We start from the raw sequence: 81,265 nt of genomic DNA, 5'->3' as shown, positions 1-81,265 counted from the left end.
CCCCGGTGAGGGGGTTGGCGGACCACACGAAGTGGGGGAGCCTGGGGGAGAGCGTCATTTCAGGCGGCCATCGAGGCGAGGGCGGCCAGCGGCTGTCGAACGCTCGGCGTGCCGGGCGATCGAGCCTCGGGCCGTGTCGCGCCGGGCCCGAGCACGCGGGCATCGGCCGCCGTCCACGAGAGCCGCACGCGCTCGCCCACAGCGTAGGGCCGCTCCGCGAAGGCGCGCTCGGTCAGCTGCACCGACACGCCGCGCCGCTCGGGCGTCGACTCGGCCAGGTGCAAGCCCATGAGCACGTAGGTGCCTTGGTACTCGACGTCGGTGACATCGGCGGCCAGGCCCTCGCCGTCGGGTGCGATGCGCGTGTGGTCGTGGCGCACGGCGATCAGGCCGCCGCCGGGCACGGCCAGCACGTTGTGGCCGCCCATGAAGCGGGCGACGAATTCGCTGGCCGGATGGTTGTAGACCTCGTGCGGCGAGCCGACCTGCTCGATCAGGCCGTGGTTCATCACCACCATGGTGTCGGCCAGCGCCATCGCCTCTTCCTGCGAGTGCGTGACGTGGATGAAGGTCAGGCCCAGCTCCTTCTGCCAGCGCCGCAGCTCGGCGCGCATCTGGATGCGCAGGAAGGGGTCGAGCGCCGACAGCGGTTCGTCCAGCAGCAGCACGCGCGGCTCGGTGATCAGGGCACGGGCCAGGGCCACGCGCTGCTGCTGGCCGCCGGACAGCTCGGCCGGCTTGCGCTGCGCCAGGTGGCCCATGGCCACGCGCTCCAGCAACTGGCCGGCGCGGCGATGGCGTTCGACCTTCGAGACGCCCTTCATCTTCAGGCTGAAGGCCACGTTGTCGAGCGCCGAGAGGTGCGGGAAGAGCGCGAAGCTCTGGAACATCATGGCCGTGCCGCGGCCGGCCGCCTGCAGGTGGGTGATGTTGCGGTTGTCCAGCAGGATGTCGCCGGCCGACACCGACTCGTGCCCCGCCACCATGCGCAGCGTGGTGCTCTTACCGCAGCCGGAGGGGCCGAGCAGGCAGCAGTAGCTGCCGCTGGCGATGCGCAGGTCGATCTGGTCGACCGCGGGTGGCGTGCCGGCGGCGTAGCGCTTGGTCAGCGCGACGATTTCGACAGCCGCAGGGGGAGGGGCGGTGGCAGCATCCATCGATGCCGACATCGCAAGACATATGCCAGCGCGCGTGTCGGAGAAGACGCCGCCAGGCGTGCGCCGGCTTGGTGCGGCGCGCCCCGTTTCAGGGTTGCGGCGGTGCGAAGCGTGCCGCGGCCAGTTGCCGCAGCAGTGCATCGCGCTGGGGCCGGGTGATGCCGCGCACGTTCTCGGCCACCCACTTGGCGCGCTCGCCGTCGATGCGGCCGTCGCGGCGCCACTTCTCGACCGCCGCGCCCGGGTTGTTCAGCATCGCGGCCATCCACACCGCCTGCGCCGGCTCCAGGTTGCGGGCGCTGCGCTTGAAGTAGCGCTTGGCCGCGGCCTCGGCGCCGCACAGGCCGCCCTCGCCCCAGGGCGCGTTGTCCAGGTAGGTCTGCAGGATGCGCGCCTTGCCCAGGGTCTGCTCCATCTCCACCGCGTAGAGCAGCTCGCGCAGCTTCCGATCGGCGCTGCGCTCGCTGCCGGTGGCGACGAGCCGGGCCAGCTGCTGGGTCAGCGTGCTGCCGCCGCGTTCGACCTGGCCGGCTTTCTGGTTGGCGTCGAGCGCCGCGGTGAGTTCGGCCAGGTCGTAGCCGTAGTGGCCGAAGAAGCGCTGGTCCTCCGCCGCGATCACGGCGCGGGCCAGCCAGCTGTCAGTGGGCAGCCTGGCCGGCGGGCCGCAGGCGGTGCGGGCGTCGAGCAGGGCCTCGGTGCCCAGGCCCTCGACGGTGAATTGCTCGATGCGCGGATTCGCCGAGAAGCGCCCGGCCGGCAGATTGACCTGCGCGCGCAGCGCCATGGTGCCGCCGATCTTGGCGCGCTGCAGCTCGGGCAGCGAGGGGGCGAGCACGGCGTACCAGCGGGCGATCGGCGCCTCGGGCGCGTCGACGTGCAGCTGCAGCGTGGCCTGCGTGAGCCGGCCGTCCCAGCGGGCGCGCAGCTGGTTGTCGCCGGCTAGGCTTGAAACGGTGGTGGCGGCCGGCGCTGCCTCGAGCGTGCCGGCCAGCGAGGGGCCGTCGCGCCGCGCCGTCAAGCGCAGGGTGTCGAGCTTGAGGGGCTGCGTGCCCAGGGCCGGCACCGAGGCGGTGCAGGGCGCGCAGTCCAGCACCAGGGTATTGCTCTCCTCGATCCAGCCCACTTGCACCGGGCCGTGATCGGTTTCGAAGCGGTGGCCGGCCAGCCAGGGCGCGAACCAGGAGGAGGTGGCCAGGCGGATCGCGGTGGGCACGCCCACGTTGAGCGTGAAGGGCCCGGCCTGGACGCGGGTGGGCCATTCGCCGGGACCGGGCGCCAGCGCGAAGCGCACGACCAGGTAGATGGCGACGGCGGTGGTCAGCACCAGGGCGAGCAGCCCGAAGAGCAGGAACAGCAGGGCTTTCTTCAACAAGTCTTTCTCACTCTCTCACGCACTCACATGCTCACTCATTCGAACGCGACCGGGCTGGCGCGGGTGACCGCCTGCCAGGGCCCGGTCGACCGGCCGGTGGCCGCCGCCCAGTACCAGTCCGAAGTGTCGGTGAAAGCAGCGCCCCGGGCATCGACGATGCGCTCGCAAACCCTCAACTTTTGCCCGTCATGGCCCTCGGTGACGAAACAACGCCACAGTCGGCCCTCCACGTCGCGCTCCAGCCGCGGGTCGCCGATGCGGTAGCCGAGCGCGCGGTAGCAGTCGGTCGCCGGGTGCAGCATGCGGGTGGCCGCCTCGACCCGTCGCAGCACCAGGGTCTGGCGGCCGTCGGTCAGCCGGGCCATGGCGCCCGGAAAGCGCTCGGCGAAGCGCTGCTCGACCGCGCCCAGTGCCATCGGCCGCAGCGGCGCGCCGTCCCACTGGCTGGGCCACTCCTGGAAGCTCGCGATGGGAGCGGGTGCCGCCGGCCGCAACGCGGCGGCGGCCGACCACAGCAGGCACAGCACCATGGCGAGCGCGAAGCCGGCCTTGTGGGCGATGCGGTTGAGGAAGCGGTTGCCGAAGCAGCGTTCAAGAAAGGGCTGTATCCACATGGCGGGCTCCGGGAGCGGTGATGAGGCCGGGAATGGCACGGGAGGCGACAGGCGGCGGCCGGCGCACCGGCGCCATCAGCCGGGCGATGGCGCCGCAGACCAGGGCCAGCACCACCAGGCCCAGCGCCTCGTGGAGCCAGGGCGCGAGCGCGTGACCCGCGCCTTCGAAGCCCACCAGCACGCTGTTGCGCAGGATGTTGCCGGCCAGCACCAGCAGGCCGACGGCCGGCAGGCGCGCGACGAAGCGCCGGTCGCCGTGGCGCGCCCAAAGCGCGACCACGCAGGCGCAGAAGTAGCCGAGCCAGGCCATCTGCACGCCGGAGCAGGGCGCATCGACGATGACCAGCCGGCCGTCGACCAGCAGGCTGCTGCCCTCGCGCAGCACCGAGAAGCCCGGCGCCAGCAGCCAGCGGCTGGCCTCGGCGGTGATCACGCGCAGCGGGTAGCCGGCGTAGAACTGCAGCGAAGACAGCAGTGGCAGCGCCAGCACGGCCAAGCCCAGCACCGGCAGCCTGGCGACTTGCCGCGGCAGGAAGGCGAGCAGGCCCGCCGCCAGGGCCAGCACGGCGAGCAGGCCGGCAGCAAGCGGCGGCAGCGCGGGCAGCGGGCCGATGCCGGTGCGCAGCAAGGTGGCCGCGACGGTGCCGGCGCCGGCCAGCGCGAGCCAGCCCAGCCGAGGTGCCGCGCGCAGGGCGGCGCGCCAGTGCCACACCAGCGCCGCCAGCGCAGCCAATGCCAGCAGGCCGAGCGGATCGTCCGAGCCGTCGCCGAGCCGGCGCGCCATCCAGGCCCAGGTCGGCACCAGCGCCGCGGCCTGCAGCGCCAGCCAGGCGGCGACCGGTGCGCGGTCGAGGCGGATGCCGCCGTCGAACACGTGCGGATGCCGGCGTGCGAGTTGATCGAGCGTCATCCTTCGGTCCTCAGGCGGTGAAGCGGCGCGCATCGTGCCGACGGAAGCGACGGCGCAGCATGGCCAGCATCGACAGCGCGACGGCGATCGCGCCCAGGGTCTCGGGCTCCGGCGTGCTCGGCACTTCGGCACCGAGCGCAGCGCCCTGGCCCAACGCCGTTTCGCCCACGCCCTTGGGGAGCGGCTGCGGCTGGTCGACCGAGGTGGCGGCCTGCGGCGCCGGATTGCGCACCACCTTGTCGACCGCGATGAAGCTCGTGTACTGCGTGAGCAGGCCGTAGCGCAGGCCGAGGTCGGTGATGCGCTGCTTGAAGGCATCGCCGCCTTCGAGCGACTCCTGGTCGCTCAGGCTCGCGATGCGGTGACGCGCCCACAGGCTGCGCAGCGCGGCGGCGTCCTGCCGGGTCTTGCCGTCGATCGCCAGCTCCTGGCGGAACGGGCCTTCGGCGTCCTGGCCCTGGATCACCACCCGGCCCTTGGCCTCGCCGCGCCACTTGCCGAACACGATCACCGGGCGTTCGCCCAGCACGTCGGGCATGGCCTGCGGTTCCACGTCGTACACCTCCAGCCCGCCGAAGCTGGCCTTGACGTTGGTCAGCACCGGCGACTCGACCATACGGCGGAAGCGCGCGGCCTGCTCGGGCGCCTGCACCGGGTCGGTGATGATGAAGGGCTCGCCCATGCCGGCACGCGCGAGGCCTTCCATGAGGTGGCGGTTCACCGAGCTGCCGATGCCGAAGGCGAACACGTTGGCCTTCGACAGGTTCTTGCGCACCAGCTCGAAGGCCTCGCGCTCCACGGTCACGTAGCCGTCGGTCACGACGACGACGGTGCGCGACACGTTCTCGGCCTTGGGCTCGGCATACACGCGCTTCAGCGCCGGGATCAGCTCGGTGCTGCCTCCGCCGGCGTAGTTCTTGATGGTGGCGAGCGCCTGCTCGATGTTGGCGCGGCTGGCCGGCACCGACTGCGGCGAAAGCATCCGGTTGCTGCCCGAGAACAGCATCACGTTGAAGGTGTCGCTGGGCCGCAGGCCGCCGATCAGGCGTTCGAGCAGCACCTTGGCCGTGTCGAGCGGAAAGCCGTGCATCGAGCCCGAGATGTCGACCACGAAGATGTAGTCGCGCGGCGAGACGGTGCTGGCCGCCACCGACTTGGGCGGCTCGACCATGGCGAGGAAGAAGTTCTCGGGGTTGTCGCCTTGTCCGCGGTAGAGCATCAGGCCCGACTCGATCTTCTCGCCGGCGAGGCGCCAGTCGAGCACGAAGTCGCGGTCGTTGGCGGGCGCCGCGCTGCGCGCGAGCACGACCTCGGCATGCTGGTCTTCGCTGCTCTTGCGGATGTCGATGGCGTGCGTGGCGGAGCGGATCTCCTTGATGACCAGCGGCGTGTCGAGCGCGAGCTTCATGCGGAACGCCGTGTCGGGCGCGACGCCTGCGCGCAGGGTCGGTTGCGCGACCCACTTCGCATCCTTCTGCGCCGATTGCGGGCTGTTGTAGCGCGGGCCCACCACCGTGGGAAACACGAACTGGTAGTTGCCGGCCTGCGGCACCAGCAGCTCGGTGTAGCGCAGCTCCACCTTCACCTCGTCGCCCGGCAGGATGTTGGCCACGTTCATCTGGAACACATTGGGCAGGTGCTGCTCGAGCAGGGCGGCGGTCTTGCCTTCCTTCCTGGCGGCGTCGTAGTCGATGCGCGCCTGCTGCTTCTCGCGGATCTGCGCGGTGATCAGGCGGTCGGCCAGACGCACGTTGAGGCCGTTGACGGCGGCACGCGTCGAGCCCGGAAACACGTAGCGGGCCTCGATGGCGCGCGTGCCCTCGTTGCGGTAGGTCTGGGTGACGGTGACGTCGGCGATTACGCCCGAGACCTTCACGTCGACGTCGGTGCTCTTCAGCGGCAGCTGGTCGACGGCGGGGTCGTCGCTCTTGACGAAGAAGTACGGGCTCTCGGTCTTGAGCCGCGGCGCTTCCTGCGCATGAATCGGCCTGGCGACGAGCAGTGCGAAGCCGGCGCCGGCGATCGCGACGGTCGTGAGCCAGAGCCAGCGGCCGGGGCGGGTGGTGGTGGCTTCCATGGTCCTTGTTCCCTCGTTGGGTGTCGTGCAACGTCGCACGGCAGCCAATGTCGAGGGCGCACGCGAACGCAGTGGGAAGCCTTCTTGAAGCGTGCGGCGCTGTGTGAAGCCTGTGTGAAGTCTGCGGGTGGCGGCACTTCACATCCTCTTCGGATGGCGCGGCCAGCATCGGCACATCGACAACGACGAGGAGAGATCCCGTGCTTCAGATGATCCGAAACTCCGTGCTGGCCAAGGTGGGCGGACTGCTGCTGCTGGCCGTGCTGCTGTGCATTCCGCTGGCGCAGATCGATTCGCTCACCCACGAGCGCGGCCGCAGCCAGCAGGAGGCGGCGCAGGAGCTGGCCTCCACCTATGCCGGCGCGCAGACGCTGGTGGGGCCGCTGGTCGTGCAGCCCTACGTGGAGCGCTGGATGGAGCCGCTGCGCGATGCGCAGGGCCGCGTGGTCGGCCACGAAGCGCGCAGCAAGGAGATGGCGCACCTGGTGTTTCCCGACCGGATGCACATCGAAGGCCGGCTGGCGCCGCAGGAGCGCTATCGCGGCATCTTTCGCATTCCGTTCTACACGCTCGACGCCACGCTGGACGGTGGCTTCGCGGCTTTCGATGCGGCCGGCGTGCCGCGCAGCGAGAAGGGCTCGACCGTCGAACTCGGCGCACCCTACGTGGCCCTGCACGTCAGCGACCTCCGCGGGCTGGACGGCTCGCCCGCGCTTCAGCTCGGGGGCGAGGCGCTGCGCTTCCAGCAGCGGCTGCCGGGACTTGCGGACGATGCGCGGCTGGCCAACGGCATCCATGCGCCACTGACCGGCGCGGCGCTGGAAGCCTGGCAGTCCGGCAAGCCTTTGCCCTTCGCGCTGAAGCTGGGGCTGGTCGGACAGGAGCGCCTGGCGATGGTGCCGATCGGTGAGGACACCACCGCGCACCTCGCGTCGCCGTGGGCGCACCCGAGCTTCGGCGGCCGCTTCCTCGCATCCGAGCGCAGCGTGACGGCGCAGGGCTTCGATGCGCGTTGGCGCGTGGCCTCGCTGGTGACCACGGCGCGCGAGCAGGTGCGTGAAGGCATGCGCGGCGCGCGCGACGGGCGGCCGCCGCAGGCCGGTGAGTTGTCGCTGCAAAGCTTCGACGTGTCGCTGGCACAGCCGCTCAATGTCTACGCGATGTCGACGCGGGCCTCGAAGTACGGCCTGCTGTTCATCGGCCTGGTGCTGATGGCGGCCTTCATGTTCGAGCTGTTCCGCAAGCTGCGGCTGCACCCGGTGCAGTACGGCCTGGTGGGCCTGTCGATCGCGCTGTTCTTCCTGCTCCTGCTGGCGCTGTCGGAGAAGGTGGCCTTCTGGATCGCGTATGCGGGTGCAGCCGGGGCCAGCGTGCTGCTGCTCGCGGTTTACTTCAGCGCGGTGCTAGGCGGCTGGCGGCGCGGCGCGTCCTTCGGTGCCTTCGTCGCGCTGCTCTATGGCGCGCTCTACGGGTTGCTCGCGTCCGAGAGCAACGCGCTGCTGCTGGGTGCGCTGCTGATCTTCGGCATGCTGGCGGTGCTGATGCTGGCGACGCGCAAGGTCGACTGGTATGCGCTCGGCGGGGCCAGGGCGGCGGCCTTCGCGCCATCGGCTGCGGGAGTGCAAGCATGAAGCGCGTGATTCGCTGGACCCTGGGCTTCGCTGCCGGCGGCGCGCTCGCCTCGCTCTGTGCCGTCGGCATCGCGGTCGCGGTGCTCCATCCGCGCCTGCCCGACGTGTCCTCGCTCGACGACTACCAGCCGCGCCAGCCGCTGCGCATCTACACGGCCGACGACGTGCTGATCGGCGAGTACGGCGAAGAGCGGCGCACCTTCACGCGCCTGGCCGACATTCCGAAAGTGATGCAGGACGCGGTGGTCGCCGTGGAGGACGCGCGCTTCTACGAGCATCCGGGCGTCGATGCGGTCGGCCTGCTGCGCGCGGTGGTGGCGAACCTCCGGCACGGGCTGCACCAGGGCGCGTCGACCATCACCATGCAGGTGGCGCGCGAGATCTACCTGAGCCAGGAGCGCACGCTCACGCGCAAGCTGTCCGAAGCGATGCTGGCTTTCGAGCTGGAGCGGCGCTTCGGCAAGGAACGCATCCTCGAGATCTACCTGAACCAGATCTTCCTGGGCCGCCGCGCCTACGGCTTCGCGGCCGCCTCCGAGACCTACTTCGGAAAGCCGCTCGCGCAGATCACGCTGGCCGAGGCCGCGATGCTCGCGGGCCTGCCGAAGGCGCCGCAGGCGAACAACCCGGTGGTCAATCCGCGTCGTGCGCGGGCGCGCCAGCTCTACGTGCTCGACCGCATGCAGGAGGTCGGCATGATCAGCGCCGAAGAGGCAGCGGCCGCGAAGAAGGAGCCTCTGCACCTGCGTGCCCCCTCGGACGCGCCGCGCCTGCATGCGGAGTACGTGGCCGAAACGGTGCGGCAGCTGATGGTGGCGCAGTACGGCCGCGAGGCCTATACGCGCGGCTTCAAGGTGCAGACCTCGTTGGTCGCTGCGGACCAATCCGCAGCCTACGAGTCCATGCGCAAGGGACTGCTGGACTACGAACGGCGCCAGCCCTGGCGCGGGCCGGAGCGCTTCGTCGAACTGCCTGACGATGCCGCCGCGCTCGACGATGCGGTGGACGAGGCGCTGGCCCGCCACCCCGACAGCGACGAGCTGCTGGCAGCCGTGGTGCTGGAGGCCGATGCGAAGTCGGTGACGGTGGTGCGTGCCGACGGCGAATCGTTGCGCGTCACGGGCGCGGGGTTGCGGCTCGCGCAGCCGGGCCTGTCGCCGCGCGCGGCCGCCCCGCTGCGCGTGCGACGTGGCGCGGTGGTCCGCATCACGAAGACGCCGCAGGGCGGTTGGGAGATCCTGCAGATGCCGCAGGCCGAGGGCGCCTTCGTCGCGCTCGACCCACGCGACGGCGCGGTCAAGGCGCTGGTCGGCGGCTTCGACTTCGCGCGCAGCCAGTTCAACCACGTGACGCAGGCCTGGCGCCAACCGGGTTCGAGCTTCAAGCCTTTCATCTACTCGGCCGCGCTGGAGAAGGGCTTCACGCCGGCCACGCTGGTCGACGATGCGCCGCTCTTCTTCGACGCCGCGGCCACCGGCAGCCAGCCTTGGGAGCCGAAGAACTTCGACGGCGGCTTCGACGGCCCGATGACGCTGCGCCGCGCGCTGGAGCGCTCGAAGAACATGGTGACGATCCGCGTGCTCGAATCCATCGGCCCGCGCTATGCGCAGGACTGGGCCACGCGCTTCGGCTTCGACCGTGCGCGGCACCCGGCCTATCTGCCGATGGCGCTGGGAGCGGGCGCGGTCACGCCGATGCAGATGGCGGGCGCCTACGCGGTGTTCGCGAACGGCGGCTACCGCGTCAGCCCGCGGCTGGTCACGCGCATCACCGACGCGAAGGGCGAGGTGCTGGTGGACGCACCGCCCGCTGCGCTGGACGAATCGGCCCGCGTGATCCCCGAGCGCAACGCGTTCGTGATGCGCTCGCTGCTGCAGAGCGTCGTGCGCCACGGCAGTGGCATCAAGGCCTGGCAGGCGCTGAAGCGCGACGACCTGCACGGCAAGACCGGCACCACCAACGACTCGGTCGACACCTGGTTCGCCGGCTTCCAGCCCACGCAGGTCGGCATCGCCTGGATCGGATACGACACCCCGCGCCGACTGGGCGTGCGCGGCGAAACCGGCGGCAGCCTGAGCCTGCCGGTGTGGACCGGCTACATGCAGACCGCGCTGCGCGGTGTGCCCGTGGCTGCCATGCCGGTTCCCGAAGGTGTGGTTCAGGTGGAGGGCGAGTGGTATTACGACGACTACGCGCCCGGTCGCGGCATCGCGAGCCTGGGCCTGGGCTCGACGCCGTCGTCACCGGCCGAGACACTGGCCGGGGCGTCGGTGGGGGCGGTGCCGACGGAGCAGGAGCGGTCGCGGATCCTGGATTTGTTTCGGTAGCTGCGCCGGCAGGTATCAGCGTCGCCGCGTGATGCCGGCGGGCATCATCCGGCGAACCCGGTCTCGTTGGATTCGATCAGCGGGTAACGCCCGAACATGTCGCGTCCGCTCGTGGCCACGGCGGCGCGTAGCAAGTGTGGGCCTTCGAGAGAAATGTCTGCTTCATGGGTTTCACCGGTTTCTGGAGTTTGTACGGGAAATTAACGTACATTTCCTTCAGTGTCCTCAAGCAAGGAAATTGACATGGCTCCCATCACATCCCGCACCGAGCGTGTCGAAGCGCGAATTGCACCAGACGTCCTGGACATCGTCCGGCGTGCTGCGGAAATCGAAGGTCGCAGCGTCAGTGACTTCCTCGTGGGTGCCGCACAGGAAGCCGCGCGGCGCACCATCGAGCAAGCTCAGATCATCCGCCTGTCGATGGAGGAGCAGCAGCGCTTCGCTGCACTGCTGTTGGAGCCGCCTCAACTCCCTCATGCAATGGCGCGTGCGGCGAAGGCGCATAAGAAGTTGATCGTGCCTGGTCGATGACAGGGCGGTTCCGGATCGAGGTGCTTGCGCCCGAGCACGACCGCGCGAGCCTCGAATGTGGGAGCGCCGCGTTGGACCGATACCTGCGTCAGCAGGCTACGCAAGACATGCGGCGCAACACGAGCGTCTGCTACGTGGCGGTCGATGTGCAAACGGAAGTGGTCGCCGGGTACTACACACTCGCAGCAAGCAGTGTCCCCTTGACCGATCTCGCCGAGTCTGTGGCGAAAAAATTGCCACGCTATCCGGTGGTGCCGGTGGCGCGTGTTGGCCGCCTGGCGGTCGGGCATTCGTTTCAAGGGCAGCAACTTGGGGCAGCGCTGCTCTGGGATGCAGGGCTTCGTGCCATGCGGTCGGGTATGGGGGTATTCGCACTCCTGGTCGATGCCAAGGATGAAGCCGCCGCCGCGTTTTACCTGCATCACGGCTTCATTCCGTTCGGCATCCAACCGCTGCATCTGGTGTTGCCGATCGCCACGCTGGTGAAACGAACGCGGGCGTGACACGGGCCACTAACTCACGTAGGCCGTCAGCGGCAACGTGAGCGTCGCCAGCGCCCCGCCGCGCGGCGCATTCGCGAGTTCGATGCGCCCGCGGTGCAGCCCGGCGATCTCCTTCACGAAGGCGAGGCCGAGGCCGGTGCTCTTCTTCTGGTTGTGGGGGCGCGCGAGGGAATAGAACTTCTCGAAGACCTTGTCCTTGGCGTAGTCGGGGATGCCGCGGCCGTGGTCGCGCACGGTGATGCGGGCCTCGCGCGCGGTGGCATGCAGGGCCAGCGCGACCTCGGCGCCGGCGGGTGAAAAGTCGACCGCGTTGTCCAGCAGATTGCTGACGGCACGGCGCAGCAGGAACGGGTCGCCTTCGACGCGCGCCTCGGTGTCGATGGCCAGGTGCAGGCGAATGTCGCGTGCGGCCGCGGCGCCCTGGGCGCTGGCTGCGACTTCCCGCAGCAGGGGCGCGAGTGCGACGGTCTCGCTGCGGTCCAGCGCGCGCTGGGTTTCGAGCGCGGTGAGCTCCATCATGCGGTCGACGATCTCCTGAATGCGCTGCGTTTCGTGCGTGATGTTGGCGAGGAAGCGCTCGCGCTCGGCCTGCGGCATCGACGGTTCCTGCACCAGCTCGGCGGCGCCGCGGATGGCCGACAACGGGCTCTTGATCTCGTGGGTGAAGGTCTGCACGTAGTCCGACACGTAGCTGCGGCCGGTCAGCGCGTCGCGGATTTCGCCGAAGCCGCTGCGCAGGGTGTCGACCGCGCGGCGCAGCATGCGGCCGAGGCTGAAGCTGCGCTGCGCGCGCAGCCAGCGCCAGTAGTCGGACATGAGGCCGAAGGGCCGCACGAGCCAGACCGAGATGATCAACGCACCCACCAGCAGTGCGAAGGCCGAACCCACGCCCACCCACAGCGTTCGCGCACGCGCGTCTTCGACGAACTGGCCGAAGGCCTGCACGGGCTTGCCCACGCTGACGACGCCGACGATCTCGTTGTTCCATCGCACCGGGGCGGCCACGTACATCACCGAGGTGAGCGGGTCCTTCTCGATGTCGCGCGTGGTGCGGGCGCCGTACATGCCGGCCAGGGTGCGGCTGACGTCGCTCCACTTCGAGTAGTCGGCGCCGGTGCTGCGGCCCTGCGAATCGAAGAGCACGCGGCCGCTGCGGTCGGTGACGTACATGCGCAGCTCGACCCGGCTCTTGTGCAGGTTGTAGATCTGCGCCGAGAACTGGCGCGCGTAGGCCGAGCGGAACAGCGGCTCCAGGCGCGCGGGGTTGATGGCGCCGGCGATGACGTCCTGCTCGACCAGGCTGGCCAGGAGCTGAGAGGTCTCGACGAGCGATTCCTCGGCCGACTCGCGGTAGCGCGGGTCGATGTCGGCCACCACGCGGTAGAGCAGGAAGGCGATGCCCGCTGCATAGATCAGCAGGATGCCGATGAAGATGCGGGTCCGGCGACTCAAAGGATGACCCCCACGCTCGGCACTTCGCGTCCTCGCTGCCCCCCGAGGGGGCTGGCCGCCTTGGGGCGGCCCGGCGGCGGCCACTCGCAGCTCATCTCGGGTTCGATGGCGGCAGCTCTTCGTTGAGCGCGTAGCCGGTGCCGCGCAAAGTGCGGATCGGCTCGACCTCGGGCGCGACGGCACGCAGCTTGGCCCGCAGGGTCTTGACGTGTGCGTCGACGGTGCGGTCGAAGCTGTCGCTGGCGTCGTCCCACACGAGCTGCAGCAGTTCGTCGCGCGTGAAGACGCGGCCCGGGCGCTGCACCAGCAGACGCAGCAGGCCGTATTCGTAGCGCGAGAGTTCGAGCAGCCGGCCGTAGTAGCGGATCTGCATGCGCTCGGCGTCGAGGACGAAGGGCGAGGCAGCCGGCGGCGCGGTGGACGCGGCGGGTGCAGACGCGGCTGCGGGGGCCGGCACCGCATGCCCATTGCTTCGCCCGCTGCGGCGCAGGATGCTGCGCACGCGCGCCACCAGCTCGCGCGGCGAGAAGGGCTTGGCCACGTAGTCGTCGGCGCCCAGCTCCAGGCCCACCACGCGATCGATCTCGTCGCTGCGCGCGGTGAGGAAGAGCATGGGCACCTCGGCACCGCCTTGCTCGCGGTTGAGCGCCTGCAGCCGCTTGAACAGCTCGAAGCCGTTCATGTCGGGCAGGCCGACGTCGAGGATCGCCAGCGCCGGCGGCTCGGCCGCGAACTGGGCGATGGCTTCTTCGGCGGTCGGGCACCAGATGGGGACGAAGCCATCGGTCTTCAGCACGTACTGCAGCGTGTCGGCGATCCCGGATTCGTCTTCGGCGATCAAGATCCGCGGTGGGGAGAACATGGGGCGGATGGTAGCGGCCCGGAACCTTTGGGCCGGCGGCCGCACGAACAGGGCCTTGCTTTTGACTGGAGAACGCCACCGTGACCCCTTCCGAAACCCGCGCCATCGTGAGCCTGAGCCTGCTGGCGGCCTTCGTCGACGGCGACAAGCACGAGCGCGAACGCGCCGAGATCAAGCGCATCGCCGAGGGGCTGTCGCAGGCCGACGGGGTGAACCTGCCGATGCTCTACCAGGACGTGCTGATGAAACGGGTGTCCCTGGCCTCGGTGGCGGGCGAGCTCAAGAGCGCGGACGCGCGGCAGCTGGCCTACGAAATGGCGGTGTGCGTGTGCGACGCCGACGGCACTCAGTCGGACGCCGAGCGCGCCTTCCTGAGCGATGCGCGCACCTCGCTCGGGCTGGATGCCGCGTCGGCGACGCAGTTCTCTCAGCAGGCCGAGGCGATCGCGGCGGTGCCGCTGGCGGCGCCAGTTGCCGCGACGGCCGTTGCAACCACCGCGACGGCCGCCGCGACCCCCGCCACGCCGGCCGTCGACAGCGCGGCGCTCGACCAATCCATCCTGAACGCCGCGATCCTCAACGGCGCGCTCGAGCTGCTGCCCGAGACGCTCTCGACCATGGCGATCATTCCGCTGCAGATGAAGCTGGTCTACCGCATCGGCAAGGCGCACGGCTACGAACTCGACAGCGGCCACGTCAAGGACTTCCTGGCCACCGTCGGCGTGGGCCTGACCTCGCAGTACCTGGAGCAGGCCGGCCGCAAGCTGCTGGGCGGGCTGCTCGGCAAGGTGGGCGGCGGCTTGCTGGGCGGCCTGGGTAAGCAGGCGGTGAGCTCGGGCATGAGCTTCGTCAGCACCTACGCCCTGGGCCATGTGGCCAAGCGCTACTACGCGGGCGGGCGCACGCTGTCGACGCAGATGCTGAAAGAGGCGTTCAGCGGCCTCACCCAGGAGGCGCAGGGCCTGCAGACGCGCTACCTGCCGGCCATGCAGGAGAAGGCCCGCACGCTCGACGCGGGCAAGGTGCTGTCGATGGTGCGCGGCGCCTAGTGCGGCCGGCAGTCGGCTATCGACGTTTCGCCTACTTTTCTCCCAAGTTCGGCCGCAGCATCGGGACATGAACCTCGATGCGGCGATGCCCCGACCTCTTTTGCAAGCGCCCGGTCTCCGACCGTCGGAACACCTGACTCCGGCTCGCGCCTGCCTCGCACTGCTGCAGGTTCGGATGGAACAGGCGCTCACGGCCTCGACCGAACGCTTCGACGCGCAGGTGCTCGACATGACCCGTGCGCGGCAGGCGTCGGCCAGCCTCGCGTCGGCCGCGACGCTGGTCGACATCCGCACCTTCGGCTGGAAGGCGCTCGAGCGTTACGTCGACGAGTCTGCGGTGCTGCTCGACAGCGGCCCGGCTGCGGCGTTGCGCTTCACCGATGCCGAAGTGGTGCAGGTGCTGGATGCGGCGACCGATCACCTGTCGGCGGTCTACGCGAGCGCGGCGACCTGCATGCGCGAGACGGCGCGCGCCATCGGCATGCATCCGGTGCCTGCGGGCCTGGAGGAAGAGCTGTTCACGCGCCTCGTCCATTGCGGCGGGCGGCTGGCCTGTGCGGTGTCGGCGCGCCGGGCGGGCCAGGTGACGACGGCGTCGCCGGGGGCGCTCGAATGGCTGCGGGCGGCGGGGCGGCGCCTCGCACGGCGGCTGTCGTTGCTCAGGCGCTTCTGACGAGCGCCGTGGGTCGAGCCTGGCCGGCGGTGGCTGCCGGTAGAGCTGGCGAAGCGCGCTACTGACGGTCGAAGCAGCAGCCGGCGAAGTAAGCCTTGTCGCCGGCTTCCACGAATGGCACCTCGATCGGCTTGCCCTCGTTGCGCCAGGCATCGCGGCGCTTGTAGCCGGCCTCGGCCAGCTCGGCCAGCAGCTGGTCGTGATGCTGGATGCGATAGGGGCACACGGCGAAGCCGATGCTGTTGAGCGTATAGAGCGTGCGCTCCGAGTTCACGGCCGTGGTGTTGAGGATGATGCGGCGCGGCTTGGTCTTCAGCGAAGCCAGGGTCTCGGAAATCCGCTTGGGAAGGTATTGCAGGCTGCCCGAGGCATAGAGCACGTCGCAGCCGTCCATGTCCTGGATATCGGTGGTGAAGCCCAGCTGCTGCGTGACTTCGCGCTGCACGGCCAGGTCGCGCCCGCTCTTCACGACGGCGGGCACGTCGCAGACGGTCCAGCGCAGGTCGGCCGGGTAATTGACCATGCGGCGGAAGGCGTAGTACTTGATGCCGACGTGGCCGCCCAGGTCGAACACGGTGCGCATGCCTTCGTCCAGGGCGCGGCCGAGCCAGAAGAGGCCGGGGTAGTCGTAGAAGGCGACCTGGTGGCTGTAGAAGGCGTCGGCCGGTGCGTTGTCGTAGCCGACGGCTTTGGACGAAGGCGCTCCAGCCTCGGCGGCCGCGTAGCTCTCGAAGGAACCCATGAAGAGGTTCTCGTCGCGGTTTTCCAGAAACTTGCGGCGGTAGGCGGCCTCGCGCACCGACGCGGGCATGAGATTCGACAGCATGAAGGACCCTTCGAGTTCAGAAGGCGATCGCATACCAAGGTGCGACCGCGAGCGCAGCGCGCATTTTGCACTTTGAAACAAAGGTATTCAACAGTTTCCAACGCCCCGGCTGCGCCGGACCCGCGCGATGTGAACTATTCGACGCGGTAGCCGGCGTTTTCGATGGCCAAGGCGATGTCTTGCCGCGGCTGGGCGCTCAGCACGTCGACGTGGCCGGTCTCGAGGTCGACCGTGACCTGCGCCTTGGGGTCGACCGTCTGCACGGCATTCTGGACGGCGCTGATGCAGTGGTTGCAGCTCATGCCCGAGACCTGGAATTTCTGGCTCATCGTCGTGGCTCCTCGATGGGGGATGGGAGGGCGAGTTTGAACCTTCTCCCCATGTCAGGGTAAAGCGGAATGTGTCTTGACCTGTCCGCCTTCGGGGTTTCGCGCCTGCGCCGCCGCCCGGCCGCGCGGCGCGAACCAGGCCACGTAGAGCGCCGGCAGCACCACCAGCGTGAGCAACGTGGCGGTGACCAGCCCGCCGATCACCACGATCGCGAGCGGCCGTTGCGTCTCCGACCCGATGTCGTGCGACAGCGCCATGGGCAGCAGCCCGAGCGCGGCCAGCATGGCGGTCATCAGCACGGTACGCAGGCGTTGCATCGAGCCTTCGCGCACGGCGGCCTGCACCGCCATGCCTTCGGCGCGCAGCTGCTGGAACACCGACAGCATGACCACGCCGTTGAGCACCGCCTGCCCCGAGAGTGCGATGAAGCCGATGGCGGCCGAGACCGACAGCGGGATGCCGAAGATCCACAACGCCACGAAGCCACCGACCAGCGCGAGCGGCACGTTGAGCAGGATCAGCGAGGCCATCTTGAGCGACTTGAAGGCATCGAAGAGCAGCACGAAGATGAGCAGCAGCGAGATCGGCACCACCACCGCCAGCCGCGCCATCGCGCGCTCCTGGTTCTCGAACTCGCCGGACCAGCCGACCGTGTAGCTGGCAGGCAGCTTGATGTTCTGCGCCACACGGGCCTGCATGTCCTTCACCACCGAGCCCATGTCGCGGTCCTTGATGAAGATGCCGATCGCCATGGTGCGCCGGCCGGCCTCGCGCGCGATATTCATCGCGCCGCTGGTCTCTCGGATGTCGGCGACGGCGCCCAGCGTGGTGTAGTTGCCGTCGGGCGTGGCCACCGGCGTCGCGCCCAGCGCGGCGATGGCGCGCCGCTCCTGCGGCAGCCGCACGGCCACGGAGAACTTGCGCTCACCTTCCCACAAGTAGGTGGCCGACTTGCCGGCCAGCGCGGCCTCGATCACGTCCTGCACGTCGTTGACGTTGAGGCCGTAGCGCGCCGCGCGCTCGCGGTCGATGTCGACCACCAGCTGGGGCAGGTCGCCGAGCCGGTCGATCTCGGCACGGAACACGCCGGGCACCTGCCGCACCTCGTGCTCGATGGCCTCGGTGATCTTGCGCAGCGTGCCCAGGTCGTCGCCCGCGACCTTGATGACGATCTGGCCGTCGATCTGCGAGATCGACTCCAGCACGTTGTCGCGGATCGGTTGCGAGAACGAAGGCTCCATGCCGGGCAGGGCCGAGACGGCGCGGTCCATCTGCTCGATGAGCTGTTCGCGCGTGAGGCCCTTGCGCCATTGCTCCGGCGGTTTCACGTCGACGAAGATCTCGGCCATGCTGATGGTCTTGGGGTCGGTGCCGTCCTCGGGCTGCCCGGCCTTCGACACGGTGGTGCGCACCTCGGGCACGGCGAGCAGGGCCTTGCGCACGTTGCGCAGCACGCGCGCGGCCTCGTCGTTCGACACGCTCGACGGCAGGCGCAGGTTGACCCAGATCGTGCCTTCGTTGAGCTCGGGCAGAAACTCGGAGCCCAGCCGCGAGGCCGCCACCAGCGCCAACGCGAATGCGGCCAGCGCGATGCCCACCACCTGCTTGCGGTGGGCCAGTGCCCAGTCGAGCACCGGCGCATACACGCGCTTGCTGGCCGACACCACGCGGTTGTCGCCATGCGGCAGGCCGCGGCGCAGCATGCGGTAGGCCAAGAGCGGCACCAGCGTCAGCGAGAAGATCAGCGAGCCCACCAGCGCGGTGGTGACCGACAGCGCCATCGGCTGGAAGATGCGGCCTTCGTGCCGCTGCAACGCGAAGATGGGGATGTGCGCCGCGATGATGATCAGCATCGAGAACAGCGTGGGCCGCCCGACCTCGCTGGCGGCGTCGACGATGGTGCGGCGGCGCTCGTCCTCGTCCATGTTTTCGCCGCGCTCGGCCAGGCGGTGCATGATGTTCTCGATCACGATCACGGCCCCGTCGACGATGATGCCGAAGTCCATCGCGCCCAGGCTCAGCAGGTTGGCCGGCACGCCCATGATCTTGAGCCCGAGAAAGGTCGCCAGCAGCGCGAGCGGAATCACCACCACCACCGCCAGGCTCGCGCGCAGGTTCGACAGGAACAGGTACAGCACCAGCGACACCAGCAGCGCGCCTTCGACCAGGTTGCGGAACACGGTCGAGAGCGTCTTGCCCATGAGCCAGGTGCGGTCGTAGAAGGGCACGATCTCCACGCCGGGCGGCAGGCCGCGCGCGTTGAGCTGCGCGAGCTTGTCCTTCACGCCCTTGAGCACCACGCTCGGGTTCTCGCCCTTGCGCATCACCACGATGCCGGTGACGACGTCGTCGTCGAGGTCTTGCCCCACGGTGCCGAGCCGCGGCACGGCGCCGACCTCGACCCGCGCGACGTCGCGCACGAGGATGGGCGTGGCGCCGCGCGAGGACACGACGATGCGCCCGATGTCGTCGGCCGAGCGCAGCAGGCCGATGCCGCGGATGGCGTACTGCTGCGCGCCCTGCGTGACGTAGCTGCCGCCGGCGTTCGAGTTGCCGCGGCCCAGCGCGTCGAGCAGGTTCTGAAAGCTCAGCTTGTACGCGCGCAGCTTGTCGAGGTCGGGCTGCACCTCGTACTGCTTGATGAAGCCGCCCATGGCCACCACGTCGGCGACCCCGGGCACCTGGCGCAACTGACGCTCGACCGTCCAGTCCTGCACGCTGCGCAGCTCGGTGGTCGACAGGCCGTCGCCGCGCAGGCGGTAGCGCATGATCTCGCCGACCGGCGTGGCGTTGGGCGCGATGTCGGCTTCCACGCCGGGCGGCAGGTCGACGCCGCGCAGGCGCTCGTTGACCTGCTGCCGTACCTCCTGCACCTTGGCCGCGTCGTCGTAGGTGACGACGGTGAAGGACAGGCCGAACTGCGTGTGCGAGAACACGCGAATGGCATTGGGCAGGCCCGACAAGGCCACCTCGATGGGCAGCGTCACCTGCTTCTCGACCTCTTCCGCGGCGCGGCCCGGGTAGAGCGCGATCACCGTGACCTGCGTGTCGGTGACGTCGGGAAAGGCCTCGACCGACAGGTTCTTGAAGGCGACGATGCCGGCCAGCGCGAACAGCAGCGTGCCCAGCACGATGAAGAGCGGCTGCGTCAGCGCGTACTGGATCAGGCGTTTCATGGCTTGCCGGCGCCTGCCGCGTTGGCGCTCATCTTCTTCGGATCGGCCGACTCGGCTTCGACCACCGCGGCGGCCGATTCCTGTGCCTGGCGCAGCTCGCGCGCGAGCAGCAGTGCGTTTTCCTTCACCACCAGTTCGCCCACTTCGAGGCCGCGCGAGACGACGATCTCGGACGGCCCCGCATGGCCAACGCGCACCTCGCGCGCCTCGAACACGCCCGGCTGCACCTGCACCATCACCGATTGCTGGGCGCCGCGCAGCATCACGGCGGAGGCGGGCACGACCACGCCCGAACTCAGCATGCGCTCGAACTGCGCGGTGGCCAGCATCTCGGCCTTGAGGCGCCGCTCCGGGTTGGCCACGACACCGCGGACCTTGATCGTGCGGCTCGCGGGATCGATGGCATCGGCGGCGGCGCTCACCTGGCCCTCGAAGACCTGACCTGGCAGCGCCGCGACGCTGAGCTTGAACACGGCGCCGGGCCGCAGCGTGGCGACCTCCGATTCGCGCGCGTCGATCTGCACCCACAGCGTGGTCGGGTCGCTGAGCACGAAGAGCGGCGGCACGCCGGGCCCCGATTGATCCGCGCGCAGTTCCTGCCCCGGATTCAGATTGCGCTCGACCACGACGCCGGCGATGCCCGCGGTGATGGCGAGGCGCTGGTTGACGCCGCTGCCGCCGCCGTACATCGCGGTGCGCGCACCGGCGCGTGCGACCTCGGCCCGCGCGCGCGCGGCATCGGCCTCGGCCTGCTCCAGTTCCTTGCGCGCGACGATGCCGGCGTCGAACAGCTCGCGCTGGCGCTGCAGGTTCTTGTGCGCGAGGGACACGTCCGCCTGTGCCTTGGCCGTGTCGGCCTGCGCGATGCCGAAGTCGGGCGAGGCCAGCAGCGCGAGCGGCATGCCCGGGCGCACCGCATCGCCCAGGTCGGCGCGGATGGCCGTGATGCGGCCGGCGAAGGCGGGGTAGATGCGTTGCGTGTGCTCCTCGTTCCACACCAGCCGTGCCGGGAGTTCGGCGCGCACGCTCTTGCCGGGCGCGGCCTCGCTGAGCGTGAGCAGCTTGAGCTGCGGATGGTTGGGCGCGAAGCGGATCTGGTTGTTCTGCACGATCGGCGCCGGCGGCTCGGCCTCGGCAGCGGGCGTCTCGCGATCGCTGCACGCCGCGAGCGACGCGATGGCCGCGAGCGCGATCGACGCGAGCAGCATGGAAGGGTGGCGAAGGGCGGGGGCGTGGATGGTCATGGCGAGGCCTGGGGCTGGGTGCGCAGGCGCCAGGCCAGCGCGGCCTTGGCGTGATCGACGCGGGCGGCGATGGCGTCGAGCTGCGTGGCGCGCAGCGTGCGGCGCGCATCGAGCAGGTCGGTGAGCGACATCGCGCCCTTGCGGTAAGCCAACTCGGCGCTGTCGGCGACCTGGCGTGAGCGCGTGAGGATGTCTTCCTCGAAGCGCTGCAGGCGCTGCGCATTGGCCAGCGCTTCCTCGCGCAGGCGCTGCAGTTCCACATTGGCTTCATGGCGCGCCTTGTCGAGCTGGTCCTGCGCTTGTGCGTACTGGGCCTGTGCGCGACCGATCTCGCCTTCGAATCGGTAGCCCCAGTTCAGGGGCACGGTGGCGCGCACTTCGAGCAGGCGATTCGATGTGCCTGGATAGCGGTCGATCGACACGCCCCAGGTCACGTCGGCGCTTCGCTGCGCCTCCGCGGCGGCGAGCGAGGCCTCGGCGGCGGCCGCGCGTTCGCGGGCTGCGCGCACGTCGGCACGCTGGTCGACCAGCGCGGCCAGGTCGGCGTCCTGTGCGGGCAGCGCCAATGCGGGCCAATCGGGCCGCGCAGCCAGGCCGCGCACGGCGGCCGCAGGGCCGAGCAGTCGCGTGAGCTCCAGTTGCGCGCGATCGCGTTCGAGCTGTGCGCTGCGCAGCTCGACGCGGCTGCGTTGCGCCTCGATGGCGGTGCGTGCGGACTCCTGCGCGGGCAGGTCGCCGGCCTGCACGCGGCGCTCGGCGGTGGAGGCCAGCTGTGCTGCGCTGCGCTCGATCTCTTGCACCTCGGCGATGCGCTCCTGTGCGCCGAGCAGGTCGAAGAAGGCGCTGCCGGCCGCGATGCGTTGCTGCAGTTGCGTGTCGTCGAGTTCGGCCGATGCGGCGTCGGCCGTGCGCTCGGCCGCGGTGGTGCGCGCGCGGCGCTTGCCGCCGCGTTCCCAGGTCCAGTCGATGCCGAGCGAACTGTCGATGCGCTTGCGGCCGAGGCCGCCGTTGCCGATGCCGTTCTGCAGGTCGATCGAACTGAGCTTGCCGGTCAGGAGCGGTGCCGGCGCGTGGTCGGCTGCCAGCACGTCGGCGCGCGCGGCCGCGAGCTGCTGGCGCGCCAGCAACACGTCGGGGTTGTCGCGGCTCGCGGACAGCACGTCGTCCAGGCCCAGCGTGCGGGGCTGTGCCTGTTGCGCGGTGGCGGGCAGCAACGCTGCGGCGCCCATCAAAAGGGCCGCACAAGCGGCCCGGTGTCGTCTCCTCATGGGTTGTTTATCGCGTCGCGCGGCTGACGGCCTGCTGACCCTCGCATGCGGTACAAACACGTATCTTTCTGCGGGCTGCTCCCATGCGAATCCTCCTGGTCGAAGACGATGCCGTGCTGCGCGGCGTGGTGTTGAGAAGCCTCAACGATGCGGGCCACCGTGTCGACGTGGCTGCCAATGCGGAAGACGCGGACCACCTGTGGCGCGTGCAGTTGTTCGATGCGGTGCTGCTCGACCTGAACCTGCCCGCCACTGCCGCGCCCACCAGCGGATTGACCAGCGGTCTCAACGTGCTGCGCCATGCGCGGACGCGCGGCGACCGCACGCCGGTGCTCGTGCTCACGGCGCGCGGCCGCACCGAGGAGCGCATCGCCGGGCTCGATGCCGGCGCCGACGACTACCTGGGCAAGCCCTTCGACCTGGCCGAGGTGGAAGCACGCCTGCGTGCGCTGGTGCGGCGCGCGCAGGGCACGGACGACGTGGCGACGCTGGGCCGGCTCAAGCTCGACCGCAAGGCGCGCCGCTTCACGGTGAACAGCTTTCCGCTCGACCTGCCGGCACGCGAGTTCGAAGTGCTGTGGGAGCTCATGAGCCCGCCGGGCCGCACCGTGAGCAAGCGTGCGATGTCCGACAAGCTCTCGACCTTCGACGAGTCGCTGGGCGACAACGCGCTCGAGGCTTTCATCTCGCGGCTGCGCAAGAAGCTGGTGGGCAGCGGTGCGGCCATCCGCACGTTGCGCGGCATCGGCTACTTGCTGGAAGCCACTGCGTGAGCGAAGCGCCGCCGAAGGCGGGCGCGCCCTCGCTCACGGGGCGGATGCTGCGGCGGGTTCTGCTGCCGCTGGCATTGACCTGGCTCGGAGGCACGGCGGTGGCGGTGGCGGTGGCGAGCCACTTCACCGAGCAGGCCTTCGACCGCTCGCTGCTCGATGATGCCTACGCGGTGTCGGCCAACGTCGAGGCGAACGAGCGCGACATCCAACTGCGCCTGTCCCCGCGCGAGGTGACGAGCGTGCTCTTCGATCAGTCGGAGACGATGTTCTTCGCGGTGCTGCGGCCCGATGGCTCGCTGCTGGCCGGCCATGCGGGACTGCAGGCACCGCAGCCCGACGAGGGCGCGCGCTACCGCTTTTCCGACATCCACTACCAGGGGCACCCGCTGCGCGCCGTGACCCTGCACCACGAGCAGCCCAATGCCTTTCGCGTGGTGATCGCGCAGACGACGCGCGCCCGCAGTGCGCTGGTCGAGCGGCTGCTGGCCTATTCGCTGGCGCCGCAGCTGGTGCTGCTGGTGTTGCTGGCAATCTGGCTGTGGCGCCGCATCGAACGCGAGCTGAGGCCACTGGGCGAACTGCGGCAGACGCTGGACCAGCGGGACGCATCCGACCTGGCGCCGGTGCCGGTGGCGCGCAGCTCGCGCGAGCTGGAGCGTCTGGGCGAAACGCTCAATGCGTTGTTCGAGCGGCTCGGCTACAGCGTGCGGGCGCAGCGCGAGTTCGCGGGCAACGTGGCGCACGAGCTGCGCACGCCGCTCGCGGGCATCCGCGCGCTGGCCGACTACGGGCTGGCGCAGCACGCGCCGGCGGTGTGGCGCGAGCAGCTGCAGCAGATCGCCGCCAGCCAGTCGCGCGCGAGTCGCCTGGTCGATCAGCTGCTGGGACTGGCGCTGGCCGACGAGGGGCACACGGCACTGCAGCGCGAGCCGCTGCGGCTGGACATGCTGGTGGAGCAGGCGGTGCTCCGGCACCTCGCGCGCGCCGATGCGCAGGGCGTGGACCTGGGCGCGCTGGGCCTGGACGCGCCGGTGACGGTGCAGGCCAATGCGGCGCTGGTCGAGGGCATCCTCGACAACCTGATCGACAACGCGCTGCGCTACGGCGGGCGCACCATCACGATCGAGCTGGCGGGGCGCACTCTGTCGGTCGCCGACGACGGGCCGGGCATCGACGATGAGATGCGCCGTGCGGTGACGGCGCGCTGGTCGCAGGGGCCGGAGGGCCAGAAGCTGGGGCAGGGCGCCGGACTGGGCCTGGCGATCGTTGCGCGCTATGCGGCGCTGCTCGACGCGGAGCTGCGCTTCGAGAAGGCGAGCGAGGCGGGCGGGCTGCGGGTCGGCGTGGCCTTTCGCGCCACGCCGGCCGCGGCGCCGGGCTCAGCGTCGGCGCCGGCTCAGGCGAGCGCCGGGTAGTCGATGTAGCCCTTCTCGCCACCGCCGTAGAAGGTGTTCTTGTCCCACGGGTTGAGCGGGGCGCCTTCCTTCAGGCGGCGTACCAGGTCGGGGTTGGAGATGAAGGGCTTGCCGAAGGCGACCAGGTCGTCGCCTTCCTTCAGCGCTGCTTCGGCCAGCGGCTTGTCGTAGCCGTTGTTCACCATCCAGGCGCCTTTGCCGCCGGCCTGGCGGTAGGCGGCCTTCAGGGCTTCGTAGTCGAAGGGTCGGTCGTCGATCTCGCGCGGGCCGCCGGTGGCGCCTTCGATGATGTGGACATAGGCCAGTCCCAGAGGCGCGAGCTGCTTCACCACGTACTCGAAGAGCGGCTGCGGGTCGGCATCGTGCGCGTCGTTGGCCGGCGTGACCGGCGACAGGCGAATGCCCGTAATGCCGCCGCCCACGGCATCGACCACGGCACGCGTGACCTCGAGCAGCAGGCGTGCACGGTTCTCGATGCTGCCGCCGTAGTCGTCGTCGCGATGGTTGCTGCCGGTCTTGAGAAACTGGTCGAGCAGGTAGCCGTTGGCGCCATGCACCTCGACACCGTCGAAGCCGGCGGTGTGCACGGCATTGCGGGCGGCCGCGGCGTAGGTGTGGACGATGCCGGGCAGCTCTTCGGCATCGAGCGCGCGCGGTGCCGAGGTCTCGACGAAGGTGGGCACGCCGTCCTTGATCAGCACGGTCTTGGTCTTGGCGGTGATGGCGGAGGGTGCGACGGGCTGGCCGCCATCCGGCTGCAGTTCGTTGTGCGACACGCGGCCCACGTGCCACAGCTGCACGACGATCTTGCCGCCCTTGGCATGCACGGCATCGGTGACGTGCTTCCAGGCTTCGAGCTGTTCCACGCCGTAGAGGCCGGGCACGTCGGCATAGCCCTGGCCCTGGTGGCTGATGGCGGTGGCCTCGGTGATCAGCAGGCCGGCGGCGGCGCGCTGCGCGTAGTAGGTGGCGGCGATCGGTTGAGGCACCGCGTTGGGCGAGCGGTTGCGCGTGAGCGGGGCCATGACGACGCGGTTGGCAAGCTGGAGCTGGCCGGCCTGGAGAGGGTCGAAAAGAGAGGACATCGGCACCTGCGGATGGTTGCTTGAAGACCCGCGACAGTACGCCGACGCGCGCGGGCCCGCACGCACGAGGTTGTCGGTTTGGTGCTAGGCGACGGGCATGCCGCAGAATCGCCGCAGTCCATGACGAGCCCCAGCACTTCGATCACACCGGGCCAGGCCCTTCGCCTGGCGGTGGCGCTGTCGATGGGGGCTGCGGTGTCGCTGGGCATCACGCGCTTCTCGTATGGACTGCTGTTGCCGCCGATGCGGGCCGACCTGGGCTGGAGCTACGCGCTCGCGGGCGGCATGAACACGGCGAACGCGGCGGGCTACCTGGTGGGCGCATTGATGATGCCGGCCATGATGCGGCGCCTCGACCACACGCGGCTGCTGGTCGGCGGCTGCATGCTGGCGAGCCTGTTCATGGCGGCCAGTGGCTTCTTCACGTCGGCGCCGGCCCTGCTCGTGCAGCGTCTGCTGGCGGGCCTGGCCAGTGCGTGGGTGTTCGTGGCCGGCGGCGTGCTGGCCGCGCGGCTCGGTGCGCTGCAGCCTGCGCGCACGGGGCTATTGCTGGGGCTCTATTACGGCGGCACCGGCTTCGGCATCACCTTGTCGGCACTGCTGGTGCCGCTGGCCCTGCAGTCGGCCGCGGGCCGCGCGCACGGGTGGGCCTGGGCCTGGTGGGCGCTGGCGGCGGCCAGCGTGGCGGCCACCGTCTTGCTGGCGTTGGCGGTGCGTGCGATGCCGGCGCAGCAGGATCGACCGGGCGCCGGTGGAGCTGCGCCGGCGGCCGGCGCCGGCGCGGGGCCTGGCGTGCGGCGCTTCGGCTGGGCGCTGGCGGGGTACATGTGCTTCGGCATGGGCTACATCGGCTACATGACTTTCGTGATCGCGCTATTGCGCGAAGAGGGCGCGAGCACCGGTGGCATCACCACCTTCTATGCACTGCTCGGTGTGGCCTGCGTGGCTTCGGCTCGATTGTGGGCGGGGCTGCTCGATCGTTATCGCGGCGGCGAGCCGCAGGCCTTCCTCAACCTGCTGCTGGGCGCGGCGACGCTGCTGCCGGTGCTCAGCGCGTCATGGCCGGTGGCTTTGCTGTCGGGGCTGCTGTTCGGCGCGGTGTTCCTGTCGGTGGTGGCGTCGACGACCGCGCTGGTGCGCCACAACCTGCCGGCGCCGCAATGGGCCGCGGGCATCAGCGCGTTCACCATCGTGTTCGCACTGGGGCAGATCGTGGGGCCGACCGTGACCGGATGGATTTCCGACGGGCCGGGGGGGCTGGCGCGCGGCCTGGTGGCCTCGGCCCTCACGCTGTGGGTCGGGGCCCTGCTGGCGTGGCGGCAGCGGCCGCTGGCCGGCTGAGCGCCACGCGTCTGCTTACTTGCTCAGGCCTTCGACCTTGAGCGCCTCTTGCACGGCCGGGCGCGCGCCCACGCGTGCGTGCCAGGCTTGCACGTTCGGGTAGGGCGACAGGTCGATGCCGACCGGCTTGGCCCAGTTGGTGACGGTGAAGAGGTAGCCGTCGGCGACGGTGAAGTGCTCGCCCATCAGGTACTCCTTGCCCTCGAGCTCGCGGTTGAGCCACTCGTAGCGCGACTCGAGCTTGGACTTGAAGACGGCCTTCGCCTCGTCGGGCATGGCGGGGTTGAAGAAGGGCGAATAGGTCTTGTGGATCTCGGTGCCGATGAAGGTGAGCCACTCCTGCAGGCGGTAGCGCGACAGCGTGCCGGCGGCGGGCGCCAAGTTCTTGGTGGGTGCGAGGTCGGCGATGTATTGCACGATGGCCGGGCCTTCGCGCAAGCGGGTGCCGTCGTCGAGTTCGAGCATCGGCACGTAGCCCAGGGGGTTGATGCCGTAGTAGTCGGTGCCGTCCTTCAGCTTGTGGCTCTTGGTGCTCGCCAGCACGGGCTCGAAGGCGACGCCGGCTTCGCGCAAGGCGATGTGCGGGGAGAGCGAGCAGGCGCCCGGTGAGTAGTACAGCTTCATTCGAATGCTCCAGGTTTGATGGATTGGTTCTCGGGAGGGAGGAGCGATGCTAGCGTCTTCGCTGAGGTCTTCAAGGACAACTTGCCTTGTCCTACGGTGCGCTGCGGGGGGCGACTACCGGGCTCGCAGGGGCGGCGACTCTACAGTCCTTAGCGCTGCGGCAGGGGTCTGCAGCCAAGGAGAACGTTCATGTTGAAGTACGCCATCATTTTTGCCGTGATCTCGCTGATCGCGGCTGCATTGGGTTTCGGCGGTGTGGCTGCCGGTGCTGCCGGTATCGCGAAGCTGCTGTTCGGCCTGTTCCTGATCATCGCGATCGTGTTCCTGGTGCTGGCGGCACTGGGCATCGGCGCGGCCAAGAAAGCGTTGGACTGACGATGCTGCATCGGTTGTTGCGAGGGCTGGCGGGTGAGCCGCTGGCCGTGAGATTGCAGAGTCCGGCGCATCGCATCGTGCGTGTGCTGGACGTGACGCGCACGCATTGGGCCGTCGTCGAACGAAGCAGGTCGCGCGGCGCCCGCACGGGCGCTGGCAGCGGTGCTGTGTTGCTACAAAAAGCATAGCGCTGCGTAGCCGCGGAGTGCGCCTTTCGACGGGCGCGCGCAGCCATTCGCCTTGTCCCTGCATCCTACGCAGGGCGGCGCCGGCGACTAAAATTGGCGCCCCTTTCCGCCAGCGCGCGCGCCGTGCGCCTCTCTCCATGCTGTACCCCGAAGAATTCGATGTGATCGTCGTCGGCGGCGGCCATGCCGGTACCGAAGCCGCGCTGGCCTCCGCGCGCATGGGCGCACGCACGCTGCTGCTCACCCACAATATCGAGACGCTGGGGCAGATGAGTTGCAATCCGTCGATCGGCGGCATCGGCAAGGGGCACCTCGTCAAGGAGGTCGACGCGCTTGGCGGGGCGATGGCGATCGCGACCGATGAGGCGGGCATTCAGTTCCGCATCCTCAATTCGAGCAAAGGCCCGGCTGTGCGTGCGACGCGCGCGCAAGCCGACCGCGTTCTCTATAAGGCTGCGATTCGACGGCGGCTGGAGAACCAGCCCAACTTGTCGCTGTTTCAGCAGGCCGTCGACGACTTGATGGTCGAGGGCGATCGGGTGGTCGGTGCGGTGACGCAGGTTGGAATCGCGTTTCGTGCGCGTGCCGTGGTGCTGACGGCCGGCACCTTTCTCGATGGCCGCATTCATGTGGGCCTCGACAACTACCAGGCTGGCCGTGCGGGTGACCCGCCGGCCGTCAGCCTGTCTGCGCGTCTGAAGGAGCTCAGGCTGCCGCAGGGTCGGCTCAAGACGGGAACGCCGCCGCGGCTGGATGGGCGCAGCATCGATTTCTCGAAGTGCGTCGAGCAGCCGGGCGATGGCATGCCAGGTGGGGCAGGGCCGATGCCGGTGTTCAGCTTCATGGGTCGGCAGGAGATGCATCCCGAACAGATGCCGTGCTGGATCACGAATACGAATGCGAGGACGCACGAGATCATTCGCTCGGGCTTCGACCGGAGCCCGATGTTCACCGGCAAGATCGATGGGGTCGGACCGCGCTACTGCCCGAGCGTGGAAGACAAGATCAACCGCTTCGCTGACAAGGAAAGCCACCAGATCTTTCTCGAGCCCGAGGGCCTGACGACCAACGAGTACTACCCGAACGGCATTTCGACCAGTCTGCCTTTCGACGTCCAGTATCAGCTGGTGCGGTCGATGGCCGGACTGGAGAACGCTCACATCCTGCGCCCGGGCTACGCCATCGAGTACGACTACTTCGACCCGCGCGGGCTCAAGAGTAGCTTCGAAACGCGCGCCATTCAGGGCTTGTTTTTTGCCGGGCAGATCAACGGCACCACGGGCTATGAGGAGGCGGCGGCGCAGGGTTTGTTTGCCGGCATCAATGCGGCGCTGCTGTGCAGGGAAGAAGCGGCTTGGTTGCCGCGGCGCGATGAGGCCTATTTGGGTGTGCTGGTCGATGACCTGATCACGAAGGGCGTGACCGAGCCCTACCGCATGTTCACCAGCCGGGCCGAATTCCGTCTCCAGCTTCGCGAGGACAACGCCGACATGCGGCTGACCGAGGCTGGCCGGCGGCTTGGATTGGTGGACGATGCGCACTGGGATGCGTTCTCGCGCAAGCGCGATCTTGTTTCACGTGAAACAGAACGACTTCGTTCGATCTGGGTGAACCCTCGCAACCTGCCGCCCGATGAGTCAGCGCGCGTTCTCGGCAAGGCCATCGAGCATGAATACAACTTGGGCGATCTGCTGCGTCGGCCCAATGTCGACTACGCGTCGCTGATGTCGCTGGACGGCGGGAAGTACGCGTCTGACCAGCCGCTTGGGAAATCCGAGATCGAACAGATCGAGATTGCCGCCAAGTACGCTGGCTACATCGATCGCCAGCAAGACGAGGTCGAGCGCGCGGCGCATTTCGAGAATCTGCAGTTGCCTGCCGATCTGGACTACGGCCAAGTCACTGCGCTGAGCTTCGAGGTGCGCCAGAAGTTGGCGAAGCATCGCCCGGAAACGCTGGGCCAGGCTTCTCGAATCTCGGGCGTCACGCCGGCTGCGGTTTCCCTTTTGCTGATCCATCTTCGCAAACGCGGGCATCGCGCCTTTTCGCGGGACGCTGCCGCGGTGACGCAGACGGCCGCCGAATGATCGCGGCGGGCGTGCTGCGCGACGGCGCGGCGAAGCTGGGGCTCCAACTGGACGACCTGCAAAGTGAAAGATTGCTGGCCTACGCCGCATTGATCCTGAAATGGAACAAGGTTTACAACCTCACGGCGCTTCGTGACTCCGCCAGTGTGCTGACCCATCACTTGCTTGACAGCTTGGCCGTTGTTGTTCCCCTGGCTCGTCAATGGCCGGGGAGGGCGACTTTGCTCGACGTGGGCGCCGGTGCGGGCCTCCCGGGTGCGGTCATCGCCATCATGCGAGCGGATATCGCCGTGGAATGCCTGGATGCTGTCGCCAAGAAGGCGGCCTTTGTGCAACAAGTGGCCGGTGAGCTGCAGCTCCCGAATCTTCGGGGAAAGCATGCACGCGTGGAGTCGCTCAGTGGGCAATATGAACTGATCAGCTCGCGCGCCTTCGCATCCTTGCCTGACTTTTTCGCGGGCTCCTCGCACCTCCTGGCGGACGACGGCATTTGGATGGCCATGAAAGGCAGGAAGCCGGTTGACGAACTGGCGCAGGTGCCTGCCAGCGTTGAGGTGTTTCACGTGGAACAACTGGACGTGCCCGGCCTTGATGCGGAGCGCTGCATCGTTTGGGCGCGAAAACAGCCCGCCTGAGCAACCTTCGACGAGTCCACCTCGCTTAGACTCGATCCCTCCCCATCAAGGCAGTTTTCCATGTTCGGCATCGCTGACTACGGCGCATTCGTTGCCGCCATCATTCTTTTTCTCGCGATTCCCGGCCCTGGGAATCTTGCGCTGATTAGCTCGACCAGCAAAGGGGGCATTCGGGCGGGCATGGCAGCAACCTTCGGGGTGATTGCAGGTGACCAGATCTTGATGTGGGCGGCTGTGGCCGGCGTGGCTGCATTGCTGGCCGCGTTTCCGCCGGCCTTCAAGGCCGTGCAGTGGCTGGGCGCCATCTATCTGGCTTGGCTGGGTTTCCGCATGCTGACCGCCAAGCCGGGCGCCGCGCCCTTGTTGAACATCCGCCCCCGTCAGTACTTCCGTCAGGCGTTGACCATCACCTTGCTGAACCCGAAAGCGATCGTGTTCTACATGGCGTTTTTCCCGCTGTTCGTCGACCCGGCTCGGCATCAAGGACTTCTGACCTTTGCCGTGATGGCGCTGACGATCGCCGTTCTGACCTTCTTCTATTGCCTTACCGCCACGCTGCTCACGCATTTTTTGGCCGCTCGGCTGCGCGCCAATCCGCGCATTTCTGCACTGTTTGAAAAGCTGGCAGGCGTGTTCCTGATTGGTTTCGGCATCAAGCTGGCGGCCAATCACTAGCATGGCCAAGATTTTTTGCGTTGCGAATCAGAAGGGCGGCGTGGGCAAAACCACGACCACCGTCAATCTGGCGGCCGGCTTGGCCAAGGTGGGCCAGCGGGTTCTGATGATCGACCTCGACCCGCAGGGCAATGCGACCATGGGCTCGGGCATCGACAAGCGCCGGCTCGAAACGACGGTGTACGACGTGCTGCTCGAATCGGCGTCGGTGACCGAGGCGAAGGTGAGGGCGGAGAAGTGTGGCTACGACGTGCTGGGCGCCAACCGCGAGCTGGCCGGTGCGGAAGTCGAGATGGTGGCTCTGGATCGCCGCGAAAAACGCCTGCGGACGGCCCTGGCCACGGTCGGCGCCGAATACGACTTCATCCTGATCGACTGCCCGCCGAGCTTGAGTTTGCTCACGCTCAATGGCTTGTGCTGCGCGCACGGCGTCATCGTGCCGATGCAATGCGAGTACTTTGCGCTCGAAGGGCTGACCGACCTGGTCAACACCATCAAGCAGGTGCATGCCAACCTTAACAAGAACCTGCAGATCATCGGCTTGCTGCGCATCATGTTCGACCCGCGCATCACCCTGCAGCAGCAGGTCAGCGAGCAGCTCAAGGCCCACTTCGGCGACAAGGTGTTCGACACGGTGATTCCGCGCAATGTGCGACTTGCCGAGGCGCCGAGCTATGGCTTGCCGGGGGTGATCTTCGATCCGGCAGCCCGGGGCAGCCAGGCTTTCGTGGCGTTTGCCGAAGAGCTCGTGCAGAAGATGCCTCCGGCCAGTGCACTGGCCGGCGCTGCGCCTGCACCCGCGCCGATGGCGCCACCGCCTGTCGCAGTGCAAGACCCCCAAGGCCTCTGAGCCCGCCGGTCGGTACCTGACTGCTATCAATTCTGGAGCGCATGACCGCTGCCGCCACCACCGTCCTGCTGCTGCCCGGTTGGCAGAACAGCGATCCGCCGCACTGGCAGAGCCGGTGGGAGGCCGTGCATGGCGACCGCAGGGTCGAGCAACACGAGTGGATGCGGCCCCTGCGCGGTGATTGGTCGGCACGGCTCGAAGAGGAAGTACTGGCCGCCAAGGCGCCCGTAGCGCTGGTGGCCCATAGCCTGGGTTGCATCCTCGTGGCCGCATGGGCAGCCCATTCGCGCAACACGCACAAGGTGCGCGCGGCCTTGCTGGTCGCGCCTGGCGACCTGGAGCGCGAAGACATTCGCCAGATGATTCCCGGCTGGGCGCCCATCGTGCGCAAGCCTTTGCCGTTCCCCGCCCTCATGATCGCGGCCAGCGACGACCCCTATTGCAGCGCCGAGCGCTCACGGGGCATGGCGCGCGACTGGGCGGCGCGCTACATCGATGCTGGCCGCCGGGGGCACATCAACGCCGAATCCGGCCTCGGGGACTGGCCCGAAGGACGACAACTGCTGAACGACTTGCTGAAAGAAGAATGACCTCGATGGCCACCAAGAAACCCAAGGGCCTCGGCCGCGGACTCGAAGCCCTGCTGGGCCCCACCTTCAATGGCCCGGACAACCCGGCCAACGACGAAGTCGCGCTGGCCAATCCCACCACCCTGAACCTCGACCAGATGGTGCCCGGCATCTACCAGCCGCGAACGCGCATGGACGAAGGCGCGCTCTACGAATTGGCAGAGAGCATCAAGGCGCAGGGCATCATGCAGCCGATCCTGGTGCGGCGGCTCGATGCCGAGGCGGCGCGCGTGAAGAACGCGGAGTTCGAAATCATTGCCGGCGAGCGCCGCTTCCGAGCGGCCAGGCTGGCTGGGCTCGACAGTGTGCCGGTGCTGGTGCGCGACGTGCCCAACGAGGCCGCCGCGGCGATGTCGCTGATCGAGAACATCCAGCGCGAAGATCTCAACCCGCTCGAAGAAGCGCAGGGCTTGCAGCGGCTGGTGGCCGAATTCGGCCTGACGCACGAATCCGCGGCCCAGGCCGTGGGCCGGTCGCGCAGTGCCGCCAGCAATCTGCTGCGGCTGCTCAATCTGGCCGAGCCCGCGCAGGCCATGCTGATGGCGGGCGACATCGACATGGGGCATGCCCGCGCGCTGCTGTCGCTCGACAAGGGCACCCAGATCACCGCGGCCAACCAGATTGCAGCGAAGAAGTTGTCGGTGCGCGAGGCCGAGGCACTGGTCAAGAAGCTGAGCGCCGAATTCAGCTTGCGTCCACCGGCTCATCGCGGCGGCGGCGAGAAATCGCGCGATCTGCAGCGCGTCGAGGAAGAGCTCGCCGACCTGTTGGCGGCCGAGGTCGAGGTGCGGATCAAGAAGCGCAGCAAACGCGGCGGCAAGGTGGAGCAGAGCGGTGAGCTTGCCATCCACTTCGGTTCACTCGAGGCCCTCAACGGTCTCATCGACCGCATCCGCCAAACGGCCTAATTCTGCAAAGACGCGACTTCATGCTTCTGGGCGGTTGTCCGGCGGCGCCTTTGCGAATATGCTTGCCCGTTACGTTTTTTAACTGTAGTTCGAAAGTTCTCTGAGGACCGCCACATGACCACCGCCCGTTTTCCGCTTGCTGCCGTCGCCCTGGGGGCACTTCTTCTGACTGGCTGCCAGACGACCGACATGCAGATGGGAAGCCAGAGCGCCAAGACGGTGGCGACCGGCAGCGCCGCCGGTTCCGCCTCGGCCAACACCAGCAGCACACTCGAACGCTGCGCCTCTCCGCTGGGCACCGTCTCGCTCATCGAGAACCAATCGGCCGGCTGGTACACCATCCTGCGCAACGAATACCGCCTCCCGCCCACCGCCAACCTGCTGCGCCTTCTGGTCCAGCAATCCAACTGCTTCGTGGTGGTCGAGCGCGGCGCTGCCGGCATGAACGCCATGTCGCGGGAGCGCGACCTGATGGCCTCCGGCGAAATGCGCCAGGGCAGCAATTTCGGCCGCGGCCAGATGGTGGCTTCGGACTACGGCCTGTCTCCCGAAATCGTGTTCAGCAACAGCAATGCCGGTGGCATGGGTGGCGGGCTCGGCGGCCTGGTCGGCGGGCGCTACAGCGGCGTGTTGGCGGCAGTGGGCGGCAACCTGCAGACCAAGGAAGCCAGTGCGCTGCTGACCCTCATCGACAACCGTTCCGGCGTGCAGGTCGCGGCCTCCGAGGGCAGCGCCTCCAAGACCGACTTCGGCGCCTTCGGCTCCGTGTTCGGCGGCGGCGGGGCCGGTGGCCTCGGCGGCTACACCAACACGGCCCAAGGCAAGGTCATCAGCGCTGCCTTCATGGACGCGTTCAACCAGATGGTCGTTTCGCTGCGCAACTACAAGGCGCAGACGGTGCAAGGCCAGGGTCTGGGCGGCGGCGGACGGCTGGGTGTGGATGGCGGCGTGGCGCCTTCGCAAACCTCGGCGCCTGCCGAACGTGCGCCGGCGCGTCGCAATACCAAATAAGAGCGCGGGCGCGCAGCCCGGTCGCCTCGGACAAAAAGCCCGGCGGCTCTTGCGAGCCCCGGGCTTTGTCGATTGCTGTCTAAAGGACGCCGATCGCAGCCGATCGAGGCACATCCCTGCAAGTAAGGCCCTCAAAGGCTGAAAATCTTCCCCGGATTCATGATGTTCTTCGGATCGAGCGCGCGCTTGATCGTGCGCATCATGTCGATGGCGCCGGCACCGGCTTCGTTGACCAGAAACTCCATCTTGTGCAGGCCGACGCCGTGCTCGCCGGTGCAGGTGCCTTCCAGCGCGAGTGCGCGCGACACCAGCGCATGGTTGAGCTTCTCGGCCGTGACGCGCTCTTCGGGCGCATCCGGATCGAGCAGATAACCGAAGTGGAAATTGCCGTCGCCCACGTGGCCCACGAGGAAGTAGGGGATGCCGCTCGCATCGGCTTCGGCCACCGATTCGAGCAGGCAATCGGCCAGTCGCGAAATGGGCACGCAGGTGTCGGTGCTGATCACGCGGCAGCCGGGGCGCGACTGCACTGCCGCGAAATAGGCGTTGTGCCGTGCCGTCCAGAGGCGCGTGCGCTCCTCGGGCGTGCTCGCCCATTCGAAGGCCTTGCCGCCATGGCCGCTGGCGAGTTCCTGCACGGTCTCGGCCTGCTCCTTCACGCCCGCGGGCGAACCGTGAAACTCCATCAGCAGCATGGGCTCTTCGCGCAGGCCGAGCTTGGCGTAGGCGTTCACCATGCGCACGGTGTTCACGTCGATCAGTTCGACGCGCGCGATCGGCACGCCCAGTTGGATGATCTCGATGACCGTGCGCACGGCAGCCTCGATGCTCGGGAACGAGCAGATCGCGGCCGACACCGCCTCGGGCAGCGGATACAGGCGCAGCGTGATCTCGGTCACCACGCCCAGGGTGCCCTCGCTGCCGACCATCAGTCGGGTGAGGTCGTAGCCTGCGGAAGACTTCTTCGCGCGCGTGCCGGTGCGGATCACTTCGCCGGTGGCGGTAACCACTTCGAGCGCCAGCACGTTCTCGCGCATGGTGCCGTAGCGCACGGCGTTCGTGCCGCTGGCGCGCGTGGCCGTCATGCCGCCGATCGATGCATCCGCACCCGGGTCGATCGGAAAGAAGAGCCCGGTGCTCTTGATGTCGTCGTTGAGCTGCTTGCGCGTCACGCCCGGCTGCACCGTGACCGTGAGGTCGTCGGCATTGACCGAGAGCACGTGGTTCATGCGGCTGACGTCGATGCTGATGCCGCCCTGCACCGCGAGCAGGTGGCCCTCGAGCGACGAGCCGACACCGAAGGGGATCACCGGCACGCTGTGCTCGCTTGCGAGCCTCACGGCGTCGGACACGTCCTGCGTGCTCTCGGCAAACACCACCGCTGCGGGCGGCGGCGCATCGAAGGACGATTCGTCCCGGCCGTGCTGCGTGCGCACGGCCAGCGCCGTGGAACACTGGTCCTTGAAGCGGTCCTTGAGCGCCTCGATCAGCGCATCGGGCACGTCGCGCAGTGCGATGGCCGGGGTGAGGTGGGCAAGGGCGGTGGGCGCATTCATCGGCGGGTCTCCGTCAGGGGGCTACCATTCTACGAACCGGGCCAGGGAAGCACATCCTCGAACACACCTTCCCGCGCCCCCTTTGATTACCACACCGATTACCCCCGAATCTTCATCAGCACATCGACATGGGCAACCGACTCTCACAGATCGCCACGCGTACCGGCGACGACGGCACCACCGGCCTGGGCGACAACACGCGCGTGCCCAAGGACCACCAGCGCGTGCACGCCATGGGCGAGGTCGACGAACTCAACTCGCACGTCGGCTTGTTGCTGTGCGAGCCGATGCCCGATGGTGTGCGCGAGCTGCTCGTCGACGTGCAGCATCAGCTGTTCAACCTGGGCGGCGAACTGTCGATGCCGGGGTTCACGCTGCTCAAGGGCGATGCGCTGCTGCAGCTGGACAACGCGCTCGCCGAGCACAATGCGGCGCTTCCACGCCTGGCCGAGTTCATCCTGCCCGCGGGCACGCGCGCGGCCTCGCAGGCCCACGTATGCCGCACCGTCGCGCGTCGCGCCGAACGCGCCGTGGTGGCGCTCGGCGCGGAGGCCGAGCTCAACGACGCGCCACGCCAATACCTCAACCGCCTGAGCGACCTGCTCTTCGTGCTTGCACGCGTGCTCAACCGCATCGACGGCGGCGACGACGTCTATTGGAAGAGCGAGCGCATGGCGCGCGCCGCCGCGGGCGAATGACACCTGCACTTCAAGGAGATCGATCCATGCCGAGCAAGCCTCTTCGTTGCGCGACTGCCGCGGTTTTTGCGGCCTGCCTCGCGCTGCCGCTGGCCGCGAGCGCGCAGAACGCCAACCATCCCCCCACGGCCCACCAACGTGCCGACACGCTCAAGTCACCGCCGCGCGACAGCAAGGTCATCGGCGGCATGCAGCGTGGCACCGATGCGGCAGGCCGCGGCATCGATCGCGCAGACGATGCCGCGCGGCGGGGCATCAGCAGCGGATCCGAGCGCGCGAGCCGGCCCATCCGCAACTTCGGCGAGTCGCTGGGCCGCAAGCTGCCTGGCGGCGGACAGGGGCACGGCGCAGCCCCCGCTGTGGGACCGCAAAGCACTTCCCCGTAAGGGCGGCAGCGCTTTACCTGCGCTTACACCCTTCATGGCCGCCACATTCGCGGCCTGCGTGCGCGACACATGGGCTTTCCACAATGAGCCCATGTTCCAACGCAATGAAGGAGTCGTGATGATGAACAAGCGCAGCAGCTTCCGTACCAGTGCCGTCGCAGCGGTGATGGCCCTTTGCATGGCCGGCAGCGCCATGGCGCAGGACGGCCGCTGGGGCGATTCGCATCGCCGCTCGGACGATGGTCCCCGCTATGCGCAGCGTCATGACCGGGGCGACGACCATCGCCGCGATCAGCGTCACGACTACCGCCACGACGACCGCCGCGATCATCGCCAATGGGAAGGCCACCGTGGCTGGCAGCGTGGCGGCTATCTGCCCCCTGCCTACCGCGGCCACGGCTACGAGGTGCGCGATTGGCGCGCCCAGCGACTGCAGGCACCGCCGAGCGGTTACCACTGGGTGAGTGCGGACGGCAACCTTGTGCTGGCCGCGATCGCGACCGGGCTGATCGCCCAGATCATCGCGTCGCAGTAAAGCCGGAGATCCGTTGTGCGGCTCAGGCGGCCGCGGCCGCCGTCTGTGCGCAGATGTTGCGCCCGGTGATGGTGAGCCGCAGCCCGCCGCCGTGCCATTCGAGCCAGTTGAGCGACACGTAGGCCTCGATATCGGCATCGGCAATCCGATCCGCTTGGCGCTGTTTCAGCAGTTCGACCGTGGCAGGCAATGCCGCCCGGAGCCTTTCACGAATCAAGGTCTCGTCGGTCGCCGGAACGGCGGGTCTGCGGATGAGAGAAGTCGATGCCTTGGCCAAGATCGCTCCGATTTCGCGAGAAAGAGGTCCAATGTACGCCTACTGCTGAGCGCGTCGTGGACCTTTTTCTCAATATGGCCGATCCGGCATGCCGGCCCGCCGTTTCAGCAACACCTTACTTCTTCGGTGCCTTCAGCAGCTTGCTGACTTCGTCGACGTTCGAGCGGATGCGCTGGCTCACGATGTCGAAGGCCTCGGCCTGCGAGCGCGCCGCCAGTTCCGAGAGCTCCCGGATGTCGTCCAGCGCCTGCTTGAAAGCCGCCTTGCCCATCGCGTCGAGCTTGGACAGGTTTTCCCGCGGCTCCGCGGGCGACATGCCCTTGACCGCGCCCTGCCATTCGACGATCGAGGCCTTCAGCATCTCGGTCTGGCGCTGGACCACCGCCTGCAGCCCCTGATACGACTTCTCGTTGGCTTCCATCAGCGCGGCCAGGTCCTTGCGCCCGCTCTCCACGATGGCGCCGGCCGCCCCCGCCAGCGGCAGGTTCTGCAGCCGGTCGGCCATGCCCTTCAGCGGCTTGATGAAAGCGTCCTGGACATCGTCCGCGACCGTCGGGCCTGCCTTCTTGGCGCCGGCGCCGCTGCTCGATTTGCTGCTGGTTGCCATGCTCATCTCTCCGGGTTGTGGTTGGAGCCGCCACGATACGCCGGGATGCCGCCTCCATGGAAGCTGCAAAGCCCGAATTCTTTGCGGCTTGCTATTTCGCACGACTGTGCTAAATTTAGCGCCATCATGGATGCGAAGACCCAGAAGAGCGAGATGACCCGTACCGCCATCGTCGGCGCGGCAATGGATCTCGCCTCGGCCGAGGGACTGGAAGCCATCACGCTGCAGGCCGTGGCCACGCGGCTGGGCCTGTCCAAGAGCGGCGTCTTCTCGCGCGTGAGTTCGCGCGAGGCGCTGCAAAAGGCGGTCATCGAGGAATTCGGGCGCCGCTTCCTGGCCGACGTCTTCGTGCCCGCCATGCAAAAGCCCAAGGGCCTGGCTCGTCTCGACGACATCGTCGCCCGCTGGATCGTGCGCACCCGCGACGTCGAATCCGAAACCGGCTGCATCTACACGGCGGGCGCCTTCGAGCTCGACGACCGCGAGGGCGAGTTGCGCGACGTGCTGGTCGAGGAAGTCACGCGCTGGCGCGCCGCATTGCGGCGCAGCGTGCAGCAGGCCGTGGACACCGGCGAACTGCGGGCCGACACCGATCCGGCACAGCTGGTCAGCGAAATCAACGGCCTCATCATGTCCCTGCTGCACGACGCGCGCTTCCTGCGCGACAGCCGTGCAGGCGACCGCGCCCTGCATTCGTGGCAGCGAACGGTCGCGAGCTACCGCGCCTGAAGCCCCATGTCCGTCCGAACCACCGCCCCTTGTTCGCTTATATTTCGCACGATCGTGCGATAAAGGAGAAAGTCATGTTGATCGCCTTGTTGTTCCTCGGTGCCTGCCTGGTCGGGCTGGGTGTGCGCACGGTCGTAGATACCGTGCGCAGCCTGCCCCGCAGCAATGAAGAGTGGGTCTGGTACTGAGCCGCGGGAGCCCGCCATGTCGACTGCCACTTCCACGGCGGCTGCGGCCGCGACTTCCAACTACTACGGTGCGAGCCCCTGGATGCGCGCCTTGCGTCTGTTGCTGGCTGCCTCCGAGCGAGCCTGGCCAGCCATGGGCGTGCGCGCGGCCCATCGTCTCTTCGGTACGCCGTTGCCGCTCAAGTGGCTCAACCGTCCCGATGGGCCTGGCGCTGAATGGCAACGCGAAGCCTGGGCCTTCGAGCAAACCAGCCTGGGCCTCTATGCGCCCATCGCCTCGATGCCCGATGCACCGCTCGTGCTGTTGGTCCATGGTTGGGGCGGCCATGCCGGCCAGATGGTGCCGCTGGCGCAGACGCTTGCGGCCGCCGGGCTCTCGCCGCTCTTGCTGGAGATGCCGGCCCACGGCCGCAGCGACGGCACGGCGAGCAACCTCGCGCAGTTCGCACGCGCCATCGAGTACGTCACGGCGCGGCTGGCGCTGGAAGGGTCGCCGCTCAAGGCCATTGCAGCCCACTCCCTGGGCGCCAATGCGCTTGCCTACGCTGCGAGCCGCGGCGCGCGTGCCGAGCGCCTGGTGCTGTTGGCGCCGCCGGCCTCGCCGCATGCCTTTACCCGCTACTTCGCCCATGTGTTCGGCCTCAGCGAACGCACCCGTGCAGCGATGCAGCACCGGATCGAGGCGCGCGAAGGCATCCTGATGCCCTTGCTTGAGCCCGCGGCCGTGGGCCCGCGTATCGTGCAGCCCACGCTGGTGGTGCACGACCGCGACGACCGCGTGAACCGCTTCGCCGACGGCGTGGCCTACCGCGACGCGATTGCCGGCGCCCGGCTGGTCGCCACCGAGGCGCTGGGCCACCGCCGCATCCTGCGCGATCCGCCCGTGCTGCAGCAGGTCACCGCCTTCATCGCGGCGGCGTGAAGCTGGGCTCCAGCAGCCCGGAGCCGTTCAACGCGCCGCGAGGGCCGTGCCGTCCGGCAGTTCGATCTTGACCTCGAGCACCTCCAGGTCGTCCTGCCTCTCCAGGTTGACCTTGATGTCCTCGGCATTGATCGACACGTACTTCGAGATCACGGCGATCAGCTCGCGCTGCAGCTCGGGCAGGTAGTCCGGGCGACGCTTGCCACTGAGGCTGCTGCGCTCGTGCGCCAGGATGATCTGCAGCCGCTCTTTCGCGACAGCCGCCGTCTTCTTCTTTTCGCCCAGCAGGAACGAGAAAAACGACATCCCTTACCTCCCGCCGAAGAAGCGCTTGAAGAAGCTGGGCTTCTCCGCGTCGACGAAGCGCATCGGCTTGTCCTCGCCGAGAAAACGCGCAATCACGTCGGCATAGGCCTGCGCCACGATGCTTTCGCTGTCGTGGATCACCGGGATGCCCTGGTTGGAGGCCTGCAGCACGCTTTCGGACTCGGGGATCACGCCGATCAGCTTGATCCGCAGGATGTCCTGGATGTCCTCCAGCGACAGCATCTGCCCGCCCGCCACGCGGTTCGGGTTGTAGCGCGTGATCAGCAGGTGTTCCTTGATCGGTTCGCCGCCTTCCTTGGCGCGCTTGGTCTTCGAGCCCAGCATGCCGAGGATCCGGTCGGAGTCGCGCACCGACGACACCTCGGGGTTGGTGACGATGAGCGCCTCGTCGGCGAAGTGCATCGCCATCAGCGCGCCGGTCTCGATGCCGGCCGGCGAGTCGCACACGATGTAGTCGAAGCCCTGCTCGTCGAGTTCCTTGAGGATCTTCTCGACGCCTTCCTGCTTCAGCGCATCCTTGTCGCGTGTCTGCGAGGCGGCCAGCACGAACAGGTTGTCGGACTGCTTGTCCTTGATCAGCGCCTGGCTCAGGTTGGCCTCGCCCTGGATCACGTTAATCAGGTCGTACACCACGCGGCGCTCGCAACCCATGATCAGGTCGAGGTTGCGCAGGCCCACGTCGAAGTCGATCACAGCCGTCTTCTTGCCCGCCAGCGCGAGCCCGGACGCGAAGCTCGCGCTCGTGGTCGTCTTGCCGACGCCGCCCTTGCCCGAGGTCACCACCACAATCTTGGCTGCCATTGCGTTCCTTCTATGTTCAGTTGTTCAGTTCGTCGCGCGAAGGCGCCGCCGGGCCGCCTCAAGGCGGCAAGCCAGGGGGCTCATTCGATCGCGCTCATCACGATTTTTTTTCCGTCCAGCGAGATCTGTGCCGGTTTGCCCGCAACCTGCTCCGGCAGCGCGACTTCCGAGGTGCGGTAGATCCCGGCGATCGCGACCAGCTCCGCCTCCATGCAGGTGGTGAAGATGCGCGCCTCGGTGTTGCCGCGCGCCCCGGCGATCGCCTTGCCGCGCAGCGGTGCGTACACGTGCACGTTGCCGTCGGCGATGACTTCGGCGCCGTAGTTGACGACCGCAGTCACCACCACGTCGCCGCCGCGCGCGTACACCTGCTGGCCCGAGCGCAGCGGCTTGTCGATGACCAGCGTGCCATTGGCCGGCACCGGCACCTCGCGCACGATCTGCGGCTGTGGCGCCTCCACCGCCGGCGCAGGTGGCCGCGGGCTCGGCGTCGGGGCCACCGGCATGGCCGTCACCGACAGGCCGGCCGCTCGCGCGGCCGCATGCTGCACATCGCTGCCGCCGCGCACCGCGATCGGTTGCGTCTGGTGGCGCGCCAGCAGGGTGCGCAGGGCGGGGAAGTCGATATCGGCGGGGGCTTCGGCCTCCTGCAGCTGCGACAGGTCGATGACCACCGGCTCCTGGTCGAAGAAGTCGGGCGAGTCGGCCAACTGGACGTCGAGCGCCGCGGCCAGCACGTCCAGGTCGGCCGTCTTCAGGATCACGGCAATCAGCGGAAGCGTCGCGCTCTTGAATTCGAAAACCGCTCGGGTGCGCGCGGCGGATGCATCGGCCATGGAAAACGTGTGTGCGAAAAGCGTGGAAGTCTAACGGGCAAGGGGATGAAGCCCTGGCGAGCGTCCTTGAAAGCGCCATTCGGCACAACATTTCTTGCACCAGGTTTCACTTTGAGCGGTGGGCTGCACGTCGGTGAACGGGAACTTCTCCTACACCAATGGCTGAGTACCTTATGCAGACTGCGCGCTTCCCAAAATGACTGGTGCGCCTATTTTCCTTCACAGGCGTGCTCTCGACTTCGATGCAGCCCATCCTCGACATCCGCACGGTGAACGCCCACCTGTACACCTACAGCCTGGGCGCCGCGGCGCAGGCCGAAGCGCACACCGGCGACGTCTTCGATACCGCCGAGCGCTGTCTGCAGGATGCCGGCCGAGGGCTGTATCTCTATTTCGACCGCGTGCAGATCCACTTCGCGGGCTTCGCGCTGGGCAGCTATCCGGTCGCGCGCATGGTGAATGATCCGCTCGGCCTGTTCCAGGAGTTGATGGCGCGCGTGATGCGCATCTACCGCGCGCGCGCCGTGCCGCGCTGGCGCCCGCCTCAGGCCGTGGCGCGCGAGCGGTTGAGCAGGGCGTAAAGCAGGATCGCGCCGAAGGTGGCGGTCCCGATGCCACCCAACGCGAACTGGCCGAACTTCAACGTGAAGTCGCCGGTGCCAAGGATCAGCGTGATCGCTGCGACGATGAGATTCCGGTTCTGCGAGAAGTCGACCCGGTTGTCCACCCAGATCTTGGCCCCGGCCACCGCGATCAGCCCGAACACCACGATGCTCACGCCGCCCATCACCGGCAGCGGAATGGCCTGGATCAGCGCACCGAACTTCGGACTGAAGCCCAGCAGCAACGCGATCAGCGCGGCCACCACGAACATCGCGGTCGAGTAGATCTTGGTGGCGGCCATCACGCCGATGTTTTCGGCATAGGTGGTCACGCCCGTGCCGCCGGCCGCGCCGCTCACCATGGTCGCGATGCCGTCGCCGATGAAGGCACGGCCGAGGTAGGGGTTGAGATCGCGGCCCGTCATTGCACTCACCGCCTTGATGTGCCCCAGGTTCTCCGCCACCAGAATGACAGCCACCGGCGCGATCAGCAGGATCGCGTTGACCTCGAAAACCGGCTTCGCGAATTGCGGCATGCCCAACCACGGTGCCGCGGCGAGCGGGCCCAGGTCGATCGGCTTGCCCAGGCCCATGCCGTTGGTGAGCACCGCGTAGACGATGCTGGCGGCGATGAGGCCCATCAGGATCAGCAGCCGCTGCACCATGCCGCGGCTGTACACCGCGATCAGGCCCACGCACAGAAAGGTGACGGCCTGCATCCAGGTGTCGAAGCCGGTGGGCGCCATGTTCTTGATCGGAATGCTCGCCAGGTTGAGGCCGATCACGGCGACCACCGCGCCGGTCACCACCGGCGGCATCAGGCGCTCGATCCAGTGCACCGCGGCGCCGCGCTCGATCTCGTCGACCTCTACGCCGCGCAGCGGCGCCGTCTTGCGGTGCCGTTCGTTGGTCACTGCCACCAGCACGCCGATCAGCACGTAGACCAGGCCGCAGACGATGATGCCGCCGAGCGCCACGCCCAGGTTCGTGTTCGGCCCCTGGCCGGCATAGCCGGTGGCCGCGATCACCACGCCGATGAAGGCGAAGCTCGATCCCAGGTAGCTCGGCACCCGGCCGCCGGTGATGACGAAGAAGATCAGCGTGCCGATGCCGCTCATCAGGATCGCGATGTTCGGATTGAAGCCCATGAGGATCGGCGCCAGCACCGTGGCGCCGAACATGGCGATCACGTGCTGCACCCCCATCGCCGTGGTCTGCAGCCACGGCAGGCGCTCATCGGGCGCCACCACTGCGGCCTGGCCCGATGTGACTTCGCGCCAGCGGGGAAAGTAGGAATCGCTCATGGCTTGTCGTCCTTGCTTGTTGTCGTTGTTCGTTGCCGGAGCTAAGGCGCGTGCTCAGGCGGCCGGCGAGGTCAGCACCGCCATCGTGATGCGCGACACGCAGGTCAGCTCGCCGGCGTCGTTGGTCAGGTCGATCTGCCACACCTGCGTGCTGCGGCCGCGGTGCACCGGCCGCGCGGTGCCCGTGACCCAGCCCGAGGTGGTGGCACGGATGTGGTTGGCGTTGATGTCCAGCCCCACCGCGCGATGGCCCTCGGGCGCCGAGTAGTGCGCGCCGCAGGAGCCCAGCGTTTCCGCCAGCACCACCGACACGCCGCCGTGCAAGATGCCGAAAGGCTGGCGCGTGCGCGTGTCCACCGGCACGCGCCCGCGGATGAAGTCGTCGCCGATCTCCAGGAACTCGACGCCCAGCGTCGCGACAGCGGTGTTCTCGTGGCTGCGGGTCAGCTCCTCGATCGAGATGTTCTTCTTCCAGATGGTCATTCGGTGCTCCAGGGTCGATGTGGCGCAAAACTATAGCGACTGGTCCTGACATGGCCATCGGGACTCGGCCGATGGCGTCGCCGGGTTCGCGAACTAAGCTCGCCGCATGACGCATGCTCGACGCTGGTGGATGGGTGCCTTGGTGGCCGTACTGCTGCTCCTCGCCGGCGGCGCCTGGTACGCCTGGCGCCTGCTGCCCAACGACGAGGCGCTGGCAGCCGACATCGGCGAACGCTTCCAGAAGGCGACGGGCATCGAGCTGCGCGTGGGCGAGGCGAGCTGGTCGCTGCGGCCGACACCGGTCGTCGTGCTGGAGAACTTGGCCACCGAGCAGGACAAGCCGATCACCGTGCGCCGCGTCGTGCTGCGGCCGCGGCTCGATGCGCTGTGGCGGCGCAGCATCGCGATCGAAGCCGTCGAGGTCGAAGGCGTCGTGCTGCATTGGGCCTCGGTACGGGCCTTCCGGGGCCGGTGGCAGGGAGGCGAGGTCTCCGGCATGCTGGCCGGCGCCTGGACCACGGCAGACATTCCGGTGGAACGCGTGCGCTTGCGCGACATCACCTGGATCAACCGCCGCGAGCTCGCCCTGGCCTACGACGCCGACGTGCGTTTCGACGCGGGATGGCGGCCGCGCGAAGCCGAAGCCTGGCGCCCGGGCGTGTCGCCCGAAGCCCGGCTGCGCCTCACGCGCGAGGGCGAAGCGGATCGCTGGGACGTGCAGATCGCAGCCGGCGGCGGCACGTGGAACGGGCAGGCCGCGCTCGAAACCTCCGACAAGGGCCGGATGCGCCTGAGCGCACAGCTGGACCCGCACAACGTCGACGTCGGCGACCTGGTGCGCGCCTTCGGACGCAACCAGGCCGTCGAGGGCCGCATCGAAGGCCGCACCGACGTGCGCAGCGAAGGCGACAACGTCGGCGAGCTGATCCGGCACTTCAACACCCGCACCCGCTTCACCATCCGGCCGGCGACGCTCAAGGGCTTCGACCTGTCGAAGGTGGTCGGGGCGCCGGGTTCCGCCAAAGGTGGGCAGACCGCGCTCGACGAACTCACCGGCACGCTGGAGACGCAGAACACCGGCGACGGCATCCAGCTGCGCTACGCCGGCCTGCAGGCACGTTCCGGCGTGCTCAGCGCCAGCGGAAGCGCCACGGTGCTGAACCGCCGGTTGAACGGCGACGTGGCGATCGACCTGGTCGACGGCGTGGTCGGCCTGCCGCTCAAGCTCGCGGGCACGCTCGACGACCCGCAGGTCTCGCTGACCGGGGGCGCGTTGGCGGGCGCCGCGGTCGGCACGGCCGTGCTGCCGGGCGTGGGCACCGCCATCGGCGCGCGCGTCGGTCAGCAGGTCGAGAAGATGTTCGGCAGCGAGGAAGAGAAAAAGAAGAAGCAGCAGCAGCCAGCGGCGCCGCGCAAGGCGCCCGCAGCGCCCCTGCTGCCCTAGCCGATCCGACGGCCCTGGCGGCTTCGCGCGTCGTCACTGCGCGGGCCGAAAACCCGGCAGCGCATGCATGCGCTGCTTCAACGCATCGATGAAGGCCGACACCCGCGCCGGCCGGTACAAGCCCGGCGGCAGCGCCACGTGGATGCCGATCGGCTCCAGCCACCAGCGCGGCAGCACCCGATGGATGCGCCCGGCCTGCATGTCGGCATGGCACATCCACGGCGCGGCGGCGCCGATGCCGGCGCCGTTCAGGATGGCGCGGTAGCTCGACAGCAGGCTGTCGGTCTTGAGCGGCGTGTCCAGCCGCACGAGGCGCGAGCGGCCCGACTTGTCGAGCAGGCGCACGCTGCCGTCCACGTATGGCACCAGGCCCACGCAGGGCAGCGAGGACAGCCGCGCCAGCGTGACCGGCCCGATGCGCTCGAGCAGCGCCGGCGCGGCGATGAGTACCCGCTCCATCGCGCCCAGGTGGCGGCTCACCAAGCCCGGGTCGCGCACGTCGCCCACGCACACCCAGCATTCGGCGCCGGACGCGGCCAGGTCCACCACGCGGTCGGTCAGCGTCAGCTCGATGCGCAGCGATGGATGCGCGGCCCGCAGGTCCGTCACCGCGTCGGTCAGGAAGCCGGTGCCGTAGCCCGAGGGACCGATCACCCGCAGCGTGCCTTCGGGCCGGCTCTGCCCGCCCGAGAGCCGGCTGGACAGGCCCGACCAGCGATCGGTCAGGTCGTGCGCCTCGGCCAGCAGCGAGCGGCCCTCGTCGGTCAGCGAGAAGCTCGCCGTGTTGCGGATCGCGAGCTTGCAGCCCAGCAGGCGCTCGAGCTCCAGCAGGCGTCTGCTGGCGGTCGGCTGCGTGGTGCCGAGCAGCCGCGCGGCCTTGCTCAGCGATCCACTCTCGCCGATGCGGATGAAGGTCTCGAGCAGGTCCAGGCGGTCGTGGGTGTACTTCATGCGCATGACGTATAGCACTTCATCGAACGACACGTCTACCGGCCCGGGCGTGGGCTCCGTATCGTGCGCGGCATGACCCACTCGGCACCCATCGCACCACCCGTCCGCACCATCGGCGACACGCCCCAGGGCGGCAGCGTCCTCGGCTTCTACGCGCCCAAGGGCGCCCCCCGCCCGCCGCGCATCGCGCGTGGCGAGGGCATCTTCCTGTGGGACGACGCAGGCCGGCGCTACCTCGACGCCACCGCCGGCGCGGTGGTCGCCAACATCGGACACGGCAACCCGCGCGTGCTGGCCGCGATGACCGAGCAGGCGGCCAAGGTCAGCTTTGCCTACCCGCGCTTCTTCGAGAGCGAGCACAACATCGCATTGGCCGACCGCGTCTGCGCGCTGGCGGGCGAGGGCTTCGACCGCGCCTTCTTCGTCTCGGGCGGCTCCGAGGCCAACGAGTCCGCCATCAAGCTCGCGCGCCAGTACGCGGTGGTGCGGGGGCAGGGCAGCCGCAGCAAGGTGATCTCGCGCGACCCGAGCTACCACGGCTCCACGCTCGGCGCGCTGGCGGTCACCGGCGATGCGAACACGCTGAACCTGTACGGCCCGATGATCCGCGCGATGCCGAAGGTGCCGGCGCCGCTGTCCTACCGCGTGCCCGACGGCCACACCGTGGCCTCCTACGAGCTGGCCTGTGCCGACGCGCTGGAACAGACCATCCTGCGCGAAGGGCCCGAGACGGTGCTGGCCTTCATCCTCGAGCCGATCGGCGGCCTCTCGACCGGCGCGGTCGTGTCATCGGCCGCCTACTTCGAGCGCGTGCGGCAGATCTGCGACCGCCATGGCGTGCTCGTCATCTACGACGAGATCATGAGCGGCGCTGGCCGCACCGGCGCCTTCCTCGCCGCGCACCACTGGCCCGCCGCGCGGCCCGACCTCGTCACGCTGGCCAAGGGCCTGGCTGCCGGCTACACGCCGCTGGGCTGCCTGCTGGCGCCCGACCGCATCGTCGACGCGGTCGCGGGCAGCGGCGGCTTCGTGCACGGCCACACCTACTTCACGAATCCGCTGTCGTGCGCGGTGGCCAATGCCGTCGTACAGGAAGTCATCGACCAGGACCTGGTGGCGCGCGCACGCGACATGGGCGAGCTGCTTTCCGCCCGCTTGCGCGACATCGCCGGGCGCTCACCCATCGTCGGCGACGTGCGCGGCAAGGGGCTGCTCACCGCGATCGAACTCGTGGCCGACAAGAGCACCAGGCGCCAGCTGCCCGCCGCCTTCAACGCACCGGCGCGGCTCACCGAGCATGGCCTCGCGCACGGCATCGCGCTCTACAACCGCCGCGCCAACCTCGGCGCCTTCGGCGACTTCCAGATGATCACGCCGCCGCTCACCATCACCGCGCCCGAGATCGACCAGCTGGCCGACCTGCTCGAACGCTCGCTGGCCGACCTCGCCGACGAGATCGCGCGCAAGGGCCTCGCGGCCTGACGCGTTTTCTTTCAATCCATCAAGGCCCACCATGAAGCTTCCCGCATTGCTGATGAAGACCGCGCTCGCCTGCGCCTGCCTCGCCTTCGCCGCCGCATCGTCGGCGCAGATCGCCACGAACAGGGGGCCGGTGAAGCTGATCGTCGGCTATCCGGCCGGCGGCTCGGCCGACGTGCAGGCGCGCACGCTGTCGGACAAGCTCGCAGCCGAGCTGGGCACCACCGTGGTGGTCGACAACCGCACCGGCGCCGGCGGCCAGATCGCGGCCGACTACGTGCGCAATGCCGCACCCGACGGCCTGACCGTGCTGCTCGCCAACATGCACATGATGGTGATGCTGCCCCTTACCTCGAAGACCGTGCGCTACGACGCGGTGAAGGACTTCAAGGCCGTGGGCCGCATCGCGAGCTTCTACGAAGGCATCGCCGTGCCGGCCGCGCTGCCCGCGAAGGACGTGAAGCAGTGGCTGGAGATCGCGCGCACCGATCCAAAGAAGGCCAGCTACGGCGTGCCCGCGCCGGGCAGCGTCGCGCAGTTCATCGGCTATCGGCTCGGCACCGAGGCCAAGGCCGACCTGGTGGCCGCGCCGTACCGCGGCGCCGCGCCGCTGGTGCAGGACTTGTTGGGCGACCAGATCGCGGCCGGCATCACGCCCATCGCCGACCTGGTGGCCTACCAGCAGAGTGGCAAGCTCAAGGTGCTCGCGGTCAATGGCGCCAAGCGCTCGGCGCTGCTGCCCGACGTGCCCACGCTCAAAGAGCTGGGCCAGACGCACTTCGACAACCTCGAATGGACCGGGCTCTTCGTGCCCGCGTCCACGCCCCAGCCCGTCGTCGAGCAGCTGCACAAGGCACTCGGCAAGGCACTGGCCGCCAACGACGTGCAGGAACGCTTTGCCAAGCTCGGCTTCGAGGCGCATCCCAGCACGTCCACGGAACTCACGCGGCTGATCGAAGACGACCTGAAGACCTGGGGCCCGGTGGTCAAGGCCTCGGGCTTCACGTCCGAATGAACGGCATACCCGCGCACAAGGCACTGCATCTTCCCGGCGTCCATGGCTATGCCGACCACAAGAGCGTGGCGGCCGGGGAGCTGCTGCGCTTTCACGTCAGCAGCGACCGGGCCTATCGCCTGTCGGTCTGCCGGCTGGGCACCGATGTGGAAGGGCGCAGCGACGACGAGGTGCTGCACGCGTTCGCGCCTTCGGCGGCACGGGTGCAGCCGATCCACCCGGGCTCGTACGTGCATGTCGAGAAGGGGCTGCCTGCCACGCTCGCGCTGCGTGGGTTGAGCTTCGAATGCTGGGTCAAGCCTTGGAGCGTGGCGAAGCGCCAGACCCTGGCGGGCCAGTTCGACGTTCCCGCGCACTGCGGCTGGGGCCTGTTCATCGAGGCCGGCGGCGCGCTCGCTTTCCACTTGGGTGACGGAGGCGCATTCCGAGCCGATGCGCAGCAGGCCCATGGCTGCCTGGCGGCGCGGCGCTGGCAGCACGTGGCGGCCACGTGGGACGGCCGCGTGGCCGCACTGTGGATCGACGGCCTGCGCGTCGGGCAATGGGACGCGCCGCAAGACGTGCGCCCGGGCCCGTCGCCGCTGCGCCTGGGCGCAAGCGCGGTCGATGGCGCGGCCGATGTGTTCCTCGACGCCGACCTGATCATGCCGGCCCTGTACGACCGCGGGCTCACGCCCGACGACATCGCGCAGCGCGTCGCGGCACGAGGGTTGCGCGCACCCATCGGCCGCTCGGTGCTGGCCTGCTGGCCCTTGCGCGAGCAGCGTGGCGCGCGAGTCGCCGATGCCAGCGGCCACCAGCGCACGGGCCGCATCGTCAACCATGCCACCTGGATGATCGTCGGCCCCGCCTTCGACGCCGCCAAGGTGGCGCCCAACGAAGACACCGAGTCCGACTACGACCCCTTCGCGGACCCGACGCGCGGCCACGGCCTGCGCCTGGCGAGCGACGACCTCTACGACTGCCGCTGGGACGCCACGCACGAGTTCCGCATTCCCGCGCACGCCAGGTCGGGCATCTACGTGGGGCGCCTGCGCTTCGAGCTCGAAGGCCGCGACGCCGAATACGACATCAGCTTCATCGTGAGGCGGCCCGCGCACGCCGCAGCCGCGCCGATCCTCGTGCTGTGCGCGGTCAGCAGCTGGCTGGCCTATGCGAGCACGCCCTTCGCGAAGAACGTGGTCGACGACCCGGTCTGGCCGCGCCGCTCGGAGGGCCTGGAGAACTGCCACCCGGAGGCGCCGGCCTTCTGCAGCTACACCTATCACCGCGCCGGCCAGCCCTGCTACCAGGTCGGCCTGCGCATGCCCTGGCCCAATGCCAGCCCCAATGCGCTCTACGACCCCGCGGGCAGCGGCTTCAGCCAGTGGGTGCGGCTCGAGCGGCACCTCCACGTGTGGCTGGAGCGCGAGGGCTACGAGTTCGACATCGCGGCCGACATCGACCTGCACCGCGACCCGGCGATGCTCGCGCGACACAAGACGGTCTTCGTCAACGGCCACAGCGAGTACTGGTCGACGCCTGCCGTCGACGGCCTCGACGATTACCTGTGCCGCGGCGGCAGCGCGGTCGTGCTCTCGGGCAACACCATGTACCTGCGCGTCAGCTACGACGAGGACATGACCGTGATGGAGCAGCGCAAGGTCGACGGCCCCGACCACGACGACAGCGCCCCGCCGCTGGGCCCGCCCGCCGGCCCCTTCGGCGAGCAATACCACAGCCAGGACTGGGCGCGCGGCGGCCGGCTCAAGGCCTCGGGTCGCGCGGCCGGCCGCATCGTCGGCCTGGAGACCGCGGGCTGGGCCTTCGCCGACGGTGACGACTTCGGCGTTTATCACGTGACGCAGCCGGGCCATGCGCTCTTCAACGAGCCGAAGCCGCTGGGTCTGGCGAAGGGGCAGACCTTCGGGCACGCACCGGGCGGTGGCCTGCCGCGCGCGATCGGCCATGAATGGGACTTGACGCTCGCCACCCTCGCGCGCATGACGCACGAGGTGCCGGCCGGCGCGGCGCTGCCCGAGCCGCCCGAGGGCATCGAGGTCATCGCCCACGGCATCCGGCGCGTGCCGGGGCGGCTCGATGCGTACCTCGACTACTTCTCCAACCTCACCGAGTCGCTCGATGGGCTGTCGGCCGAGATGATCTATTGGGAGCGGCCCCAAGGCGGCCGCGTGTTCCACGCCGGTGCGGTGGGTGCGGCCTGGGTGGTGGGCAGCGATCCCATCTTCGGCGCGCTGCTGCGCAACGTGCTGCACCGCTTCGGCGTGCAGCCGCGCTGAGGCGGCGGCGTCAGGCCGCGAGCAGCGCGCCCAGGCGTTCCACGTCGACGTTGCCGCCGCTGATCAGCACGCCCACGCGCAGGCCGGCCAACTGCGCCTTCATGGCGCGCGCGGCCGCGAAGCCCAGGCAGCCGGTCGGCTCCACCACCAGCTTCATGCGCGTGGCGAAGAAGCGCATCGCGTCGACCAGCTCGGCGTCGGTGGCGGTGAGCACGTCCTGCACGTCGCGGCGGATTACCGGGAATGTGTGGTTGCCCAGGTGCTGCGTCTGCGCGCCGTCCGCGATGGTCTTGGGCGTGTCGATGTGAACGATGCGGCCGCTGCGGAAGGACTGCTGCCCGTCGTTGCCCGCCTCCGGCTCCACGCCGTAGAGCTTGCACTGGGGCGACAGTGCCCGCGTGGCCAGTGCCGACCCCGACAGCAGCCCGCCGCCGCCCAGCGGCACGAAGAGCGCGTCGAGCGGCCCCACTTCATCGAACAGCTCCTTGGCCGCGGTGCCCTGGCCCGCCATCACGTCCGGGTGGTCGTAGGGGGGGATCAGCGTCATGCCGTGCTTCTGCGCCAGGTCGCGGCCGATCTGCTCGCGGTCGTCCTTGTAGCGGTCGTAGATCACCACCTGGCCGCCATAGCCCTTGGTGGCGGCCACCTTCGCGGCCGGCGCGTCGTGCGGCATCACGATCGTGGCCGGCATGCCCAGGATGCGCGCCGCCAGCGCGATCGCCTGCGCATGGTTGCCCGACGAGAACGCCACCACGCCGCCCTTGCGTTGGCCCTCGTCGAATTTCGACAGCGCGTTGAAGGCACCGCGGAACTTGAAAGCGCCCATGCGCTGCAGGTTCTCGCACTTGAAAAAGACCTGCGCGCCGATGTCCTCGTCCGCCGTGCGCGAGCGCAGCACTGGCGTGCGGTGTGCATGGCCTTCGAGGCGTCGGGCTGCGGCGGCGACGTCGTCGTAGGTGGGGAGGTTGGGGGTGTCTGGCATTGGGGCGTCCTCTGTGTGCGAGCACATTGTTCCATCGGAAAGGCCCCATCCCGGACAGGGTGTCATGCACCAAGCGTGTGTTGACGATGAATATACGTTTACTTCACAATTCGTGTATCTGTTGTATATGCAAAAAGAAAGTGCCTGACCATGCGTGATGCAGCCATCAATCTCCGCGCCCTGCCTGAGCAGCGGGACCTGATAGACCACGCCGCCAGTCTCCTCGGCAAGAACCGATCGGATTTCATGCTCGAAGCCGCGTGCGATCGGGCGCAGTCCGTGATCCTGGACCAAGTGTTCTTCACTCTTGATACCGATAGCCTCAAGCAGTTCACTGCAATGCTCGATGCACCGCCAACGTCGAACCCCGGCCTCGAACGTCTGATGGCGGTGAAGGCGCCTTGGAAAAAGGCAGCGAGAGCCCGCAAAGCATGAGTTTGTCGCTAGAGGCTCCGCGGCCGCTGACGGCCGACCATTTGCTCGATGAGTTCGATTGCGGAGAGGATGGGTTGGATTTCTGGCTCAAACGGCGGGCGTTCGCGAATCAAGGCAGCGGCGCAAGTCGCACCTTCGTCGTTGCCGACACCGGCGGGCGGGTCTTCGGGTATTACGCGATGGCTGCAGGTGCGGTGGCTCACCGCGATGCGACGGGCAACGTGCGCCGCAACATGCCTGATCCCATCCCCGTCCTGGTGCTGGCTCGCCTGGCAGTGGACCTGCGGGCGCAGGGCATGCAATTGGGCGGCGCCTTGTTGCAGGACGCCGTGCAACGCGCCATCACCGTGTCGCAGAACGCCGGCGTACGTGCCCTATTGGTTCATGCATTGCACGAACAGGCCAAGGAGTTCTATCGGCACTTTGGATTCGTGCAGTCACCGGTGCATCCATTGACCTTGATGCTGCGTCTGCCTTGACTGCAGTTCCACGGAACTCAGGCTCCTGTTCCGCGCAAGCTCAGGCGGCGCCACCCGCCAGCATCTGCCGCAGCCGCCCCCGCAGCGGCGTCTCTGCCTCGGCGGGCACGCCGCTCAGCGCCAGCGTCGCCAGGTCGCGGCTGCTGCCTGCGTGGAGGTCGACCTCTCGCACCACCTGGCCCTGCTCGTAGACGAAGGCCACGTCGGCCAGGGCGAGAACGTCTTCGATGTCGTGCGTGATCATCAGCACGGGGATGTTCCAGCGCTGCCGCACCTGCGCGAGTTCGGTGCGCAATGCGCTGCGCAGCATCGGGTGCAGCGCGGCGAAGGGCTCGTCGAGCAGCAGCACCTGGGGCCGGCAGGCGAGGGCGCGCGCAAGTGCCACGCGCTGCTGCTGGCCGCCCGAAAGGTTGCGCGGGCGGCTCGTGGCCATCGTTGCCAGGCCGAAGCCGTCGAGCAGAGCCTGGACCTGCTCGTCCTCGTCGCTGGACAACCGGCGGCGATGCCATGACCGCAGGCCGAAGGCCACGTTGTCGCGCACCGACAGGTGAGGGAAGAGCGCGTAGTTCTGGAACAGGTAGCCGATGCGCCGCTCTGGCGCCGGCAGGTCGATGCCCCGCGCGCTGTCGAACAGGGTGCGTCCGTCCAGCCGCACGTGGCCTGCATCCGGCCGCAGAAGCCCGGCGATGGCCTGCAGCGTCAGCGACTTGCCGGCACCCGACGGACCGTAGAGCGCCGCGAAGGGCGCATCGGTGGCGAAACGCGCCGCCAGCTCGAAGCGGCGGCTCTGGTCCGCCACGGTCAGCCGGAGGTCGACGTCGATCACGGCTTGCCGAAACCGTACCGCGCCAGCGTCTGCTGGGCGGCGTCGGAAGACAGGTAGTCGACGAAGGCGCGGGCCAAGGCCTTTTCCTTGCTCTCGGCGATGACCGAGACCGGGTAGGTCACCGGCGTGTGCCCGGTGGGCGTGAGAGCGATCTTGACCTTGTCGCCCGCGATGGCCGCGTCGGTGCGGTAGACGAAGCCGGCCTCGGCCTCGCCGCGGCTCACATAGTCGAGCACCTGGCGCACGCTGTCGGCTTGCACGAACTTCGGCTCCAGCGTGGTCCAGAGCTTCGCGTTGTCGAGCACTTCCTTGGTGTAGCGGCCCACGGGCACGGTGGCCGTCTTGCCGATCGCGATCTTCTTGACCGCCGGGCCTTCCAGGTCCTGCAGCGACTTCAGCCCCGTGCCGCCCTGCGATGGCTCGACCAGCACCAGGCTGTTGCTCACGAAGTTCTTGCGCGTGTCGGCTTCGATCAGCTTCTGGTTGGCCGCGCGGTCCATGGTCTCCTGGTCGGCGCTGGCGAAGACGTCCACCGGCGCACCCTGGCTGATCTGCTGCAGCAGCACGCCCGATGCGGCGAAGTTGTAGCGCACCGTGGCGCCGGGCTTGCTGGCCTCGAACTGGGTGCCGATGGCCTTGAAGGCATCGGTCAGGCTGGCCGCGGCCGACACGGTGATCTGTTGGGCGGCCGCCGCCCAGGGCAGGGCACTGGCGAAGGCGAGGACGAGAAGGCGGCGGGTCAGGCGCATGGCGAAAAGCTCCTAGAAGGTCGGAAGGTCAGGGAAAAGATCAGCGAAGTGAAAAGAATCGGTTCGACAGCACCAGCACCGTGATCGACAGCACCGAGGTCACGATCACGAGCACCAAGGCCAGGTCGTCCTGCCCGGCTTGGGCGGCGTCGTAGATCGCCATCGACAGCGTCTGGGTCTGCTTCGGAATGGAGCCGGCCACCATCAGCGATGCGCCGAACTCGCCCATGGCGCGCGCGAAGGCCAGCAGCGTGCCGGCCAGGATGCCGGGCCAGGCCAGCGGCAGCGTCACGCGCAGGAAAACCGAAAAAGGCGACTGGCGCAGCGTGCTGGCCGCGGCTTCGAGCGCACGGTCGACGCCTTCGAAGGCCGCGCTGGCCGACTTCAGCACGAGCGGCAACGCGACCACGGCCGAAGCCACCACGGCACCGTGCCAGTTGAAGATGATGGTGTAGTCCAGGTGCTCCCGCAGCCACGCGCCCAGCGGGCTTCGCCGGCCGGCGGCCACGAGGATGGCGTAGCCGATCACCGTGGGCGGCAGCACCAGGGGCAGCATGAACAAGGACTCGAGCACCGTGCGGCCGAAGAAGCGCTTGCGTGCGAACAGCCATCCCAGCGCCACGCCGGCCACCAGCGCGAGCACCGTGGCCACGCCCGCGACCTTCAGCGACAGGACCAGGGGCGACCAGTCCATCGTGCCGAGCAAGGATGACGTTGTGTTCATTTAGATACGGCGGTATTGTTGCACGGCGCTTTGGCGCCTCCGCCAAGCCGGATTAGCGGGCATTCAGGGGCAGAGAGCAAGATGGAAAAGCCGTGGCCCGTAAGAACGATATTCGTATACCGATCGATACAGCGATGAGGCAGTATTCCAGCACCTGGGCAGAACCCTCTCGCCGCATGCACCCCCCTTTCGACACGCCGTGACCACGCGCCTCATGACCCCGGCCGAGCGCGTGCTCGAAGTGCTGCTGACGCGCCGCTCCGTCTCGCCCAGGCGCTTGCAGGCGCCCGGGCCGAACGCCGACGAGCTCGAGGGCATGGTTCAGGCCGGCATGCGGGCACCCGACCATGGCGGGCTGCATCCTTGGCGCGTGATCGAGTTTCCGCAGCGCGAGCGGGCGGCGCTCGCCCATTGCTTCCAGGCCGAGAAGCTGCGCCGCGACCCGCTGGCCACGCCCACCGACCTGCAGCGCGCCGCCGAGCACGCCACGCGCGCGCCCACGCTCCTCGGCTTCGTGGTGTCGCCGCGTCCGCACACCAAGGTGCCGCTGCGCGAGCAATGGCTGGGTGCCGGGGCCGCGCTGGGCAACGTGCTGGCGGCGGCGCACCAGCTGGGCTACGGCGCCTGCGTGCTGAGCGGCGAGCGCTGCTTCGATGCCATCCTGGCGCGCGAGCTGGGCCTGGGCCCGAACGAATATCTGGCTGGCTTCATCAGCATCGGCACGATCCGCGAGGCACCGCCGCCGGCCCGGGAGTGGCTGTCCCACACCGTCTGGTCGCGCTGGCCGGGGCCCGCGGCCGGCAGCCGGCAGGCGCCGGGGTCAGCCCATCCTGTCGTCGGACCGGACCTGGGCTAAAGCGTCCACCCGCCCGGCGAACCAGCCGATGCGCTGCGTGTCGCGCACGTCGAAGCGCGGCACATAGGGCTTGATGTCCAGCACCGGCGTCTGGTCCAGCATGTCGTTGCCGCTGAAATGGAGGGTGCGGCCTTCCACCGACATCAACCGCACGATCGACAGTCCGATGCGGTTCGGCCGCGCCGGCGCGCGGGTCGCGAACACACCATGGGCAGCCGTATCGAGGAAGGGCGTCACTTCCAGCCGCTCTTGCATGCAGCGGTGGAAGTGGGTCAGCACGATCAGGTAGTCGAAGCCCTCGATGTCTTTCAGGCCCGCGGCATAGTCGGGAAAGAGCTCGATTCGCCCCGGTTCGTCCGGCGCGCCGGCGGTCTGGATCGGCATGCCTTCGACGGCGGTGAAACGGCTGTGCACCAGGCCGATGGGCCGGCACTCGATGGTGTCTGGTGCCGTCATCGCAGGGCCTTTCCTTACTGGGCCAGCAGCCGCGTCAGCGCCGCGATGTCCGCGGCCGCGCTCATGCGGGCCGTGCTTTCCACGGCGCGGTAGTGCTTGACGATCTGCTCGCCCACGGGCGTCAGCGCGCTGCCGCCGCCGTGCGAGCCACCGGCCGCGGTGTTGACGGCGGGGCTGCTGAGCGCCTTGTTCATCTCGTCGATCAACAGCCAGGCCCGGCGGTAGGACATGCCCAGCTGCCGCCCGGCGGCCGAGATCGAGCCGGTCTCGGCGATGGCTTCGAGCAGCGCGATCTTGCCCGGGCCGATGGCGATGCTCTCGTCGCGGTAGATGCGAAGTCGAAACTGCACTTTGGATTTCATGCCGGGGCGTCGCGTCTTGAGGTCAGCCCCGAAGCGTAATCGATGCGTCGCCGCCCGGGCCGCGCACTTTTTTGGCGCCCGCACCCTGTTCGCGAAGGCCCCGGCTGCCGATAGAGAGCCATGAGCACGCTGAAGCCAGCGCCCGAGGGTGCGCCCAACTACAGGATCGCGCAGCGAGAAGGCTGCACGATCCTGTATGGCGACATGCCGCTCGGTGCCTGGCTGCGCCTGCTGCGCGGCGCGAGCGACCTGCACGTGCTGCATGCCGACGTGGCCCGCATGCTGGGCGCCACCGCCGTCATCGGCCCGCGCGATGGCCTGGCGCGCCTGCGTGCGCAGGAGACCGCGGCGGCCATGGGGCGCGTGCGTGCGCAGCTCGGCCGCTCGGCGCGCCGCCTCGACCCCGAGGCCGTGCGCTGGCTGGCCGCGGGCGAGCAAGGCCTGTCGAGCCTGGCGCTCTTCGCCCTGCTCACCGGCGTGCGGCCCCGCCATTACGGCGGCTCGGGCCTGGACCTGCCGCGCGATGTGCAGGAATTCCGGCGCTGCCGACTGCTGCTGGAGCAGGTGCCTTCGCTGCGCCGTGGCATGTCGCGGCTGGCCCGGCAGGTGGCCGATCCGGAGCTGGTGTCATGGGCCGCGCTGGCGGAGGCCTGGCCGGACCTGTGCGCGCAGATGGACCACGAGTGGCCTCAGTGGCGCGACCATCCCGGGCGCGCGCCGGGCGTCAACGCGATGCTGGAATGCTTTCAGCAGGTGGAGACCGACAGGGCATCGCTGCAATCCACCCGCATGGGCGCGCTGTCGTGGCCCATGCCTTTTCCCGAGCCGGGGACTTCGCGCGGCAGCGGCACCGCGCGCTGGCCGGGCTAGCGCTTTCAGTCCAGCCGCACCACCGCCGGATCGTGCGCGGCACCGTGAAGCCGCTCCACCTCCGCCGCGCGGCGGTTCAGCACCGCGCGCTGGTTGATGTAGCCCTTGTCCGTGATCTCGCCCGCGTCGATGTCGGGCGGCGTGCCCAGCACGAGCGCGCGAACCGGGCATTGCGACGAGCCCGCGCCGGCCTCGCGCAGCGCCGTCATCGTGCGATGGATCGCCGCCTGCAGCTCCGCCGGCGGCATGGCCGCAGCCTGCGCGCTCGGAAAGACCAGCATGCCCACGCAATCGCGGTCGTGGCCGGTGATCACCACGTCCTGCGCCAGCGGTGCGAGGCGCGAGACGATGTCGACCCGCAGCGTGCCCACCGACACCCAAGTGCCGCTGTTGAGCTTGAAGTCTTCGGCCACGCGACCGTTGAAGATCACGCCGCATTCGGGCCGCGCCGCATCGGCCAGGTAGCCCGCGTCGCCGATGCGGTAGTAGCCCTCTTCGTCGAAGGCCTGTGCCGTCTCGCGCGGTGCGTGGCGGTAGCCGGGGAACACCGACACGCCCTTGACCCGCATCTCGAGCTTGTCGCCGTTGGGCACGAACTTGAGCTCCAGCCCCGGCAGCGGCGCGCCGATGCATCCGGCGCCGTCGAGCTTCCAGTGGGCCGACGTGATGGCCGGCGAGGTCTCGGTCGCGCCCCACGATGTGGTGAGCCACAAGGGCCTGTCCGGCCGCGCGCGCCGGGCCACGGCTTCGAGCCGCTGCCAGGTCGATGGCGCGAGCGCCGCGGCGGCGTAGAAACACAGGCGCAGGCGTGAGAGCACGTCGGCCGCGAGCGCCTCGTCGGCCTCAAGGAAGGGCAGCAGCATGTCGTAGCCGCGCGGCACGTTGAACAGCAGCGTGGGCCGCACTTCACGCAGGTTGCGCACCGTCTTCTCGATCAGGCCCGGCGCCGGCCGGCCCTCGTCGATGTAGAGCGCGCCGCCATGGCACAGCACCATGTTGAAGTTGTGGTTCGCGCCGAAGGTGTGACTCCAGGGCAGCCAGTCGACCAGCACCGGCGCCTCGTGACCCAGAAAGCGCCAGGTCTGCGCGATCATCTGCTGGTTGGCGCACAGCATGCGGTGCGTGTTGATCACCACCTTGGGCTTGCCGGTGGAGCCCGAGGTCAGCAGGTACTTGGCGTGCGTGTCGGGGCCGATGGCTTCGAAGGCCTGCATCACCGCAGGCGTTTCCGCCGTGGCGATCAGCCGCTCGAAGGGCAGGGCACCCGGGTGCGTATCGGCATGGCGGCTGAATACCGCAACGGCTTCGACCCCGCACCCGGCGAGCGCGCCGCCGTACACCTTGGCATCGGATGCGTAGATCAACGAAGGCTGCAGCGTCTGCAGCATGACGTGCAGCCGCGACGGATCCTTGGCCATGCGCGAATAGGCGCTGGAAAGCGAGCATGCAGTGCGGCCGATGTGCATGGCGGCGAGCATCAGCACCGCGTGGTCGATCGCGTTGTCGGAGAGGATCACCACCGGCTTGTCCGCCGGCACGTTCAGGTCGAGCAGGCCTTGGGCGACCGCGCCGACCGCCTGCCGCAACGCACGGTAGTCCAGCTTGCGCCAGCCGTCGCCTTGTTCGTTGCGCTCGGCCAGCGCGATCGCGTCGGGCGTCTCGCGCGCCCAGCGTTCGAGCCATTCGCCGATGCAGCGCGCGTAGGGTCGCAGCGCCACCGGCGAACGCAGTGCGAAGGAGCCATCGTCGAAGTCGATGCGCAGCGTGCGCGGCGGGGCGAGTTGGGTGTCGTCGTCGAAGAAGCCCGTCACCATGGCGCCTCCAGAGGTAGTAGGCGGCCGCCGCCGGGCCGCCCCAAGGCGGGCCGCGCCTCCCCCGTGGGGGGTGGAGTTACACGAGCGAAGCTCGTGAAAAGCCGGGGGGCCGTCATGCTTCGAGTGTGCCGGAGGCGGCCTTTGCGCGAATCAGGTTCAACAGCAGGGTGTCGCGCGTTGACTCGAGTTCCTGCAGGCTGCGCTCGCCCATCTCCGCAGCCACGCCTTCGGTGACTTGCTTCTTGATCGCCTCGCTCATCGTGGGTGCGCCAAGATCTTTCCACCAGTCTTCGATCGGCCCGCCCAGGTGCGCGAGCACGTGCGCGACGCCGCCTGCGCCGCCCGACAGATGTAGGTTCATGAAAGGCCCCATCAAGGCCCAGCGCAGCCCCGGCCCGTGCGCGATCGCAGTGTCGATGTCGGCCACCGACGCCACGCCCTGCTCCACCAGATGAAAAGCCTCGCGCCACAGCGCAGCCTGCAGCCGGTTCGCGATATGCCCCTTGACCTCGCGCTTCACGTGGATCGGCCGCTTGCCGATCGCCGCATAGAAATCCATCGTGCGTGCCACGGCGTCGGCCGAGGTGCCCTCGCCGCCGATCACTTCCACCAGCGGAATCAGGTGCGGCGGGTTGAAAGGATGGCCCAGCACCACGCGCTGCGGGTTCGCGCAGCCGGACTGGAAGTCGCTGACGCGCAAGCCCGATGAACTCGAAGCCAGGATGGCATGCGCAGGCGCCGCGGCGTCCATGCGCCGGAACAGGTCGATCTTGAAGTCCAGGCGCTCCGGCCCGTTCTCCTGCACGAAGTCGCAGTCGCGCAAAGCCGCTTCCAGATCCGGATGGAAACGCAGGCGATCCATCGACGCACCTTCGGCGAGCCCGAAGCGCTCGAGCGTCGGCCAGTGCTGCGCCACGGCTTCGCGCAGCCGCGCTTCGGCGCCCGGCGACGGATCGGTGGCGTCGACATCGAGCCCGTGCGCGAGGAAGTACGCAGCCCAGCTCGCGCCGATCACGCCCGTGCCGACCACGGCGACGCGGCGGATGGTCTTGTCGTGCAGTGCAGCCATGGCTCAGATCGCGAACTCGGGCTTGGGCAGCCCCATGCGCGGCAGCCCCATCATGTCGCGCGCCTCGGCCGGCGTGGCCGGCTCCATGTCCATCTCGCGGATGACGCGCACGATGCGCTCGGTCAGCTGCAGGTTGGTGGCCAGCTCGCCGTGGCGGTAGTACAGGTTGTCCTCCAGCCCCACGCGCGCGTGGCCACCGAGCAGCAGGGCGCTGATGTTGGCTTCGAGCTGCGACGGCCCGATGCCGCTCACGCAGAAGATCGCGCCCTTGGGCAGCGTGTCGACCATCATCTGCAGGTGGCGCGGCGAAAACGGCATCGCGTTCTGGAACGCGCGGTGCACGTTCATCACCAGGTTGATGAAGTACGGCGCCTCGTCCAGCCCTTCGTTGATCAGCGTCGTCGTGTCCTGCAGGATGTGCGTGGGGCTGAACACCTCCCACTCGGGCTTGATGCCGCGCGCCTTCATGCCGGCGGCGAGTTCGCGGCCCTTGGTCAGCGGCGTGTCCATCAGGATCTCGCGGCCCTCGAAGCTCAGGTTGAGCGTGGTCGCGTCGAGCGTGCACATCTCGGCGCCGGCATCCATGCCCTTCACGCGTTCGTCGAACGCGATCTCCCAGCGCCCGCCGGGCAGCGGCTTGACCATGTCGCCGTGCACGCCGCCGCCGGTCGAGTTGTTGAGCACGATGTCGCAGCCGGCATCGCGGATGCGCTGGTTGATCTCGCGGTACACCGCCGCATCGCAGGTCGCGCCGTCGTCGGGCCGCCGTGCGTGAATGGCCGCGACGCTGGCGCCGGCCTTCCAGCAGGCCACCACGTCGGTCGCGATCTCGGCGGGCTGGGTGGGGAGGTGGGGGTTCTGCGACTTGTGCGCCATGCCGCCCGTGGGGGCGATGGTCACGATCACCTTGCGCTTGGACATCGAATCGGCTCCTGGATCTTGGGATGAGCGCGCTATTATTTTTGGCCGCCGTCCGGGCCACAGTCATCGCGACGACATTTGAAGTCAGGGTTTACGCGGCGCAGGACACCCCCCGATGCAACCCAAGCCGAGCCGCACACCGGCGGCCTCTCTCACCATCGACCAGCTGTTGCAGCGCTCGGTCTGGTTCCCCGCGCTGCCGGGCGACGTTCAGGCGCGCGTGGCCGAAGAGATGCGCGAGCAATCCGTGGCCGCCGGCGCCGCGCTGTGCCGGCGCGGCGACACGCCGCTGCACTGGTACGGCACGCTGGAAGGGCTGCTCAAGTGGTCCATCGACTCCGACGACGGCCGCTCCGTCACCTTCGGCGGCTTGTCGGTCGGCAGCTGGTTCGGCGAAGGCACCCTGCTGCGTGCCGTGCCGCGCTCGGCCGACATCGTCGCGCTGCGCGACAGCCGCGTGGCGCTGCTGCCGCTGGAGACCTTCGAGTGGCTGCACCAGACGCAGCAGACCTTCGACCACTTCCTGCTGCGGCAGATCAACGAGCGGCTGCACTGGTTCATGGGCAACTACGCGGCGCACCGCCTGCTCGACGCCGACAGCCAGGTCGCGCGGGCACTGGCGGGCTTGTTCCATCCCTGGCTGCATCCCGATGTCGACGTGCATCTGCAGACATCGCAGGAGGAAATCGCGAACCTCTCGGGCCTGTCTCGCCAACGCTGCAACGCCGCACTCAACCGGCTGCGCGAGGCCGGGCTGCTGCGCATCGAATACGGCGGCATCACCGTGATCGATCTCGACGGACTGCGGCGCTTCGTCGAGTAGCGCCGCTGCGCCCGGCGGCAGGGCGGCACGGCGGTTCGCGGCGGTTCAGTGCTGCTGTTGCTGCTTCTTCACCAGAGGCTTGGCGCCAGGGCTCTGCTGCGCCTCGCCTTCTTCGGCCGGCCGCGTTGGAACGGGGCTGTCATGGTCATGCGGCAGGTGCGCATGCGAAAGGTCGGCGCGTCGCTTCTCGGCGTGGCGGGGATCGGGTTGGCGGTTCATCGGCGGCTCCTCTTTCGAATGGCAGGCGCGTTCAGGCTAGGCACGCCGCGGCCGGGGGATGTCGGGCCGGCACCGACATCGGCGTCGGAGAAGGCGCAACCCGTCCGGCGCGCGGCAGCTCAGCCAGCCCCATGCGCGCCCAGCAGCGCGTCGCGAAACGCCAGCGCCGCCCGGCTCGGTGCCGGCGAGCGCCGCATCACGCAGACGAATCCGCAGTCGTAGCGAAACAGCGACTTGCGCACGGGCCGCATGCGCCCGTCCTGCTCGAAGATGCGCCCGTAGTGGTCGGGCAGGAAGCCCAGGAAGCGGCCCGAGAGGATCAGCGTGGCGATCGCTTCCTGGTCGAGCCCCGTGGCCGCGCGCTTGAGCCCGGCGCGGTGGCTGGCCTCCATGTTCGGCGAGTGGTAGCCCAGCCCAGCGAAGCGGTGCGCGCGCAGCGCCTTCCAGTCCAGGCCCGTGTTGCGGCCGTCGAAGAGCGGGTGGCCCGCGCCGCAGTACAGCAGCATCGTCTCGTCGAACAGCGGGTCGTAGGCGAGGCTTTCCGATTGCCGATGCGACGGGATGATGCCCACGTGCAGGCTGCCGTCGATCAGCTGGCGCTCGATCGCGTTGATGGTGCCGATCTGGATCTGCAGGGCGACGTCCGGTGCGCGCTCGGTGAAGTCCGCAATGGCCTGCCCGATGTGTGCCTTCGGGTTCGTCGCCGTCTTGTCGAACAGCCCCACCTCGAGCTGCCCGCCCATGCGCTGGTGGATGTCGTCCACGCCGCTGCGGAAGCTGTCCACCGCGCCCAGCAGGCGCAGCGTTTCCTCGTACACGCGCTGGCCCTCGACCGTGAGCGCGAAGCCGGCGCGCCCGCGGCGGCACAGCGTCAGGCCCAGGCGCGTTTCGAGGTCCTTGATCTGGCGGCTGATGGTGGACGTGCCGACGTTGAGCTCCAGCTCGGCCGCGGTCATGCCGCCGCAATCGGCCACGGCCTTGAAGACCTTGAGCATGCGCAAGTCGGATTCGCCGAGCTGGCCCAGGCGCGGGGCGGCGGAGGCCGCGGGTTTTACTTTCATGAAAGTTTCATTGCTGCGCAAGTGAGCCGGGATATTCTGGCATTGAGCGAAGTATGGCGCCTGCCCAGAATCCGCTCATCACCACCCTTTCGGCGCTGTCGCGTCCACCCGCCATGAGCACTCTCGCCAACACCGACTTTCCCGTCGGCGCCGTCCGCACCGATGCCGCCTGGCTCGACGCCCACTGGATGCCCTTTACCGCCAACCGGCAGTTCAAGGCCGACCCGCGCCTGATCGTGGAGGCCAAGGGCCTGTACTTCACCGACAGCGACGGCCGGAAGATCTTCGACGGCCTCTCGGGACTTTGGTGCAGCGGCCTGGGCCATGGCCGGCCCGAGATCACCGAGGCCGTGAGCCGCCAGGTCGCCAAGCTCGACTACGCGCCGGCCTTCCAGTACGGCCACCCGCTCTCCTTCGAACTGGCCAACCGCCTGCGCGACCTCACGCCCGAGGGCTTGGACTACGTGTTCTTCACCGGCTCCGGCTCCGAGGCCGCCGACACCTCGCTCAAGATGGCCCGCGCCTACTGGCGTGCCAAGGGCCAGGGTGGCAAGACGCGCCTGATCGGCCGCGAGAAGGGCTACCACGGCGTCAACTTCGGCGGCATCTCGGTCGGCGGCATGGTCGCCAACCGCAAGACCTTCGGCCAGGCCATCGAGGCCGATCATCTGCCGCACACTCAGCTGGCCGGCAACGCCTTCTCGCGCGGCGAGCCCGAGCAGGGCGCCGATCTGGCCGACCGCCTGCTCGACCTGATCGCACTGCACGACGCGAGCAATATCGCGGCCGTCATCGTCGAGCCCTTCTCCGGTTCGGCCGGCGTCGTCATCCCGCCCAAGGGCTACCTGAAGCGCCTGCGCGAGATCTGCACCGCCCACAACATCCTGCTGATCTTCGACGAGGTCATCACCGGCTTCGGCCGCGCCGGCGCCATGACTGGGTCCGATGCCTTCGGCGTGGTGCCGGACATCATGAACGTCGCCAAGCAGGTCACCAACGGCGTGCAGCCGCTCGGCGCGGTGATCGCGAAGAAGGAGATCTACGACACCTTCATGGCCGCCGGCGGCCCCGAGTACATGCTGGAGTTTCCGCACGGCTACACCTACTCGGCGCACCCCGTCGCCTGCGCCGCCGGCGTGGCCGCGCTCGACGTGCTCGTGAAGGAAGACATGGTCGGCCGCGTCAAGGCGCTGGCGCCCCACTTCGAAGCCGCCGTGCACAGCCTGAAGGGCAGCAAGCACGTCACCGACATCCGCAACTATGGCCTGGCCGCCGGCCTGACGCTGGCAGCGTTGCCCGGCGAGCCCGCACGCCGGCCCTACGAGGTGGCCATGGCGTGCTGGAAGAAGGGCTTCTACGTCCGCTACGGCGGCGACACCATCCAGCTCGCGCCGCCCTTCATCGCGGAGAAGGCGGATGTGGAGCGGCTGGTGAATGCGCTGGCGGATGCGTTGGCGGAGACGGCCTGAGGCGCGTTCGCCGTCGTTTTAGAGGTCGTGGTCATCTTGGAGGAAGCCGCGCGAGGCTTCCTCCGCCCACATCGCGAAGGGCGTTTTGCCAGTCGTTGCTTGCGAATGGAGCAGCTGATGCTGCCGGTTCAAGGCTCCGGCTGCTGCCAGGGCTGTTTCAGCGTGGACATGCCATCCTGTGTCGCGCTGTAGACGAGGCTTTCGATCTGCACAGCCGACATGGGCGCGGCGTCCTTGAACTTGAACTGCTCGATCTTGTAGGCGTCGCCTGCATTCCAGTTGGCCACCGTGAGCGTGTCGTCCGTGCCGGCGATGCTGACCTTGAGGTTGTTGCCGTCCATCTGGAAGCGCAGCTCGTCTCGCCCCACGCCGAAGTCGAGCACGTCCTTGACGTTGAGGGCCGTGTCGTACTCGTACACCGTGTCCTGGCCCGAGCCGCGGCCGAACAGGTAGATATCGGCACCCGAGCCGCCTTCGAGGGTGTCGTTGCCCGCGCCACCATCCAGCATGTCGTTGCCCTCCGCGCCGATGAGCTGGTCGTTGCCCTCGCCGCCGCGCAGATCGTCCGAGCCGCTACCGCCGTACAGGCGGTCGTCCTGCGCGCCGCCGAGGAGCGTGTCGTCGCCGTCTTCGCCCAGCAGCGTGTCCGAACCTGCACCGCCGTCGAGCGTGTCGTTGCCCTGGCGGCCGTACAGCGTGTCGTTGCCGTCCTGGCCCGCGATGGAGTCGTCGGTGGCGAAGCCGATCAAGGTGTCGTTGTTGTCGGTGGGGGCCAGCACCTTGGCCTTGAGGTCGTCCAGGCGCCATTCGATGCCGTCGTCGAAGAGGATGCGCTCCAGGGCATAGGGCGAGTTGCCGTCCTGGTAGAAGTAATGGCCCAGCTCCAAACGGTCGGCGCTGGCGGTGCCGTCGGGGTTGTTGAGGGTGATCACGAGCTGGTTGTCGGTGCGCCGCACGCTCAGGTCCGAGCTTGCGATGTCCGGGCCCAACCGGATCACGTCGTCGTTGCCCATCGTGAAGTCGTGGTCGTACACCACGTCCTGGCCCGAGCCCCGCCCGAACAGGTAGACGTCATTGCCCCGGTCGCCGATCAGCGTGTCGTTGCCTGCGCCGCCATCGAGCGTGTCGTCGCCGTCCTCGCCGCAGAGGTAGTCGTTGCCATCACCACCTTGCAGCACGTCGGCCCCAGAGCCGCCGTACTGCCGGTCGTCGTCGGCACCACCAATCAGGGTGTCGTCGCCCTCATGCCCGAACAAGGTGTCGGCATCCGCGCCGCCATCGAGCGTGTCGTCGCCCGCCTGGCCATACACCGTGTCGTCGCCGCCCAGTGCTGCGATCGTGTCGTTGCCGGCATAGCAGATCAGGTTGTCGGCGCCATCGGTCGCGACCAGCACCTTGGCCTTCATCTCGGCCAGGGTCCAGACCGTGCCATCGGCGAACTCGATGCGTTCCAGGGCATAGCCCGAAGTGCCGTCGTCGTAGAAGTAATGGCCCAGCTCCAGACGGTCGGCACTGCCGTTGATGGCCATCAGCAGGCCGTTGCCGCTGCGCCAGACCGTCACATCCGAGGGCGCGATGTCCGGGCCCAGTTGGATCGTGTCCACGTTGCCCGCCGTCGTGTCGTAGTCGAACACGATGTCCTGGCCCGAGCCCCGTCCGAACAGGTAGACGTCGTTGCCCCGGTCGCCGATCAGCGTGTCGTTGCCCGCGCCGCCATCGAGCGTGTCCTCGCCTTCTTCGCCGCAGAGGTAATCGTTGCCGTCACCACCTCGCAGCACGTCGGCGCCGTAGCCGCCGTACAGCCGGTCGTCGTCGGCCCCACCGATCAGGGTGTCGTCGCCTTCTTCACCGTACAGGGCGTCGGCGCCCGCGCCGCCATCGAGCGCGTCGTTGCCCTGGCGCCCGTAGAGCCAGTCGTCCCCGCCCAGGGCCGCGATGGTGTCGTTGCCCGCGTAGCCGATCAGGGTGTCGGCGCCGTCGGTTGCAACCAGCATCATGGCCTTGAGGTCTGTCAGAGCCCAGTTCGTGCCATCGGCGAAGCGAATGCGCTCCACCGCATAGCCCGAGGTGCCATCCTCGTAGAAGTAATGCGCCAGCTCCAGGCGGTCGGCGCCGACCGTGCCGTCGAGGCTCACGATGCCGATCATCAGGCTGTTGCCGTTGCGCCAGACCTTCACATCCGAAGGCGAGATGTCGGCATCGAGCTGGACCGTGTCCACGTTCCCGGCCGTGCCGTCGTAGTCGTACACGATGTCCTGGCCCGAGCCGCGGCCGAACCGGTAGACGTCGTTGCCGGTCTCGCCGATCAGCGTGTCGTTGCCCGCACCGCCATCGAAGGTGTCCGAGCCGCTGCCGCCGTGCAGGTAGTCGTTGCCCGCGCCGCCGTGAAGCGTGTCGTTGCCGTCGCTGGCGTACACCTGGTCGTCGCCGCCTCCGGTGTGGACGATGTCGTTGCCGGCGCCTGCGTTGAAATAGTTGGCCTGGGCATCACCCAGGTACATATCATCCCGGTCCGTGCCATACGAGGCTGCGCCCGCGTAGATGTTCATGTTGGCCAATTCGGCTCGAAGTGGCGAGGTGGCCGGCAGCGCCTCGACCCAGCCGCGCAGCGTCTCCAGGCCATCGAAGGCCACGGTCTGCAGGGTGGATGCGGCATGGCGCTGGAGATCGACCAGATCGAGCACTGCCGCACGTTCGTCCGCTGCCTTGCGCTGATCGAGAAGGCCGGCCAGTGCGGCGGTGTCGAAGCGGAGGCCGTGCTCGTCGATGGACAGGGAAATGGCGTCGAGGTAGGGCTTCAGGCGCGTTTGAACGACCAGCGCGCCATAGATGCTTTCCTTCAAGGCGTCGTAGCTTTGCTGCAGCAGGGCCAACTGGGCTGCCGGTGGGGCGAGGCCGTAGCCGGCCCGCGTGACCAGGCTCACTGCATCGGTGGTGTCGGTGCGGGTGGTGCCCGTGGTCATGGCGGTCCCGTTGGCCCCCGTGCTGTAGAAGCGCTCGCCGTTGAACACTTCGAGCACGCCAACGAGGTTGCGGTACTGGGTTTCGGTCATGCCTGCGGGCAGGCCGCTGATCTTGACGTTGCCGTCCAGGGTGGTTTCCAGGCTCTGCCAGAAGTCGGAGCTTTGGGCCCACTCGGTGAGGAGCGGGTCGAGCAAAGCGCGCTGGGCGTCGCGGGTGGTGGCGCTGCTGAAAGCGGCGAGGCTGATGCCGAGCGAAGGGCTCAGGCTGACGGCTTCGGCCAAGTCGCGCGCTCGGCCGGAGCCTTGCATGTCGGGCAAAGACTTCGCTTGTTCGGTCAGCGGCACAACACCCATGAACTCTCGATAGAACGGGTTCGATTCGAGATCGATGGCGCCGACGGTGCGACTCACTGAGACTCCATCCACGGTGCGGGTGAAGCTGGCGCTCTGGGCAATCAGGTTGCCGTTGACGGTGGTGCCGGCCTGGGTGCCGCCGGTGGTGTTGGTCGTGCTGCCGGTCAAGCCGATGCGGTTGATGCCCAGGGCATCGAGGCCAAACAACTCGCCTGCATCGGACACACCATCCTGGTCGAGGTCACGCCAGACCTTGACTTGGCTCCAAGCCACATCAGCGACAGTGAGTTGGCCGTCGGCATTCGTGTTGAGGTCGGCCATGGCATCGAAGCCATTGACGGCGTTACTGCCGTCCGCCTTGACGGTATCGATGCCGAAGAGTTCGCGGCCGGAATCGATAGCACCGTTGCCGTACAGGTCGCGAACGAGGATGCCGTCGTCAGCCCCAATCCAGCCGGTGCCCGTGCGGATGGTGTCGGCGTTGTGGTCGAAGAGAACCGAACCATCGGCGCGCTTCAGTTCGAGGCCATCGCCATCTAGATCGAGCATCAAGGGGTCGACGGGTTGGCGCCAAGCTCGAGCGGCCTGGAAGTTAGAGTTCGTCGCTAAATCCCCGCGCTTCTGCCGCTCTACCTCGTTGCTATACGCATCGCTGACAGCCTTCGCGATGGTCCAAGGTTGATCGCCAGCGCTGAGCCCATCGACCGCTGCTTGAATTGCATCATCTGACGCAATTTGATTCTTGTAATAAGCTGAATACACTCCGGCGGCGACGACAGCAGCTGCCGCATAACCGTTTGGCGCCGCGCCCAAACCGAGGGCGGCACGAACACCGATGTGGGCAAGGATCGACCCCTCCAACGCAGCGGTTAGGCGAATAATGTCGTTGAAAGAAATCTGTCCATCGGCCACCAATTCACTTGTTTCTACAAGTTCTTTCGATGTTAGAGCCGTCGTAGCTGCCAGTCCACCAATGGCGGCACCAAGTGGCCCTCCAACATATGCGCCGGCTTTCTCCAAAGCGCCTTTCAAAACAAAACCAGGAACTGCCACTTATCTGCTCCACATATTGAAAATGTAAATCGAAATAATCACAATGACGCAAGTTAAAAAAAGCTTCGTTGCATAGTAAAACAGCACAGCGTTACTAGATGCCGCATCCGCATCGTTTGTTTTTGGTGGTTTCTTCGAAAATGCAGACGAAAAATATTCTTCGGCATTAAATGTCATCCAGAATAAGATGCAACAAAGCAAAAAAACACCGACAACCATCAACACAATCAACAACAAGCTCATATTGTTGCCCTATAACAATTTTCCATTGGAAATTCGTGCGAGTTGTTGCAAGCTCAGCCTTCTATCTAAAATATTAATGGATTGCAGTTAGTCAAGGTCGCTCATTACACCCGCCCGAATAGCCACAGCAAGTCAAAACAGAATTGTCTAATGCATTCATTGAGTGGCTAAAGCCAAGATCAATACAATAGTAATCAAAATAACAACGAATCCAAGGGTTGCATAATCAAAATCGCTCTTTCCCTTCTTGCACGAGCCAAATACCTCTAGCATCCAAACAATGGCTCGCCCGAGGCCGTGACAGAACAAATTCAGAAAAAGATCGCCTAGCATGGTTGTCCGCTGGACGGTGTGATGTTAGAAATGTTTACTCAACTAATCTAAAAAATTGCAAAAAACGAAAGGCCTACGAAGAATCCGAATAATGGATATATTGCAGGCAACAAAAAACCCGCCAGCGCAAAAAACAAGAATCCAATGGTTGGCCATCGCCTAAAGTGGTCTGGTGGAATCGTTTTATAAAAATCTATTAGCTCGTTTCTCATTTTTGCCCGATTCAGGCCTATGAATGGACCAAGAATCAACGACCCTATGGACGTGAGCGTCCAGATCATTCCCGCCATAAACAGAAACGCTTTCATTGTGCTGCCTCAGATCAATGCAATTTTTGCTTGCATTGGTTCGTACGCCTTCTCTGGTTGGTTCTATTTAATGAGTCGACATTCCAAATGTGTTGTCGCTCGCACTCCGTCGTGGCGAAGGCCCGCCACCTTAGTCGGCCAGACGCGCTCGGTTGCAGCTCTGCCAGAATTCATCAGATTCCTTGCGCTTCGCCGCTGCCCCGCTGGCGATGGGTGGCCAACTGGAATAGCTTTCCAGCCCCTCACCAAGCCGCCGGCAACTTCCTCAAAATCACCAACCGCCCCTCCCGCTGCCCCATATACCCACCGGCAGTCAGCTCCTTCATCACCCGATTCACCATCTCCCGCGACGCACCCACCCGGTCCGCGATGTCCTGCTGCGTCAGCTTGTGGCGCAACAGGCGCTCCTCGCCGGCCGGCTCCGACAGTTCGGTGAGCACACGCACCATGCGCCCGTAGACGTCTTGCAGCGCCATGCTGCGCACCTGCTCGGTCAGGCGCCGCACCATGCGGATCAGCTTGCGGGTCAGGTGCATGGCGAAGTCGGGGTGTTCGGCCAGGAACTGGCGCAGTTCCGAGCCCTGCACCACGCGGCAGCTGCAGGGCTCCATGGCCTTGATCGAGGCCGAGCGGCGTTCGCCGTCGATGGAGAGCTCGCCGAAGTAGTCGCCGGGGCCGTATTCCGACAGCACCAGCTCGCGGCCGTCGTCGGAGCTGGCGTAGATCTTCACGCGGCCGCTCAGCAGGATGTACAGCGAATCGGTGGTGTCGCCCTCGTTGATGAGGATCGCGTTGGCCGCGAAGCCTCGCGTCAGCCCGTGCGGCGCGATGGCGTCGAGCAGGTGCTGCGGCAGGCGGTCCTGGGCATCGGAACTCATCGACTCTCCGGCGGTGCTGCGGTGCGGAAATTATGGGCGCGCCGCGCCGCTGGTGTGACGTAGTTCACATCCACGCGGCGCACTGCTCACTCGTGACAAAGCGTTGCTTTCTCTAAATTTGCGGCATGGCCGGCACAAGCTGTTTCCGCCGGCCTCCACAGCCACAAGCCGCCTCGGAGTCCGTCATGTCCACCCTCTCGTTCAAGCGCAACACCCCGCTGACCGCCCCCGGCGCCAGCCTGCGCCTGTTCGCGATGGCGCTGCTGCTGGCACTGGCGGCCGTGCTGACGGGCTGCGCCGGCCTGCCCATCGGCGTGCAGCGCCCCGTGTCGCAGGCCCGCGCCGACGTGGCCGACACGCAACTCGCCGCCGTGGCCGCGGCCTCGCTGCCCGGTGCCGACGGACAGCGCTCCGGCCTGCGCCTGCTGCCGGCCGGCGACCAGGCCTTCGAAGCCCGCATCGCCTTGGCCCGCGCGGCCCAGAAGAGCATCGACGCGCAGTACTACGAGATCGCCGACGATGCCTCGGGCCGCCAGTTTCTGCGCGCCCTGGCTGAAGCCGCCGCCCGCGGTGTGCGTGTGCGGCTGCTGGTCGACGACCTGCACGCCGCCGGCGAAGACGCGCTGCTGGCCGGACTGGCCGCCCGCCCCAATCTCGAGCTGCGCATGTTCAACCCGCTGGCGGTGCGCACCGGCGGCGTCGCGCAGCGCGTGGTGCGCTCGGCGCATGACTTCTCGCGCATCAACCGCCGCATGCACAACAAGCTGTTCCTGGCCGACAACCAGTTCGCCATCACCGGCGGCCGCAACGTCGCCGACGAGTACTTCGACCGCAGCGGCCCGGACAATTTCATCGACATGGACCTGCTGGCCGCCGGCCCGGCCGTGCAAGACCTCTCCGCCGTGTTCGACGGCTACTGGAACAGCGAGCACGCGTATCCCATCCAGAGCCTGGTCGCCGCTTCTCTGACGCAAGATCGGGCCCGCCGCCACTTCGACGCCGCCGTGCTGCAAGACGAAGCCGCCGACCTGCCGGTGACCACGCGCGACGTGCTGGGCCAGACCAGCGTCGCCACCCAGCTGGCCGCCGGCCGCATCGAGCTGCACCTGGCTGCCGTGCGCGTCATCGCCGATGCACCCGCCAAGGCCGACGTGGCCGACCAGTCGATGGCCGACGGTGCCGTGATGACCGGCAAGCTCGAGTTGCTGCAGTCGGCCCGCTCCGAAGTCGTGCTGGCCTCGCCTTACTTCGTGCCCGGCCGCCGCACGCTCGAAGTGCTGAAGCAGGCGACCGACAGCCGCGTGCGCGTGTCCGTCATGACCAACTCGATCGCCACCACCGACGAGCCGCTGGTGCATGCCGGCTACGCCCGCTACCGCACCGCGTTGCTGGGCATGGGCGTGTCGCTCTACGAGCTGATGCCCGGCACCGGCGACGCCAAGGCCGCTGCCGTCGGCGAGCGCCGCGGCTCGCTGGGCCGGCTGCACGCCAAGGCCGCGGTGGTCGATGGCCGCTGGCTCTACATCGGCTCGATGAACATGGACCGCCGCTCGGCCCATTCGAACACCGAGATGGGCCTGATCGTCGACAGCCCCGAGCTCGCCGCCCAGCTGGCCAGCCTGCTGCGCGGCGACCGCCAGCCGCCCAGCTACGAAGTGCGTGCGGCCAACGGCGGCAACGGCCTGCAGTGGATCGCCAAGGGCGGCACCGAGCCGATCGTGTTCGCGCACGAGCCCAACCTGCGTTGGGGTGCGCAGTTTCGCCTGGGCTTCGTGTCGGCCTTCGTCAACGAAGAGCTGCTCTGAACCGGATGCGGGTGCGCAGCCCGGGTGGGCGCCACCCCCTGCCGCACGCGTGAGGCCCGCAGTACCATGGCCCGGCCATGGCCTGCCCCGCATGCGGATACGACGCCGACCGCGACTTCGCCTTCTGCCCCAAGTGCGGCACGCGTCTCGCACCGCAGGCCTCTGCGCCGGCGCCCGCCGAGGCGCCCGAGCCCCAGCCCGAATCCGACCGCCGCATGGTCACCGTGATGTTCGCGGACCTCTCGGGCTTCACCGCGCTCTCGCAGACGATGGATGCCGAGGACGTGCGCGCACTGCAGACCGAGTTGTTCGCGCTGATGTCCGGCGCCATCAAGCGCTTCGACGGCTTCGTCGAGAAGTACGTCGGCGACGCCGTCATGGCCGTGTTCGGCGCGCCGGTCGCGCATGAAGACGACCCCGAGCGCGCACTCAACGCCGCCTTGTCGATGCACCGCCAGGTGGCCGGCCTCAGCGCGCGCTGGGCGCCTCGCATCGGCCGGCCGCTGACGCTGCACATCGGCGTGCACACCGGCCCGGTGGTGGCGGGCCAGCTCGGCGCCAACGACGAAGCCGCCTATGCCGTGACCGGCGACACGGTCAACGCCGCCTCGCGCCTGCAGAACGCGGCGACCGACGGCCAGACCATCGTCAGCCGCGCGACCTGGATGCTCGCGCGCCACGCCTTCGTCTTCGCGTCTGCAGGCGAGCTCACGCTCAAGGGCATCACGCAGCCGATGCCCGCCTGGCGACTCGAGTCCGCGCTCGCGGCGCCGCAGTCGACCCGCGGGCTGCAGGCGCATGGGCTGACCAGCGGCATCGTCGGCCGCGGTGCCGAACTGCAGCGCCTGCGCGATGCCTTCGATCAGATGCGTGCCGGGCAGGGCGGCCTGCTGCGCATCGTGGCCGAGGCCGGCACCGGCAAGAGCCGGCTGGTGACGGAGTGGCTGGCGCAACTCGATGCCGAGGGCCGCCTGGCCGACGTCGCGTTGCGCCGCGCCAGCTGCTCATCGCTGGGCGAGCGCGCCTACGGCGTGCCGGCCGCGCTGCTGCGCGATGCCTATGGCCTGTGCCCGCAGGACGAGCCGGCCGAGGCGCGCCAGAAGCTGATCGCGGCCCTGGCTGCGATGGGCGCGCAGGCCGACGAGGCACAGCAGCTCGCGACCTTTCTCGGCCACGTGCTCGGCATCGACGGGGAGGGCGCGCCCACCCGTTACCTCGACCCCGAACAACTGAAGCAGCAGATATTCGCCGCGCTGCTCGCCGTGGTGGAGCGGCGCCTGCAGCAAGGCGCCCCGGTGCTGATGGTCGTGGAAGACCTGCACTGGGCCGATGCCGCCTCGCTCGAACTGCTGAGCTTTCTGCTCGGCCGGTTGCGCGAGCGCCCCTTCATGCTGCTGGTGACGCAACGGCCCGCGCCTGTGCTCGAAGCCTGGGCCGAAGGCGCAGGCGCTGGCACGCAGACCGTGCTGCGACTGGAGCCCTTGTCCGCGCGATGCAGCGAGCTGTTGCTCGACACGCTCTTCGGCAGCGCCACCCAGGCCCTGCCCGAGCCGCTGCGCCGCCGCATCGTCGAGCATGCCGGCGGCAACCCGCTCTTCATCGAAGAGATGGCGCGCGCGCTCATCGCCGACGGCTTGCTCTCGCGGCAAGCGGATGGCTGGACCTGCAGCCCGCACGCGACCGCAGTGCAAGTGCCATCGACCATCCACGGCCTGCTGCTGGGCCGCATCGACCGGCTGCCGCCGGCAGCCCGCCGCACGCTGTGCGAAGCCGCGGTGATCGGGCCCGAGTTCGCCGAGCCACTGCTGCGCGGCATCGCGACCATGGCGCAGTCGCTGCCGCAAGCGCTGGCGTCGCTGGTCGATGCCGGCCTGCTTGTGGCGACGGCGTCGCCGGACGGCCAGCGCTTCCGCTTTCGCCACGGGCTGTTTCAAGAGGTGGCCTACCAGAGCCTGCTGATGAGCCGCCGCACCGAGCTGCACACGCGCATCGGCGAAGCGCTGGAGCGCCAATGCGGCGCCGTGCCGCGCCAGCTCGAAGACCTGCAGGCCCTGGCCCATCACTTTCGGCTGGGCGCGGACAAGGCGCGCGGTGCGCATTACCTGGTGGCCGCGGCCGACTGGGCCCGCAACGCCTACGCCAACGACGACGCCATACGCGACTACCAGCTCGCGCTGGAAACATTGGCGTCATGCGATGCCCCCGAAGCCCGCCGGTTGCCCGTGCGCGAGCGCTTGGGCGACGTGCTCGCGCCCGCCGGCCGCATCGCCGAAGCCACGGCGCAGCTCGAAGCGGCGCGCCAGGCCCATGCGCAGGCCGCCGACCGCGTGGCCGAAGCGCGCCTGCTGCGCAAGATCGCCTCGCTGCGCTGGGAGATCGGCGAACGCGCCGAGGCGCAAGCCTGCCTGGCCGCCGGCCTGGCCTTGATCGACGGCGCCGCGCCGCACATCGAGCACGCGTGGCTCTACCAGATGATGGGCGAGCTGCATTTCCGAAACGCCGACAACCATGGCGCCCTGGACTGGACCCAGCGCGCAGTCGACCACCTGAGCTTGCTGGGGACTCGGCAGTTGGCCGAATCGCCCGAATCGCCCGACGAGCCCGAGAAGGCTGAGAAGCGTGAGAAGCCTGACGAGTCCAAAGAAGAAGCACGCCGCGACCTGCAGTCCGCCGTCGCGCTGGTGCACAACACCCAGGGCGTGGCCCTGGCCCGGCTCGACCGCCTCGATGAAGCCGTTGCGCAACTGGAGCGCAGCGTCGCCGTCGCACGCGAGGCCGACCTGCCGCAGGCCGAATGCCGGGCCTTGTCGAACCTGGGCGTGCTCTACAGCTCCAGCCACCCGCAGCACGCCATCGAAGCCTGCGAGCGCGGCCTGCAGACTGCGCGCCGCATCGGCGACCTGGGCCTGCAGTCGCGCCTGTCGGCCAACCTGGCGGTGGCCTACTGCACTCTCACCAACCGCTGCGACGAGCGCGGCGTCGGCGCGGCCCAAACCGCCATCGACATCGACCGCAGCACCGGCCAGCTCGACCACCTGGCCGTGTCGCTGGTGGTGCTGGCCCAGATCCATCAGTGCCACGGCGACGGCGCACGCGCCATGGGCCATTACCGCGAAGCGCTGGCCCTGGCCGAGAAGAGCGGGGAGCCGCAGTTACTCTTTCCCTGCTACGAAGGGCTTGCAACCCTGTACCTCGATGTCGATGATGGTGAACAGGCCGAGCGCTACATGGCGCTGGCCCAGGACACCTGCCAGCGCGCAGGCCTGGACCCCGACGCGCTGGTCGTGCTTCCGTTCCTTTGCTGAGCTGCAGAAGGAGTTCTCATCATGTCCATGGCAATGCACCCCGTCGCCCCGGGTGAAGTGGCGCCCGGCTTCGCGCTGCCGGCGGTTGCCGGCTCCGGCATCATTTCGCTGGACGACTACCGCGGCCGCAGCCCGCTTTTCCTGTCGCTCATGCTGGGCCTGTGGTGCCCATTCTGCCGCCGGCAGCTGGCGCAGCTGGGCACCTTCGAAGACAAGCTCAAGGCCATCGGCGTCGACAGCCTGGCCGTGGTGGCCACGGCGCCCGAGAACGCGCGGCTCTACTTCAAGTTCAGGCCCACCCGCGTGCCGCTGGCCGCCGACCCGGAGCTTTCGACCCACCGCGCCTACGGCCTGCCCAAGCCCGTGCCGACGCCCGAGGTGATGCAGGCCATGGACACCATCCGCATCAACCCCTTCGGCGATCTGCCCGAGCCCCTGCCGATCTCGCAGGTGGGCAAAGTGATGCAGGAGAAGGACGGCTACCAGTACACGCCGGCCGACCAGGTCGACGTCGAGAAGCAATGGCCGCAGCTCAAGGGCCTGTTCATGATCGACCGCACGGGCGTCGTGCGCTGGGCGTATGTGGAGTGCGCGACCGAGGGCCTGGCGGGCCTGGGCAAGATGCCGTCGGCGGACGAAATCCTGGAGGCTGCGCGCAGCGTTGCTGCCTGAGTCGTCCGGTCGCTAAGCGAGCGCCGCGGCGCGCCTTCGGCCCATGTTTCCAGTGTCGCCCGCGCTGGCCGTACTGCCGATGCTGCAGGTGTCGCCCGACAGTGCCGCGCGCAGCCCGCCGAAGCGCCGTCGGTACTGCGGCGGCGTCAGGTTCACCTGCCGTTTGAACAGCCGGCCGAAGAAGGCTGCATCGTCGTAGCCGACCTCCTGCGCCACGGCGCTCACCGGCAGCTCGCCCGTCTCCAGAAGGTGCTTGGCCTCCTCGATGCGCATCGTGTGCACGTATTCGAGCGGCGCCATGCCCGTCGCCTGCTTGAAGCGACGCTGGAACGAACGCGCCGGCAGCCCGCTCAGCTGAGCCATCGCCGCCACCGGCGCCGGGTCGGCGTAGTGCTCGGCGATCCAGGCCTGGCAGCGGCCGATCAGCGCGTCGTCGAGCTGGCGAGACCGAGCCACGCGCGCGAAGGGCTGCTGGCCGACCTGATGCCAGTCGATCAACAGGATGCGCGCCACCTGCATCGCGGTCTCGACATCGATGCAGCGTGCAATCACGTAGAGCCCGAGGTCCATCCATGAACTGCCACCGCCCGCCATCACCAGCCGGTGCCCGTCGCCGGTGACCATCAGCGCGCGCTGCGGCTGCACGCGCACGGCAGGGTGACGACGCTGCATCGTGTCGCAGTAGGCCCAGTGCGTGGTGGCCTCGTAACCGTCGAGCAGGCCGGCCTCTGCCAGCAGCATCGCGCCCGAACAGGCGGCAGTCATCAGCGAGCCTTCGGCATGGCAGCGGCGCAGCCATGCGGCCTCGCGCTCGAACATGCCCGCTTGCCGATCGTCCAGCGCCAGCATCGATTCGGGCACGCACACCACGTCGGGCGAGGGGCAGTCCGACATCGGCAGATCGACGCGGATCGGCAGGCCGTTGCAGCCCGTCACCTGGCCGGGCATCGCGGCGACGATGAACGGATCGAGCACCGACTGGCCGTACACCCCGCTCACCACCCAAGGCCAGCCGCGGCCCGCGCACTTGAACATCTCGTACATGCCGTAGACCACCGAGGCCGAGCTCAGTGGCGTGGCGACGATCGCGATGCGCGGCAGCCGCGCGGCGATGGGCGTCGCAGTCGTGCAGGTGCTCGTTGGCCGATTCATCAGTCTTGTTGCCGGAATGGCTTCGCGTGCGGAAGTGCGGCGAATTTACGCTCGACTCGCGATCCGCTCAACCAACACCCCACAGGAGATAGACCATGGCCACCACCCTACGCGACGCCCACGGCGAAGCCCTTTCCACCACCGACCGCGCGTCCCTGGCCGCCTACGACCAGGCGCTCGAACTGTTCCACGGCTATCAGCTCGATCCGGTCGCCGTGCTGGCGCCGGCGCTCGAGCGCGACCCCGGCTTCGTTTCGGGCCACCTGCTGATGGCGGGCATGGTGCTCGGCGCCTTCGATGGGTCGATGTACGGCATGGCGAAGGCCTGCGTCGATGCCGCGGCGGCCAACGCCGTCAACGCGAACGAACGCGAAAAGTCGCTGATCGGCGCGCTCGGCGCCTGGAGCCAGGGCGACATGCTGCGCGGCAACCAACTGCTGGGCCGGCACTTGGTCGACCATCCGCGCGATCTGTTCGCGCTGCAGATCGCGCATGCCAGCGACCTCTTCCTCGGTCATTCGTTCATGTTGCGCGACCGCGTGGCGCGCTCGCTCGCCCGCTGGAGCGCCGAAGACAAGGGCTACGGCTACGTGCTCGGCATGTACGCCTTCGGCCTGGAGGAGTGCAACGAGTACGCACGGGCCGAGGCCATGGGCCGCCGTGCCGTCGAACTGCAACCGCGCGACAGCTGGGCCGTGCATGCCGTCGCGCACGTCTGCGAAATGCAGGGCAGGGCAGCCGACGGCATCCGCTGGCTGAAGGCCACGCAGCACGGCTGGGCCGCCGACTGCGCGATGGCCGTGCACAACCACTGGCACCTGGCGTTGATGCACATCGGCGCCGGCGACGTGGGCGCGGCGCTGGCGCTCTACGACGCTGCCGTCACGCCCGTGCCCGAGTCGGTGGCGCTGAACCTCAACGACGCGAGCGCGCTGCTGTGGCGGCTGACGCTGCAGGGGCTCGACGTGTCGGACCGCTGGCAGGCCCTGGCCGCGCGCAGGGCCGTGCAGGCGGCGTGGGGCTGCAATGCCTTCAACGACATGCACACCGTGATGACCTTGGCCGCGGCCGGCGATGCAGGTGCCGCGGACGAAGGCATCGCGGCGATGAGCAAGGCGCAGCACCATCCGGATGCGCACGAATGGGACGTGGGCCGGCCCGCTGCGAGTGCCTTGCGGGCCTTCGCGACCGGCCAGTACGCACGCTGCATCGAGCTGCTGCTGCCCTTGATCGACGCCAGCGCGCCGCTGGGCGGCAGCCATGCGCAGCGCGACCTGCTGCACCTGACCTTGATCGAAGCCGCGAGCCGGGCCGGCGACCGGTCGCTGGTCAGGGCGATGGGCGACGAGCGCGCGGCGCGCAAGGTGGCCACGCGTGCAACAGCGCGGGCCGAAGCGGCGGTTGCAGCCTGAACGTCGTTGCGTGCCAGGCGCCGGTCCATCAGGCCGGCGCCTGGCCGCCTACTTGCCCTTCTCGCGAATCACCTTCCACTTCGCTTCGTACTCGTCGATCAGCCGCTCGTATTCCTTGAAGCCCCATATCGCGATCTCGTCCTGCCGGGCTTCGTAATCGGGGCTTCGCTCCTCGAACTCGAGCTGCGCCTTGAGGTTCTCCAGCTCGCCGCAGTGCTGCATGATCACCACCCACAGCTCCCGCGGCGTGTAGAACCCGCCGGCCAGCGTGATCAACGTGATGATCGCGCTGATCACCAGCACCACGTTCGCCGCAACGATGCTCTTGTCCGACGACATCGTCTGAAAGCCGGTGATCACCGTCACCAGCGCCGACAACGCGGCGGCGGACATCTGGTAGCCGAAGTTGAGGCGGCGATACCACTTGGCCAGCTTCAGGCGCTTGCTGTAGGTCGCCTCGATCTGGCGGTAGACGAAGGCGAGCTGCGTTTCGGCGTGCTGGCGAGGCTGCTGTTGTTGCTGCTGCTGGTGCGAAGCGGGGTCGCCCGAATCGAAGGCCGGTTCGAAGAGCTGGATGCTCGCGGTGGGCTCAGCGGACATGGCGCGGTCCTTTCGCCTGCGGCGACCCTCGGGAGGGGAGGGATTGCTGGGGGAT

General features: G+C 68.4%; 75 protein-coding genes. 37 read left to right on the top strand and 38 right to left on the bottom strand.

Annotation, left to right across the window (positions count from 1 at the left end):
• Positions 1 to 59: 59 nt before the first annotated feature.
• The 5 genes from B0W80_RS15660 to B0W80_RS15640 all read right to left on the bottom strand — a co-directional run bounded on the left by B0W80_RS15660 (position 60) and on the right by B0W80_RS15640 (position 6,130).
• A complete protein-coding gene (locus tag B0W80_RS15660; protein ID WP_256856591.1) occupies positions 60 to 1,157 on the bottom strand; it encodes an ABC transporter ATP-binding protein in 1,098 nt (365 codons plus the stop codon).
• Positions 1,158 to 1,245: 88 nt separating this feature from the next.
• Positions 1,246 to 2,529: a biosynthetic peptidoglycan transglycosylase gene (locus B0W80_RS15655; protein WP_256856590.1), complete on the bottom strand. Its 1,284-nt coding sequence runs from the start codon at positions 2,527 to 2,529 to the stop codon at positions 1,246 to 1,248.
• A gap of 35 nt (positions 2,530 to 2,564) precedes the next feature.
• Positions 2,565 to 3,143, bottom strand: a complete 579-nt coding sequence (locus B0W80_RS15650) for a hypothetical protein (RefSeq protein WP_077000079.1) — start codon at positions 3,141 to 3,143, stop codon at positions 2,565 to 2,567.
• Positions 3,121 to 4,053: an exosortase Q gene (gene xrtQ, locus B0W80_RS15645; RefSeq protein WP_077000078.1), complete on the bottom strand. Its 933-nt coding sequence runs from the start codon at positions 4,051 to 4,053 to the stop codon at positions 3,121 to 3,123. The genes B0W80_RS15650 and xrtQ overlap by 23 nt, the downstream gene beginning before the upstream one ends.
• A 10-nt stretch (positions 4,054 to 4,063) precedes the next feature.
• Positions 4,064 to 6,130 carry a VIT domain-containing protein gene (locus B0W80_RS15640; protein WP_077000077.1) on the bottom strand — a complete coding sequence of 689 codons (2,067 nt, stop codon included), beginning with the start codon at positions 6,128 to 6,130 and terminating at the stop codon, positions 4,064 to 4,066.
• 209 nt (positions 6,131 to 6,339) lie between these two features.
• Between B0W80_RS15640 and creD the strand changes: the two genes are divergently transcribed.
• From creD to B0W80_RS15620, 4 genes are all read left to right on the top strand, one after another.
• Entirely contained in the window at positions 6,340 to 7,761 is a 1,422-nt protein-coding gene (gene creD / locus B0W80_RS15635; RefSeq protein WP_077000076.1) for a cell envelope integrity protein CreD, read from the top strand.
• Positions 7,758 to 10,088 carry a penicillin-binding protein 1A gene (locus B0W80_RS15630; RefSeq protein WP_077000075.1) on the top strand — a complete coding sequence of 777 codons (2,331 nt, stop codon included), beginning with the start codon at positions 7,758 to 7,760 and terminating at the stop codon, positions 10,086 to 10,088. Before creD ends, B0W80_RS15630 begins: the two co-directional genes overlap by 4 nt.
• A 243-nt stretch (positions 10,089 to 10,331) precedes the next feature.
• Positions 10,332 to 10,619, top strand: a complete 288-nt coding sequence (locus tag B0W80_RS15625; protein ID WP_077000074.1) for a DUF1778 domain-containing protein — start codon at positions 10,332 to 10,334, stop codon at positions 10,617 to 10,619.
• A 107-nt stretch (positions 10,620 to 10,726) separates the two neighbouring features.
• On the top strand, positions 10,727 to 11,122 hold the full coding sequence (locus B0W80_RS15620) for an N-acetyltransferase (protein ID WP_306171861.1): 396 nt from the start codon (positions 10,727 to 10,729) through the stop codon (positions 11,120 to 11,122).
• A gap of 9 nt (positions 11,123 to 11,131) precedes the next feature.
• On the opposite strand, the gene creC is transcribed toward B0W80_RS15620, so the two are convergent.
• Both creC and creB read right to left on the bottom strand, forming a co-directional pair.
• Complete coding sequence (creC, locus tag B0W80_RS15615; protein ID WP_077000072.1) at positions 11,132 to 12,574, bottom strand: two-component system sensor histidine kinase CreC; 1,443 nt, start codon at positions 12,572 to 12,574, stop codon at positions 11,132 to 11,134.
• A 91-nt stretch (positions 12,575 to 12,665) separates the two neighbouring features.
• On the bottom strand, positions 12,666 to 13,436 hold the full coding sequence (gene creB, locus B0W80_RS15610) for a two-component system response regulator CreB (protein WP_077000071.1): 771 nt from the start codon (positions 13,434 to 13,436) through the stop codon (positions 12,666 to 12,668).
• 80 nt (positions 13,437 to 13,516) lie between these two features.
• Between creB and B0W80_RS15605 the strand changes: the two genes are divergently transcribed.
• Together B0W80_RS15605 and B0W80_RS15600 are read left to right on the top strand one after the other, a co-directional pair.
• The gene (locus B0W80_RS15605) at positions 13,517 to 14,485 is read left to right on the top strand and encodes a YcjF family protein (RefSeq protein ID WP_077000070.1); all 969 of its coding nucleotides are present in this window, start codon (positions 13,517 to 13,519) and stop codon (positions 14,483 to 14,485) included.
• A gap of 175 nt (positions 14,486 to 14,660) precedes the next feature.
• Complete coding sequence (locus B0W80_RS15600) at positions 14,661 to 15,158, top strand: hypothetical protein (protein WP_077000069.1); 498 nt, start codon at positions 14,661 to 14,663, stop codon at positions 15,156 to 15,158.
• 58 nt (positions 15,159 to 15,216) lie between these two features.
• Here B0W80_RS15600 and B0W80_RS15595 read toward each other — a convergent pair whose 3' ends face one another.
• The 5 genes from B0W80_RS15595 to B0W80_RS15575 form a co-directional block, all read right to left on the bottom strand.
• Positions 15,217 to 15,984, bottom strand: a complete 768-nt coding sequence (locus B0W80_RS15595; protein WP_077000068.1) for a TIGR04325 family methyltransferase — start codon at positions 15,982 to 15,984, stop codon at positions 15,217 to 15,219.
• A gap of 134 nt (positions 15,985 to 16,118) precedes the next feature.
• Positions 16,119 to 16,313 carry a heavy-metal-associated domain-containing protein gene (locus tag B0W80_RS15590; RefSeq protein ID WP_077000067.1) on the bottom strand — a complete coding sequence of 65 codons (195 nt, stop codon included), beginning with the start codon at positions 16,311 to 16,313 and terminating at the stop codon, positions 16,119 to 16,121.
• 54 nt (positions 16,314 to 16,367) lie between these two features.
• Positions 16,368 to 19,490: an efflux RND transporter permease subunit gene (locus B0W80_RS15585; protein ID WP_077000066.1), complete on the bottom strand. Its 3,123-nt coding sequence runs from the start codon at positions 19,488 to 19,490 to the stop codon at positions 16,368 to 16,370.
• A complete protein-coding gene (locus B0W80_RS15580) occupies positions 19,487 to 20,734 on the bottom strand; it encodes an efflux RND transporter periplasmic adaptor subunit (RefSeq protein ID WP_077000065.1) in 1,248 nt (415 codons plus the stop codon). The genes B0W80_RS15585 and B0W80_RS15580 overlap by 4 nt, the downstream gene beginning before the upstream one ends.
• Positions 20,731 to 22,002: a TolC family protein gene (locus B0W80_RS15575; RefSeq protein WP_143684641.1), complete on the bottom strand. Its 1,272-nt coding sequence runs from the start codon at positions 22,000 to 22,002 to the stop codon at positions 20,731 to 20,733. The genes B0W80_RS15580 and B0W80_RS15575 overlap by 4 nt, the downstream gene beginning before the upstream one ends.
• Positions 22,003 to 22,085: 83 nt before the next feature.
• Between B0W80_RS15575 and B0W80_RS15570 the strand changes: the two genes are divergently transcribed.
• A complete protein-coding gene (locus B0W80_RS15570; RefSeq protein ID WP_077000063.1) occupies positions 22,086 to 22,775 on the top strand; it encodes a response regulator transcription factor in 690 nt (229 codons plus the stop codon).
• Positions 22,776 to 22,819: 44 nt separating this feature from the next.
• A complete protein-coding gene (locus B0W80_RS15565; protein ID WP_083745426.1) occupies positions 22,820 to 24,190 on the top strand; it encodes a sensor histidine kinase in 1,371 nt (456 codons plus the stop codon).
• On the opposite strand, the gene B0W80_RS15560 is transcribed toward B0W80_RS15565, so the two are convergent.
• Positions 24,172 to 25,275, bottom strand: a complete 1,104-nt coding sequence (locus tag B0W80_RS15560; protein WP_077000061.1) for an alkene reductase — start codon at positions 25,273 to 25,275, stop codon at positions 24,172 to 24,174. The two genes, B0W80_RS15565 and B0W80_RS15560, sit on opposite strands and share 19 nt — an antisense overlap.
• A gap of 120 nt (positions 25,276 to 25,395) precedes the next feature.
• On the opposite strand from B0W80_RS15560, the gene B0W80_RS15555 reads away from it, so the two are divergent.
• The gene (locus B0W80_RS15555; protein ID WP_077000060.1) at positions 25,396 to 26,616 is read left to right on the top strand and encodes a YbfB/YjiJ family MFS transporter; all 1,221 of its coding nucleotides are present in this window, start codon (positions 25,396 to 25,398) and stop codon (positions 26,614 to 26,616) included.
• 15 nt (positions 26,617 to 26,631) lie between these two features.
• Here B0W80_RS15555 and gstA read toward each other — a convergent pair whose 3' ends face one another.
• A complete protein-coding gene (gene gstA / locus B0W80_RS15550) occupies positions 26,632 to 27,240 on the bottom strand; it encodes a glutathione transferase GstA (protein WP_077000059.1) in 609 nt (202 codons plus the stop codon).
• A gap of 189 nt (positions 27,241 to 27,429) precedes the next feature.
• On the opposite strand from gstA, the gene B0W80_RS15545 reads away from it, so the two are divergent.
• The 8 genes from B0W80_RS15545 to B0W80_RS15510 all read left to right on the top strand — a co-directional run bounded on the left by B0W80_RS15545 (position 27,430) and on the right by B0W80_RS15510 (position 34,598).
• Positions 27,430 to 27,615 (top strand): DUF1328 family protein, encoded by a 186-nt coding sequence (locus tag B0W80_RS15545; RefSeq protein WP_077000058.1) that lies wholly within the window; start codon positions 27,430 to 27,432, stop codon positions 27,613 to 27,615.
• A gap of 325 nt (positions 27,616 to 27,940) precedes the next feature.
• Entirely contained in the window at positions 27,941 to 29,890 is a 1,950-nt protein-coding gene (mnmG, locus tag B0W80_RS15540) for a tRNA uridine-5-carboxymethylaminomethyl(34) synthesis enzyme MnmG (RefSeq protein WP_077000057.1), read from the top strand.
• On the top strand, positions 29,887 to 30,525 hold the full coding sequence (rsmG, locus tag B0W80_RS15535; protein WP_077000056.1) for a 16S rRNA (guanine(527)-N(7))-methyltransferase RsmG: 639 nt from the start codon (positions 29,887 to 29,889) through the stop codon (positions 30,523 to 30,525). The genes mnmG and rsmG overlap by 4 nt, the downstream gene beginning before the upstream one ends.
• A gap of 60 nt (positions 30,526 to 30,585) precedes the next feature.
• Positions 30,586 to 31,200 (top strand): LysE family transporter, encoded by a 615-nt coding sequence (locus B0W80_RS15530; protein ID WP_077000055.1) that lies wholly within the window; start codon positions 30,586 to 30,588, stop codon positions 31,198 to 31,200.
• A 1-nt stretch (position 31,201) separates the two neighbouring features.
• Complete coding sequence (locus B0W80_RS15525) at positions 31,202 to 32,050, top strand: ParA family protein (protein ID WP_077000054.1); 849 nt, start codon at positions 31,202 to 31,204, stop codon at positions 32,048 to 32,050.
• 41 nt (positions 32,051 to 32,091) lie between these two features.
• Positions 32,092 to 32,640: an alpha/beta hydrolase gene (locus B0W80_RS15520; RefSeq protein ID WP_077000053.1), complete on the top strand. Its 549-nt coding sequence runs from the start codon at positions 32,092 to 32,094 to the stop codon at positions 32,638 to 32,640.
• A 5-nt stretch (positions 32,641 to 32,645) separates the two neighbouring features.
• The gene (locus B0W80_RS15515; RefSeq protein ID WP_077000086.1) at positions 32,646 to 33,587 is read left to right on the top strand and encodes a ParB/RepB/Spo0J family partition protein; all 942 of its coding nucleotides are present in this window, start codon (positions 32,646 to 32,648) and stop codon (positions 33,585 to 33,587) included.
• Between the two features lie 114 nt (positions 33,588 to 33,701).
• On the top strand, positions 33,702 to 34,598 hold the full coding sequence (locus B0W80_RS15510) for a CsgG/HfaB family protein (protein WP_077000052.1): 897 nt from the start codon (positions 33,702 to 33,704) through the stop codon (positions 34,596 to 34,598).
• A 131-nt stretch (positions 34,599 to 34,729) separates the two neighbouring features.
• On the opposite strand, the gene B0W80_RS15505 is transcribed toward B0W80_RS15510, so the two are convergent.
• Positions 34,730 to 36,154: an FAD-binding oxidoreductase gene (locus B0W80_RS15505; protein WP_077000051.1), complete on the bottom strand. Its 1,425-nt coding sequence runs from the start codon at positions 36,152 to 36,154 to the stop codon at positions 34,730 to 34,732.
• 128 nt (positions 36,155 to 36,282) lie between these two features.
• Here B0W80_RS15505 and B0W80_RS15500 point away from each other — a divergent pair, with 128 nt between their 5' ends.
• Genes B0W80_RS15500 through B0W80_RS15490 form a run of 3 tightly spaced genes read left to right on the top strand, consistent with a single transcriptional unit; the run spans position 36,283 to position 37,773 of the window.
• Positions 36,283 to 36,852 (top strand): cob(I)yrinic acid a,c-diamide adenosyltransferase, encoded by a 570-nt coding sequence (locus tag B0W80_RS15500; protein WP_077000050.1) that lies wholly within the window; start codon positions 36,283 to 36,285, stop codon positions 36,850 to 36,852.
• Between the two features lie 26 nt (positions 36,853 to 36,878).
• On the top strand, positions 36,879 to 37,238 hold the full coding sequence (locus B0W80_RS15495; protein ID WP_077000049.1) for a hypothetical protein: 360 nt from the start codon (positions 36,879 to 36,881) through the stop codon (positions 37,236 to 37,238).
• 34 nt (positions 37,239 to 37,272) lie between these two features.
• Entirely contained in the window at positions 37,273 to 37,773 is a 501-nt protein-coding gene (locus B0W80_RS15490) for an RcnB family protein (RefSeq protein WP_256856588.1), read from the top strand.
• A 22-nt stretch (positions 37,774 to 37,795) separates the two neighbouring features.
• On the opposite strand, the gene B0W80_RS15485 is transcribed toward B0W80_RS15490, so the two are convergent.
• Positions 37,796 to 38,050 (bottom strand): hypothetical protein, encoded by a 255-nt coding sequence (locus B0W80_RS15485; protein ID WP_077000047.1) that lies wholly within the window; start codon positions 38,048 to 38,050, stop codon positions 37,796 to 37,798.
• 115 nt (positions 38,051 to 38,165) lie between these two features.
• Entirely contained in the window at positions 38,166 to 38,657 is a 492-nt protein-coding gene (phaP, locus tag B0W80_RS15480) for a TIGR01841 family phasin (RefSeq protein ID WP_077000085.1), read from the bottom strand.
• 126 nt (positions 38,658 to 38,783) lie between these two features.
• Between phaP and B0W80_RS15475 the strand changes: the two genes are divergently transcribed.
• Together B0W80_RS15475 and B0W80_RS15470 are read left to right on the top strand one after the other, a co-directional pair.
• Complete coding sequence (locus tag B0W80_RS15475; RefSeq protein WP_077000046.1) at positions 38,784 to 39,386, top strand: TetR/AcrR family transcriptional regulator; 603 nt, start codon at positions 38,784 to 38,786, stop codon at positions 39,384 to 39,386.
• Positions 39,387 to 39,590: 204 nt separating this feature from the next.
• Complete coding sequence (locus tag B0W80_RS15470; RefSeq protein WP_077000045.1) at positions 39,591 to 40,496, top strand: alpha/beta fold hydrolase; 906 nt, start codon at positions 39,591 to 39,593, stop codon at positions 40,494 to 40,496.
• A gap of 27 nt (positions 40,497 to 40,523) precedes the next feature.
• Here B0W80_RS15470 and minE read toward each other — a convergent pair whose 3' ends face one another.
• From minE to minC, 3 genes are all read right to left on the bottom strand, one after another.
• Positions 40,524 to 40,802, bottom strand: a complete 279-nt coding sequence (gene minE / locus B0W80_RS15465) for a cell division topological specificity factor MinE (RefSeq protein ID WP_077000044.1) — start codon at positions 40,800 to 40,802, stop codon at positions 40,524 to 40,526.
• Between the two features lie 3 nt (positions 40,803 to 40,805).
• The gene (minD, locus tag B0W80_RS15460) at positions 40,806 to 41,624 is read right to left on the bottom strand and encodes a septum site-determining protein MinD (protein ID WP_077000043.1); all 819 of its coding nucleotides are present in this window, start codon (positions 41,622 to 41,624) and stop codon (positions 40,806 to 40,808) included.
• Positions 41,625 to 41,704: 80 nt separating this feature from the next.
• A complete protein-coding gene (gene minC, locus B0W80_RS15455) occupies positions 41,705 to 42,460 on the bottom strand; it encodes a septum site-determining protein MinC (protein WP_077000042.1) in 756 nt (251 codons plus the stop codon).
• A gap of 242 nt (positions 42,461 to 42,702) precedes the next feature.
• Between minC and B0W80_RS15450 the strand changes: the two genes are divergently transcribed.
• Positions 42,703 to 43,041 (top strand): hypothetical protein, encoded by a 339-nt coding sequence (locus tag B0W80_RS15450; RefSeq protein ID WP_077000041.1) that lies wholly within the window; start codon positions 42,703 to 42,705, stop codon positions 43,039 to 43,041.
• Here the strand turns inward: B0W80_RS15450 and B0W80_RS15445 are convergent.
• Positions 43,005 to 44,366: a solute carrier family 23 protein gene (locus B0W80_RS15445; RefSeq protein ID WP_077000040.1), complete on the bottom strand. Its 1,362-nt coding sequence runs from the start codon at positions 44,364 to 44,366 to the stop codon at positions 43,005 to 43,007. The two genes, B0W80_RS15450 and B0W80_RS15445, sit on opposite strands and share 37 nt — an antisense overlap.
• A gap of 54 nt (positions 44,367 to 44,420) precedes the next feature.
• A complete protein-coding gene (locus B0W80_RS15440; protein WP_077000039.1) occupies positions 44,421 to 44,849 on the bottom strand; it encodes a hotdog fold thioesterase in 429 nt (142 codons plus the stop codon).
• Positions 44,850 to 44,955: 106 nt separating this feature from the next.
• Between B0W80_RS15440 and B0W80_RS15435 the strand changes: the two genes are divergently transcribed.
• Positions 44,956 to 46,293, top strand: a complete 1,338-nt coding sequence (locus B0W80_RS15435) for an AsmA family protein (protein ID WP_077000038.1) — start codon at positions 44,956 to 44,958, stop codon at positions 46,291 to 46,293.
• Between the two features lie 33 nt (positions 46,294 to 46,326).
• Here the strand turns inward: B0W80_RS15435 and B0W80_RS15430 are convergent, their stop codons facing one another.
• The gene (locus B0W80_RS15430) at positions 46,327 to 47,244 is read right to left on the bottom strand and encodes a LysR family transcriptional regulator (protein WP_077000084.1); all 918 of its coding nucleotides are present in this window, start codon (positions 47,242 to 47,244) and stop codon (positions 46,327 to 46,329) included.
• Positions 47,245 to 47,316: 72 nt separating this feature from the next.
• Between B0W80_RS15430 and B0W80_RS15425 the strand changes: the two genes are divergently transcribed.
• Genes B0W80_RS15425 through B0W80_RS15415 form a run of 3 tightly spaced genes read left to right on the top strand, consistent with a single transcriptional unit; the run spans position 47,317 to position 52,017 of the window.
• Positions 47,317 to 48,726 carry an aspartate aminotransferase family protein gene (locus B0W80_RS15425; RefSeq protein ID WP_083745425.1) on the top strand — a complete coding sequence of 470 codons (1,410 nt, stop codon included), beginning with the start codon at positions 47,317 to 47,319 and terminating at the stop codon, positions 48,724 to 48,726.
• Positions 48,727 to 48,757: 31 nt separating this feature from the next.
• Complete coding sequence (locus B0W80_RS15420; protein WP_077000037.1) at positions 48,758 to 49,738, top strand: Bug family tripartite tricarboxylate transporter substrate binding protein; 981 nt, start codon at positions 48,758 to 48,760, stop codon at positions 49,736 to 49,738.
• Positions 49,735 to 52,017, top strand: a complete 2,283-nt coding sequence (locus tag B0W80_RS15415; protein ID WP_077000036.1) for a LamG domain-containing protein — start codon at positions 49,735 to 49,737, stop codon at positions 52,015 to 52,017. The genes B0W80_RS15420 and B0W80_RS15415 overlap by 4 nt, the downstream gene beginning before the upstream one ends.
• A 10-nt stretch (positions 52,018 to 52,027) precedes the next feature.
• Here the strand turns inward: B0W80_RS15415 and B0W80_RS15410 are convergent, their stop codons facing one another.
• Entirely contained in the window at positions 52,028 to 52,999 is a 972-nt protein-coding gene (locus tag B0W80_RS15410) for a threo-3-hydroxy-L-aspartate ammonia-lyase (protein ID WP_077000035.1), read from the bottom strand.
• Between the two features lie 150 nt (positions 53,000 to 53,149).
• Between B0W80_RS15410 and B0W80_RS15405 the strand changes: the two genes are divergently transcribed.
• Positions 53,150 to 53,434, top strand: coding sequence for a DUF1778 domain-containing protein (locus B0W80_RS15405; RefSeq protein ID WP_077000034.1), 285 nt, complete (start codon positions 53,150 to 53,152; stop codon positions 53,432 to 53,434).
• Positions 53,431 to 53,913, top strand: coding sequence for a GNAT family N-acetyltransferase (locus tag B0W80_RS15400; protein ID WP_077000033.1), 483 nt, complete (start codon positions 53,431 to 53,433; stop codon positions 53,911 to 53,913). Before B0W80_RS15405 ends, B0W80_RS15400 begins: the two co-directional genes overlap by 4 nt.
• Before the next feature lie 40 nt (positions 53,914 to 53,953).
• Here B0W80_RS15400 and B0W80_RS15395 read toward each other — a convergent pair whose 3' ends face one another.
• Genes B0W80_RS15395 through modB form a run of 3 tightly spaced genes read right to left on the bottom strand, consistent with a single transcriptional unit; the run spans position 53,954 to position 56,212 of the window.
• Positions 53,954 to 54,739, bottom strand: a complete 786-nt coding sequence (locus tag B0W80_RS15395) for an ABC transporter ATP-binding protein (protein WP_077000032.1) — start codon at positions 54,737 to 54,739, stop codon at positions 53,954 to 53,956.
• The gene (gene modA, locus B0W80_RS15390) at positions 54,736 to 55,488 is read right to left on the bottom strand and encodes a molybdate ABC transporter substrate-binding protein (protein WP_077000031.1); all 753 of its coding nucleotides are present in this window, start codon (positions 55,486 to 55,488) and stop codon (positions 54,736 to 54,738) included. Before modA ends, B0W80_RS15395 begins: the two co-directional genes overlap by 4 nt.
• A 40-nt stretch (positions 55,489 to 55,528) precedes the next feature.
• Positions 55,529 to 56,212, bottom strand: a complete 684-nt coding sequence (modB, locus tag B0W80_RS15385) for a molybdate ABC transporter permease subunit (protein ID WP_077000030.1) — start codon at positions 56,210 to 56,212, stop codon at positions 55,529 to 55,531.
• Positions 56,213 to 56,411: 199 nt separating this feature from the next.
• On the opposite strand from modB, the gene B0W80_RS15380 reads away from it, so the two are divergent.
• Entirely contained in the window at positions 56,412 to 57,068 is a 657-nt protein-coding gene (locus B0W80_RS15380; RefSeq protein WP_077000029.1) for a nitroreductase, read from the top strand.
• Here the strand turns inward: B0W80_RS15380 and tsaA are convergent.
• Together tsaA and B0W80_RS15370 are read right to left on the bottom strand one after the other, a co-directional pair.
• Positions 57,033 to 57,524, bottom strand: a complete 492-nt coding sequence (tsaA, locus tag B0W80_RS15375; protein ID WP_077000028.1) for a tRNA (N6-threonylcarbamoyladenosine(37)-N6)-methyltransferase TrmO — start codon at positions 57,522 to 57,524, stop codon at positions 57,033 to 57,035. The genes B0W80_RS15380 and tsaA overlap by 36 nt on opposite strands.
• A 14-nt stretch (positions 57,525 to 57,538) precedes the next feature.
• The gene (locus tag B0W80_RS15370; RefSeq protein ID WP_077000027.1) at positions 57,539 to 57,886 is read right to left on the bottom strand and encodes a winged helix-turn-helix domain-containing protein; all 348 of its coding nucleotides are present in this window, start codon (positions 57,884 to 57,886) and stop codon (positions 57,539 to 57,541) included.
• 120 nt (positions 57,887 to 58,006) lie between these two features.
• Between B0W80_RS15370 and B0W80_RS15365 the strand changes: the two genes are divergently transcribed.
• The gene (locus tag B0W80_RS15365; protein WP_077000026.1) at positions 58,007 to 58,756 is read left to right on the top strand and encodes a hypothetical protein; all 750 of its coding nucleotides are present in this window, start codon (positions 58,007 to 58,009) and stop codon (positions 58,754 to 58,756) included.
• 5 nt (positions 58,757 to 58,761) lie between these two features.
• Here B0W80_RS15365 and B0W80_RS15360 read toward each other — a convergent pair whose 3' ends face one another.
• From B0W80_RS15360 to B0W80_RS15350, 3 genes are all read right to left on the bottom strand, one after another.
• On the bottom strand, positions 58,762 to 60,570 hold the full coding sequence (locus tag B0W80_RS15360; protein ID WP_077000025.1) for a feruloyl-CoA synthase: 1,809 nt from the start codon (positions 60,568 to 60,570) through the stop codon (positions 58,762 to 58,764).
• A 112-nt stretch (positions 60,571 to 60,682) separates the two neighbouring features.
• Positions 60,683 to 61,639 (bottom strand): 3-hydroxyacyl-CoA dehydrogenase NAD-binding domain-containing protein, encoded by a 957-nt coding sequence (locus B0W80_RS15355; RefSeq protein WP_077000024.1) that lies wholly within the window; start codon positions 61,637 to 61,639, stop codon positions 60,683 to 60,685.
• Between the two features lie 3 nt (positions 61,640 to 61,642).
• Complete coding sequence (locus B0W80_RS15350; protein WP_077000023.1) at positions 61,643 to 62,560, bottom strand: 3-keto-5-aminohexanoate cleavage protein; 918 nt, start codon at positions 62,558 to 62,560, stop codon at positions 61,643 to 61,645.
• A gap of 115 nt (positions 62,561 to 62,675) precedes the next feature.
• Here B0W80_RS15350 and B0W80_RS15345 point away from each other — a divergent pair, with 115 nt between their 5' ends.
• Positions 62,676 to 63,383: a Crp/Fnr family transcriptional regulator gene (locus B0W80_RS15345; RefSeq protein WP_077000022.1), complete on the top strand. Its 708-nt coding sequence runs from the start codon at positions 62,676 to 62,678 to the stop codon at positions 63,381 to 63,383.
• 45 nt (positions 63,384 to 63,428) lie between these two features.
• On the opposite strand, the gene B0W80_RS35490 is transcribed toward B0W80_RS15345, so the two are convergent.
• Entirely contained in the window at positions 63,429 to 63,602 is a 174-nt protein-coding gene (locus B0W80_RS35490; protein WP_179106935.1) for a hypothetical protein, read from the bottom strand.
• A gap of 119 nt (positions 63,603 to 63,721) precedes the next feature.
• Positions 63,722 to 64,663 (bottom strand): LysR family transcriptional regulator, encoded by a 942-nt coding sequence (locus B0W80_RS15340; RefSeq protein WP_077000021.1) that lies wholly within the window; start codon positions 64,661 to 64,663, stop codon positions 63,722 to 63,724.
• Positions 64,664 to 64,776: 113 nt separating this feature from the next.
• On the opposite strand from B0W80_RS15340, the gene B0W80_RS15335 reads away from it, so the two are divergent.
• On the top strand, positions 64,777 to 66,132 hold the full coding sequence (locus B0W80_RS15335; RefSeq protein ID WP_077000082.1) for an aspartate aminotransferase family protein: 1,356 nt from the start codon (positions 64,777 to 64,779) through the stop codon (positions 66,130 to 66,132).
• A gap of 128 nt (positions 66,133 to 66,260) precedes the next feature.
• Here B0W80_RS15335 and B0W80_RS15330 read toward each other — a convergent pair whose 3' ends face one another.
• Both B0W80_RS15330 and B0W80_RS15325 read right to left on the bottom strand, forming a co-directional pair.
• Complete coding sequence (locus B0W80_RS15330) at positions 66,261 to 70,361, bottom strand: calcium-binding protein (RefSeq protein ID WP_143684638.1); 4,101 nt, start codon at positions 70,359 to 70,361, stop codon at positions 66,261 to 66,263.
• A 1,267-nt stretch (positions 70,362 to 71,628) separates the two neighbouring features.
• Positions 71,629 to 72,264: a Crp/Fnr family transcriptional regulator gene (locus tag B0W80_RS15325; RefSeq protein ID WP_077000019.1), complete on the bottom strand. Its 636-nt coding sequence runs from the start codon at positions 72,262 to 72,264 to the stop codon at positions 71,629 to 71,631.
• Positions 72,265 to 72,449: 185 nt separating this feature from the next.
• On the opposite strand from B0W80_RS15325, the gene B0W80_RS15320 reads away from it, so the two are divergent.
• The 3 genes from B0W80_RS15320 (at position 72,450) to B0W80_RS15310 (ending at position 78,046) form a co-directional block, all read left to right on the top strand.
• Positions 72,450 to 74,069, top strand: a complete 1,620-nt coding sequence (locus B0W80_RS15320; protein WP_179106934.1) for a phosphatidylserine/phosphatidylglycerophosphate/cardiolipin synthase family protein — start codon at positions 72,450 to 72,452, stop codon at positions 74,067 to 74,069.
• 77 nt (positions 74,070 to 74,146) lie between these two features.
• Positions 74,147 to 77,374 carry an adenylate/guanylate cyclase domain-containing protein gene (locus tag B0W80_RS15315; protein ID WP_077000018.1) on the top strand — a complete coding sequence of 1,076 codons (3,228 nt, stop codon included), beginning with the start codon at positions 74,147 to 74,149 and terminating at the stop codon, positions 77,372 to 77,374.
• Positions 77,375 to 77,395: 21 nt separating this feature from the next.
• The gene (locus B0W80_RS15310; RefSeq protein WP_077000017.1) at positions 77,396 to 78,046 is read left to right on the top strand and encodes a redoxin domain-containing protein; all 651 of its coding nucleotides are present in this window, start codon (positions 77,396 to 77,398) and stop codon (positions 78,044 to 78,046) included.
• 12 nt (positions 78,047 to 78,058) lie between these two features.
• On the opposite strand, the gene B0W80_RS15305 is transcribed toward B0W80_RS15310, so the two are convergent.
• Positions 78,059 to 79,198 carry a GlxA family transcriptional regulator gene (locus tag B0W80_RS15305; protein WP_077000016.1) on the bottom strand — a complete coding sequence of 380 codons (1,140 nt, stop codon included), beginning with the start codon at positions 79,196 to 79,198 and terminating at the stop codon, positions 78,059 to 78,061.
• Positions 79,199 to 79,293: 95 nt separating this feature from the next.
• Here B0W80_RS15305 and B0W80_RS15300 point away from each other — a divergent pair, with 95 nt between their 5' ends.
• Positions 79,294 to 80,610 carry a tetratricopeptide repeat protein gene (locus B0W80_RS15300; protein WP_077000015.1) on the top strand — a complete coding sequence of 439 codons (1,317 nt, stop codon included), beginning with the start codon at positions 79,294 to 79,296 and terminating at the stop codon, positions 80,608 to 80,610.
• 48 nt (positions 80,611 to 80,658) lie between these two features.
• Here B0W80_RS15300 and B0W80_RS15295 read toward each other — a convergent pair whose 3' ends face one another.
• On the bottom strand, positions 80,659 to 81,210 hold the full coding sequence (locus tag B0W80_RS15295) for an SLATT domain-containing protein (protein ID WP_077000014.1): 552 nt from the start codon (positions 81,208 to 81,210) through the stop codon (positions 80,659 to 80,661).
• Positions 81,211 to 81,265 lie beyond the last annotated feature (55 nt).

This window comes from Variovorax sp. KK3, from assembly GCF_001984055.1.
GTDB lineage: Bacteria > Pseudomonadota > Gammaproteobacteria > Burkholderiales > Burkholderiaceae_C > Variovorax.
This window is presented reverse-complemented; position numbering and strand designations above follow the sequence as displayed.

What these genes read in the sequence shown, in the direction of transcription:
- B0W80_RS15425 (WP_083745425.1), top strand. Translation starts at nt 47,317, where the DNA reads ATGACCCACTCGGCACCCATCGCACCACCCGTCCGCACCATCGGCGAC.
- B0W80_RS15640 (WP_077000077.1), bottom strand. Translation starts at nt 6,130, where the DNA reads ATGGAAGCCACCACCACCCGCCCCGGCCGCTGGCTCTGGCTCACGACC.
- B0W80_RS15625 (WP_077000074.1), top strand. Translation starts at nt 10,332, where the DNA reads ATGGCTCCCATCACATCCCGCACCGAGCGTGTCGAAGCGCGAATTGCA.
- phaP (WP_077000085.1), bottom strand. Translation starts at nt 38,657, where the DNA reads ATGGCAACCAGCAGCAAATCGAGCAGCGGCGCCGGCGCCAAGAAGGCA.
- gstA (WP_077000059.1), bottom strand. Translation starts at nt 27,240, where the DNA reads ATGAAGCTGTACTACTCACCGGGCGCCTGCTCGCTCTCCCCGCACATC.
- B0W80_RS15585 (WP_077000066.1), bottom strand. Translation starts at nt 19,490, where the DNA reads ATGAAACGCCTGATCCAGTACGCGCTGACGCAGCCGCTCTTCATCGTG.
- B0W80_RS15475 (WP_077000046.1), top strand. Translation starts at nt 38,784, where the DNA reads ATGGATGCGAAGACCCAGAAGAGCGAGATGACCCGTACCGCCATCGTC.
- mnmG (WP_077000057.1), top strand. Translation starts at nt 27,941, where the DNA reads ATGCTGTACCCCGAAGAATTCGATGTGATCGTCGTCGGCGGCGGCCAT.
- B0W80_RS15445 (WP_077000040.1), bottom strand. Translation starts at nt 44,366, where the DNA reads ATGAGCGATTCCTACTTTCCCCGCTGGCGCGAAGTCACATCGGGCCAG.
- creB (WP_077000071.1), bottom strand. Translation starts at nt 13,436, where the DNA reads ATGTTCTCCCCACCGCGGATCTTGATCGCCGAAGACGAATCCGGGATC.
- B0W80_RS15365 (WP_077000026.1), top strand. Translation starts at nt 58,007, where the DNA reads ATGAGCACGCTGAAGCCAGCGCCCGAGGGTGCGCCCAACTACAGGATC.
- tsaA (WP_077000028.1), bottom strand. Translation starts at nt 57,524, where the DNA reads ATGACGGCACCAGACACCATCGAGTGCCGGCCCATCGGCCTGGTGCAC.
- B0W80_RS35490 (WP_179106935.1), bottom strand. Translation starts at nt 63,602, where the DNA reads ATGAACCGCCAACCCGATCCCCGCCACGCCGAGAAGCGACGCGCCGAC.
- B0W80_RS15435 (WP_077000038.1), top strand. Translation starts at nt 44,956, where the DNA reads ATGACGCATGCTCGACGCTGGTGGATGGGTGCCTTGGTGGCCGTACTG.
- modA (WP_077000031.1), bottom strand. Translation starts at nt 55,488, where the DNA reads ATGCGCCTGACCCGCCGCCTTCTCGTCCTCGCCTTCGCCAGTGCCCTG.
- B0W80_RS15440 (WP_077000039.1), bottom strand. Translation starts at nt 44,849, where the DNA reads ATGACCATCTGGAAGAAGAACATCTCGATCGAGGAGCTGACCCGCAGC.
- B0W80_RS15370 (WP_077000027.1), bottom strand. Translation starts at nt 57,886, where the DNA reads ATGAAATCCAAAGTGCAGTTTCGACTTCGCATCTACCGCGACGAGAGC.
- B0W80_RS15620 (WP_306171861.1), top strand. Translation starts at nt 10,727, where the DNA reads ATGCGGCGCAACACGAGCGTCTGCTACGTGGCGGTCGATGTGCAAACG.
- B0W80_RS15350 (WP_077000023.1), bottom strand. Translation starts at nt 62,560, where the DNA reads ATGTCCAAGCGCAAGGTGATCGTGACCATCGCCCCCACGGGCGGCATG.
- B0W80_RS15500 (WP_077000050.1), top strand. Translation starts at nt 36,283, where the DNA reads ATGGGCAACCGACTCTCACAGATCGCCACGCGTACCGGCGACGACGGC.
- B0W80_RS15360 (WP_077000025.1), bottom strand. Translation starts at nt 60,570, where the DNA reads ATGGTGACGGGCTTCTTCGACGACGACACCCAACTCGCCCCGCCGCGC.
- B0W80_RS15575 (WP_143684641.1), bottom strand. Translation starts at nt 22,002, where the DNA reads ATGAGGAGACGACACCGGGCCGCTTGTGCGGCCCTTTTGATGGGCGCC.
- B0W80_RS15355 (WP_077000024.1), bottom strand. Translation starts at nt 61,639, where the DNA reads ATGGCTGCACTGCACGACAAGACCATCCGCCGCGTCGCCGTGGTCGGC.
- B0W80_RS15310 (WP_077000017.1), top strand. Translation starts at nt 77,396, where the DNA reads ATGTCCATGGCAATGCACCCCGTCGCCCCGGGTGAAGTGGCGCCCGGC.
- xrtQ (WP_077000078.1), bottom strand. Translation starts at nt 4,053, where the DNA reads ATGACGCTCGATCAACTCGCACGCCGGCATCCGCACGTGTTCGACGGC.
- B0W80_RS15295 (WP_077000014.1), bottom strand. Translation starts at nt 81,210, where the DNA reads ATGTCCGCTGAGCCCACCGCGAGCATCCAGCTCTTCGAACCGGCCTTC.
- B0W80_RS15305 (WP_077000016.1), bottom strand. Translation starts at nt 79,198, where the DNA reads ATGAATCGGCCAACGAGCACCTGCACGACTGCGACGCCCATCGCCGCG.
- B0W80_RS15320 (WP_179106934.1), top strand. Translation starts at nt 72,450, where the DNA reads ATGTCCACCCTCTCGTTCAAGCGCAACACCCCGCTGACCGCCCCCGGC.
- B0W80_RS15450 (WP_077000041.1), top strand. Translation starts at nt 42,703, where the DNA reads ATGCAGCCCATCCTCGACATCCGCACGGTGAACGCCCACCTGTACACC.
- B0W80_RS15580 (WP_077000065.1), bottom strand. Translation starts at nt 20,734, where the DNA reads ATGACCATCCACGCCCCCGCCCTTCGCCACCCTTCCATGCTGCTCGCG.
- minD (WP_077000043.1), bottom strand. Translation starts at nt 41,624, where the DNA reads ATGGCAGCCAAGATTGTGGTGGTGACCTCGGGCAAGGGCGGCGTCGGC.
- B0W80_RS15405 (WP_077000034.1), top strand. Translation starts at nt 53,150, where the DNA reads ATGCGTGATGCAGCCATCAATCTCCGCGCCCTGCCTGAGCAGCGGGAC.
- B0W80_RS15510 (WP_077000052.1), top strand. Translation starts at nt 33,702, where the DNA reads ATGACCACCGCCCGTTTTCCGCTTGCTGCCGTCGCCCTGGGGGCACTT.
- B0W80_RS15345 (WP_077000022.1), top strand. Translation starts at nt 62,676, where the DNA reads ATGCAACCCAAGCCGAGCCGCACACCGGCGGCCTCTCTCACCATCGAC.
- B0W80_RS15400 (WP_077000033.1), top strand. Translation starts at nt 53,431, where the DNA reads ATGAGTTTGTCGCTAGAGGCTCCGCGGCCGCTGACGGCCGACCATTTG.
- B0W80_RS15470 (WP_077000045.1), top strand. Translation starts at nt 39,591, where the DNA reads ATGTCGACTGCCACTTCCACGGCGGCTGCGGCCGCGACTTCCAACTAC.
- B0W80_RS15505 (WP_077000051.1), bottom strand. Translation starts at nt 36,154, where the DNA reads ATGAATGCGCCCACCGCCCTTGCCCACCTCACCCCGGCCATCGCACTG.
- B0W80_RS15495 (WP_077000049.1), top strand. Translation starts at nt 36,879, where the DNA reads ATGCCGAGCAAGCCTCTTCGTTGCGCGACTGCCGCGGTTTTTGCGGCC.
- B0W80_RS15650 (WP_077000079.1), bottom strand. Translation starts at nt 3,143, where the DNA reads ATGTGGATACAGCCCTTTCTTGAACGCTGCTTCGGCAACCGCTTCCTC.
- B0W80_RS15325 (WP_077000019.1), bottom strand. Translation starts at nt 72,264, where the DNA reads ATGAGTTCCGATGCCCAGGACCGCCTGCCGCAGCACCTGCTCGACGCC.
- B0W80_RS15490 (WP_256856588.1), top strand. Translation starts at nt 37,273, where the DNA reads ATGGCCGCCACATTCGCGGCCTGCGTGCGCGACACATGGGCTTTCCAC.
- B0W80_RS15545 (WP_077000058.1), top strand. Translation starts at nt 27,430, where the DNA reads ATGTTGAAGTACGCCATCATTTTTGCCGTGATCTCGCTGATCGCGGCT.
- B0W80_RS15600 (WP_077000069.1), top strand. Translation starts at nt 14,661, where the DNA reads ATGGAACAGGCGCTCACGGCCTCGACCGAACGCTTCGACGCGCAGGTG.
- B0W80_RS15595 (WP_077000068.1), bottom strand. Translation starts at nt 15,984, where the DNA reads ATGCTGTCGAATCTCATGCCCGCGTCGGTGCGCGAGGCCGCCTACCGC.
- B0W80_RS15565 (WP_083745426.1), top strand. Translation starts at nt 22,820, where the DNA reads ATGCTGCGGCGGGTTCTGCTGCCGCTGGCATTGACCTGGCTCGGAGGC.
- B0W80_RS15560 (WP_077000061.1), bottom strand. Translation starts at nt 25,275, where the DNA reads ATGTCCTCTCTTTTCGACCCTCTCCAGGCCGGCCAGCTCCAGCTTGCC.
- rsmG (WP_077000056.1), top strand. Translation starts at nt 29,887, where the DNA reads ATGATCGCGGCGGGCGTGCTGCGCGACGGCGCGGCGAAGCTGGGGCTC.
- B0W80_RS15590 (WP_077000067.1), bottom strand. Translation starts at nt 16,313, where the DNA reads ATGAGCCAGAAATTCCAGGTCTCGGGCATGAGCTGCAACCACTGCATC.
- B0W80_RS15555 (WP_077000060.1), top strand. Translation starts at nt 25,396, where the DNA reads ATGACGAGCCCCAGCACTTCGATCACACCGGGCCAGGCCCTTCGCCTG.
- B0W80_RS15315 (WP_077000018.1), top strand. Translation starts at nt 74,147, where the DNA reads ATGGCCTGCCCCGCATGCGGATACGACGCCGACCGCGACTTCGCCTTC.
- B0W80_RS15420 (WP_077000037.1), top strand. Translation starts at nt 48,758, where the DNA reads ATGAAGCTTCCCGCATTGCTGATGAAGACCGCGCTCGCCTGCGCCTGC.
- B0W80_RS15520 (WP_077000053.1), top strand. Translation starts at nt 32,092, where the DNA reads ATGACCGCTGCCGCCACCACCGTCCTGCTGCTGCCCGGTTGGCAGAAC.
- B0W80_RS15415 (WP_077000036.1), top strand. Translation starts at nt 49,735, where the DNA reads ATGAACGGCATACCCGCGCACAAGGCACTGCATCTTCCCGGCGTCCAT.
- B0W80_RS15515 (WP_077000086.1), top strand. Translation starts at nt 32,646, where the DNA reads ATGGCCACCAAGAAACCCAAGGGCCTCGGCCGCGGACTCGAAGCCCTG.
- B0W80_RS15410 (WP_077000035.1), bottom strand. Translation starts at nt 52,999, where the DNA reads ATGCCAGACACCCCCAACCTCCCCACCTACGACGACGTCGCCGCCGCA.
- modB (WP_077000030.1), bottom strand. Translation starts at nt 56,212, where the DNA reads ATGAACACAACGTCATCCTTGCTCGGCACGATGGACTGGTCGCCCCTG.
- minC (WP_077000042.1), bottom strand. Translation starts at nt 42,460, where the DNA reads ATGGCCGATGCATCCGCCGCGCGCACCCGAGCGGTTTTCGAATTCAAG.
- B0W80_RS15430 (WP_077000084.1), bottom strand. Translation starts at nt 47,244, where the DNA reads ATGAAGTACACCCACGACCGCCTGGACCTGCTCGAGACCTTCATCCGC.
- B0W80_RS15530 (WP_077000055.1), top strand. Translation starts at nt 30,586, where the DNA reads ATGTTCGGCATCGCTGACTACGGCGCATTCGTTGCCGCCATCATTCTT.
- B0W80_RS15335 (WP_077000082.1), top strand. Translation starts at nt 64,777, where the DNA reads ATGAGCACTCTCGCCAACACCGACTTTCCCGTCGGCGCCGTCCGCACC.
- B0W80_RS15660 (WP_256856591.1), bottom strand. Translation starts at nt 1,157, where the DNA reads ATGGATGCTGCCACCGCCCCTCCCCCTGCGGCTGTCGAAATCGTCGCG.
- B0W80_RS15525 (WP_077000054.1), top strand. Translation starts at nt 31,202, where the DNA reads ATGGCCAAGATTTTTTGCGTTGCGAATCAGAAGGGCGGCGTGGGCAAA.
- B0W80_RS15630 (WP_077000075.1), top strand. Translation starts at nt 7,758, where the DNA reads ATGAAGCGCGTGATTCGCTGGACCCTGGGCTTCGCTGCCGGCGGCGCG.
- B0W80_RS15300 (WP_077000015.1), top strand. Translation starts at nt 79,294, where the DNA reads ATGGCCACCACCCTACGCGACGCCCACGGCGAAGCCCTTTCCACCACC.
- B0W80_RS15570 (WP_077000063.1), top strand. Translation starts at nt 22,086, where the DNA reads ATGCGAATCCTCCTGGTCGAAGACGATGCCGTGCTGCGCGGCGTGGTG.
- minE (WP_077000044.1), bottom strand. Translation starts at nt 40,802, where the DNA reads ATGTCGTTTTTCTCGTTCCTGCTGGGCGAAAAGAAGAAGACGGCGGCT.
- creD (WP_077000076.1), top strand. Translation starts at nt 6,340, where the DNA reads ATGATCCGAAACTCCGTGCTGGCCAAGGTGGGCGGACTGCTGCTGCTG.
- B0W80_RS15340 (WP_077000021.1), bottom strand. Translation starts at nt 64,663, where the DNA reads ATGAAAGTAAAACCCGCGGCCTCCGCCGCCCCGCGCCTGGGCCAGCTC.